At 72.2% G+C, this 84,087-nt stretch carries 88 protein-coding genes and 1 tRNA gene; 53 read left to right on the forward strand and 36 right to left on the reverse strand.

What is annotated here, in order from left to right; translation table 11 throughout:
- Positions 1 to 206 precede the first annotated feature (206 nt).
- Positions 207 to 644, reverse strand: a complete 438-nt coding sequence (locus DRV84_RS08435) for an acyl-CoA thioesterase (protein WP_115979447.1) — start codon at positions 642 to 644, stop codon at positions 207 to 209.
- A gap of 117 nt (positions 645 to 761) precedes the next feature.
- Here DRV84_RS08435 and DRV84_RS08440 point away from each other — a divergent pair, with 117 nt between their 5' ends.
- The 7 genes from DRV84_RS08440 (at position 762) to DRV84_RS08470 (ending at position 5,776) form a co-directional block, all read left to right on the forward strand.
- On the forward strand, positions 762 to 1,529 hold the full coding sequence (locus tag DRV84_RS08440; RefSeq protein WP_115979448.1) for an SDR family NAD(P)-dependent oxidoreductase: 768 nt from the start codon (positions 762 to 764) through the stop codon (positions 1,527 to 1,529).
- Between the two features lie 136 nt (positions 1,530 to 1,665).
- Positions 1,666 to 2,121 (forward strand): universal stress protein, encoded by a 456-nt coding sequence (locus DRV84_RS08445; protein ID WP_115979449.1) that lies wholly within the window; start codon positions 1,666 to 1,668, stop codon positions 2,119 to 2,121.
- Between the two features lie 86 nt (positions 2,122 to 2,207).
- Positions 2,208 to 2,771 (forward strand): NifU family protein, encoded by a 564-nt coding sequence (locus DRV84_RS08450; protein ID WP_115979450.1) that lies wholly within the window; start codon positions 2,208 to 2,210, stop codon positions 2,769 to 2,771.
- Positions 2,758 to 3,354, forward strand: a complete 597-nt coding sequence (gene tsaB, locus DRV84_RS08455) for a tRNA (adenosine(37)-N6)-threonylcarbamoyltransferase complex dimerization subunit type 1 TsaB (RefSeq protein ID WP_115979451.1) — start codon at positions 2,758 to 2,760, stop codon at positions 3,352 to 3,354. Before DRV84_RS08450 ends, tsaB begins: the two co-directional genes overlap by 14 nt.
- Positions 3,344 to 3,757, forward strand: coding sequence for a GNAT family N-acetyltransferase (locus DRV84_RS08460; RefSeq protein ID WP_115979452.1), 414 nt, complete (start codon positions 3,344 to 3,346; stop codon positions 3,755 to 3,757). The genes tsaB and DRV84_RS08460 overlap by 11 nt, the downstream gene beginning before the upstream one ends.
- Before the next feature lie 331 nt (positions 3,758 to 4,088).
- A complete protein-coding gene (locus DRV84_RS08465) occupies positions 4,089 to 5,018 on the forward strand; it encodes a sulfite exporter TauE/SafE family protein (RefSeq protein ID WP_115979453.1) in 930 nt (309 codons plus the stop codon).
- Positions 5,018 to 5,776 (forward strand): TIGR02186 family protein, encoded by a 759-nt coding sequence (locus DRV84_RS08470; protein ID WP_115979454.1) that lies wholly within the window; start codon positions 5,018 to 5,020, stop codon positions 5,774 to 5,776. Before DRV84_RS08465 ends, DRV84_RS08470 begins: the two co-directional genes overlap by 1 nt.
- A 10-nt stretch (positions 5,777 to 5,786) precedes the next feature.
- On the opposite strand, the gene DRV84_RS08475 is transcribed toward DRV84_RS08470, so the two are convergent.
- The 7 genes from DRV84_RS08475 to trpS form a co-directional block, all read right to left on the reverse strand.
- Positions 5,787 to 6,161 (reverse strand): PAS domain-containing protein, encoded by a 375-nt coding sequence (locus tag DRV84_RS08475; RefSeq protein ID WP_239995032.1) that lies wholly within the window; start codon positions 6,159 to 6,161, stop codon positions 5,787 to 5,789.
- 28 nt (positions 6,162 to 6,189) lie between these two features.
- A complete protein-coding gene (locus tag DRV84_RS08480) occupies positions 6,190 to 7,035 on the reverse strand; it encodes a 3-oxoadipate:acetyl-CoA acetyltransferase (protein WP_115979455.1) in 846 nt (281 codons plus the stop codon).
- A 1-nt stretch (position 7,036) separates the two neighbouring features.
- Positions 7,037 to 7,663: a protocatechuate 3,4-dioxygenase subunit alpha gene (pcaG, locus tag DRV84_RS08485; RefSeq protein WP_115979456.1), complete on the reverse strand. Its 627-nt coding sequence runs from the start codon at positions 7,661 to 7,663 to the stop codon at positions 7,037 to 7,039.
- Between the two features lie 3 nt (positions 7,664 to 7,666).
- On the reverse strand, positions 7,667 to 8,395 hold the full coding sequence (gene pcaH, locus DRV84_RS08490; RefSeq protein ID WP_115979457.1) for a protocatechuate 3,4-dioxygenase subunit beta: 729 nt from the start codon (positions 8,393 to 8,395) through the stop codon (positions 7,667 to 7,669).
- Complete coding sequence (gene pcaC / locus DRV84_RS08495) at positions 8,392 to 8,772, reverse strand: 4-carboxymuconolactone decarboxylase (protein WP_115979458.1); 381 nt, start codon at positions 8,770 to 8,772, stop codon at positions 8,392 to 8,394. Before pcaC ends, pcaH begins: the two co-directional genes overlap by 4 nt.
- The gene (locus DRV84_RS08500; RefSeq protein WP_115979459.1) at positions 8,769 to 9,644 is read right to left on the reverse strand and encodes a branched-chain amino acid aminotransferase; all 876 of its coding nucleotides are present in this window, start codon (positions 9,642 to 9,644) and stop codon (positions 8,769 to 8,771) included. The genes pcaC and DRV84_RS08500 overlap by 4 nt, the downstream gene beginning before the upstream one ends.
- Positions 9,645 to 9,908: 264 nt before the next feature.
- A complete protein-coding gene (gene trpS / locus DRV84_RS08505) occupies positions 9,909 to 10,940 on the reverse strand; it encodes a tryptophan--tRNA ligase (RefSeq protein ID WP_192881408.1) in 1,032 nt (343 codons plus the stop codon).
- An 82-nt stretch (positions 10,941 to 11,022) separates the two neighbouring features.
- On the opposite strand from trpS, the gene DRV84_RS08510 reads away from it, so the two are divergent.
- Positions 11,023 to 11,709, forward strand: coding sequence for a rhomboid family intramembrane serine protease (locus tag DRV84_RS08510; protein ID WP_115979461.1), 687 nt, complete (start codon positions 11,023 to 11,025; stop codon positions 11,707 to 11,709).
- A gap of 3 nt (positions 11,710 to 11,712) precedes the next feature.
- On the opposite strand, the gene murJ is transcribed toward DRV84_RS08510, so the two are convergent.
- The 3 genes from murJ to DRV84_RS08525 form a co-directional block, all read right to left on the reverse strand.
- On the reverse strand, positions 11,713 to 13,257 hold the full coding sequence (gene murJ, locus DRV84_RS08515) for a murein biosynthesis integral membrane protein MurJ (protein ID WP_115979462.1): 1,545 nt from the start codon (positions 13,255 to 13,257) through the stop codon (positions 11,713 to 11,715).
- A gap of 136 nt (positions 13,258 to 13,393) precedes the next feature.
- A complete protein-coding gene (locus DRV84_RS08520; protein WP_115979463.1) occupies positions 13,394 to 16,177 on the reverse strand; it encodes a [protein-PII] uridylyltransferase in 2,784 nt (927 codons plus the stop codon).
- Entirely contained in the window at positions 16,164 to 17,348 is a 1,185-nt protein-coding gene (locus DRV84_RS08525) for a penicillin-binding protein activator (protein ID WP_115979464.1), read from the reverse strand. Before DRV84_RS08525 ends, DRV84_RS08520 begins: the two co-directional genes overlap by 14 nt.
- Positions 17,349 to 17,439: 91 nt before the next feature.
- On the opposite strand from DRV84_RS08525, the gene rsmI reads away from it, so the two are divergent.
- From rsmI to DRV84_RS08545, 4 genes are all read left to right on the forward strand, one after another.
- Positions 17,440 to 18,345, forward strand: coding sequence for a 16S rRNA (cytidine(1402)-2'-O)-methyltransferase (rsmI, locus tag DRV84_RS08530; protein WP_239995033.1), 906 nt, complete (start codon positions 17,440 to 17,442; stop codon positions 18,343 to 18,345).
- Positions 18,311 to 18,745: a YraN family protein gene (locus DRV84_RS08535; protein ID WP_115979466.1), complete on the forward strand. Its 435-nt coding sequence runs from the start codon at positions 18,311 to 18,313 to the stop codon at positions 18,743 to 18,745. Before rsmI ends, DRV84_RS08535 begins: the two co-directional genes overlap by 35 nt.
- A gap of 70 nt (positions 18,746 to 18,815) precedes the next feature.
- Positions 18,816 to 19,757, forward strand: coding sequence for a glutathione synthase (gshB, locus tag DRV84_RS08540; RefSeq protein WP_115979467.1), 942 nt, complete (start codon positions 18,816 to 18,818; stop codon positions 19,755 to 19,757).
- Entirely contained in the window at positions 19,754 to 20,656 is a 903-nt protein-coding gene (locus DRV84_RS08545) for an alpha/beta hydrolase fold domain-containing protein (RefSeq protein ID WP_115979468.1), read from the forward strand. Before gshB ends, DRV84_RS08545 begins: the two co-directional genes overlap by 4 nt.
- Here the strand turns inward: DRV84_RS08545 and DRV84_RS08550 are convergent.
- A complete protein-coding gene (locus DRV84_RS08550) occupies positions 20,626 to 22,140 on the reverse strand; it encodes a YifB family Mg chelatase-like AAA ATPase (RefSeq protein WP_115979469.1) in 1,515 nt (504 codons plus the stop codon). The two genes, DRV84_RS08545 and DRV84_RS08550, sit on opposite strands and share 31 nt — an antisense overlap.
- Positions 22,141 to 22,432: 292 nt before the next feature.
- On the opposite strand from DRV84_RS08550, the gene DRV84_RS08555 reads away from it, so the two are divergent.
- The gene (locus tag DRV84_RS08555; RefSeq protein WP_115979470.1) at positions 22,433 to 23,311 is read left to right on the forward strand and encodes an RNA polymerase factor sigma-32; all 879 of its coding nucleotides are present in this window, start codon (positions 22,433 to 22,435) and stop codon (positions 23,309 to 23,311) included.
- On the forward strand, positions 23,308 to 24,114 hold the full coding sequence (locus tag DRV84_RS08560; protein WP_115979471.1) for a ChaN family lipoprotein: 807 nt from the start codon (positions 23,308 to 23,310) through the stop codon (positions 24,112 to 24,114). Before DRV84_RS08555 ends, DRV84_RS08560 begins: the two co-directional genes overlap by 4 nt.
- Here the strand turns inward: DRV84_RS08560 and DRV84_RS08565 are convergent.
- Complete coding sequence (locus DRV84_RS08565; protein WP_115979472.1) at positions 24,065 to 24,553, reverse strand: SRPBCC family protein; 489 nt, start codon at positions 24,551 to 24,553, stop codon at positions 24,065 to 24,067. The genes DRV84_RS08560 and DRV84_RS08565 overlap by 50 nt on opposite strands.
- Before the next feature lie 52 nt (positions 24,554 to 24,605).
- Between DRV84_RS08565 and coaBC the strand changes: the two genes are divergently transcribed.
- The 8 genes from coaBC (at position 24,606) to DRV84_RS15975 (ending at position 32,746) form a co-directional block, all read left to right on the forward strand.
- Positions 24,606 to 25,802, forward strand: coding sequence for a bifunctional phosphopantothenoylcysteine decarboxylase/phosphopantothenate--cysteine ligase CoaBC (gene coaBC, locus DRV84_RS08570; protein ID WP_115979473.1), 1,197 nt, complete (start codon positions 24,606 to 24,608; stop codon positions 25,800 to 25,802).
- A gap of 44 nt (positions 25,803 to 25,846) precedes the next feature.
- The gene (dut, locus tag DRV84_RS08575) at positions 25,847 to 26,305 is read left to right on the forward strand and encodes a dUTP diphosphatase (RefSeq protein WP_239995035.1); all 459 of its coding nucleotides are present in this window, start codon (positions 25,847 to 25,849) and stop codon (positions 26,303 to 26,305) included.
- A complete protein-coding gene (locus DRV84_RS08580) occupies positions 26,305 to 27,363 on the forward strand; it encodes a HesA/MoeB/ThiF family protein (protein ID WP_115979475.1) in 1,059 nt (352 codons plus the stop codon). Before dut ends, DRV84_RS08580 begins: the two co-directional genes overlap by 1 nt.
- A gap of 202 nt (positions 27,364 to 27,565) precedes the next feature.
- On the forward strand, positions 27,566 to 27,850 hold the full coding sequence (gene groES, locus DRV84_RS08585) for a co-chaperone GroES (protein ID WP_115979476.1): 285 nt from the start codon (positions 27,566 to 27,568) through the stop codon (positions 27,848 to 27,850).
- Between the two features lie 77 nt (positions 27,851 to 27,927).
- Positions 27,928 to 29,577 (forward strand): chaperonin GroEL, encoded by a 1,650-nt coding sequence (gene groL / locus DRV84_RS08590; RefSeq protein WP_115979477.1) that lies wholly within the window; start codon positions 27,928 to 27,930, stop codon positions 29,575 to 29,577.
- Between the two features lie 138 nt (positions 29,578 to 29,715).
- Entirely contained in the window at positions 29,716 to 30,837 is a 1,122-nt protein-coding gene (locus tag DRV84_RS15965; RefSeq protein WP_158547779.1) for a DUF8173 domain-containing protein, read from the forward strand.
- A gap of 44 nt (positions 30,838 to 30,881) precedes the next feature.
- Positions 30,882 to 31,613: an alpha/beta fold hydrolase gene (locus tag DRV84_RS15970; protein ID WP_115979478.1), complete on the forward strand. Its 732-nt coding sequence runs from the start codon at positions 30,882 to 30,884 to the stop codon at positions 31,611 to 31,613.
- Positions 31,610 to 32,746, forward strand: a complete 1,137-nt coding sequence (locus DRV84_RS15975; RefSeq protein WP_115979479.1) for an alpha-D-ribose 1-methylphosphonate 5-triphosphate diphosphatase — start codon at positions 31,610 to 31,612, stop codon at positions 32,744 to 32,746. The genes DRV84_RS15970 and DRV84_RS15975 overlap by 4 nt, the downstream gene beginning before the upstream one ends.
- A 60-nt stretch (positions 32,747 to 32,806) precedes the next feature.
- Here the strand turns inward: DRV84_RS15975 and DRV84_RS08610 are convergent, their stop codons facing one another.
- The 3 genes from DRV84_RS08610 to DRV84_RS08620 all read right to left on the reverse strand — a co-directional run bounded on the left by DRV84_RS08610 (position 32,807) and on the right by DRV84_RS08620 (position 34,675).
- Positions 32,807 to 33,889, reverse strand: a complete 1,083-nt coding sequence (locus DRV84_RS08610) for a 5-(carboxyamino)imidazole ribonucleotide synthase (protein ID WP_115979480.1) — start codon at positions 33,887 to 33,889, stop codon at positions 32,807 to 32,809.
- Positions 33,882 to 34,370 carry a 5-(carboxyamino)imidazole ribonucleotide mutase gene (purE, locus tag DRV84_RS08615; protein ID WP_115979481.1) on the reverse strand — a complete coding sequence of 163 codons (489 nt, stop codon included), beginning with the start codon at positions 34,368 to 34,370 and terminating at the stop codon, positions 33,882 to 33,884. The genes DRV84_RS08610 and purE overlap by 8 nt, the downstream gene beginning before the upstream one ends.
- A gap of 80 nt (positions 34,371 to 34,450) precedes the next feature.
- Positions 34,451 to 34,675 carry a YdcH family protein gene (locus tag DRV84_RS08620; protein ID WP_115979482.1) on the reverse strand — a complete coding sequence of 75 codons (225 nt, stop codon included), beginning with the start codon at positions 34,673 to 34,675 and terminating at the stop codon, positions 34,451 to 34,453.
- A 155-nt stretch (positions 34,676 to 34,830) separates the two neighbouring features.
- On the opposite strand from DRV84_RS08620, the gene DRV84_RS08625 reads away from it, so the two are divergent.
- Together DRV84_RS08625 and DRV84_RS08630 are read left to right on the forward strand one after the other, a co-directional pair.
- Positions 34,831 to 35,256: an Hsp20 family protein gene (locus tag DRV84_RS08625; RefSeq protein ID WP_115979530.1), complete on the forward strand. Its 426-nt coding sequence runs from the start codon at positions 34,831 to 34,833 to the stop codon at positions 35,254 to 35,256.
- Positions 35,253 to 35,480: a DUF1150 family protein gene (locus tag DRV84_RS08630; protein ID WP_115979483.1), complete on the forward strand. Its 228-nt coding sequence runs from the start codon at positions 35,253 to 35,255 to the stop codon at positions 35,478 to 35,480. The genes DRV84_RS08625 and DRV84_RS08630 overlap by 4 nt, the downstream gene beginning before the upstream one ends.
- A gap of 16 nt (positions 35,481 to 35,496) precedes the next feature.
- Here the strand turns inward: DRV84_RS08630 and DRV84_RS08635 are convergent, their stop codons facing one another.
- The 4 genes from DRV84_RS08635 to trxB form a co-directional block, all read right to left on the reverse strand.
- Entirely contained in the window at positions 35,497 to 36,192 is a 696-nt protein-coding gene (locus DRV84_RS08635) for a glycosyltransferase family 2 protein (protein WP_115979484.1), read from the reverse strand.
- A 5-nt stretch (positions 36,193 to 36,197) separates the two neighbouring features.
- Positions 36,198 to 36,890 carry a hypothetical protein gene (locus DRV84_RS08640; protein ID WP_115979485.1) on the reverse strand — a complete coding sequence of 231 codons (693 nt, stop codon included), beginning with the start codon at positions 36,888 to 36,890 and terminating at the stop codon, positions 36,198 to 36,200.
- Between the two features lie 50 nt (positions 36,891 to 36,940).
- Complete coding sequence (locus tag DRV84_RS08645) at positions 36,941 to 38,644, reverse strand: bifunctional sulfate adenylyltransferase/adenylylsulfate kinase (RefSeq protein WP_115979486.1); 1,704 nt, start codon at positions 38,642 to 38,644, stop codon at positions 36,941 to 36,943.
- Positions 38,645 to 38,785: 141 nt separating this feature from the next.
- Positions 38,786 to 39,754 carry a thioredoxin-disulfide reductase gene (trxB, locus tag DRV84_RS08650; RefSeq protein ID WP_115979487.1) on the reverse strand — a complete coding sequence of 323 codons (969 nt, stop codon included), beginning with the start codon at positions 39,752 to 39,754 and terminating at the stop codon, positions 38,786 to 38,788.
- Between the two features lie 191 nt (positions 39,755 to 39,945).
- Between trxB and DRV84_RS08655 the strand changes: the two genes are divergently transcribed.
- Positions 39,946 to 40,446 carry an Lrp/AsnC family transcriptional regulator gene (locus DRV84_RS08655; protein ID WP_115979488.1) on the forward strand — a complete coding sequence of 167 codons (501 nt, stop codon included), beginning with the start codon at positions 39,946 to 39,948 and terminating at the stop codon, positions 40,444 to 40,446.
- Between the two features lie 3 nt (positions 40,447 to 40,449).
- On the opposite strand, the gene DRV84_RS08660 is transcribed toward DRV84_RS08655, so the two are convergent.
- The 4 genes from DRV84_RS08660 to lgt form a co-directional block, all read right to left on the reverse strand.
- Positions 40,450 to 41,055 (reverse strand): Hint domain-containing protein, encoded by a 606-nt coding sequence (locus tag DRV84_RS08660; protein ID WP_158547781.1) that lies wholly within the window; start codon positions 41,053 to 41,055, stop codon positions 40,450 to 40,452.
- A 396-nt stretch (positions 41,056 to 41,451) separates the two neighbouring features.
- Complete coding sequence (pgeF, locus tag DRV84_RS08665; RefSeq protein ID WP_115979490.1) at positions 41,452 to 42,207, reverse strand: peptidoglycan editing factor PgeF; 756 nt, start codon at positions 42,205 to 42,207, stop codon at positions 41,452 to 41,454.
- On the reverse strand, positions 42,204 to 43,271 hold the full coding sequence (locus DRV84_RS08670) for a class I SAM-dependent methyltransferase (RefSeq protein ID WP_115979491.1): 1,068 nt from the start codon (positions 43,269 to 43,271) through the stop codon (positions 42,204 to 42,206). The genes pgeF and DRV84_RS08670 overlap by 4 nt, the downstream gene beginning before the upstream one ends.
- On the reverse strand, positions 43,268 to 44,170 hold the full coding sequence (lgt, locus tag DRV84_RS08675) for a prolipoprotein diacylglyceryl transferase (RefSeq protein ID WP_115979492.1): 903 nt from the start codon (positions 44,168 to 44,170) through the stop codon (positions 43,268 to 43,270). Before lgt ends, DRV84_RS08670 begins: the two co-directional genes overlap by 4 nt.
- Positions 44,171 to 44,374: 204 nt before the next feature.
- On the opposite strand from lgt, the gene DRV84_RS08680 reads away from it, so the two are divergent.
- Complete coding sequence (locus DRV84_RS08680) at positions 44,375 to 44,623, forward strand: accessory factor UbiK family protein (RefSeq protein ID WP_115979493.1); 249 nt, start codon at positions 44,375 to 44,377, stop codon at positions 44,621 to 44,623.
- Between the two features lie 3 nt (positions 44,624 to 44,626).
- Here DRV84_RS08680 and DRV84_RS08685 read toward each other — a convergent pair whose 3' ends face one another.
- Positions 44,627 to 45,235, reverse strand: a complete 609-nt coding sequence (locus DRV84_RS08685; protein WP_115979494.1) for a flavin reductase family protein — start codon at positions 45,233 to 45,235, stop codon at positions 44,627 to 44,629.
- 527 nt (positions 45,236 to 45,762) lie between these two features.
- Positions 45,763 to 47,721 carry a threonine--tRNA ligase gene (gene thrS / locus DRV84_RS08690; protein WP_115979495.1) on the reverse strand — a complete coding sequence of 653 codons (1,959 nt, stop codon included), beginning with the start codon at positions 47,719 to 47,721 and terminating at the stop codon, positions 45,763 to 45,765.
- 264 nt (positions 47,722 to 47,985) lie between these two features.
- On the opposite strand from thrS, the gene DRV84_RS08695 reads away from it, so the two are divergent.
- The 3 genes from DRV84_RS08695 to DRV84_RS08705 all read left to right on the forward strand — a co-directional run bounded on the left by DRV84_RS08695 (position 47,986) and on the right by DRV84_RS08705 (position 50,499).
- Positions 47,986 to 48,747, forward strand: coding sequence for an alpha/beta fold hydrolase (locus DRV84_RS08695; RefSeq protein ID WP_115979496.1), 762 nt, complete (start codon positions 47,986 to 47,988; stop codon positions 48,745 to 48,747).
- Positions 48,744 to 49,727: an alpha/beta hydrolase gene (locus DRV84_RS08700; RefSeq protein WP_115979497.1), complete on the forward strand. Its 984-nt coding sequence runs from the start codon at positions 48,744 to 48,746 to the stop codon at positions 49,725 to 49,727. Before DRV84_RS08695 ends, DRV84_RS08700 begins: the two co-directional genes overlap by 4 nt.
- 70 nt (positions 49,728 to 49,797) lie before the next feature.
- Complete coding sequence (locus DRV84_RS08705) at positions 49,798 to 50,499, forward strand: alpha/beta fold hydrolase (protein ID WP_115979498.1); 702 nt, start codon at positions 49,798 to 49,800, stop codon at positions 50,497 to 50,499.
- A gap of 522 nt (positions 50,500 to 51,021) precedes the next feature.
- On the opposite strand, the gene DRV84_RS08710 is transcribed toward DRV84_RS08705, so the two are convergent.
- Positions 51,022 to 51,540, reverse strand: a complete 519-nt coding sequence (locus DRV84_RS08710; protein WP_115979499.1) for a glutathione peroxidase — start codon at positions 51,538 to 51,540, stop codon at positions 51,022 to 51,024.
- Positions 51,541 to 51,683: 143 nt separating this feature from the next.
- Between DRV84_RS08710 and DRV84_RS08715 the strand changes: the two genes are divergently transcribed.
- Together DRV84_RS08715 and ndk are read left to right on the forward strand one after the other, a co-directional pair.
- The gene (locus DRV84_RS08715; protein ID WP_115979500.1) at positions 51,684 to 52,667 is read left to right on the forward strand and encodes a DUF3179 domain-containing protein; all 984 of its coding nucleotides are present in this window, start codon (positions 51,684 to 51,686) and stop codon (positions 52,665 to 52,667) included.
- Positions 52,668 to 52,766: 99 nt separating this feature from the next.
- Positions 52,767 to 53,189, forward strand: a complete 423-nt coding sequence (ndk, locus tag DRV84_RS08720) for a nucleoside-diphosphate kinase (protein WP_115979501.1) — start codon at positions 52,767 to 52,769, stop codon at positions 53,187 to 53,189.
- Between the two features lie 501 nt (positions 53,190 to 53,690).
- Here the strand turns inward: ndk and DRV84_RS08725 are convergent.
- Positions 53,691 to 54,155, reverse strand: coding sequence for a hypothetical protein (locus DRV84_RS08725; protein ID WP_115979502.1), 465 nt, complete (start codon positions 54,153 to 54,155; stop codon positions 53,691 to 53,693).
- Positions 54,156 to 54,291: 136 nt separating this feature from the next.
- Positions 54,292 to 54,591, reverse strand: a complete 300-nt coding sequence (locus DRV84_RS08730; RefSeq protein WP_115979503.1) for an FtsB family cell division protein — start codon at positions 54,589 to 54,591, stop codon at positions 54,292 to 54,294.
- A gap of 137 nt (positions 54,592 to 54,728) precedes the next feature.
- On the opposite strand from DRV84_RS08730, the gene DRV84_RS08735 reads away from it, so the two are divergent.
- The gene (locus DRV84_RS08735; protein WP_115979504.1) at positions 54,729 to 56,354 is read left to right on the forward strand and encodes an acyl-CoA dehydrogenase family protein; all 1,626 of its coding nucleotides are present in this window, start codon (positions 54,729 to 54,731) and stop codon (positions 56,352 to 56,354) included.
- A 294-nt stretch (positions 56,355 to 56,648) separates the two neighbouring features.
- Here the strand turns inward: DRV84_RS08735 and DRV84_RS08740 are convergent, their stop codons facing one another.
- Complete coding sequence (locus tag DRV84_RS08740) at positions 56,649 to 57,542, reverse strand: fructose bisphosphate aldolase (protein WP_115979505.1); 894 nt, start codon at positions 57,540 to 57,542, stop codon at positions 56,649 to 56,651.
- 71 nt (positions 57,543 to 57,613) lie between these two features.
- Complete coding sequence (locus DRV84_RS08745; RefSeq protein ID WP_115979506.1) at positions 57,614 to 58,810, reverse strand: phosphoglycerate kinase; 1,197 nt, start codon at positions 58,808 to 58,810, stop codon at positions 57,614 to 57,616.
- Between the two features lie 145 nt (positions 58,811 to 58,955).
- Between DRV84_RS08745 and DRV84_RS08750 the strand changes: the two genes are divergently transcribed.
- The 5 genes from DRV84_RS08750 to DRV84_RS08770 all read left to right on the forward strand — a co-directional run bounded on the left by DRV84_RS08750 (position 58,956) and on the right by DRV84_RS08770 (position 63,520).
- A complete protein-coding gene (locus DRV84_RS08750; RefSeq protein ID WP_115979507.1) occupies positions 58,956 to 59,462 on the forward strand; it encodes a peptidylprolyl isomerase in 507 nt (168 codons plus the stop codon).
- Positions 59,455 to 60,006: a peptidylprolyl isomerase gene (locus tag DRV84_RS08755; protein WP_115979508.1), complete on the forward strand. Its 552-nt coding sequence runs from the start codon at positions 59,455 to 59,457 to the stop codon at positions 60,004 to 60,006. Before DRV84_RS08750 ends, DRV84_RS08755 begins: the two co-directional genes overlap by 8 nt.
- A 106-nt stretch (positions 60,007 to 60,112) precedes the next feature.
- Positions 60,113 to 60,850 (forward strand): RNA methyltransferase, encoded by a 738-nt coding sequence (locus DRV84_RS08760; RefSeq protein WP_115979509.1) that lies wholly within the window; start codon positions 60,113 to 60,115, stop codon positions 60,848 to 60,850.
- A gap of 58 nt (positions 60,851 to 60,908) precedes the next feature.
- On the forward strand, positions 60,909 to 62,054 hold the full coding sequence (gene ctaA, locus DRV84_RS08765) for a heme A synthase (protein WP_115979510.1): 1,146 nt from the start codon (positions 60,909 to 60,911) through the stop codon (positions 62,052 to 62,054).
- Positions 62,051 to 63,520: a carboxypeptidase M32 gene (locus tag DRV84_RS08770; RefSeq protein ID WP_115979511.1), complete on the forward strand. Its 1,470-nt coding sequence runs from the start codon at positions 62,051 to 62,053 to the stop codon at positions 63,518 to 63,520. Before ctaA ends, DRV84_RS08770 begins: the two co-directional genes overlap by 4 nt.
- Before the next feature lie 5 nt (positions 63,521 to 63,525).
- Here DRV84_RS08770 and DRV84_RS08775 read toward each other — a convergent pair whose 3' ends face one another.
- The gene (locus DRV84_RS08775) at positions 63,526 to 63,795 is read right to left on the reverse strand and encodes an usg protein (protein ID WP_192881409.1); all 270 of its coding nucleotides are present in this window, start codon (positions 63,793 to 63,795) and stop codon (positions 63,526 to 63,528) included.
- A 181-nt stretch (positions 63,796 to 63,976) separates the two neighbouring features.
- Here DRV84_RS08775 and gyrA point away from each other — a divergent pair, with 181 nt between their 5' ends.
- Positions 63,977 to 66,712 carry a DNA gyrase subunit A gene (gyrA, locus tag DRV84_RS08780; RefSeq protein ID WP_115979513.1) on the forward strand — a complete coding sequence of 912 codons (2,736 nt, stop codon included), beginning with the start codon at positions 63,977 to 63,979 and terminating at the stop codon, positions 66,710 to 66,712.
- 335 nt (positions 66,713 to 67,047) lie between these two features.
- Here the strand turns inward: gyrA and DRV84_RS08785 are convergent, their stop codons facing one another.
- Both DRV84_RS08785 and hemB read right to left on the reverse strand, forming a co-directional pair.
- The gene (locus tag DRV84_RS08785; RefSeq protein WP_115979514.1) at positions 67,048 to 67,605 is read right to left on the reverse strand and encodes a lipid-binding SYLF domain-containing protein; all 558 of its coding nucleotides are present in this window, start codon (positions 67,603 to 67,605) and stop codon (positions 67,048 to 67,050) included.
- Between the two features lie 124 nt (positions 67,606 to 67,729).
- The gene (gene hemB, locus DRV84_RS08790; RefSeq protein ID WP_115979515.1) at positions 67,730 to 68,737 is read right to left on the reverse strand and encodes a porphobilinogen synthase; all 1,008 of its coding nucleotides are present in this window, start codon (positions 68,735 to 68,737) and stop codon (positions 67,730 to 67,732) included.
- 237 nt (positions 68,738 to 68,974) lie between these two features.
- On the opposite strand from hemB, the gene DRV84_RS08795 reads away from it, so the two are divergent.
- Together DRV84_RS08795 and mfd are read left to right on the forward strand one after the other, a co-directional pair.
- On the forward strand, positions 68,975 to 69,502 hold the full coding sequence (locus DRV84_RS08795) for a component of SufBCD complex (RefSeq protein ID WP_115979531.1): 528 nt from the start codon (positions 68,975 to 68,977) through the stop codon (positions 69,500 to 69,502).
- A 21-nt stretch (positions 69,503 to 69,523) separates the two neighbouring features.
- Positions 69,524 to 72,994, forward strand: a complete 3,471-nt coding sequence (gene mfd / locus DRV84_RS08800; RefSeq protein ID WP_115979516.1) for a transcription-repair coupling factor — start codon at positions 69,524 to 69,526, stop codon at positions 72,992 to 72,994.
- Between the two features lie 44 nt (positions 72,995 to 73,038).
- Here the strand turns inward: mfd and DRV84_RS08805 are convergent, their stop codons facing one another.
- Positions 73,039 to 73,263 (reverse strand): hypothetical protein, encoded by a 225-nt coding sequence (locus DRV84_RS08805; RefSeq protein WP_115979517.1) that lies wholly within the window; start codon positions 73,261 to 73,263, stop codon positions 73,039 to 73,041.
- Positions 73,264 to 73,305: 42 nt separating this feature from the next.
- Positions 73,306 to 73,959 (reverse strand): alpha/beta hydrolase, encoded by a 654-nt coding sequence (locus DRV84_RS08810; RefSeq protein ID WP_115979518.1) that lies wholly within the window; start codon positions 73,957 to 73,959, stop codon positions 73,306 to 73,308.
- Positions 73,960 to 74,111: 152 nt separating this feature from the next.
- Here DRV84_RS08810 and iscR point away from each other — a divergent pair, with 152 nt between their 5' ends.
- From iscR to DRV84_RS15865, 13 genes are all read left to right on the forward strand, one after another.
- Positions 74,112 to 74,570, forward strand: a complete 459-nt coding sequence (gene iscR / locus DRV84_RS08815) for a Fe-S cluster assembly transcriptional regulator IscR (protein WP_115979519.1) — start codon at positions 74,112 to 74,114, stop codon at positions 74,568 to 74,570.
- Positions 74,571 to 74,685: 115 nt separating this feature from the next.
- Positions 74,686 to 75,729, forward strand: coding sequence for a cysteine desulfurase family protein (locus DRV84_RS08820; RefSeq protein ID WP_115979520.1), 1,044 nt, complete (start codon positions 74,686 to 74,688; stop codon positions 75,727 to 75,729).
- 163 nt (positions 75,730 to 75,892) lie between these two features.
- Positions 75,893 to 77,431: a Fe-S cluster assembly protein SufB gene (gene sufB, locus DRV84_RS08825; RefSeq protein ID WP_115979521.1), complete on the forward strand. Its 1,539-nt coding sequence runs from the start codon at positions 75,893 to 75,895 to the stop codon at positions 77,429 to 77,431.
- A 16-nt stretch (positions 77,432 to 77,447) separates the two neighbouring features.
- Entirely contained in the window at positions 77,448 to 77,759 is a 312-nt protein-coding gene (locus tag DRV84_RS08830; RefSeq protein WP_115979522.1) for a heavy metal-binding domain-containing protein, read from the forward strand.
- A gap of 3 nt (positions 77,760 to 77,762) precedes the next feature.
- Complete coding sequence (locus DRV84_RS08835) at positions 77,763 to 78,374, forward strand: hypothetical protein (RefSeq protein ID WP_115979523.1); 612 nt, start codon at positions 77,763 to 77,765, stop codon at positions 78,372 to 78,374.
- Positions 78,375 to 78,402: 28 nt separating this feature from the next.
- A complete protein-coding gene (gene sufC / locus DRV84_RS08840; protein ID WP_115979524.1) occupies positions 78,403 to 79,158 on the forward strand; it encodes a Fe-S cluster assembly ATPase SufC in 756 nt (251 codons plus the stop codon).
- A complete protein-coding gene (locus tag DRV84_RS08845; protein ID WP_115979525.1) occupies positions 79,158 to 80,441 on the forward strand; it encodes a SufB/SufD family protein in 1,284 nt (427 codons plus the stop codon). The genes sufC and DRV84_RS08845 overlap by 1 nt, the downstream gene beginning before the upstream one ends.
- The gene (locus DRV84_RS08850; RefSeq protein WP_115979526.1) at positions 80,441 to 80,932 is read left to right on the forward strand and encodes a YIP1 family protein; all 492 of its coding nucleotides are present in this window, start codon (positions 80,441 to 80,443) and stop codon (positions 80,930 to 80,932) included. The genes DRV84_RS08845 and DRV84_RS08850 overlap by 1 nt, the downstream gene beginning before the upstream one ends.
- A complete protein-coding gene (locus DRV84_RS08855; protein ID WP_115979527.1) occupies positions 80,929 to 81,507 on the forward strand; it encodes a YIP1 family protein in 579 nt (192 codons plus the stop codon). The genes DRV84_RS08850 and DRV84_RS08855 overlap by 4 nt, the downstream gene beginning before the upstream one ends.
- A 20-nt stretch (positions 81,508 to 81,527) precedes the next feature.
- Entirely contained in the window at positions 81,528 to 82,748 is a 1,221-nt protein-coding gene (locus DRV84_RS08860) for a cysteine desulfurase (protein WP_115979528.1), read from the forward strand.
- Positions 82,749 to 82,813: 65 nt separating this feature from the next.
- Positions 82,814 to 82,890, forward strand: a tRNA-Arg gene (locus DRV84_RS08865).
- A 328-nt stretch (positions 82,891 to 83,218) separates the two neighbouring features.
- Entirely contained in the window at positions 83,219 to 83,662 is a 444-nt protein-coding gene (locus DRV84_RS08870; protein WP_239995034.1) for a transposase, read from the forward strand.
- A 227-nt stretch (positions 83,663 to 83,889) separates the two neighbouring features.
- The coding region (locus tag DRV84_RS15865) for a hypothetical protein (protein ID WP_205026729.1) at positions 83,890 to 84,087 on the forward strand (198 nt) is incomplete at its 3' end.

Genomic DNA, 84,087 nt, shown 5'->3' on the forward strand with positions numbered 1-84,087 from the left:
GCAGGACGCGGCCGCGGCGCCCGCCCCGCGTGCCGGTCTCGCGAAGGTCCGCCCGCGCGCGGCCGCGCCCCGCCGGCCCCGGCGCGGACACGGGGCCCGGGCCGGCCACGCCGGCGGCGTCACGTCCGTGCGTGCTGGTCAACTCCATGCGCCCCCTGCCTCCGCGGCAGGTGGTAGCCAAGGCCCGCTCCACGGTCAACGCAGGCTCAGATGGCGAGGCCCTCCAGCGCGGCGCGCGCCGCGGCGTCCAGCGCCACGGGCTGCCCGCTCGCCGCGCCCACCTGCACCTGCGCGAAGAACCCCTCGGCGAAGGCGATCGCCTCGTCGTTGCGGAACAGCCCGATCTCCGTCGTCCAGGAACTCCGCCCGAGCCGGCCGAGGCGGAGGCCCGCGTGGATCGTGTCGGGAAAGCCCGCCTCGGCGTGATAGCGGCAGCCGCTCTCGACCACGAGGAGCTTCGCCTCGGTCCCCGTCAGGTCGAAACAGCCGGCCTCCATCTGCCAGAGCGTCACCGCCGTATCGAAGAGCGCATAGTGCACGATGTTGTTGAGATGCCCGTAGGCGTCGTTGTCGGCCCAGCGCGTGGGCAGCGTGCGGAAGGCGGCGTAATCGGCGCGCGCGCCGGGCGGGGTGCGGTCGGGCATGAGCGTCTCCCTCGTCTGCGGGGGGCGAGCGTGGCCCGCCCGGCGCGCCTTGGCAAGGCCGGTTGACGCGGCCGCACCGGGGGCGGACAAGACGGCGGGCAACCAAGGGAGGAGCGGATGCAGATCGGACAGGAGACGGTGGCGGCGGTCACGGGCGGCGCCTCGGGCCTCGGCGGCGCGGTGGCGCGGATGCTCGCGGAGCAGGGCGCGCGCGTGGCGATCCTCGACATGGACGCCGGCAAGGGGCAGGCCATGGCCGAGGAGACCGGCGGCCTCTTCCACCAGACCGACGTGAGCGACCCCGAGAGCGTCTCGGCCGCGCTCGACGCGGTGGAGGCCGGGCTCGGCACGCCGCGCGTCTGCGTCAACTGCGCGGGCATCGGCCCGGCGGCCAAGACGGTCTCGAAGGGCGCGCCGCACGACGCGGCGCTCTTCGCCAAGGTGATCGCGGTGAACCAGCTCGGCACCTTCCACACGGCGAGCCAGGCGGCGGCGCGCATGGCCGCGCTGGAGCCCGCGGGCGACGACGGCGAGCGCGGCGTGATCGTAAACACCGCCTCCGTCGCCGCCTACGAGGGCCAGATCGGACAGGTGGCCTACGCCGCTTCCAAGGGCGGCGTGGTGGGCATGACGCTGCCCATGGCGCGCGATCTCTCGGGCCTCGGCATCCGCGTCTGCACGATCGCGCCGGGGCTCTTCCGCACGCCGCTCCTGGAGGGGCTGCCGCAGGACGTGCAGGACAGCCTCGGGGCGCAGGTGCCCTTCCCCTCGCGGCTCGGCGCGCCCGAGGAGTTCGCGCAGCTCGCCCGGCACATCGTGGAGAACCGGATGCTGAACGGCGAGGTGATCCGCCTCGACGGCGCGATCCGGATGGCGCCGCGCTGACCCGGCGGGCGCTCATCGGTCCCTCCGGTCCCTCTTCGCGACCCCCGCGCGCGGCGCGCCCGGAGCGCGCGACCGCGCGGCGCGTCGCTTGCGCCGCCCGCGGCCCTGCGCCATCCTGCCCGTGAGGGGAGACCCGATGCGCAAGTTCCTCGTCGTGCTCGACGACAGCCGCGAATGCCTCAACGCCATGCGCTTCGCCGCCATGCGCGCGGCGCGCTCCGGCGGCGGGGTCTCCGTGCTCGCCGTGATCCCGCCGGACGAGTTCCAGCACTGGATCGGCGTCGGCGAGGTCATGCGCGAGGAATCGCGCGAGCGCATCCACGCCCATTACGAGGTCTTCGCCAAATGGATGCGCGACCGCCAGAAGGTCGAACCCGAGCTCGTCATCCGCGAGGGCGAGGTGGTGCCGGAGATCCTCGCGCAGCTGAAGGAGGACGCGGAGGTGGGCGTCCTCGTGCTCGGCGCCGCCTCCGGCTCGAAGGGGCCGGGGCCGCTGGTGACGCAGCTCACGCGCAGCGCCGGGACGCTGCCGGTGCCGATCACCGTGGTGCCGGGCGACCTCTCCAAGGAGCGGCTCGAGGCGATCACCTGACGCCGCCCGCGATGTTTAGAACGGTTCCAAGTCTTGACGCCCGTGCCGGCGGAGCGCATATCCCCAGTCAGCAGAAAGGGCCGTCCATGTTCATTCAGACCGAACCCACGCCGAACCCCGCGACGCTGAAGTTCCTGCCGGGACAGACCGTGCTGGAGACCGGCACGGCGGATTTCCCCTCGGCCGAGGGCGCGGAGGTCTCGCCGCTCGCCGCCCGCATCTTCGGGGTCGAGGGCGTGCGCGCGGTCTTCTTCGGGACGGATTTCGTCACCGTCACCAAGGACGACGCGGTCGAGTGGGACCACATCAAGCCCGCGATCCTCGGCGCGATCATGGACCACTACCAGTCCGGGCAGCCGGTCATGGCCGGGCAGGCCTCCGCCGCCTCGGGCCACGCCGAGCACGACGGCGAGGACGGCGAGATCGTCGGCCAGATCAAGGAGCTTCTCGACAGCCGCGTGCGCCCGGCCGTCGCGCAGGACGGGGGCGACATCACCTTCCACGGCTTCGAGCGCGGCGTCGTCTACCTGCACATGCAGGGCGCCTGCGCGGGCTGCCCGTCCTCGACGCTGACGCTCAAGATGGGGATCGAGAACCTGCTGCGCCACTACATCCCCGAAGTGACCGAGGTGCGCCCTGTCGGCGTCTGATCCGCTCGTCCTCGGCTTCGACACGTCGGCCGCGCATTGCGCGGCCGCTTTGCTGTCGGGCGAGCGATGCCTCGCCGCGCGAGCCGAGGAGATGGGGCGCGGACAGGCCGAGCGCCTGATGCCGATGCTCGAGGCGCTGCTCGCCGAGGCGGGCGCGCGCTGGTCCGATCTGGCTCGCATCGGCGTCGGCACCGGCCCGGGCAATTTCACCGGGCTGCGCATCGCGGTGGCCGCGGCGCGTGGCCTCGCGCTCGGCCTCGGGGTGCCGGCGGTGGGCGTGTCGACCTTCGCGGTGATCCATGCCCGCACGCCGGGGCCGCACCTCGCCGTCGTCCCGGCGCCGCAGGGCCGGCTCTACGCCGCCGCGCCCGGCGCCGCTCCGGCGCTCATGGAGGCAGAGGCCGCCGCGGCGCGACGGCTGCCCCTCGCGCACGCGCCGGAGCCGGCCGCGCTCGCTGAAGGCGTCGCGCGCGCGGCGGCCGCGCAGCGCGGGCCGGTCGAGCCCCCCGCGCCGCTCTACATCCGCCCGCCCGACGCCGCACCCGCGCGCGAGGCGCCGCCCGTGATCTTCGATGACGCCTGAGGCGCTCGCCGCGCTCCACGCCCGCGCCTTCGCCCCCGCCCGCGGCTGGCGTGCGGCCGAGTTCGCCGCGCTCCTCGAGAGCCCGCATGTCTTCGCCGTCGGCGACACGCGCGCCGTCGCGCTGGGCCGAGTCGCGGCCGGCGAGGCCGAGCTCCTGACCCTCGCCACGGACCCGGACCACCGCCGCGGCGGCCGCGCGCGCGCCTGCCTCGCCGCCTTCGCGGCCGAGGCCCGCGCGCGCGGCGCGACCGAGGCCTTACTCGAGGTGGCGGCGGACAACGCGGCGGCGCGCGCGCTCTACGCGGCCGACGGCTGGACCGAAACCGGCCGCCGCCCCGGCTACTACCCGCGAGGGGAACACCCCCCGGTCGACGCCCTCCTGCTCACGCGCCGGATCACCTGACACGCCGCCATCCAGCGGTGCGCGACCGAGGTGCCGCGTCCAAGCCGCTGCCGCGACGCACACGCCCGGCTGCACGCGGTACGTCCCTGTCGGCTGGTCCGACGCTGACGGCCGGCGCGGTGCCGGCGAGGGGCGCTGCCCCTCGCGCTCCCCGGAGTATTTTCGCCAAGATGATGGGAGGTTACGTGTCCATCATCTTGGCCCAAATACTCTCGGGGGGTGAATTGGCCGAAGGCCAAGAGGGGGGCGGACAGCCCCCCTCGACCGGGCCGCGGCGCGCGCTGCGCCGCGGCAACTTGTCAAGCGCGGGGGGCGGACGCTAGGTAGGGACATGATGATCTACCTGCCCATCGCCGAGGTGTCGGTGAACGCCTTCGTCCTTCTCGGGCTCGGCGGGCTGGTGGGCGTGCTCTCGGGGATGTTCGGGGTCGGCGGCGGTTTCCTGATGACGCCGTTGCTCTTCTTCATCGGGATCCCGCCGGCGGTCGCGGTGGCCACCGAGGCCAACCAGATCGTCGCCTCCTCCTTCTCGGGCGTGCTCGCCCATCTCAGGCGCAAGACGGTGGATCTGCGCATGGGGGGCGTCCTGCTCGTGGGCGGGTTGATCGGGGCGGCGCTCGGCGTCTGGATCTTCAACGTGCTCAAGGCGCAGGGGCAGGTGGATCTCCTGGTGCGTCTCTCCTACGTCGTCTTCCTCGGCGTGGTGGGCGCGCTGATGTTCGTCGAGAGCCTGCGCGCGCTGCTGCGGGCGCGGCGGCCGGCCGCCACGGCGCCCGCGCGGCGGGCGAAGCATCGCGGCTGGGTGCATGTCCTGCCCTTCAAGATGCGGTTCCGCACCTCGGGGCTCTACATCTCCGTCATCCCGCCGGTGCTCGTCGGCGTCGCCGTCGGCGTCCTCGCGGCGATCATGGGGGTGGGCGGCGGCTTCATCATGGTGCCGGCGATGATCTATCTGCTCGGCATGCCGACGAAGGTGGTGGTGGGCACCTCGCTCTTCCAGATCATCTTCGTCACCGCCTTCACCACGCTCCTGCACGCGACGACGAATTACACCGTGGACATGATCCTCGCGGTGTTGCTGCTGATCGGGGGCGTGATCGGGGCGCAGGTGGGCGCGCAGATCGGCACGCGCCTCGGGGCGGAGCAGCTGCGCATCCTGCTCGCGGTCATGGTGCTCGCGGTCTGCGGCAAGCTCGCCGCCGATCTCCTGTTCCAGCCGGCCGAGCTCTACTCGCTCGGCGACAGCGGCGGGGGGCATTGATGCGCTGGCTGGCGCTGGCGCTCCTCGCGCTCGCGGCACCGCTCCGGGCGGAGGAGGTGGTGCTCGGCCTCTCGCGCGAACAGGTCTCGATCACCACGGACTTCGAAGGCTCCGAGATCCTGATCTTCGGCGCCGTCAAGCGCGAGGCGCCGATCCGCGCCGACCCGCCGCTCGAAGTGGTGATCACCGTCGCCGGGCCGAGCCGCCCGGTCACCGTGCGCCGCAAGGAGCGCGTCGCGGGCATCTGGGTGAACACCGAGGCGGTGGAGATCGACCGCGCGCCGAGTTTCTACGCGGTCGCCACCAGCGGGCCGCTCGACGAGGTGCTCGACGACACCGAGGACCTGCGCCACGGCATCTCCATCCCGCGCGCCATCCGCTCGGTCGGCGCGCCGCCGGAGGTGGCGAATGCGGCGGCCTTCACCGACGCGCTGATCCGCATCCGCGAGCGCGCCGGGCTCTACGTGGCCGCCGAAGGCGCGGTGGAGGTGACCGAGCAGACGCTCTTTTCCACCGCGATCGACATGCCCGCCAATCTGACCGAGGGCGACTACGACACGCGCATCTTCCTCACGCGCGAGGGCCAAGTGGTGGCGGAGTTCGCCACCGAGATCGGCGTGCGCAAGGTGGGGCTGGAGCGGTTTCTCTTCACGCTTTCGCGCGAGCGACCGCTGGTTTACGGGCTCCTGTCGCTCGCCATCGCCATCGCCGCGGGCTGGGGCGCCTCGGCCGCCTTCCGCGCGCTGCGCCCGGGCTGAGCCGCGCGGCTCAGCGCACCGGGTTCTGCGCGCCCGCGAAGAACATCAGCCGCCCGTCGGAATCGTAGATCGGGCGGATGCGCAGGCGGTTGACGAAGGGCGTGCCGTCCTTGCGGTAGTTCAGGATGTCGATGGTGAAGCGCGTCTGCGCGCGCAGCGCCTGCCGGATCGCCTCGATCGCGTGGGGGTCGGTGTGCGGCCCCTGCAGGAAGCGGCAGTTGCGGCCCACGGCCTCCTCGGCGGAATAGCCGGTCTGGCGCTCGAATTCCTCGCTGACGTAGACCATCGGGTTGTCGGGCTGCGACGGGTCGGAAAAGACGACGCTCATCTCCACTTCGTCGTCTTCCAGAAGCGCGGAGAAATCGTCGCCGAAGGCGGTTCGCACGGGAGGGTGTCCTTTCGTCGTGTCGGTCTCAGGCGGGGGCGGGCGCGGGCATCCCGAGCCCGAGGATCTCGCGCGCCTCGCGCCAGGTGGCGACGGGGCGCTCGTGGCGCGCGCAGAGCTCGGCCGCGCGGCGCACCAGCGCGGCGTTCGAGGGCGCGAGCCGCTCGCGGTCGAGGCGGATGTTGTCCTCGAGCCCCGTGCGCGTGTGCCCGCCCGCTGCGATCGCCCATTCGTTCAGCTCGATCTGGTGGCGCCCGATGCCGGCGGCGCACCACTCCGCGTCCAGGGCGAGGCGGCGCAGCGTGCGCACGTAGTAGTCGAAGACGTCGCGATCCGCGGGCATCGCGTTCTTCACGCCCATCACGAACTGCACGTAGAGCCGGCCCGGGATGCGCCCGTCGGCGTTCATCTCGGCGCCCTTGAAGATGTGGGAGAGATCGAAGGCCTCGATCTCGGGCTTGACGTGGCAGGCGCGCATCTCGGCGGCGAGCCAGTCCACGAGGTCGGGCGGGTTCTCGTAGACGCGGGCGGGGAAGTTGTTCGACCCCACCGAGAGCGAGGCCATGTCCGGCGCGAGCGCCAGCATGCCGCCCCGTTCCCGGCCCGCGCCCGAGCGCCCGCCGGTCGAGACCTGGAAGATCATGCCGGGGCAGTGCCGCTCGACGCCCTCCTTCAGGCGGGCGAATTTCTCCAGGTCGGCGCTCGGGCTCTCGTCGTCGTTGCGCACATGCGCGTGGCAGATCGTGGCGCCGGCCTCGAAGGCTTCGTGCGTCGATTCGATCTGCTCGTCGACGGTGATCGGCACCGCCGGGTTGTCCGCCTTGCGGGGCAGCGATCCGGTGATCGCGACGCAGATGATGCAGGGTTTCGTCATGTCAGATCTCGAGGAAGACCGTCTCGTGCTCGCCCTGAAGATGGATGTCGAAGCGGTAGACGACCGCGCCGTCGCGATCCTCGCGCCGGGCCATCAGCGTGTCGCGGCGGTGCGTCTGGTCGATGAGGCCGAGCACAGGGTCGTCGCGGTTCGCCTCCCCCTCGTCGGAGAAGTAGAGCCGCGTCGCGAGCCCGAGGTTGATGCCGCGCGCCACGATCCAGAGGTTGACGTGCGGCGCCTGCAGCGCGCCGTCGGGGCCGGGCACCGGGCCGGGCTTGACCGTCTCGAAGGTCCAGATCCCCGTCTCGAAATCCGTGCAGGCGCGCCCCCAGCCGCGGAAGCCGGGCGCCGCCTCCGCATGGCGCGGGTCTTCGGGGTGCGGGTAGATGCCCGCGGCGTCGGCCTGCCACGCCTCGATCACCGCGTCGCGGACCGGCGCGCCGGTCCCGTCGAGGACCATGCCCTCGACGGTGATGCGCTCGCCCGGCGCCTCGGGCCCGGCGATATCCTGCCCGAGGTCCCCCATGGCGCCCGAGAGCCCCGCCACCGACGGCGCGAGCCCGATGTGCACGTAGGGCCCCGCGGTCTGCGACGGCGTCTCCTTCAGGTAGGGCAGCGGCGGCGGCATGGCTCAGGTCCCTTCCGGCCGGGTCTCGAAGAAGGTCGCGCGGCGCCCCCGGAGCACGATGTCGAAGCGGTAGGCGAGGCAGTCGAAGGGGATCGCCGCGTTCATGTCGAGCCGCGCCACCAGCCGGTCGACCGCCTCAGGATCGGGGATCGCGTTGACGATCGGGCAGCGCGGGATCAGCGGGTCGCCCTCGAAATACATCTGCGTGACGAGCCTCTGCGCCCAGCCCGTGCCGAAGACAGAGAAATGGATATGCGCCGGGCGCCAGTCGTTGCCGCCGTTGCGCCACGGGTAGGCGCCGGGCTTGATCGTGCGGAAATGGTAACGGCCCTCGGCGTCCGTCAGCGCCCGCCCGCAGCCGCCGAAGTTCGGGTCGAGGGCCGCGAGATAGCCGTCGTTGCGGTGGCGGTAGCGCCCGCCGGCGTTCGCCTGCCAGATCTCGACGAGCGTGTTCGGCACCGGCCGCGCCTCCTCGTCGAGGACGCGCCCGTGCACGACGATGCGCTCGCCCACCGGCTCCCCGTCCCGCGCGTGGTTCAGGATCAGGTCGCGGTCGATCGCGGCCACGTCGTCGGGGCGAAAGACCGGGCCGGTGATCTCGCTCCGCGTCTGCCCGATCGAGAGCGCCGGCCAGCGCGGGCTCCGCGCGACGGAACTCCGGTAAGCCGGCGCCAGCGCCGGCGGATGCCACTGCCGGTCGCGCGCGAAGAAGGGACCGTCCCGGCGCGTCATGGCTCGACCCCCATCTCGGCGTAGGTGCGCCGGACGACGCCGATCGCGTGGTTGGCGCGCGGCACGCCGGCGTAGATCGCCACGTGCAGCATCGCCTCCATCACCTCCTCGGGCGTGGCGCCGGTGTTCGCGGTGGCGCGGACATGCATCGCCACCTCTTCGTCCGAGCCCTGCGCGGCCAGCAGCGCAAGGGTGATCAGCGAGCGGTCGCGCAGGCTCAGCCCCGCGCGCGACCAGACGTGGCCCCAGGCCGCCTCGGTGATCATCTCCTGGAACGGCGCGTCGAAGGCCGTCGTCCGCGCCTCGGCCCGGTCGACATGCGCGTCGCCCAGCACGCGGCGCCGCGTCGCCATGCCCTCGTCGCGGCGGTCGCTCATACACGCGCCTCCGGCTCGGAATGCGCCCAGTCCCAGTACATCTCGCGCACCCGGCGCGTGACCGGCCCCACTTGGTAGGCGCGCTCGTCGAAGGCGGTGACCGGGGTCACCTTGTTCATGTTGCCGGACATGAAGACCTCGTCGGCGGCGCGGAAATCCTCGAAGGTCAGGACGGTCTCGTGCACGGTCACGCCCTCGGCGCGCAGGTTGGCGATGTGGCGCGCGCGGGTGATCCCGGCGAGGAAGGTGCCGTTGGCGACCGGCGTGAAGACCTCGCCGTCGCGGACCATGAAGACGTTGGCCGTCGCCGTCTCCGCAACGTTGCCGAGCGCGTCGGCCACGAGCGCGTTGCCGAAGCCCTTGGCGCGCGCCTCGGCGAGCATCCGCGCGTTGTTCGGATAGAGACAGCCCGCCTTGGCGTTGACCACCGCGTCCTCGAGCACGGGCCGGCGGAAGCGCGTCGTCGTCAGCGTCGTCGCGACCTCCGGCGGGGCCATCGGGATCTCCTCGAGCGAGACGCAGAAGCCCGTCGCGCCCGGTTTCGGCATGACGCCCAGATCGCCCCCCTCCAGCGCCCAGTACATCGGCCGGATATAGACCGCCGCGTCCGCCGGGTAGCGCCGCAGCCCCGCGCGCACGATCTCGACCATCTCGTCGGCGTCCACCGTGGGCTCGATCATCAGCGCCTCGGCCGAGCGGTTCACGCGCGCGCAATGCGCGCGCAGGTCCGGCGCGATCCCCTGCGCGTAACGCGCCCCGTCGAAGACGGTCGTGCCCAGCCACGCGCCGTGATCGCCCGCGCGCATGACCATCGCGTCACCGTCGTGCCAGGCGCCCTCGAAAAAGGTGCGCAGGTTCTTGCCGGTCGCCATGCCCGCGATCCCCCTCGTTGCGTCGCCGCCGGAGCCTAGGCCCGCCCCGCGCCGAGGTCCAGACGGGAATCCCGGCGCCGAAGCGGAGCGGCCTCGCGGCCGCGCGTGCGCCCTTGGGGCGAGGGGCGCTGCCCCTCGCGCTCCCCGGAGTATTTGGACCAAGATGATGGGATGGGCCGGCCCATCATCTTGGCGAAAATACTCTCGGGGGGTGAATTGGCCGAAGGCCAAGAGGGGGGCGGACAGCCCCCCTGTCTCGCCGGATCAGGCGCCCACCATGCCCACGATCTCGTAGGTGCGCTTCAGGATCGGCGCGGCGATCGCCCGCGCTCGCTCGGTGCCGCGGTCGAGGATGGCGTCGATCTCGCCGGGCGCTTCCATCAGCCGCGCCATCTCCGCCGAGACCGGCGCGAGGGTTTCCACCGCGAGCTCCGCGAGCGCCGGCTTGAAGGCGGAGAACTGCTTGCCGCCGTGCTCGGCGAGCACCTGCTCGACCTCCATCTCCGCGAGGGCGGCGTAGATGTTGACGAGGTTACGCGCCTCGGCCCGCTCGGCGAGCCCGGCGTGGTCGGAGGGCAGCGGCTCGGGGTCGGTGCGCGCCTTGCGGATCTTCTGCGCGATGGTGTCGGCGTCGTCGGTCATGTTGATACGGCTCATGTCCGAGGGGTCGGACTTCGACATCTTCCTCGTGCCGTCGCGCAGGCTCATCACGCGAGTCGCCGCGCCCTCGATCACCGACTCGGTCAGCGGGAAGAACTCCACCCCGTAGTCGTGGTTGAACTTCGCCGCGATGTCGCGCGTCAGCTCGAGGTGCTGGGTCTGGTCCTCGCCCACGGGGACGTGGGTGGCGTGATAGACGAGGATGTCGGCGGCCATCAGCGCCGGGTAGGCGAAGAGGCCGAGGCTCGCCTCTTCCTGGTTCTTGCCGGCCTTGTCCTTCCATTGCGTCATGCGCTTCATCCAGCCCATGCGCGCGACGCAGTTGAAGATCCAGGCGAGCTGCGCGTGCTCGGGCACGCGGCTCTGGTTGAAGAGGATCGAGCGCTCCGGGTCGATGCCGGCGGCGATGAAGCCCGCGCAGAGCTCGCGCGTGGCGTGGGAGAGCTTCGCGGGATCCTGCCAGACGGTGATCGCGTGCAGATCGACCATGCAGTAGATCGTCTCGAGACCCTGCTCCTGCATCTCCACGAAGCGCTTGATCGCGCCGAGGTAGTTGCCGAGCGTGAGCCCGCCCGAGGGCTGGACGCCCGAGAAGACGCGCGGCGTGAAGCCGGCGAGGGGGTCGGCCTGGGACATGCGCCGCAAACTCCGTCTGGTCTTCGGAACGCGGCTCGCTTACCCACGGGGGCCGAGAGCGTCAAGCGAGCGAGGCGAGGTCATGTCCCAGGAGAGCGATCCGGCCCCGGTGAACCCGCTGCCGCCGGTTGTGGCGGCGCTGTTCATCGTGATCCTCGCGGTCGAGGCGGCGTTTTCCCTCGGCGCGCAGGGGCTCCTCGGCGGGCCGGGGGCCGTGGGCTGGCGCGCGGCGGCGATCGAGAGCTACGCCATGAACGGCGCGATCCTCGGCTGGATGGCGGAGACCGGGCGCTGGCCGCTCGAGCATCTGATGCGCCTCGTGACCTATCAGTTCGTGCACGGCAGTTTCACCCATGCGCTCTTCGCGGGGGTGATGCTGCTCGCCCTGGGCAAGATGGTGGGCGAGGTCTTCGGCGCGCTCGCCACGCTGTCGGTCTTCGTCGTGCCGGGCATCGCGGGCGCGGCGGTCTTCGGGCTCGCGCTGCCGGAGCCCGGCTGGCTCGTCGGGGCGTTTCCGGGGGTCTACGGGCTGATCGGGGCCTTCACCTATCTGCTCTGGGTGCGGCTCGGCGCGATGGGCGAGAACCAGGCGCGCGCCTTCATGCTGATCGGCGTACTGATGGGCATTCAGCTGATCTTCGGCGCGCTCTTCGGCGGGCGGCCGGACTGGGTGGCTGACGTCGCGGGCTTCGCCACCGGCTTCGTGATGTCGGTCTTCGTGAGCCCCGGCGGCTGGACGCGCCTGCGCGCGCGGCTGCGCCACGACTGAGCCTCAGCCGCCGCGCCGCAGCGTGGCGCGCAGCTCCGCGAGGCGCAGCGCGCCGAGGACCTGCGCCGCGGCGAGATAGACCGCCGCGCCGCCCCCCACCAGCGCGAGGAGCGCGAGCCAGCGCCAGCCGCCCATGGCGAGGGCCGGGCCGAGCAGCAGCTCGAGCCCCATGAGCGCCGCGCCCATGACGGCGGAGGCGGCGAGGATGCGCCAGACGCGGCCGCGGAAGCGGTCGTCGAAGCGCGCCACCGGGCCGAGCCGCCGCCCGCCCACGGCCAGCATCGCGGCGAGGGCCCAGCCCGCGGCGGTGGTCGCGATCGCGGCGGCGATCCAGCCCACGAGCGGCGCGAGGCCCACGGCGAGCACCGCGTTCACGATCATCGCCCAAACGGCGTAGCGGAAGGGCGTGCGCGTGTCCTCGCGCGCGAAGAAGAGCGGCTGTAGGATCTTCTGCAGGACGAAGGCCGGAAGGCCGAGCCCGTAGATCGCCACCGCCACGGCGATCGCCGCGCTGTCGTCGGCCGTCGCCTGCCCGCGTTCGAAGAGGACCGAGACGAGCGGCAGCGGGATCAGCACCAGCGCCACCGCGCAGGGAACGGTGAGCGCGAGCGCGATCTCGCCCGCGCGGGAGAAGGCCTCGCGCCCGCCCGCGTCGTCCCCGGCGCGCAGCCGCCGCGAGAGATCGGGCAGGAGCACGATGCCGACCGCGATGCCCACCACCCCGAGGGGCAGCTGGTAGAGCCGGTCGGCGGCGTAGAGCCAGCCCACCGCGCGGTCGAAATAGCTCGCCACCTGCTGGCCGACGAGCAGGTTGACCTGCACCACGCCCCCGGCGAGCGCGGCCGGCACCGCGATGCGCACGAGCCGGCGCAGCTCGGGCGAGAGGCGCGGGCGCTGGAGGCGCATGGAAAAGCCCGCCCGCCGCGCCGCCATGCCCACCAGCGCGAGCTGCGCCACGCCGGCCACCGGGATCGCCCAGACGAGCGCGCGCGCGACGTCGCCGCCCATGAGATGCGCGCCCGCGATCGCGCCGATCAGCAGGACGTTCAGCAGGACCGGCGCAGCGGCGGCGGCGGCGAAGCGGCCGGTGGCGTTCAGCACGCCCGAGAGGAGCGCGGCGAGCGAGATGAAGAGGATGTAGGGAAAGGCGATGCGCGCGAATTCGACCGAGAGGTCGAATTCCTCGCCCCCCGCGAAGCCGCTCGCCATGGCGTAGATGAGCCACGGCATGGCGATCTGCGCGAGAAGCGTGAGCGCGAGAAGCACCGCGGCGAGGCCCGCGAAGGCCTCCCGCGCGAAGGCCTCGGCGTCCTCGCCGCCCTCGAGCTTCTTCGAGAACATCGGCACGAAGGCGGTGTTGAAGGCGCCCTCGGCGAAGAAGCGGCGGAACATGTTGGGCAGGCGGAAGGCGACGACATAGGCCTCGTAGAGCGGCCCCGTGCCGAGCAGCGCGAGGATCGCCGCGTCCCGCGCGAAGCCGAGCACGCGGCTCGCCAGCGTCCAGACGCCGACCGTCAGCACCCCCGCCATCAGCCGGATGGGCTTCATCGCGGGCGTGCGCCCGGCGTGATGGCCGCCGCCCGTGCGGCGGCCCGGGGCAGGGGGGCCGTCGGCCCCCCTCTTGGCCTCGCGGCCAATTCACCCCCCGAGAGTATTTGGGCCAAGATGATGGCACGGGGCCGGGTCATCCCTCGGCCCTCGCCGCGCCGGCCTCGATCGCGCTGCGCAGCCGGGCCTCGAGCGCGCGCTGCTTGGTGGCGGAGTGGTATTTGAGGCCGAACATGTCCTTGACGTAGAAGCTGTCCACGGCCTGTTCGCCGTAGGTGGCGATCACCGCCGAGGCGATGTTGACATGCGCGTCGGCGAGCGCGCGCGTCAGGTCGTAGAGAAGGCCGGGGCGGTCGCGGGTGTCCACCTCGATGATGGTGTAGATGTCCGAGCCGTCGTTGTCGAAGGTGATCGAGGTCGGCACGCGGAAGGCGCGCTCGCGCTTCTTGAGCTTGTCCTTGGGGCGGATCGCCTCGCGCGGGATGACCTCGCCCTTGAGGGTCTTCTCGATGGTCTCGGAGAGCCGCGGCAGGCGCTCGCGCTCGAAGGGGGCGCCCTCGGCGTCCTGCACCCAGAAGACCGCCGTGGCGTAGCCGTCCCGCGAGGTATAGGTGCGCGCGTCGACCACGTTGGCGCCGGCGAGGGCGAGCGCGCCGGCGAGGCGCGAGAAGATGCCGGGGTGATCGGCGAGGGCGAAGCAGATGCGGGTGGCGTCGCGATCCTCGTCGGGGTGGGGATCGATGCGGACATCCTCCGGGCCGATGTCGCGCAGGAGCCGCGCGAAGACCTCGTGCGCGGTGACGTGCAGCCCCTGCCAGTAGGCGGGGTAGTGGCGCCCGAGCTCGCGCCGGACGGCGGCCGCGTCCCAGTCGTCGAGGCGCGCGCGCAGCGCCTTCTTCGCCTCGGCCTCGCGGTTCTCGCGGGTGACCGCCTCGAGGCCGCCCTCGAGGGCGCGCCGCGTCTGGCGGTAGAGCGCGCGGATCAGCGCGGCCTTCCAGTTGTTCCAGGTGCCCGGGCCCACGCCGCGGATGTCGCAGACGGTGAGCACCGTGAGCAGGTCGAGCCGCTCGGTCGTGCGCACCGCCTTGGCGAAGTCGCGCACCGTGCGCGGGTCGGCGATGTCGCGCTTCTGCGCCATGTCGGACATCAGCAGGTGATGGCGCACCAGCCATTCCACCGTCTCGGCCTCGCCCTTCTTCAGGCCGAGGCGCGGCGCCACGCGGCGCGCGATCCGGGCGCCGAGGATCGAGTGATCCTCCTCGCGGCCCTTGCCGATGTCGTGCAGGAGAAGCGCGACGTAGAGCACGCGGCGGTTCACGCCCTCCTGCAGGATGCCGGAGGCGACGGGCAGGCTCTCCTCGAGCTCGCCGCGCTCGATCCGGGCGAGCTGCCCGATGCACTGGATGGTGTGTTCGTCCACCGTGTAGTGGTGGTACATGTTGAACTGCATCATCGCCACGACCGGCGCGAACTCGGGCAGGAGGGCGGCGAGCGCGCCGAGCTCGTTCATGCGCCGCAGCGCGCGCTCCGGGTTGCCGTGCTTCAGGAGCAGGTCGAGGAAGATGCGGCTCCCCTCGCGGCTGCGCCGCACCTCCTCGTCGATGAGGTGGAGATTGGCGCGCACGAGGCGCATGGCGTCGGGGTGGATCAGCAGTCCCGTCCTGAGCCCCTCCTCGAAGAGGCGCAGCAGGTTGAGCTTGTCGGCGAGGAACGCCGCCTCGTCGGCCACGGCGAGCCGGCCGTTGAGCACCGTGTAGCCCTTGCGCACGCGGGGCTTGCGGCGGAAGAGCCGCTCGAGCAGGGGCGCGCCCTTGCGGTGCTCGGCCTCGAGCGCGGTCAGGAAGATGCGCGTCAGGTCGCCGACCGCGGTGGCGTGCAGGAAATAGGCCTGCATGAAATGCTCGACGCCGCGCCGCGCGCGGCTGTCGCGGTAGCCCATCGCCGCGGCCACCTCGACCTGCATGTCGAAGCTCAGCTGCTCCACCGCGCGCCCGGCGATCAGGTGCAGGTGGCAGCGCACCGCCCAGAGGAAGGCCTCGGCTCGGCGGAAGCGGTCGTGTTCCTCGGCGGTGAAGACGCCGAGCTCGACGAGCGCCTCGGCGGTATCGACGTGGTGGACGTATTTCGCGATCCAGTAGAGCGACTGCAGGTCGCGCAGCCCGCCCTTGCCCTCCTTGACGTTGGGCTCGACCATGTAGCGCGCGCCGCGCTTGGCGTGGCGCGCGTCGCGCTCCTCGAGCTTGGCCTCGATGAAGGCGCGCTCGGAGCCCTCGAAGAGCTCGGCGCGCAGCCGCGCGTCGAGCTCGGCCGAGAGCGCGGCGTTGCCGCAGAGGTGGCGCTGCTCGAGAAGGGCGGTGCGGATCGTCATGTCCTCGCCGCCGAGGCGCAGGCAGTCCTTCACCGTGCGCGAGGCGTGGCCCACCTTCAGCTTCAGGTCCCAGAGCATGTAGAGCATCGACTCGGTCACGCTCTCGGCCCAGGCGGTGATCTTCCAGGGCGACAGGAAGAGCAGGTCCACGTCGGAATGCGGCGCCATCTCGCCGCGGCCGTAGCCGCCCACGGCGAGGATCGCGATGCGCTCGCCCTCCGTCGGGTTGGGGCAGGGGTGGAGCCGCTCGGTCGCCACCGTCCAGACCGCCTCGACGAGCCGGTCGGTGAGCCAGGCGTAGGCGCGCACGGTGGCGCGCGCCTCGAAGGGGCGGGCGCGGAAGGCCTCGGCGATGGCGGCGTTACCGGCCTCGCGCGCGGCGCGCAGGAGGCGCACCGCCTCGAGCCGCAGCGCGCCGCCGTCGGGCGCGGCCTGCGCCGCCGCCTCGAGGTCACGGGCGAAGCCGGCCGCGTCGAAGATCTCCTCCGGCGGGCGGATCAGGCCGGCGTCGTCCCCGGCCGGGGCGGCGAGAGCCGGATCAGAATCCGGCACCGGGGAAGCGCCTCGGCGCCGGGTCGAGGATCGTCACCTCGCCGTCGCGGATGGTGGCCACGGCGAGGGCGCGCTCGCTGGTGCCGTCGGGGCGCAGGCGGAAGGCGCCGCCTGTGCCCTGAAAGCCCGCGGGCTGCGTGAGCGCGCGGCGCGTCAGCGCGTCGCCGCCGCGCTGGGCCGCCAGCGCGCCGATCGCCGCGATGCCGTCGTAGGCGAGCCCGGCGAGCGGATGCGGCGGGTTGCCGTAGGTCTCGGCGTAGCGGGCCGCAAAGGCGCTCGTCGTGCCGGTGGCGGGCGTGGCGAACCAGCCGCCCTGCAGCCCGGGCAGGTTGCGCGTCTGCGCCGGCACGTCCCACCGGGCGAGCCCGATGTACTGCGTCTCGGCCGGGTCGAGGCCGCGCTCGGGCAGGAGTTGCGCCAGCAGCGGCAGCGCGCCCGCCGAGGTCGAGGTGAGGAAGACCGAATCGGCGCCGCTCTCCTCGACGGCGGCGACGACGCGGCCCGCGGCCTCCACCGCGCCGTCCTCGGTGAAGGGGAAGGCCACGACCTCGGCGACGCGGATCCCGTGCCGGGCCGCCGCCGTCTGAATCGCGGTGCGGCCGAGGCGGCCCTCCACGTTGTCGGGATGCACGATCACGACCGCGCGGCGCCCCTCCCGCGCGGCGTAGGCGGCGAGCCGGTCGGCCGTCGTCTCGAAGGTGCGGCCGAGCACGAAGAGATTGCCGCCGGCGATCGTGGTGTTGTTCGAGAAGCTGAGGACGTTCACGCCGTCGTCGGCCACCTCCACCGCGGCGGCGTTCGCGGCCTCGGCGAAGAGCGGGCCGAGGATGATCCCGGCGCCCGCGTCCGCCGCGCGCTGCGCGGCCGCGGCGGCGCCGGCCTCCGTTCCGGCGGTGTCGTAGACGCGCAGGTCCACGGCGACCTCGCCCAAGTCGGACACGGCCAGCCGCGCGGCGTTCTCGAGATCGCGGGCCACGCCGCTCGCGTCCTCCGCGCTGCGCGGCAGGAGCAGCGCCACCGGGACGGCGCGCCCCGTGTCGACCGATCCACCGCCGCGCGGCATGTCCGGCAGGCGCACGGCCGCGGGGTCGCAGGCGGCGAGCGCCCCCACGAGGCAGAGCGCCCCGACCGCGCGGGCGAGCTTGCGGGGCAGGGCGAAAACGGCGAACATGCGATCTCCCTCGGTCGCGGCCGGACGTGCGGCGTGTCGGCCGCCGGCCATTGGGCGAGCTCCAGAATACCCACGAGACGAGGCGGGTCCAGTGCCGAATTCCGACGATGCCACGCTTTCACCGGGGCTTTACCTCGTCTCGGTGCCGATCGGCAACGCCCGCGACATCACGCTGCGCGCGCTCGACGTGCTGCGCGACGCCGAGGTGCTCGCCGCGGAGGACACGCGCAGCCTGCGCCGGCTGTTGCAGATCCACGGCGTGCCGCTCGCCGGGCGGCGGGTGCTCGCCTATCACGATCACAACGGCCCGGCGATGCGGCCGAAGCTCCTTGCCGCGCTGGCCGAGGGGCGGTCGGTGGCCTACGCGGCCGAGGCGGGGACGCCGCTTCTGGCCGATCCGGGCTATGCGCTGGTGCAGGCCGCCGCCGCCGACGGGCACGCGGTGACCGCGGTGCCCGGAGCCTCGGCGCTTCTCGCGGCGCTCGCGGTGGGCGGGCTGCCGACGGATGCCGTGCATTTCGCGGGGTTCCTGCCTTCGGCGGCGGGGCCGCGGCGCCGCGCGCTCGAGGGGCTGCGCGGCGTGCCCGGCACGCTCGCGCTCTACGAATCGCCGCGCCGGCTCGCGGCGACGCTCGCCGCGGCGGCCGAGACGCTCGGGCCCGACCGCCCCGCCGCCGTCTGCCGCGAGCTCACCAAGCGCTTCGAGACCGTGCGCCGCGGCACGCTGGGCGAGCTGGCGGAGGCCGTCGCCGCCGAAGCCACGCCGAAAGGCGAGATCGTGCTCCTGATCGGCGCCGGGGATTCGGAAAGTATTAGCGAATCGGATGTAGACAGCTTGTTGGGGCAGGCGCTGCGCGGGGGCTCGCTGCGCGACGCGGCGGCGGAGGTCGCGGCGGCGACGGGCCTGCCGCGGCGCAAGGTCTACCAGATGGCGCTCGCCCGGGCGCGGCAGGAGGGTGCGGATGACGACGGCGACGATCGAGACGGCGACGATTGATCATGTCGGGGCAAGGGCGCCGGCGGGCGGGCGACGCGCGCGGCGCGGGCGGACCGCCTATCTCTCGGGGCAGGCGGCGGAGGAGAGCGTGGCGCGCCACTACGCCCGCGCCGGGCGGCAGGTCGCCGCGCGCCGTTGGCGCGGCGCGGCGGGCGAGATCGATCTCGTCGTGCGCGAGGGCGCGCGCCTCGTGTTCGTGGAGGTGAAGGCGGCGGCGAGTTTCGACGCCGCGGCGGCACGCCTCGGCCGGCGCCAGATGGATCGCCTCTGCACTGCGGCGGAGGAATTCGCGGGCGGCGAGCCCATGGGCCTCCTCTCGGAGATGCGCTTCGACCTGGCGCTCGTGGACCGCCGCGGCGAGGTCCGCGTGATCGAGAACGCCTTCGGCCTCGACTGGTGAGGCGTGCGCGCCGATTGCGCCCGCGGCGGGGCTGCGCCATGAAGGGCGCGCTCACCGCGGGAGATGCCCCATGAAGGTCGCCATTCAGATGGATCCGATCGGCGCGATCGACATCGACGCCGACACCACCTTTCGCCTCGCCGAGGAGGCGCAGGCGCGCGGGCATGAGCTCTTCTACTACACGCCGGACCACCTCGCCTACGAGGAGGGGCGGATAACCGCGCGGGGCCGGCCGCTGCGCGTCCGCCGCGTGGCTGGCGATCATGCCGAGCTGGGGGAAGAGGCGCATGTCGACCTCGCGTCTTTCGACGTCGTCTGGCTCCGGCAGGACCCGCCCTTCGACATGCACTACATCACCACCACGCATCTCCTGCAGCGCCTCGCGGAGACGACGCTGGTGGTCAACGATCCCTTCTGGGTGCGCAATTTCCCCGAGAAGCTCCTCGTCCTCGATTTTCCCGACCTCACGCCGCCGACCACCATCGCCCGCGATCTGGAGACGATCCGCGCCTTCAAGGCGCGCCACGGCGACGTCATCCTGAAGCCGCTCTACGGCAACGGCGGCGCCGGGGTCTTCCGGCTCGACGCCAATGACCGCAACCTCTCGGCCCTGCACGAGCTCTTCACCGGCTTCTCGCGCGAGCCGCTCATCGTGCAGAAGTTCCTGCCGGCCGTGGGGCAGGGCGACAAGCGCGTGATCCTCGTGGACGGCGCCCCCGTCGGCGCGATCAACCGGGTGCCCGCGGCGGGCGAGACGCGCTCGAACATGCACGTAGGCGGCCGGGCCGAGCCTGCGGCGCTCACCGACCGCGACCGGGAGATCTGCGACCGGATCGGCCCGCGCCTGCGCGAGACGGGGCAGCTCTTCGTCGGCATCGACGTGATCGGCGATTACCTCACGGAGATCAACGTCACCTCCCCCACCGGCCTGCAGGAGCTCGAGCGGTTCGACGGCGCCAACGTCGCCGCGCGCGTCTGGGAGGCGATCGAGGCGCGGCGCGCCGGGCGATGAGCCGGCGCCTCGCGCTCGCCAATCTGGCGCTGCGCGCTCTCGTCAAACCCGCGCTCGCGCGCACCGCCACGCCCGAGCGGGCGCGGCGCGACTTCGAGCGCATTGCGCCGCTCTTCCGCGCGCCGCCCCACCTGCGCGAGATCCGGCGCGACGGCGCGCCGCCGCTCGTCTGGCTCTCGGCGGGGCCGGTCGCGGCCGGCCGCGCGATCCTCTGGTTCCACGGCGGCGCCTACGTCGCGGGCAGCCCGCGCACCCACCGCGGGATGCTCGGCCGCCTCTCGGCCGAGGCGGGAGTCGAGGTCTGCGCGCCGGACTACCGCCTCGCCCCCGCGGGGCCCTTCCCGGCCGCCTACGAGGACGCCGAGGCCGCGTGGTCCCGCCTGCGCGCGATCGGCTACCGCCCCGGCGACATCGTGCTCGGCGGGGACAGCGCCGGCGGCGGGCTGGCGCTCGCGCTCCTCTCCGCGCGCCTTCAAGCCGGCGAGCGGCCCGCGGCCGCCGTCGTCTTTTCGCCCTGGATCGATCTCACGCTCTCGGGCGCCTCGCTCGTCGAGAACGCGCGCGCCGATCCCCTCCTGCCCGTCAGCCGCATCGAGGAGGTCGCGCACCTTGTCGCGCCGGAGGCGGATCGCCGGGACCCGCGCCTCTCGCCCCTTTTCGCGCCCTTTCCCGCGCCGCCGCCCGTCCTCATTCAGGTGAGCCGCGGCGAGATCCTGCGCGACGACGCGCAGCGTATGGCAACGACGCTGCGCGGCGCGGGCGGGCGCGTGACGCTCGACCTCTGGCAGGACGCACCCCACGTCTGGCAGATCCTCGACGGCTGGCTGCCGGAGGCGCGCGACGCGCTTCGCCGCGCGGGCGGGTTCCTTCAGAGCGCCTTCGCCGAGACGAGGCGGTAGCTCACCGCTTCGGCGACATGCGGGCGGCGCACCGTCCCGGCCCCGTCGAGATCGGCGATGGTGCGCGCGACGCGCAGCACCCGGTGATAGCCCCGCGCCGAGAGACCGATGCGCTCGGCCACGCGGGTCAGCACCTCGCGCCCCTCGGCGTCGGGCGTCGCGGCCTCCTCGAGCGTAGCGCCGTCGGCGTCGGCGTTCTGGCGCACCGCGGGGTGGCCGGCGAAGCGCGCCGCCTGCGCCGCGCGGGCCTCTGCCACGCGCGCGGCGACCGCCGCCGAGCTTTCGCCGGAGGCCGGCAGGTCGAGATCGGCGAAGGCGACGGGCGGCACCTCCACCCGCAGGTCGAAGCGGTCCATCAGCGGCCCGGAGATGCGGCCGAGGTAATCCTCCCCGCAGCCGGGCGCGCGGGCGCAGGCGCGCGCGGCGTCGGAGAGATACCCGCAGCGGCAGGGATTCGCCGCGGCGAGCAGCAGGAAACGGCAGGGGTAGCGCACATGCGCGTTGGCGCGCGCGACCATCACCTCGCCCGTCTCGATCGGCTGGCGCAGCGTCTCGAGCACCGCGCGCGGAAACTCGGGCAGCTCGTCGAGGAAGAGAACGCCGTTGTGCGCGAGGCTGATCTCGCCCGGCTTCGCGCCTTTGCCGCCGCCGACGATCGCGGCCATCGAGGCGGTGTGATGCGGCTCGCGGAAGGGGCGGGTGCGGCTGATGCCCCCTTCGTCGAGGAGCCCGGCGAGCGAATGGATCATCGAGGTCTCGAGCGCCTCGGCCGGGGTGAGTGGCGGCAGGAGCCCCGGCATCCGCGCGGCGAGCATCGACTTGCCCGAGCCCGGCGTGCCCACCATCAGCAGGTGATGCCGGCCGGCCGCCGCGATCTCGAGCGCGCGCTTGGCGCGTTCCTGTCCCTTCACGTCGTTGAGGTCGCGGGCGGAGGCGTCGCCGGTCACCTCGCCCGGCTCGGCCGGCGCGATGGGCGCCTGCCCGGTGAAATGCCGCACCACGTCGCCGAGGCCGCCGGCGCCGATCACCTGCGTGTCGCCGACCCAGGCCGCCTCCGACGCGGAGGCGCGCGGGCAGAGAAGCGCGCGCCCGGCTTCCGCCGCGGCCATGGCGGCGGGCAGCGCGCCGACGACCGGTGCGAGCGTGCCGTCGAGCGAGAGCTCGCCGAGCGCGACGGTCGTCTCGGCCGCGTCGGCGGGCAGGATCTCGAGCGCGGCGAGCAGGGCGAGCGCGATCGGCAGGTCGAAATGCGAGCCCTCCTTCGGCAGGTCGGCGGGGGCGAGGTTCACGGTGATCCGCTTCGAGGGCAGCGCGATGGAAAGCGCGGTGAGCGCGCCGCGCACACGGTCGCGCGCCTCGCTCACCGCCTTGTCCGGCAGGCCGACGATGGAAAAGCCCGGTGTGCCCGGCGTGACGGCGCATTGCACCTCGACGGTGCGGGCCTCCACCCCCTCGAAGGCCACGGTATAGGCGCGTGCGACCATCCGGCCCCCGGCAGAAACGACCGCGCCCGACTAGCGCGCGGATGGTTCACGAAGGGTTAACGGGACCGCCGGCGCGCGCGCTGACGAAACCGTGATCGACGCCGCGCGCGTCAATCCCGCGTCAAGGAAATCACGCCATACAAGGGCCACGACGGGCTGGTTCGGCGATGGACAGGCGCGACCGGGTGCGACAGGCTGTCCGCCGGGGCGGATCGAGTGATCCGGAACTCGCCGGGCGCCGTATCGTTTACAAAGGCGCCATCGGGGCGCCGGCAGAGACAGCGGAGAGATCATGGCCCTCGATTCGCAGACCGATACCAGCCTGTCGCGCCACGCCATGAAGGCGGAGCTCCTCGATGCCGAGACCGAGCTGGCGCTCGCCTACGCCTGGCGCGATCACCGCGACGAGGCGGCGCTGCACCGTCTCATCAACGCCTACATGCGCCTCGCCATCTCCATGGCCGCGAAGTTCAAGCGCTACGGCGCGCCGATGAACGACCTCATCCAGGAGGCGGGCCTCGGACTGATGAAGGCGGCGGACAAGTTCGACCCCGACCGCGGCGTGCGCTTCTCGACCTACGCGGTCTGGTGGATCAAGGCCTCGATCCAGGATTACGTGATGCGCAACTGGTCGATGGTGCGCACCGGCTCGACCTCCAGCCAGAAGTCGCTCTTCTTCAACATGCGCCGCGTGCAGGCCCGGCTCGAGCGGGAGGCGTCGCAGCAGGGGGTGGAGCTCGACCGCCACCAGCTGCATCAGATGATCTCGACCGAGGTGGGCGTGCCGCTCGCCGACGTGGAGATGATGGAGGGCCGGCTCTCGGGCTCCGATTTCTCGCTCAATGCCACGCAATCGGCCGAGGACGAGGGCCGCGAGTGGATCGAGACGCTCGAGGACGAGGGGGCGCAGGCCTCCGACCTGGTCGAGCGCGACCACGACATGGACCAGCTGCGCCAGTGGCTGGTCGAGGCGCTGAACGTCCTCAACGAGCGCGAGCGCTTCATCGTGCGCGAGCGCAAGCTGCGCGAGGAGCCGCGCACGCTCGAAAGCCTCGGCGACGAGCTCGGCCTGTCGAAGGAGCGCGTGCGCCAGCTCGAGGCCGCCGCCTTCCAGAAGATGCGCCGCACGCTCGAGACGCAGTCGCGCGAGGTGCACGCGCTGCTCGCATGAGGACCGTCCTGATCGCCCTCGCCGCGGCCGTGCTCGCGGCCGCCCCCGCCGCGGCGGAGCGGATCGACGCCGCCCGGCTCGCCGCCCTGCCGGAGGCGGACATCGTGATCCTCGGCGAGGTGCACGACAACCCGCACCATCACGAGAACCAGGCGGCGGCCGTCGAGGCGCTCGCGCCCGCCGCGCTGGTCTTCGAGATGCTGACCGAGGCGCAGGCGGCCCGCGCCATGCCGAAGCTGATGACCGAGCCGGAGGCGCTGGGCGAAGCGCTCGGCTGGGCGGAGAGCGGCTGGCCCGACTTCGCCCTCTACGCGCCGATCTTCGCCGCCGCGCCCGAGGCGCGGGTCTACGGCGCCGCCGTGCCGCGCGCGGAGCTCCGCGACGTCGTGCACGGCGAGGGGGCGTTGCCCGATGACGCCGCGCGCTGGGGCCTCGATCAGCCCTTGCCCGAGGCGCAGCAGGACCAGCGCGAAGCGATGCAGGCCGAGGCGCATTGCAACGCCATGCCCGAGGAGATGATGCCCGGCATGGTGCGCGCCCAGCGGGTGCGCGACGCCGCGCTCGCCCGCGCCGCGCTCGCGGCGCTCGAGAAGACGGGCGGCCCCGTCGCGGTCATCACCGGCAACGGCCACGCGCGCACGGACTGGGGCGTGCCGTCGAAACTCGCCCGCGCCGCGCCGGAGGTTTCGGTCCTCTCCATCGGCCAGCTCGAGAGCGCGGCGGAGGACGGCGCGCCCTACGACCTATGGCTCGTCACGCCGGAGGCCGAGCGCCCCGATCCCTGCGCGGCCTTCCGGAGTTGAGCATCCGCCGCCAGCGCCGCTGGCGGTGGGCGTAGAACCCCCGCGCGGCGAGGGCGATGAGCGGCGTGAGCGCGCCCGCCTCGATCTCCACCGTGTCGGTGTAGCGGGTGCCGTCGCCGTCCGGCGCGATCTCGATCACGTGATCCCAGCGGCGCACCAGCGCCCCGTGCCCCTCGTCGCGGAGCTGCCGGAGCGGCGGCGGCACGTCGGGAAAGCTCACCCGGATCTCCTGCCATCCGAGCGGCAGGCCGAGCGGCCCGCGCAGCCGCACGCGCCAGGCGCCGGCGCGCCAGCGCCGGGGCAGCGGGCGGCCCTCGGGCTCGAACCGCAGGAGCGGCGCCGCGACATGGTGAAGCGTCGCGGTCTGCATGGCGAATTCCCACACGTCCTCCGGCGCGGCCGGGAGATGCGTGCTGCGCGCGATCGAGCGGTGCGACATTGTTCTGTCCGTGGTCCGGGGCTAGGTAGGGCGGCGTGGCAGGAGACGGACGATGCTGGCGAGCAGGCGAATCCTCTTGATCATCGGCGGCGGCATCGCCGCGTTCAAGACGTTGGACCTCATCCGGCGCCTGCGCGACCGGGGGGCGAGCGTCACGCCGGTGATGACCCGCGCGGCGGAGGAGTTCGTCACGCCGCTCTCGGTCTCCGCCCTCGCGGGGGAGAAGGTCTATCGCGCGCTCTTCGACCTCACCGACGAGGCCGAGATGGGCCACATTCAGCTCTCGCGGGTGGCCGACCTGATCGTGGTGGCGCCGGCGACGGCCGACCTGATGGCGAAGATGGCGCAGGGGCATGCCGACGACCTCGCCTCGACGCTGCTCCTGGCCACGGACACGCCGGTGCTGCTCGCGCCGGCGATGAACGTGCGGATGTGGGCGCATCCCGCGACCCGGCGCAACGCGGCGCGGCTGCGCGACGACGGGCTGCGCCTCGTCGGCCCGGACGAGGGCGACATGGCCTGCGGCGAATACGGCCCCGGCCGCATGGCCGAGCCGGGCGACATCCTCGCCGCGATCGAGGCGGCGCTGGGCGAGGGGCCGCTCTCGGGGCGGCGGATCGTGGTCACCTCCGGGCCGACGCACGAGCCGATCGACCCGGTGCGCTACATCGCCAACCGCTCCTCCGGCGCGCAGGGCACGGCGCTCGCGCGGGCGCTCGCCGCGCTCGGCGCGCATGTCGTCTTCGTCACCGGCCCCGCCGCCGTGCCGCCGCCTGAGGGCGTGGAGGTCGTGCCGGTCGAGACCGCCGGCGAGATGGCCGCCGCGGTGGAGGCCGCGCTGCCGGCCGACGCGGCCGTCTGCGCCGCGGCGGTGGCCGACTGGCGGGTCGAGGGCGCGAGCGCGCAGAAGATGAAGAAGACGCCGGGCGGCGAGACGCCGCGCCTCGCCTTCACCGAGACGCCGGACATCCTCGCCCGCCTCGCCGGGCGCGAGACGGGGCGCCCGCCGCTCGTCGTGGGCTTCGCTGCCGAGACGGAAGACGTCGTCGCCAACGCGACGGCGAAGCGCGCGCGCAAGGGCTGCGACTGGATCGTGGCGAACGATGTCTCGCCCGCCTCCGGCGTCATGGGCGGCGCCGAGAACGCGGTGACCCTCGTCACGACCGAGGGCGCCGAGACATGGCCGCGCCTGCCCAAGGCCGAGGTCGCCGAGCGGCTCGCCGCGCGGATCGCGGAGGCGCTGACTTGACCGTCGCCGGCACTCCCCCCGAGGACGGACCGACGCAGACGCGCGTGCTGCGCGTGGCCCGCACCGAGGCGGCGGACCCGGAGGTGCCGCTGCCCGAGTACGCCACTGCCGGCGCGGCGGGGGCCGATCTGCGCGCCAATTTCGCGCCAGAGGCGCGGGCGGTGGGCTGCCTGCTCGCGCCGGGCGCGCGGGCGCTGGTGCCGACGGGGCTCAGGCTCGAGATTCCGGCGGGCTTCGAGGTGCAGGTGCGCCCGCGCTCCGGGCTCGCGCTGCGCCACGGGGTGACGGTCGCCAATGCGCCGGGCACGATCGACGCGGATTACCGCGGGCCGCTCGGCGTGATCCTCGTGAACCTCGGCGCGGCGCCGGTGCGCCTGCGCCACGGGGAGCGCATCGCGCAGATGGTGCTCGCCCCGGTGACGCGCGCGCGCTTCGAGGCGGTCGAGGCGCTTTCGGACACGCCGCGCGGCGCGGGCGGCTTCGGATCGACGGGGCGCGGCTGATGGTTCTCGTTCTCGGACTGGCGGCGCTGATCTGGTTCGGCGGCGGGCGCCTCGGCCAGCCGCGGCAGGCGCGGGCGCTGGTGCTCGGCCTGCTCTACGTCGCCGTGCTGATGGTGCAGGTGGCGCTGCCCGCCGGGCACCCGCTGCGCGAGGCCACCGGCGGCTCGCCGGCGGTCTGGCTGCTCCTCGGGGGCTTCGGGGCGCTGGCGGCGGCCTATGGCCTCGGCGTGCGCCGCCTGAAGAGCCGGGCCGAGGCGAAGGAGGCCGCCGAGGCGCCCGCGCCGCGGCCCGAGGTGATGAGCGAGGCGGAGCTCGACCGCTACGCCCGCCACATCGTCCTGCGCGAGTTGGGCGGGCCGGGGCAGAGCGCGCTGCGCCGCGCCCGGGTGCTCGTGGTCGGCGCGGGCGGCCTCGGCGCGCCGGCGCTGCAGTACCTCGCGGCGGCGGGCGTGGGCACGGTGGGCGTGATCGACGACGACACGGTCGAGAACGCCAACCTGCACCGGCAGGTCGTCCACCGCGACGCCGACATCGGGATGCCCAAGGTCTTTTCGGCGCAGGCGGCGATGGAAGCGCAGAACCCGCATGTGACCGTGCGCCCCTACAACCGCCGCCTGACCGACGAGATCGCCGAGACGCTCTTCGCCGACTACGACGTGATCCTCGACGGGTCGGACAATTTCGACACGCGCGAGCGCGTCAATCGCGCGGCGGTCGCGGCGGGCAAGCCCCTCGTCTGGGGCGCGATCACGCAATGGGAAGGCCAGCTCGCCGTCTTCGATCCCGGCGCGGGCGGGCCGTGCTACGCCTGCCTCTTCCCGGAGCGGCCGGCGCCGGGCCTCGCGCCGTCGTGCGCCGAGGCGGGCGTGGTCGGCCCGCTGCCCGGGGTCGTGGGCGCGATGATGGCCGTCGAGGCGATGAAGGTCGTCACCGGCGCGGGCGCGCCGCTGACCGGGCGGCTCATGCTCTACGACGCGCTTTACGCCGATGCGCGGGTGATCGCCGTCGCCCGGCGGCCCGGCTGCCCGGTCTGCGGCGGCGCCGCACCGGAGACGTGAGCGCCCAAGCGGTTTGAAAACCGCTTGGCGCAAGGCGCTTGCAAGCGCCTTGCGCCCCGCCCCGACGTCGCGGCGCCGCGCGGCATCTTGACAGGGCAGGGGGCTTTGCGTATCTCCACGCGCGTTAGCACTCGGGGTGAGTGAGTGCTAATACCCCGGGAGCGAGGGGTCATTTTCAACCTTTGAGCAAGGAGCCTCAAGGATGGCATTCAAACCGCTTCATGACCGTGTGCTGGTCCGCCGCGTCGAGAGCGACGACAAGACCGCCGGCGGCGTGATCATCCCCGACAGCGCCAAGGAAAAGCCCCAGGAGGGCGTGGTGGTCGCGGTCGGCGCCGGCGCACGCGACGACGACGGCGACCGGATCGCGCCGGACGTCAAGGAGGGCGATCACGTCCTCTTCGGCAAGTGGTCGGGCACCGAGGTGACGATCGACGGCGAAGACCTGCTGATCATGAAAGAGACCGACATCCTCGGCGTTCTCTGAGGCCGTTCGGCGCAGTCGGTCCCGGACCGCACCCACGCCAAACCCCTTCGGATCACCCTGACATCAGGAGTTAACACATGTCTGCAAAGGACGTGAAATTCGAGACGCCCGCCCGCGACAAGATGCTCAAGGGCGTCAACACCCTCGCCGACGCGGTGAAGGTGACCCTCGGCCCCAAGGGCCGCAACGTGGTGCTGGAGAAGTCCTTCGGCGCGCCGCGCATCACCAAGGACGGCGTCACCGTCGCCAAGGAGATCGAACTCGAGGACAAGTTCGAGAACATGGGCGCGCAGATGGTGAAGGAAGTCGCCTCGCGCACCAACGACGAGGCGGGTGACGGCACCACCACCGCGACCGTGCTCGCGCAGGGCATCGTCAAGGAAGGCATGAAGGCGGTCGCCGCCGGCATGAACCCGATGGACCTCAAGCGCGGCATCGACGCGGCCTGCGACAAGGTCGTCGAGCACATCAAGTCGGCCGCGCGCCCGGTCGAGGGCTCCGACGAGGTCGCGCAGGTGGGCACTATCTCGGCCAACGGCGAGAGCGACATCGGCCAGATGATCGCCGACGCCATGCAGAAGGTCGGCAACGAGGGCGTCATCACCGTCGAGGAGAACCGCGGCACCGAGACCGACGTCGAGGTCGTCGAGGGCATGCAGTTCGACCGCGGCTACCTGTCGCCCTACTTCGTGACCGACTCCGAGAAGATGGTCGCCGACCTCGAGGACTGCCTGATCCTTCTCCACGAGAAGAAGCTCTCCTCGCTGCAGCCGCTGGTGCCGCTCCTCGAGCAGGTCATCCAGAGCCAGAAGCCGCTCCTGATCGTCGCCGAGGACGTCGAGGGCGAGGCGCTCGCGACCCTCGTGGTCAACAAGCTGCGCGGCGGCCTCAAGATCGCGGCCGTGAAGGCGCCGGGCTTCGGCGATCGCCGCAAGGCCATGCTGCAGGACATCGCGATCCTGACCGGCGGGCAGGTGATCTCGGAAGACCTCGGCATGAAGCTCGAGAACGTCACGATGGACATGCTCGGCTCGGCCAAGAAGGTGAACATCACCAAGGACGAGACCACCATCGTCGACGGCAACGGCGACAAGGGCGAGATCGAGGCCCGCGTCAGCCAGATCCGTCAGCAGATCGAGGACACCACCAGCGACTATGACCGCGAGAAGCTCCAGGAGCGCGTGGCCAAGCTCGCCGGCGGCGTCGCGGTGATCCGCGTCGGCGGCATGACCGAGGTCGAGGTCAAGGAGCGCAAGGACCGCGTGGACGACGCGCTGAACGCGACCCGCGCCGCGGTGCAGGAAGGCATCGTCGTCGGCGGCGGCGTGGCGCTCGTGCAGGGCGCGAAGGCGCTCGACGGCTTCACCGGCGCCAACGCCGACCAGAACGCCGGCATCACGATCGTGCGCCGCGCGCTCGAGGCGCCGCTGCGCCAGATCGCCGAGAACGCGGGCGTCGACGGCGCGGTCGTCGCGGGCAAGATCCGCGAGTCGGACGACCTCAAGTTCGGCTACAACGCCCAGGCCGACGAATACGGCGACATGTTCAAGTTCGGCGTGATCGACCCGGCCAAGGTGGTGCGCACCGCGCTCGAGGACGCGGCCTCCGTCGCGGGCCTGCTGATCACGACCGAGGCGATGATCGCCGACAAGCCCGAGAAGGAAGGCGCCGGCGGCGGTGCCGGCGGCGGCATGCCCGACATGGGCGGCATGGGCGGCATGATGTAAGCCACGCCCGAGCCCGAAAGCTCAGCGGGGGTCGCAGCGATGCGGCCCCCGTTTTTCGTGCGCGGTTGATCGCGGGCAAGGTGCGCGCCGCCCCTCCGCGCTATCGCGCCGGCGTGTCGGGCAGAGGGAGCGAGCGACATGATTCGTGCATTGACCGTCCTCCTCGCCGTCGCGCTGGCCGGGGCCGCCGGCGCGCAGGGCGAGGACATCTCCGAGACGCGCATCGGCGCCGACCGCTACATCGCCGGGCAGACCCTGCGCCCCGCGGGCGAGGGCACCGACGACCTCTTCGCCGCCGGGGAGCGGATCGAGAGCGGCGCGGCGCTGGGCGGCGACGCGGTGCTCGCGGGGCGATGGGTCACCGTTGCGGCGCCCGTCGCGGGCGACGTCTACGCCGCCGGCTACGAGATCGCGCTGGAGGCGCCGGTCTCGGGCGACGCGACGCTCTTCGCCTACCGCATCGAGACCGGCGAGATCGGCGGCGACCTGCGCGCCTCCGGCTCGGAGGTGGAGATCGGCGGCCCCGTCGCCGGACACGCCGCCGTCGCCGCCGAGCACGTCCGCATCGACGCGCCGATCGAGGGTGAGCTGCATCTCGCCGCGCGCTCGGTGGATTTCGGCGCGGCGGCCGCGATCGGCGGGCGCCTCGTCCTCTACGAGGCGGAGGCGGGCGCGACCGAGATTCCCGAGGGCCTCGTCCCCGAGGAGCGCATCACCCGCCGCGAGATGGAGGAATGGAAGGGCTTCGAGGAGCTGCAGCCCGTGGACGCGGGCCGCGTGCTCGCCGGGTTCATCGGCGGGGTGCTCGTGCTCACCGCGCTCGCCACGCTGGTCGCGGCGCTCATCCCCGAGGCGCTCGCCGCCATGCGCCGCCGCCTGCTCGACGCGCCCTTCGGCACGCTCTGGGTGGGCTTCCTGACGCAGTCCGTGATCGTCGGCGCGATGGTCGTCGTCGCGCTGACGCTGATCGGCATCGTCGCAATCCCGGCCTTCGTGCTGCTCGCCATGATCGCGGCGGTCTCGGGCTACGTCGTGGGGGTCTATGCCTTCGGCGTCGGCCTCTTCTCCGCTGCCGGGCGGTCGGAGCCAGCGACCATCGGCGAGAAGGCGCTGCGCGCAGGCGTCGGCGCGCTGGTCGCGGGGGCGATCGCGGCGATCCCCTTCCTCGGCTGGCTCTTCGTGCTGGCGCTCTCGCTCGCCGGGCTGGGCGCCATCGCGGAGCGGCTGGTCCGCCCGCGCTTCCTCGGCCGGGCGGGCTGACGCGCCCCCTTCTGCGCCGGGGCCGGACGGGCTATGTGCCCCCCATGCTGCGGCGCCTCGCCCTCGTCTGTCTCCTGCTTCTGCCCGCGCTTCCCGCGCGGGCGGACTGCGTCGTGCTGCTGCATGGGCTCGCGCGGACGGAGGACTCCTTCCTGCTGATGGAGCGGGTGCTCGCGGCTGCGGGCCACCGCGTCGTCGCGCCCGGCTACGCCTCCACCGCCGCGCCGGTCGAGGACCTTGTTGGCGACGTGCTGCCGCGCGCGCTCGCCCGCTGCGGGGAGGCGCGGCCGCATTTCGTCACCCATTCGATGGGCGGCATCCTGCTGCGCGTCTGGGCGGAGCGCCATCCGCTGCCCGCGGGGAGCCGCGCGGTGATGCTCGCGCCCCCGAACCAGGGCAGCCCGCTCGTGGACGAGCTCGGCGGCTGGGAGCTCTTCCGGTGGCTCCACGGCCCGGCGGGCGTGCAGCTCGGCACCGACGACCTGCCCGCGCGGCTGCCGCCCGTGCGCTTCGCGCTCGGCGTGATCGCGGGGGACCGCTCGCTCAACCCGGTGTTCTCGGCGATGATCCCGGGGCCGGACGACGGCAAGGTGGGCGTCGCCGCCACGCGGGTCGCCGGGATGGACGACCATATCGTGCTGCCGGTCACGCATACCTTCATGATGAACAATCCTCTGGTGATCGCGCAGGTGCTGACCTTTCTCGAGACGGGCCGCTTCGCGCCGGAGATGAGCTTTGCGGACGCGCTGCGCCGGCTGCCGGGGCTCGCCCCGTGAGGGCGCTGCACCTGACCGGCGCGGAGGTGCTGCGCGAGGGCCGCCTCGCGCCGGGCGGGATCGCGGTGGCTGGCGGCCGGCTGATCGACACCCCGCCCGCGGACGCGCGGCGCGTCGATCTCACCGGGTACCGGGTGCTGCCGGGGATCGTGGACGCCCACGGCGACGGCTTCGAGCGCCACCTCGCGCCGCGCCGCGGTGCGCTCGCCGACCTCGGCGCGGGGCTCGCAGCGGCGGAGGCCGAGCTCGCCGCGAACGGGATCACCACCGCGGTGCTCGCGCAGTTCTGGAGCTGGGAAGGCGGCATGCGCAGCCCCGACTTCGCGCGCCGCGTGCTCGCCGCGCTCGACGCCTTCGACGCGGGCGGCACCGACCTGCGCGCGCAGCTCCGGCTCGAGACGCATATGCTGGACGATTACGCCGCCGTCGAAGAGGCGGTCGCGGCGCATGGCGTGGGCTACCTCGTCTTCAACGACCACCTGCCGCACGCCCGCCTCGCCGAGGGGCGCAAGCCCCCGCGCCTCACCGGGCAGGCGCTGAAGTCCGGCCGCAGCCCGGAGGCGCATCTGGCGCTCATGCAGCGTCTCTCCGCCCGCGGGCCGGAGGTGCCCGCCGCGCTCGACGCGCTCGCCGCGCGGCTCGGCGCGCGGGGCGTGACGCTCGGCAGCCACGACGACCGCACCGCCGGGGACCGCGCCGCCTGGCGCGCGCGGGGCGTCACCGTCGCGGAGTTCCCCGAGACGCGGGCGGCGGCCGAGGCGGCGGCGGCCGCGGGCGACCCGGTGGTGATGGGCGCGCCCAACGTGGTGCGCGGCGGCTCCCACGACGGCAAGGTCGCGGCGGAGGCGCTGGTGGCCGAGGGGCTGGTGACGGCGCTCGCCTCCGACTACCACTTCCCGGCGCTGCGGCAGGCGGCGCTCCGCCTCGCGCCGCGGATCGGGCTCGCGCGGGCCTGGGCGGCGATCTCGGAGCGGCCGGCGTCGATGCTGGGCCTCGACGATCGCGGGCGGCTCGCGCCGGGGCTCCGGGCGGATTTCGTCGTCACGGACGCGGCGGGGCGGATCGGCGCGACCTTCGCCGCCGGAATACCGCGCTACATGGCCGGTCCGGTGGCGGCGCGGTTCCTCGCCTGATGGGCGCGCCCCGGTCGCGCTCGGGCGCGCCCGGGCGGGCGCTCCTCGCGAGATGGCCCGTCAGGGCCGCCGAGCGGGGCCGGTCACACGGTTGACGTGGCCCATCTTGCGCCCCGGGCGGGCCTCCCCCTTGCCGTAGAGGTGAAGCGCGGCGTCGGGCTGACGCGCGAGTTCGGGGACGCGGTCCACGTCGTCGCCGATCAGGTTCTCCATCACCACGTCGGAGTGGCGCGAGCCGTCGCCGAGCGGCCAGCCGGCGATGGCGCGGATGTGCTGCTCGAACTGGTCGACGGCGCAGCCCGCCTGCGTCCAGTGGCCGGAGTTGTGCACCCGCGGCGCGAATTCGTTGACGAGCAGCCCCTCGGGCGTGACGAAGAGCTCCACGCCGAGGACGCCCACGTAGCGCAGCCGCTCGAGGATGCGCCCCGCGAGGAGCGCGGCGTCGGTGCGCTGCGCCGCCGAGAGCCGCGCGGGCACCGTGGTCGTGCGCAGGATGCCGTCGCGGTGCACGTTCTCGCCGGGGTCGTAGGCGACCGTCTCGCCCGTGAGCCCCCGCGCCGCGATGACCGAGACCTCGTGCGAGAAGTCCACCCGCCGCTCGAGGATCGCGGGCGCGCCCTGCATCGCGGCGAGCGCCGCCTCGGCGTCCTCGGGCCGGTCGATGCGCGCCTGTCCCTTGCCGTCGTAGCCGAGCCGCCGCGTCTTGAGGATCGCGGGCAGGCCCACTTCGGCGATCGCCTCGGCGAGGTCGGGCGCGTCGTCCACCGCGGCGAAATCGGCGGTGGCGAGGCCGAGGTCGCGCAGAAACGCCTTCTCCACCAGCCGGTCCTGGCTGACGGCGAGGGCGCGGCGCGAGGGATGCACGGGCGCCTCCGCCTCCACCGCGTCGAGCGCGGCCTCGGGGACGTTCTCGAACTCATAGCTGACGACGGCGCAGCCGGCCGCGAACTCCGCGAGCGCGGGCGCGTCGTCCCAGCCGGCGGTGGTCACCGTGTGCGCCAGATCGCCGGCCGGCGGCGCCGGCGCCGGGTCGTAGACGTGGGTGCGATAGCCCAGCCGCCCGGCCGCGACCGACAGCATCCGCCCGAGCTGTCCGCCGCCCAGGATGCCGATGACCGAGCCCTGCGGCAGCGGGTCATTCATCCTGCGGCTCCTCGGGGATCGCGGCGGAGAGATCGGCGCGCCAGCGCTCGAGCCGCGCGGCGAGGTCGGGATCGGAGAGCGCGAGGATCTCGGCGGCCATGAGCCCCGCGTTCACCGCGCCGGCCGCGCCGATCGCCATGGTCGCCACCGGAAAGCCGCGCGGCATCTGCACGATGGAATAAAGGCTGTCCACGCCCTTGAGCGCGCGGGTCTCCACCGGCACGCCGATCACCGGCAGCCGCGTCTTGGAGGCCATCATGCCCGGCAGATGCGCCGCCCCGCCCGCGCCCGCGATGATGACCTGAAGCCCGCGCCCGGCGGCCTCCTGTCCGTAGCGCCAGAGCCGGTCGGGCGTGCGGTGCGCCGAGACGATGCGCGCCTCGTGCGCGATCTCCAGCGCGTCGAGCGTCTCGGCCGCGCCGCGCAGGGTGGGCCAGTCCGACTGACTGCCCATGATGATGCCGACCGATGGCTGCCCCATGCGCTCCTCCGCGTGTCTCGGCCTGCCCTACAGGATCGAGCGCGGCGGGCGCAACGCCCCGCGTCCGGGCGATCCCGCGCTCAGGCGATGATATCGGGATAGAGCAGGTCCTCGATATGCGCGATGCGGTCCTTGAGCTGCAGCTTCTTCTTCTTGAGCCGCTGCATGGTGAGCCGGTCGGCGGTGCCGCGGGCCTGCAGCGCCGCGATCGCCTCGTCGAGGTCGCGGTGCTCGGCCCGGTAGACCTCGAGCTCGTGGCGGAGCACCTCCTCGGATTTCATCGAGAGATCGAGCGGGATGTTCATCGCGCGCCTTCCTGTGGAACGCGCGCAGTTTAGCGCAGGCGGCCCGCCCGGCAAAGACCTTGCGCGGGGGGCGGGGCCTGCCCATATTTCGCCTGCGCCCGGTCGCCGCGACGGGGCCGGCGCAATAGACGGTCGCTTTGCAAAAGGGCATGTCGATGAGCAAGATGGGTCTGGGGGCCTACCCCCACATGCTGGGCTTCGATCAGTTGGAACGGCTGCTCGAACGCACGGCGAAATCCGGCAACGACGGGTATCCCCCCTACAACATCGAGCAGACGTCGGACTGTTCGTGGCGCATCACGCTGGCGGTGGCCGGCTTCTCGGAGCGCGATCTCTCGATCACCATCGAGGACCGCCAGCTCGTCGTGCGCGGCCGTCAGGCTGAAGAGGACGAGGCCGAGCGCGTCTTCCTGCACCGCGGCATCGCGGCGCGCCAGTTTCAGCGCAGCTTCGTGCTCGCCGACGGCGTGGAGGTGGGCGAGGCGCTGATGGAGAACGGCCTTCTGCACATAGACCTCGCGCGGGAGCGGCCCGAGAGCGTCGTGCAGACGATCAGCATCAGGAAAGGGGGAGCGCAATGAACACCCAATTCGATTTCGGCGACGCGGGCGAGCAGCGGATCGTCTACGTCCGCCCCGTGAAGGTCGCGGAGCTGCCCGACGACATCCGCGAGCAGGCCGAGGGCATCGACACGCTCTACGCCGTGCACAGCGCCGAAGGCGAGCGCCTCGCGCTGGTGCGCGACCGCAACCTCGCCTTCGTGCTGGCGCGGCAGAACGACCTCGCGCCGGTCACGGTGCACTGACCGCGAGCCGTCGCGTTCAGCGCGGCGGCCAGACCCCGTATCGGCGGTGAACCGCCGCGGCGGCGGCGAAATTGGCTTCCGCCCGGGTGCGCCCGCCGATGCGGCTCCTTTGCAGTTCCGGCCCCGGCAGATCGCGCGGCGTGCAGGCCGCGCGCGCCGCCGGACGCAGGTGGATCGGCCAGCCCCCGGCGGCGAACACGCCCGAGAGCCAGACGTCGTCCACCGCCCAGGCCTCGGGCGGGATGTCCGCCGCCCGGGGCGGCAGCATGTCGGGGCGGATGGCGACGCCGGCGAAACCCATGGCGACGTCCGTCTCGCCGCCCGGCGGGCGTGTCGCGCGGCGCCGCAGCGCCTCGACCGGAAAGCACGCGCCGGCGCGCACCGCCGCGTCCGGCCCCTCCGTCAAAGCGGAAAGCCAGCCGGGGCCGTAGATCCAGTCGTCGTCGCAGTAGACGAGCGCCGCCTCCGTCCCGGCGAGCGCCCGCGCGGGCGCGATCGCCTTGGTCGCGGGGCCGAGGTCCGCGTCGGACCAGAGAACCTCCAGCCCGTCGGGCAGGGCAGGGGCCTCGACCGGCCCCGGAAACCGCTCATAGCGCCGCGGCAGGCAGAGAAGCACCCGGTCGGGCGCGGGCCGCTGCGCAAGGATCGAGGCGAGCGTCGGCCCCAGATGCCCCAGCCGCGGCGGGATCGAGGTCAGCGCGACGACGCGCAAGACCGTCAGTCCGATCCACGGTTGAGGAACAGGCCATCGGAGGGAGCGGAGGCGCCCTCGCCGATCGCCTCGAAGAGCGCGGGGACCACGTCGCCGCGCGCGGCGACCTCCGCGTCGTAGTCGATGACCCGAAGATCTCCGACCGCGGACCAGAATTCGCGGATCGCCTCCGTGTCGTAGTACCAGTCTCCACGAATGTCGTCGCGGCCCTGACCGGGAGATCCGCGAAACTTCGGCTCGAAGCGGTCGAGATGCGCCGTCCAGCTGCGCCGCCAGCCGGCCGGCTCCCTCAGGCAAAGCAGCGGCACGATCTCGATGTCGGGCCGCTCGAACAGGCGCCTCACACGGGCGCGTTCCGCGTCGTCGCGCGCGAAACAGAAGGCTTCCGCGCTCACGACGAAACGCGCCGCGTCGTCGTCTGCGAGAAATCTGTGCATACGCGCCATGGCGCGGGCACGCACGAAAACGCCGCCGCGTCCGACGACCCCGGCGCGTCGCGACGGCGTGCGCAGGCTGGGGCGAAGCACGGAATGCGCCGTGGGTACGGCGTTGACGACCCGCTGACCGCGCAAGTCATCCATGTAAACGTGCGTGCCGCGCGCGCGCAGGCGGTAATAACGCTCTGCCAACGCCGACTGGAACGAGGTCGTTCCCGTCTTGTGCGTGCCGATGTGCACGAAGAGCGTGCGTCGCGTCATATCACCCTCGGACCCGCAGGGCGCGTGTCGTCGTGGCGACGCGCATGGCCTCACCCGGCGATCAGCCCCATGCTCTCGAGCTTCAGAAGCACCTGGTGGGCGCAGTTGTCCACGTCCTGCCCCTCGGTATCGACGCGCAACTCCGGGGTCTCCGGCACGTCGTACGGGTCCGAGATGCCGGTGAACTCCTTGATCTTGCCCTCGCGCGCCATCTTGTAGAGCCCCTTGCGGTCGCGGCGCTCGCATTCCTCGAGGCTGGTGGCGACGTGCACCTCGACGAAGGCGCCGTATTGCTCGATCATCTCGCGCACGGTGCGGCGCGTCGCGGCGTAGGGCGCGATGGGCGCGCAGATGGCGATGCCGCCGTTCTTGGTGATCTCGGAGGCGACGAAGCCGATCCGCTGGATGTTGAGATCGCGGTGCTCCTTCGAGAAGCCGAGCTCGGAAGACAGGTGTTTGCGCACCACGTCCCCGTCGAGGAGCGTCACCGGCCGGTCGCCCATCTCCATCAGCTTGATCAGCAGCGCGTTGGCGATGGTGGACTTGCCCGAGCCCGAGAGCCCGGTGAAGAAGACGGTGAAGCCCTGCTGCGCGCGCGGCGGATAGCGCCGGCGCAGCTCGGCCACCACCTCGGGGAAGGAGAACCACTCCGGCACCTCGAGCCCCTCGCGCAGGCGCCGGCGGAGTTCCGTGCCCGAGATGTTGAGGACGGTCGCGCCCTCCTCGATCTCGTCGGCGGCCTCGTATTGCGCGCGCTCCTGCACGTAGACCATGTGTTTGAAATCGACCATCTCGATGCCGATCTCGTCCTGATGCGCGCGGAAGAGCTCCTGCGCGTCGTAGGGGCCGTAGAAATCCTCGCCCGCGCTGTTTTTGCCCGGGCCGGCGTGGTCGCGGCCGACGATGAAATGGGTGCAGCCGTGGTTGCGCCGGATGATCCCGTGCCAGAGCGCCTCGCGCGGGCCGGCCATGCGCATCGCGAGGTTCAGCAGCGACATGGTCGTCGTCGCGGCCGGGTATTTGTCCATCACCGCCTGATAGCAGCGCACGCGCGTGAAGTGATCCACGTCGCCGGGCTTCGTCATGCCGACGACCGGGTGGATCAGCAGGTTCGCCTGCGCCTCGCGCGCGGCGCGGAAGGTCAGTTCCTGGTGCGCGCGGTGGAGCGGGTTGCGCGTCTGGAAGGCGACGACGCGGCGCCAGCCGAGCTTGCGGAAGCGCGCGCGCAGCTCGTTCGGCGTGTCGCGCCGCGCCTTGAAGTCGTAGTGCACCGGCGGCTGGATGCCGACCACCGGCCCGCCGAGATAGACGCGGCCGGCCGTGGTGTGCAGGTAGTGCACCGCCGGATGCGCGGAATCGTCGGCGCCGAAGACCTTCTCCGCCTCGCGCGCCTTGTCCGGCACCCATTTGTCGGTGACCGTCATCGTGGCGAGGATCACGCCCTCCTGGTCGCGGAGCGCGATGTCCTGTCCGGGTTCGATCCGCTCCGCGAACGCCTCGGAGACGTCGAGCGTCACCGGCATCGGCCAGAGCGTGCCGTCGGCGAGGCGCATGCTCTCGACGACCGAGTCGTAGTCCGCCTCCGACAGGAACCCTTTCAGCGGGTGAAAGCCCCCGTTCATCAGAAGCTCGAGGTCGCAGGTCTGGCGCGGGGTCAGGTCCCAGCTGACGAGGTCCGCGGCCTCGGCCTTCAGCTTCTGGGCGCTTTCGGAAGAGACGTAGAGTTCGGGAAGGGGGGCGAGGTTTTCGGTCATGGCATTGCTTTCGGGAGTCGGCGCGCCGCCGGTCACGACGGATCGCGCGCTGTCTCGCGCGGGCCGGCCCCGGATGCAACCATCGATAGTTACCATCGACAGTCACGGTGTGGCCGGCCGGTCACGGCCGGCCGGCGCGCGTCACTCGGCGGCTTCCGCTCCCTCGGCGACGCCGAGCTCGGCGAGGAATTTCTCCGCGTCCAATGCTGCCATACAGCCCATCCCGGCGCTCGTCACCGCCTGGCGATAGACGTGGTCGGTGATGTCGCCGGCGGCGAAGACGCCCGGCACCGAGGTGCGCGTGGTGCCCGGCTCGACCTTGACGTAGCCGCCGTGGTGCGTCTCCAGCCGGTCCTTGACGAGTTCGTTGGCCGGCGCGTGGCCGATGGCGATGAAGACGCCCTTGCAGGCGATCTCGCTCACCGCGCCGGTGCGTACGTCGCGCACGCGCACGCCCTCGACGCCGAGCGGGTCCTCGGTGCCCACCACCTCGTCGAGGGTGTGGAACCAGAGGGTCTCGACCTTCGGGTTGTTGAAGAGGCGGTCCTGCAGCACCTTTTCCGCGCGCAGCTCGTCGCGGCGGTGGATGAGCGTCACCTTGGAGGCGAAGTTCGTCAGGAAAAGCGCCTCCTCGACGGCGGTGTTGCCGCCGCCGACCACGACGATCTCCTGCCCGCGGTAGAAGAAGCCGTCGCAGGTCGCGCAGGCCGAGACGCCGAAGCCCTTGAACTTCTCCTCCGAGGGCAGGCCGAGCCACTTCGCCCGCGCGCCGGTGGCGAGGATCACGGCGTCGGCGGTGTAGGTGGTGCCGCTGTCGCCCCGGGCGGTGAAGGGCCGCTCCCCGAGGTCGAGGTCGGTGATGATGTCGCTCTCGATCGCGCAGCCCACGGCGCGCGCGTGCGCCTCCATCCGGACCATCAGGTCGGGGCCCTGCACCTCGGTGTCGCCGGGCCAGTTCTCGACCTCGGTGGTGGTGGTGAGCTGCCCGCCGGGTTCGATCCCCTGCACGAGCAGCGGCTCGAGCATGGCGCGCGCGGCGTAGACGCCGGCGGTGTAGCCCGCCGGGCCGGAGCCGATGATCAGAAGCCTTGTGTGCCGTGTCTCGCCCATGACGCCCTCCGCGATATTCCGTGCCGAGCATATATGCGAAGCGCCCCGCCGGAGAAAGGCCCGCGCCCGCGGACGCGGCATTGCGGCGCGGGCCGGAGCGGGCGTGCCTTAAGAAAGTTGCGCGCACGTGAAACTTTATTGCGCGTGCCGCGCTCGTTGCTATAAGACCCGCAATCCCACAGGAGGGCAGGATGCCGTCGTCGCGCCTCGATCCGATCGACCGGAAGATTCTCGCCGAGCTTCAGGCCGACGGTCGCATGACCAACGTCGAACTGGCGCGCCGCGTCGGCATCTCGGCGCCGCCCTGCCTGCGCCGCGTGCGCACCCTCGAGGAGCAGGGCTACATCAAGGGCTACCACGCCCGCGTCGACGCGCACGAGCTCGGCTTCGAGGTGCAGGTCTTCGTCATGGTCGGCCTCGTCAGCCAGGCGGAGGCCGATCTGGTCGCCTTCGAGGAGCGCTGCCGCGCCTGGCCCCTCGTGCGCGAGTGCCACATGCTCAACGGCGAGGTGGATTTCATCCTCAAGTGCGTCGCGCCCGACCTCTCGACCTTCCAGAGCTTCCTGACCTCGGACCTGACCGCGGCGGAGAACGTGGCGAGCGTCAAGACCTCGCTGGTGATCCGCGGCGCCAAGCATGAGCCGGGCGTGCCCTTCGAGGTGCTCGAGGAGCGGCTCGGCCGCTCGGCCTGAGCCTCAGGCGGCGGTGAGCCGGGCGAGCGTCTCGCCCGAGACGCGCGGCCAGCCGAGCGGGCCGAAGCCCGCGAAATCCGTCAGATGCGGAAAGAGCGACAGGAACCGCGCCCGGAGCTCGGGCGCCAGCGTCTCGGCCGTGCGCAGGCCGGGGTGAAAGGTCTCGAGCATCAGCCCGCCCGCGTCGCAGGCCGTGTGCCGTTCGGTCAGCACCTGATGAACGCGCACCGGGCCGGGCGGCGTCACGGCGATCACGCCCTCGCCGTCGCGGAGATCGGCGAGCGGCGTCAGCACCCGGGCGGTGCCGCTCAGCCGGTCGAGCCCCGGGGGCGCGTGCAGCCGCCGCGCCGCCGGCCCGGCGAGCAGATCGCCCGCCGGGCGGCCCGGCCCGAAGGCCTCCGGCATGACCCGCGTGAGCGGCGGTGCCCCGGCGCCGGGGGCGATGGTGGTGCTCCCGATCCAGAGGATCGCCACCGTGTCGCCCTCGACCGTCACCAGCCGGTCGCCGGGGGCGAGATCTTCCACCGCCACCGGCCCGTCAGGCGTGCGCAGAAGCGTGCCGCGCGCCAGCGCGCCGGCGGCGTCGAGAAAGAGTGGATGATCGGGCACAGAGTGGCGGCGAAGCTCGACCCCGCCGTCGCCCCGGAGAGAGGCGGCCTCGATCACGCGCGAGAGAGAGGGCTCGCGCCGAGGCCGCCTGTCTGACCGAGCAAACCGGCCGCTCTCGGCCGGTACGGTGGACGTCGTGTCGGCGGCGAGGCCGCGTCGGGGCTGCGTGGTCATGTGATCCCCCAAAGGGTCGGTCACACCCGCGCCGGCCCCCACCAGCGCCGCAGACGGACAGATGCGTCATGCCATCGTTGCGCCGCATATGAGCCAGATTTCGGCGGCCTTGTCAAAAACGCGCGCCCATTGTGGCCTGCGCGACGCCAAATCCGCCGGTGCGCGCGGCATTGTCCGCCGCCGGCATATCGGTGCCGCGGCGCGCGCCCGAATCGCCACGCCCTAGAGCCGGATCGCCGAGAGGAGCCGCCCGTAATCGGCCTCCGCCGCGTGGGTGGCCCGGCGGTAGGAGTAGAAGCGGTCCGGGTCGGCGTAGGTGCAGGCGCCGACCCACTCCGCCTGTCCGACGCCCGCCGCCCGGAGCCGCGCGAGCCCGTAGGCCGGCAGGTCGAACTGCACCCGGTCGCCGTCGCCCCGCGCGAAGAAGCGCGCGTTCCCGGCCGCGTCGGCGAGGAAGGTCGCCATGACCTCCGGCCCCACCTCGTAGGCGGACTGGCTGATCGCGGGGCCGATGACGGCGGTGACGCGCGCCGCCTCGGCGCCCAGCTCGCCCATGCGCGCGAGCGTCGCCTCCAGCACGCCGGCGCGCGCCCCGCGCCAGCCCGCGTGCGCGGCGCCGATCACGCCGGCCGCGCGGTCGGCGAGGAGCACCGGCATGCAGTCGGCCGTCAGCACGCCGAGCGCCAGTCCCGGCGTCGCCGTCGCCATGCCGTCGGCGCGCGGGCGCGTCGCGGGCGGCGCGTCGAGGGCGACCGCCTCGGCCGAGTGCACCTGATGCAGCGTCACGAGCCGCTCCGGCGCGACGTCGAGCGCCGCCGCCGCCCGCGCCCGGTTGAGCGCCACGATCTCCGCCTGGTCCGAGGAGCCGGGGCCGCAGTTCAGGCCCCCGAACACCCCCGAGGAGGCGCCCCCCTTGCGCGTGAAGAAGCCGTGGCGGAGCGGCGCGAGCGCGTCGGCGGTGATGGCCTCGAGCGTCATGGACCCACTCCGGGCGGCGGCGGGGCGCCCTCGGGATGGAGGGCGAGACACTTGAAGAGCGTCCCCATCTCCTCGGGGTGCGTCAACCGGCGATGGGCCGCGACGTGGCGCGCGCGCGCCTCGCCGGAAAGGCGCTCGGCCAGCCGCTGCGCCCGCGCGGTGATGCCGAGCCGCTCCAGAAAGACGCCCTGCGGCGTCGGCCCGGCGTGGGCGCAGGGCGCGGCCCGCGCGATCGCCTCGAAATCGACATGCGCCGTCAGATCGGCCTCGCCCGGCGCGGCGAAGGGGTCCGCGTAGGCGTGCCCCTGCACCGCCTGAAAGGTGTCGCCGCGCGCGCGCCAGTCGCCGTAGTCGAGGATCAGCGCCGCGCCGCCCTGCCGGGCGATGCGCGCGCCGATCTCCGCGGCGATGCCGGGGGCGGCGGGGCAGACCTCCACCACGTCGCCCGGCGCCGTGTCGGCCAGCCGGTCGGCGAGCGCGGGCTGCGGCGCCTCCCCCGCGAGGCCGAGCGCGAGGCGCCCCTGCACGCGCCCCACGCGCCGCTCCTGCCACATCTCGCCCCCGGCGCGCTGGAACTGCCGGATCGGCAGGGCGTCGAAGAACTCGTTCGCGACGAGGAAGAGCGGCCGGTCGTCGGGCAGATCGCCCACCGCCTCGTGCCAGACCACCGCGCGGTCGCCCAGCGTTTCGCGCTGGCGCGCGCGGAGCGCGGGCGAGGCCTCCACGAGGTGGATTTCCGCGGCCTCGAGGCAGCCCGGCACCGCGGCGAGGGCGCGCGTCATGTCGGCCATCAGCGTGCCGCGCCCCGGCCCGAGCTCGGCGAGGGCGATCCGCGCCGGCGCGCCCTGATCGCGCCAGGCCTGCCCCAGCGCGAGGCCCAGCATCTCGCCGAACATCTGGCTGATCTCGGGGGCGGTGGTGAAATCGCCCGCCCGGCCGAGCGGGTCGCGCGTCGCGTAATAGCCGTGCTCGGGATGCCAGAGGCACTCGGCCATGTAATCGGCGAGCGACAGCGGCCCCTCCTGCGCGATCCGGGCGTCGAGGCGCGCAGCGAGCGGGGTCATGCGCGCGCCGGCCCGCGGCCCCGCATTGCCCGGAGCACGAGCGCCGCGCCCACGGCGAGCATCGGCAGCGACAGGATCTGCCCCATGGTCAGGCCGACGCCCCCGACATGCCAGGCGAGGCCGAGGGGATTGCCCTCGGAGACGAACTGCGGGTCGGGCTGGCGCACGACCTCCACGAGAAAGCGGGCGAGGCCGTAGCCCGCCAGAAAGACGCCGGTGATCAGCCCCGGCCGGGCGAAGGCGCCGCGCCGCCAGGCGAGCCAGATCAGCGCCGCGCCGAGCACCACGCCCTCGAGCGCGGCCTCGTAGAGCTGCGACGGATGGCGCGCGCAGAGCTCGCCCACCGGCTGCCCGCAGGCCTGCGCCAGCCGGCCCGGAAAGATCACGCCCCAGGGCAGATCGGTGGGCCGGCCCCAGAGCTCGGCGTTGATGAAATTGGCGATCCGGCCGAGCAGGAGGCCCGGCGGCGTCGCCAGCGCCATGACGTCGGCCGCTTTGAGCGGCGCGACGCCCGCGCGCCGGCACCAGAGAAGCGCGGCCACCACCACGCCGAGGAAGCCGCCATGAAAGGCCATGCCGCCCTGCCAGAGCATCAGGATCTCGCCCGCGTTCTCGAGGTAGTATCCGGGCCGGTAGAAGAGCACGAACCCGAGCCGCCCGCCGAGGATCACGCCGAGGATCACCCAGGTCAGCAGGTCGTCCACCTGCTCCGCGGTCATCGGCGCCGCTCCGCCCGGCCAGAGCCGCGGCCGGTTGACCGCCATCACGGCGAGCCGCCAGCCGAGCAGGATGCCCACGATATAGGCGAGCGCATACCAGCGCAGCGCGAACTCGAGGCCGAAGAGCTCGACGGAGAAGAGCTCGGACGAGATGTCGGGAAAGGGGATCGCGGCCAGCATGTCCTCTCAGGTGCCCCGTGTCGTCCGCCCCGTCAAGCGCGCCCGTCAAGCGCGCCCGTCAAGCAGGCCCGTCAAGCAGGCCCCGAGGCGCGCCCCGTCGTGTTCGCCGTCGGGCGCGGCTCATCGCCCCTTCCGGGCCTCTTCGCCTTGAGCGCCGGCCCACGTCGCGCCATATGAGCGGGGAAGGTAACACCGGAGAGACGCATGCAGTCCCGCAGCAAGGTTTTCGACGACATGTCGCAGCTCATGACCAACGCCATGGGCGTCGCGCAGGGCGCGCGCGAAGAGGCCCAGACGGCGATGAACTCGATGATCGACCGCTGGCTCGCCGATCGCGACCTAGTCACGCGCGAGGAATTCGACGCCGTGCGCGCCATGGCGCAGAAGGCGCGCGAGGAAAACGAGGCGCTGAAGGCGCGGATCGAGGCGCTCGAGGCGAAGCACGCCGAGTGAGGCTCAGCGGTCGTCGGGCCGGGCGAGGGGGAAGACCTCGTCCACCCGCGTGTAATCGCGGTAGCCCAGCCGCGCGAGCGGGCGGTAGCGCGTGACGTCGAAGATGCCGTCCACCAGCACGTCGTCGCGCAGATGGACGCCGGTGACCTCGCCGAAGACGACGTAATTCGCCGCGCCCGGCAGGCGCTCGATCCGGGTCAGCCTGCACTCGAGCGCCGCGGGCGCGCCCGCCACGCGGGGGCAGTCGATCGTCTCGCAGGAGGCGCGGCCGACGCCCGCGTGGGCGAATTCGTCCACCTCGCGCGGCAGCGTCTCGGAGCTCGCGTTCATCGCGTCGCGCATGGCGTATTCGACGATGTTCACGCAGAAGACGCCGGTTTCGCGGATGTTGGCGAGGCTGTCCTTGCCCGCGTCCTGATCGGGCTTCGCGCCGGTCGAGGCGAACATGATCTGCGGCGGCACATAGGCCACGCCGTTGAAGAAGGAATAGGGCGCGAGGTTGTCCACCCCGTCCGCGCCGCGGCTCGAGACCCAGGCGATCGGGCGCGGAGACACGATCGCGCCGAAGGGATTGTGCGGCAGGCCGTGGCCGTCCTCGGGGCGGTAGAACATCGCGCGTCGCTCCTCTCTTGGTGCGCCGCTGCCTAACCCGACGGGGTCGCCGGCGCCAGTCGCCCGGCCTGCGTAGGCGCAGAGGCGCCGTGCGCCGGCGCAGAGCGTGCGCGGCGGTGCCCCACGCGCCCGCCACGCGCGGCGACGCCCCTCGCACCTACAGCCTCGGGCCGAGGGGGCGCCCGACCCGCGCCACCGGTGGGCCATGGCATCCGACCGACGGACCTGCACCGACGCCACGCGGCCGCCCCCGGTCGAGGCCCGCGCCCCGCCCCTTCCGGCCACGAACGCCGCGCCGTGCCCGACGCGTCCGCCCCTTCTTCTTGGCTCAAATATCCCCGCCGGAGGCCCGGCCGCGCGCACCGCGCGCGGCCCGAACGAGCGTGTCGCGCGCACCGCGCGCGGCCGCTGAACGGGCGCTCGGCTCCGACCGTTCGCGCGGGGGCGCGCCGCCTGACCGCCGCGCGGAACTATACCGCCCGGCGCGCCGGGCGGCCTGCCGGGCGCCGCCCCCGCGCCGCGCGCCGTCACGCGCGGTCGGGCGCGCGCGCCTCCTCCGAGAGCCGGCTCACGATCTCGTCGAGTCCCGCGCTCGCGGTGGCCTTCTCGCCGAGCCGGCGCACGGTGACCGTGCGCTCGTCCACCTCGCGCTGGCCCACGGCGAGGATCACCGGCACCTTGCCGAGCGAGTGCTCGCGGACCTTGTAGTTGATCTTCTCGTTGCGCAGGTCCGCCTCGGCGCGCAGGCCGGCCGCGCGCAGCGCCGCGACGGCCTCCTCGGCGTAAGCATCCGCGTCGCTGGTGATCGTGGCCACCACCACCTGCCGCGGCGCGAGCCACATGGGCAGCTTGCCGGAATAGTTCTCGATCAGGATGCCGATGAAGCGCTCGAAACTCCCGAGGATCGCGCGGTGCAGCATCACGGGGCGGTGCTTTTCGCCGTCGGCGCCGATGTAGGAGGCGTCCAGCCGCTCCGGCAGGTTGAAATCGGCCTGGAAGGTGCCGCACTGCCACTCGCGCCCGATCGCGTCGGTCAGCTTGAAGTCGAGCTTCGGCCCGTAGAAGGCGCCCTCGCCCGGGTCCACCTCGTAGTCGTTGCGCACGGCGAGGATCGCCTTCTCGAGCGCGGCCTCCGCCTTGTCCCAGACCGCGTCCGAGCCCACGCGCACCTCCGGCCGGGTCGAGAGCTTGATGTCGAAGCTCGGAAAGCCCGTGTCGCGGTAGACCTTGGACAGGAGATCGATGAAGCCCGCGCATTCGGCCTCGATCTGGTCCTCGGTGCAGAAGATGTGCGCGTCGTCCTGCGTGAAGCCGCGCACGCGCATCAGCCCGTGCAGCGCGCCATGCGCCTCGTAGCGGTGGCAGGAGCCGAACTCGGCCAGCCGCAGCGGCAGGTCGCGGTAGCTCTTGATGCCGGTGTTGAAGACCTGCACGTGGCAGGGGCAGTTCATCGGCTTGAGCGCGTTGACGCGCTTTTCCTGCGCGTGCTCCTCGTCGATCTCCGTGATGTACATGTTCTCACGGTACTTGTCCCAGTGCCCCGAGGCCTCCCAGAGCTTGCGGTCCACCACCTGCGGCGTGTTGATCTCGCGGTAGCCGGCGGCGTCGAGCCGGCGGCGCATGTAGTCCTGCATCTCGCGGTAGATCGTCCAGCCGTCCGGGTGCCAGAAGACCATGCCCGGCGCTTCCTCCTGGAAGTGGAAGAGTTTCATCTCGCGGCCCAATCGGCGGTGGTCGCGCTTCTCCGCTTCCTCGAGGAAATGCAGGTAGTCCTTGAGCTCCTGCCGGGTCTTGAAGGCGACGCCGTAGATGCGCTGCAGCATCGGGCGGTTGGAGTCGCCCCGCCAGTAGGCGCCGGCCACCTTCATCAGCTTGAAGGCGTCGGCGGGCACCTGCCCGGTGTGGCTCAGGTGCGGGCCGCGGCAGAGGTCCTGCCAGTCGCCGTGCCAGTACATGCGCACCGGCTCGCCCTCGGGGATCGCCTCCACGAGCTCGACCTTGAAGGGCTCGCCCTTCTCCTCGTAGTGGCGGATCGCGCGTTCGCGGTCCCAGACCTCGGTGGTCACCGGATCGCGCGCCGCGATGATCTCGCGCATCTTCGCCTCGATCGCGCCAAGGTCCTCGGGCGTGAAGGGCTCGTCGCGGTCGAAGTCGTAGTACCAGCCGCGCTCGATCACCGGGCCGATCGTGACCTTCGTCTCGGGCCAGAGCTCCTGCACGGCGCGCGCCATGATGTGGGCGAGGTCGTGGCGGATGAGCTCCAGCGCGGGCGCGTCGTCGGCCATGGTGTTGATGGCGATCTCGGCGTCCGCCTCGATCGGCCACTGCAGGTCGTGGTGGCGCCCGTTCACCTGCGCGCTGATCGCCTTCTTGGCGAGCGACTTCGAGAGGCTCGCGGCGACCTCGGCGGGCGTGGTGCCGGCGGGAAACTCGCGGACGGAGCCATCGGGGAAGGTCAGGGAAACGGTGGACTGGTCGAGGGCCATGTCCGCTCTCCTCGTCGGTTCGGCGCCTACCGAGCGCCCGGTTGCGGGTCGGGTTCGCGCGCTGAATGGCCGCGCGCCGGCGGAAAGTCAACGCGGGCGGCGCGCAGCGGGCCGCATCGAACCGCGCCGGCGCGCCGGGGCGCTCCTCCCTCCCGCCGGTCGGTCGTCGCGAGGAGGGACCGAAGGGACCGAGGAGCGCCCGCCGGGCCCTTTTCTCCCGCGGCGCGAGCGGGCAGTCTCGCCCCGGGGCAAGAGGAGGCGCGCATGAGCGACCCGCAGTATCTCGAGACGCCGCAGGGGCGGCGCATCGCCTACCACCGCACCGAGGGGGAGGGGCCGGGGGTCGTCTTTCTCGGCGGCTTCATGTCCGACATGGAGGGCACCAAGGCGCTCTGGCTCGAGGACTGGGCGCGCCGGGCGGGCCGGGCCTTCGTCCGGTTCGACTATTCCGGCCACGGGCAGAGCGGGGGCGCCTTTACCGATCACGGCATCGGCGACTGGGCCGAGGACGCGGCTGCTGCGCTCGACGCGCTGACGGAGGGGCCGCAGGTGCTCGTCGGCTCCTCGATGGGCGGCTGGCTCGCGCTCCTGACGGCGCGCGCGGCGCCGGAGCGGGTGGCGGGCCTCGTCACCGTGGCGGCCGCGCCGGATTTCACCGAGGACGCGATGTGGGCGGGCTTCGACGCCGATCAGCGCGCCGCGCTGGAGCGCGAGGGCGTCGTGCATCTGCCCTCCGATTACGGTGCGCCCTATCCGGTCACGAAGCGGCTGATCAAGGACGGGCGCGCGCATCTGGTGCTGCGCGCGCCGCTCCACCTGCCGTTTCCGGTGCGCTTCCTGCAGGGCACGGCGGACGCGGATGTGGACCGCGCGGTGGCGCTGCGGCTGCTCGACCACGCGACGGGGCCGGACATGCGGCTCACGCTGGTGGACGGCGCGGACCACCGGTTTTCCGATCCGGACTGCCTCGCGCTCATCGGCGAGAGCGTCGAGGCGGTGCTCGCCCGCGCGGGCGCGGCGGCGTGATCGGGCGCGCCGCGCGCGGGGCGCTCGCGCTTCTCGTGCTGGCGGGCGTGGCGCTCTGGGTCTTCGGCCCGCGCGAAGCGGTGCCGGCGCGCGCCGCTTTCGATCCCGCGCGCCTCGGGGCCGATCTCGACGCTTATTTCGCCGCGGCGGAGGCGCGCGTGCCGGGGGTCACGCCGGGGACGGAGAAGCGGGTGATCTGGGCCGGCGACGCGGGGGCCGTCACGCCGCTCGCGCTCCTTTACGTGCACGGCTTCTCCTCGACCTCCGAAGAGATCCGCCCCGTGCCCGACCGCGTGGCCGCGGCGCTGGGCGCGAACCTCGTTTACACGCGGCTCACGGGGCACGGGCGCGACGGCGCCGCCATGGCCGAGGCGACGGCGGCGGACTGGATGGCGGACGTGGCCGAGGGCCTCGCCGCCGCGCGCGCCGCCGGGGACCGCGTCGCCGTGATCGCCACCTCCACCGGCGCGACGCTCGCCACCCTCGCGCTCGCCGACCCGGCAATGGCGCGGGACGTGGCCGCGGCGGTCTTCGTCTCGCCGAACTACGGCGTGAACGACCCGCGCGCGGCGCTCCTGACGTGGCCCGCGGCGCGGCTCTGGCTGCCGTGGGTCGCGGGGGGCGAGCGGCGCTTCACCCCGCGCAACGACCGTCACGCGCGCTACTGGACCACGCGCTACCCGATCGAGGCGGTGGTGCCCATGGCCGCGACGGTCGCGGCCGCGCGCGCCCTTCCGCCCGGCGCGGTCGAGGTGCCCGCGCTCTTCTGGTTCTCCGACGCCGACCGCGTGGTGCGCGCCGACGCGATTCGCAGCATGGCGGGCGGCTGGGGCGGACCGGTCCGCCTGCGCCCGGTCACGCCGGGGCCCGGGGACGACCCGGCCGCGCATGTGCTGGCCGGCGACATCCTTTCGCCGGGGCTGACCGGACCGGCGGTGGCGGAGATGACCGACTGGCTGCGCAGGCACGCGCTGCGCTGAGCCATCTGGCGGCCGGGGGCGGGCGGTGCTAGCCCTCGACGCCGCAACGTGACGCGGGGGACGATCCGAGATGAGCGAACCGCTGGTCTTGCTGCCCGGCCTCATGTGCGACGCGCGGCTCTTCCTGCCGCAGATCCTCGCGCTCGGGGCCACGCGCCCCGTGACGGTGGCGCCCGTCACCGGCGGCGAGCGGGTGGAGGAGATCGCCTCCGCGCTCATTCCGCATCTGCCGCCGCGCTTCGCGCTGGCGGGGCTCAGCATGGGCGGGATCGTGGCGATGGAGATCCTGCGCCGCGCGCCGGAGCGGGTGGCCCGGCTCGCCCTGATGGACACCGACCCGCTCGCCGAGAGCCCGGAGGCCGCGGCCTGGCGCGAGCCGCTGATCGCCAAGGCGCGCGCCGGCCAGCTCGAGGCGGCCGTCGCGGCGGTGCTGCGCCCCGACCACCTCGCTCCCGGGCCGCAGCGGTTCGAGGTGCTCGACACCTTGCGCGAGATGGCCGCGACGCTGGGGCCGGAGGTCTTCGTGCGCCAGATGCGCGCGCTGCAGCGCCGGCGCGATCAGCAGACCGCGCTGAGCGGCTACAAGGGGCCGGCGCTCGTGCTCTGCGGGGCGCATGACACCATGTGCCCGCGCACCCGACACGAGTTGATGGCCGAGCTGATGGCCGGCGCGACGCTCGAGGTGGTGGAGGAGGCCGGGCACCTGCCCACGCTGGAAGCGCCGGAGGCCGTGACCGCGGCGCTCGCCCGCTGGCTCTCGGTGACGGCGTAGCCCTGAACTGCCGGTTGCGCGCAAGGTTCCCGGCGGTAGCGGGTCGCCGGGCGCCGCCGGATCGCGGTCTGCGCGGGGCGGCGGCCTGGCGCCTGACCTGCCGGTTGCGCGGAAGGTTTCCCTCGCGCGCGCAGCTTTGGGCGCCGCCGGCTCGGGGTCCGGCCTGGCGCGCGCCCGCCCGGGCTGCGTGGACTGTCTCTGTCGGACGCGGGACGCCGGGTGACGTAAGGTAGCGGCCGGCTCGCAGTTCGCCTTGGCGCCAGCCTGCGGCGACCCGCGCGGATTGTCCCTGTCGGGAGTGGGCCGGCGGGTGGCGGCCGAAGGCGCGGCGCGGGTGCTCGCGGCGGCGAGGCCCTGCGCGCTACCGGCGGTCCGGCCGCGGCCGTCGCGCGAGACGCTTGGCCGCTCGGTTGCGCGCCTTGAAAGACGTCTCTCGGCCAGCTTGCCCGTCGCGTGGCCTCATACCGCGCCGCGGCCGGCCCCACCGCGGCCCGGACCGCTCCACGACAGCGGCGCCTCCGCTCAGCCCTGCGGCAGCAGCCCCTCGATCCGCCGGGTGATCGCGGGCGAGAGGGGGCGGGCGGCCGAGCCCCAGGTCGCCGCGACCCGGCCCTCGCCGTCGAGGAGCACCTTGTTGAAGTTCCAGCCGGGGACGAAATCGGCCTCGTCCCGGAGCCAGGCGTAGAAAGGATGCGCGCCATCGCCGCGCACGGAGGTGATCGTCGTCATCGGCAGGTCGAGGCCAAAGGTCAGCTCGCAGAACTCCTTGACCTCCGCCTCGCTCTCGAGCTCCTGGCGGAAGTCCTGCGAAGGCACGGCGAGCACGACGAGGCCCGCGTCGCGGTAGCGGTCGTAGAGCGCCTGAAGCCCCTCGTATTGCGGCGTGAAGGCGCAGAGCGAGGCCGTGTTGACCACCAGCACCGGCTGGCCGGCGTAGTCCGAGAGGCGGATCTCTCCGCCGTCGATGCTGTCGAAGGTCCAGTCGGCGGCGGCGGCGAGGCCGGCCCAGAGCGATAGCGCGGCGGCGAGGATCAGGCGCATGGCGTCACTCCCTGTGTCTCTGCCAAAGGTAGCGGCCCCGCCGGCCGGTCAAGCCCACACGCGCGCTCACAAGCGCGTGGCGCCCAGTAGGCGCGGGGGCGATTCGGGCGCAGGCTGCGCGCATCGATGGAGGAGGACCCGCGATGCCCACCCTGCGCCACGCCGCCGCCGCGCTCGCGCTCGGCCTGTTCGCCGTCTCCGCCGCGGCCGACCCCGCGCGATGGGCCGCCGAATGGCCCGAGACCGATTTCTCGCGCACCACGCTCGAGGACTGGGACGAGGTGATCTCGGGCGGCCCGCCGAAGGACGGCATCCCGGCGCTCTCGGAGCCTGCCTTCATCCCGGTGGGCGCGGAGGACCGCCTCGGCCCGCGCGAGCCGGTGATCGCCGTCGAGATGGCGGGCGCGGTGCCGCGCGCCTATCCGATCCGCTATCTCATGTGGCACGAGATCGTGAACGACCGGATCGCCGGTCGCCCCGTCGCCGTGACCTACTGCCCGCTCTGCAACTCCGGCATCACCTTCGACAGGCGGGTGGACGGGCGGGTGCTCACCTTCGGCGTCTCGGGCAAGCTCCGGCATTCGGACATGATCATGTACGACCGCGAGACGGAAAGCTGGTGGCAGCAGGCGCTGGGCGAGGCGATCGTGGGCGAGATGACCGGAACGGTGCTCGAGACGGTGCCCACCTGGATGGAGGGTTGGGCGCAGTTCGCCGCGCGCAATCCCGAGGGCGTCGTCATGGACGAGCCTGACTGGAACCGCCGCTACGGCGCCAATCCCTATCGCGGCTACGACAGCGCCGACCGCCCCTTTCTCTACGCCGGCGAGGATCCGCCGCACGGGCTGCGCCCGCTGGAGCGGGTCGTGCGCGTGGACGACCGCGCCTGGCCGCTCGCGCGGCTCGCCGAGCGCGAGGTGATCCGCGAGGTGGGCGTGGTGCTCAGCTGGCGGCCGGGGCAGGCCTCCGCGCTGGACGCGGGCCGCGTCGCCGAGGGGCGCGACATCGGATCGGTACGCGTGCGCGACGGGCAGGGCCGCGACGTGACGCACGACGTGATGTTCGCCTTCACCTTCGACGCCTTCTGGCCCGAGGGCACCTGGATGCTTGAGGGCGGGCCGCGCTGAGCGCGGCTTTTCAAGGGCCGCGGCGCATGCTAACCGCTCGCGCGCATCGGGGCGCGGGCGGTTGCGCGCGCCCTCTTTCTCATTGGAACGGGGACCCTCATGGCCATCGAACGCACCCTCTCGATCATCAAGCCCGACGCCACGCGCCGCAACCTGACCGGCAAGATCAACGCCAAGTTCGAGGAGGCGGGCCTGCGCATCGTCGCGCAGAAGCGCATCCAGCTCACCAAGGAGCAGGCCGGCGCGTTCTACGCCGTCCACAAGGAGCGCCCCTTCTACGACGAGCTCTGCGAGTTCATGGCCTCCGCGCCGGTCGTCGTGCAGGTGCTCGAGGGCGAGGGCGCGATCGCCAGGAACCGCGAAGTCATGGGCGCCACCAACCCCGCCGACGCCGCGCCCGGCACGATCCGCGCCGAGTTCGCGGATTCGGTCGGCGAGAACTCGGTGCACGGCTCCGACGCGCCCGAGACCGCGGCCGAGGAGATCGCCTTCTTCTTCTCCGGCCTCGAGATCGTGGGCTGAAACCCGGCGCGCGCCCGGGGCGTGACCCGGGCGCGGCCGACGTTCGCGGTGGCGGCCCGTGCGCTGCCATCGCGGAGCACTCGCCTCTGTGGGACTCGGTCTGTCCGCGGCCGTTCGGCGCGTGGTGGCCCGCGCGCTGACATTGCGGAGCGCGGGCCTCGGAGCGCCTGCCTCGGGCGGCCGGGGCGGTTCGCGGCCGTTTGGCGCGTTGCGGCTACAGGCGACGACCCGCACCCGCCAGACTGCGCCATGGGCCGGGCGGCCCCTTCAGTCGGACGCTGAGATCAAGCGCCGCTTGTCGACCGCACCGCTCTCCAAGTCGATCGGGCGGCGGCGACACGGGCGGCCTCCCGAGCGCCGTGCACACGCGCTCGTGCCGCATCAGGGCCCACGTCAGACACAGGGCAGCGCCTCGGCGCTCCCTCGCGTCAGGGCCAAAGCACGTCGCACCGCCATCCCGACGGACCGCGCGTTGCGCCAAGGCGGGCGCGTGGGCCGCGCTCAGACGGCGGTGGACTTCGCGCCGCCCCGCTTCGCCGGGGCCTTCGCGCTCTCTTCGCCGGCCTCGGCGACGCTTTCGGACAGGCGCTCGCCCGCCGAGGTCGCGCCCTGCGACATCAGGCCGAAGCAGCGCATGCAGAACTCCATGTTCTCCACTGCGTCGGTCGAGAGGCGTTTCATCTCCTCCGAGAGCCAGCCGTTGATCTCCGCGACCGTCTCCTCCGGCGCGCCGTCCCCGTTGGCCTTCCGCATGTGCTCGGCGCAGCGCTGCGCGCTCTCCGCGGCGTCGCGGCGGCGCTCGAACCAGGCGTGGGCGTAGCGGTCCCATTCCTGCATCAGGGACTTCTGCGTCTGCCAGATGACTTCCGCCTGCGGCGCCATCGCGGCCGCGGGCAGGGAGAACTGCGTCATCATCTGCATCGGCTGCATGAGATCGGACATCTGCGGTGTCGTCTGCTTCGCCATGCGGCTTTCCTTTCCTCAGCGCCTCGACCCCGGGGCGAACCGCCGCCGGGCCTCGTCTGGCTAGGCGCGCCGCGCGGCGCGTGCATTGACGGCTGTTAACCGGAGCCGGGAAAAGGAACGACGGCGCGCCGCTGTCTCAGCGCAGCACGATCTCGTCGGAGCGGATGAGCCCGAGGACGTCGCGCGCGCGTTCGTCGAGCAGCTCGAGGTCGAGGCTCTCGTCTGAAAGGCGCCGGGTGAGGTTCTCCATCCGCGCGATTTCCGCCTCCAGCGCGGCGAGCTCCTGCCCGAGGCGCGCCGCCTCCAGTTCGACCTCGGCGCGCCGGAAGAGGCCGTAGTCGCCCTGCACGGCGGCGAAGGCGAAATAGAGCCCCAGCCCGAAGGCGATGGCGAAGAAGGCGATCACCCCGAAGGCGGGGCGGCTGCGGTGGGTCATGCTCTGCCTCGTCGGGCGCCCTCTGACGTGGCGCTCGCCGGGAGTATGACACAGGCGATTCGCGCAGGGAATCCCTCGTGACGCGGTTTTCGCGTGCCGTCGAGCGCCCTAGGCTGGCGGCACAGAGGAGGCCCGCCATGACCCGTCCGCCGCCCGCCGACCGGCTCGCCACCCATACGGTCGAGAACCAGCCGGGCGCGCCGCCGCCGCCCGATCTCTGGGTCGGGGACGCGCCCCTGCGCGCGGGCGTCGCCGCGCAGGACGGCGACGCGGCGGCGGTCGCGGCCGCCGCCGCCCGCTTCGGCAGCGCCGAGGCGCGCAGGGACGGCGAGGAGGCGCGCCGCGACGCGCCGCGGCTCGCGCTCTTCGACCGGGGCGGGCGGCGGCTCGACGAGGTGCGCTTCGCGCCGGGCTATCACGCGCTCATGCAGGCCGGGATGGAGGCGGGCTACGCCGCCGCCGCCTGGGAGGGGCGGCCCGGCGGGCACGTCGCCCACGCCGCGATGGTCTATCTGCTGAGCCAGGTGGAGCCGGGCGTCTGCTGCCCGCTGACGATGACCTACGCCGGGGTGCCCGCTCTTCAGGCCGACGCAGAGCTCGCCGAGGCGTGGGTCCCGAAGCTCACCGCGCGCGCCTACGATCCCGCGATCGCGCCCATCGGGGCGAAGCGCGCCGCGACCCTTGGCATGGCGATGACCGAGAAACAGGGCGGCTCGGACGTGCGCGCCAACACCACGCGCGCCGCGCCCGACGGCGATCTCTGGCGGCTGACGGGGCACAAGTGGTTCTGCTCGGCGCCGATGTCCGACGGCTTCCTGACGCTCGCGCAGACCGAGGCGGGGCTCACCTGTTTCCTCGTGCCCCGCTGGCTGGAGGGCGCGCGCAACGCGATCCGGCTCCAGCGGCTCAAGGACAAGCTCGGGAACCGCGCCAATGCCTCCGCCGAGATCGAGTATCAGGGCGCGGTCGCCCATCGCCTCGGCGAGGCGGGGCAGGGGGTGCGCACCATCATCCGCATGGTGCACCACACCCGGCTCGACACCGCCATGGCGCCCGCGGGGCTCATGCGCGCCGCGCTCACGGAGGCGCTCTGGTGGGTCGAGGGGCGGCGCGCGTTCCAGAAGCGGCTGATCGATCAGCCGCTGATGCGCGCGGTGCTCGCCGATCTCGCGCTCGACTGGGAAGGGGCGCTCGCCGCCGGGCTGCGCGCCGCGCGCGCCTTCGACGGGGCGGACGAGGGCGACCGCGCGCTCGCGCGGATCAGTGTGGCGCTCGCCAAATACGTCTCGAACAAGCGCGCGGTGCCGGTCATCGGCGAGGCGATGGAGGTCATGGGCGGCATGGGCTACGTCGAGGACACGCCCCTGCCGATGCTCTACCGCGAGGCGCCGCTCAACGGCATCTGGGAGGGCTCGGGCAACGTGATCTGCCTCGACATCCTGCGCACGCTCGCGCGGGAGCCGGTGGCGGCCGAGGCGCTCGAGGCCGAATTCGACGCGGTCGAGGGGGCCGAGCCCGCCTTCGACGCCGCGCGGGCGGCGCATCGCGCGCGCTGGCCCGGCCTGCCGCCCGAGGGCGAGGCGCGCTGGTTCGCCGAGAGCCTCGGCGCGCTCTTCACCGCCGCGGTCCTGATCCGCACCGCGCCGGAGCCGGTGGCGTCGGGCTACGCGCGCACCCGCCTCGGCGCGCCGCGCGGCCTGATGCCGGGGGCGGTCGCCGGGCTGGACGAGGGCGCGATCCTCGAACGCCTCGCGGCGGGGTGAAGGAGTAGCTCCTGCGGTATGGGGCGGGCGAAGGCGGCGCCTGGGCCGAGACGCGCCCCCGCAGCGCCCCGGTGCGATGCCGCCCATCCCTCGCGCCCGGCCCCTGGAGCGGCGCGCCCGCGCCGCGACGGCCCGACCGGCCGTCGCCATGGAGCCCGGCCACCCGGGGCCTGCGCGACAATCAAGATCGACGCGTCCCGCAAGCTGGTCGGGATCGGCCCGCACGATCCGCCGCGCGGGAGGGATCGACATCCGCCCGGCGCCGTCGCCCGTGACGCACGAGCGCGCCCCGCCTCAGCCCGCGACGGACGCGGCGTAGATCGCGTCGACGGCCTCCTGCAGCGTGCGGTCGAAGGCCGCGTCGTCCTGATCGGCGGTCAGCCCCTCGGTCAGCGCGCGCGAGAAGCTGGCGATCACGCCCGTGTTCTGCGCCAGAAGCTTGCAGGCCTCTTCGCGCGTGCAGCCGCCCGAGAGCGCGACCACCCGCATCACCTTGTCGTGGACGACGAGCGGCGCGTAGAAATTGGGCATCGTCGGCAGCGAGAGCTTGAGGATCACCTGCCGCCCCTCGGGCAGCGCGTCGAGTTGCGCGGTGATCTCCTCGAGGAGCAGGCGCTCGGCCTCTTCCTTGTCGGGGATGGTGATCGTCACCTCGGGCTCGACGATCGGGACGAGCCCCTTGTCGAGCACCTGCCGCGCGATCTCGAACTGCTGCGCGACGACCGCCGCGATGCCCGAGGGCGAGGCCGCGTCGATCACCGAGCGTTCCTTGGTGCCAAAGATGCCGTGTTCTATCGCGCGGTCGAGCAGCGCGTCGAGATCGGGGTTCGGCTTCATCAGGCGCACGCCGTCCTCCGCCGGAGCGAGCCCCTTGTCGATCTTGAGGAAGGGCACGACGCCCTTCTGCTCCCAGAGGAAACGCGCCGCCGGCACGCCGGCGAAGTCGCGCTCCATCGTCTTTTCGAAGAGGATCGCGCCGAGCACCTTGTCGCCCGAGAAGGCGGGCGAGCGCACGATGCGCGTGCGCATCTCGTGGACGAGGTCGAACATCTCCGCCTCGGAGGAATAGCGATCCTCCGGGATGCCGTAGAGGGCGAGTGCCTTGGGCGTCGAGCCGCCCGACTGGTCGAGCGCGGCGATGAAGCCGCGCCCCTCGGTCATCTGCTTGATCTGGTCTTCGCTCGGCATTGGGCCTCTCGCTCCACGTGTCCCTGCGTCAGGTCTCTAGAAAAAGCCGCCGCGCCGCGCAATCGCGCCGCTCACGCGGACGCGCGCAGCGCCGCGACGCCGGGCAGCTCCTTGCCCTCCATCCACTCGAGGAAGGCGCCGCCGGCCGTCGAGACGTAGCTGAAGGCCTCCGCCACGCCGGCGTGGTTGAGCGCCGCGACCGTGTCGCCGCCCCCCGCGACCGAGACGAGGCGGCCGTCCCGCGTGAGTTGCGCGGCATGGCGCGCGCAGGCGGTGGTCGCTTCGTCGAAGGGCGGCACCTCGAAGGCGCCGAGCGGGCCGTTCCAGATCAGCGTGCGCGCGCGCTCCAGCGCCTGTCGGATATGGGCGACGCTGTCGGGCCCGGCGTCGAGGATCATCCGGTCCTCTGGGCAGTCCTCCATCCGGCAGGTCTCGTGCGCGGCGTGGGGCTCGAGCGCCTCGGCGACCACCACGTCGCGCGGCAGGAGGATCTCGCAGCCCGTCTCGGCCGCGCGCGCAGCGACTTCGCGCGCCGTCCCGGCCATGTCGCGCTCGGCGAGCGAGCGGCCCACGTCGAAACCCGCGGCGTAGAGGAAGGTGTTCGCCATGCCGCCGCCGATCACCAGCATGTCCACCCGCTCCACGAGATTGCGCAAGAGGTCGAGCTTCGTGGAGACCTTGGCGCCGCCCACCACGGCGATCACCGGGCGCTCGGGATCGCCGAGCGCGCGTTCGAGCGCGCCGAGCTCGGCCTCCATCAGCCGCCCCGCGCAGGACGGCAGCAGATGCGCGACGCCCTCGGTCGAGGCATGCGCGCGGTGCGCCGCCGAGAAGGCGTCGTTGCAGTAGACGTCGCCGAGGCGGGCGAAGCCCTGCGCGAGGGCGGGGTCGTTCGCCTCCTCGCCGGGCTCGAAGCGCGTGTTCTCCAGAAGCAGCACCTCGCCAGCGGGCAGCGCCTCGGCCGCGGCCTCCGCGGCCGGGCCGACCGGGTCCTCGGCGACGCGCACCGGCGCGGCGAAGGCCGCCTCGAGCGCGGGTTTCAGCGGCGCGAGCGACATCTCCGGCACGCGCTCGCCCTTGGGGCGGTCGAAATGCGCGAGCAGCACGGGCCGCCCCCCGCGCGCGAGGATGTCGCGCACCGTGGGCGCGACGCGGTCGATGCGCGTCGGATCGGTGACGCGGCCGTCCTGCACGGGCACGTTGATGTCGACCCTGACCAGGACGCGCCGCCCCTCGAGCGCCATGTCGTCCAGCGTCTTCCAGCTCATCGCCGCGTCCCCCCTTGCTCGCCTCGGATTGCGCGCGCCTTTTCGACGGAAGCGGCGCGCCGGTCAATCCGATCGTCGCGGGGCTTGCCGCGCGCCGGCAGGGCGTCGTAACAGGGCGCGAGCCACGAGACGAGGAGCGCCGCGCATGGCCGAGATCCGCGACCCCGAGAACACCATCCTGATGGAGCTGAAGGACGGCACGGTGACGATCGAGCTTCTGCCCGACGTGGCGCCGCAGCACGTCGAGCGGATGAAGACGCTCGCCCGCGCCGGGGCCTACGACAACGTGGCCTTCCACCGGGTGATCGACGGCTTCATGGCGCAGACGGGCGACGTCGAGCACGCCAACATGGAAGACGGCTACAACCCGCGCCGCGCGGGCACCGGCGGCTCGGACCTGCCGGACCTGCCGGCCGAGTTCTCGCGCATCCCGCACGACCGCGGCACGCTTGGCGCGGCGCGCTCGCAGAACCCGAACAGCGCGAACTCGCAGTTCTTCATCAGCTTCAAGGACAACCATTTCCTGAACGGGCAGTACACAGTCTACGGCCGCGTCATCGGGGGCATGGAGCACGTCGACGCCATCACCCGCGGCGAGCCGCCCGCCAATCCCGACCGGATGATCAGCGTGAAGGTGGCCGCCGATGCGTAAGCTCCTCCTCGCCGCGGCGTGTCTCGCCGCCGGCCCCGCCGCCGCCACCGGCCTCGCCATCGAGATCGCGGGCGAAGCCGAGGGCACCGTGCGCATCGACCTTCTGGAGGAGGTGGCGCCGAACCACGTGGAGCGCATCGCGACCCTCGCCGAAGAGGGCGCCTACGACGGGGTGGTGTTTCACCGCGTGATAGACGGCTTCATGGCGCAGACCGGCGACGTGGCCTTCGGCCGGCTCGAGGGCGGCGACATGCGCCGCGCGGGCACCGGCGGCTCGGACCTGCCGGATCTCGCGGCGGAGTTCTCCGACGTCTCCTTCGAGCGCGGCGTCGTCGGCATGGCGCGCTCGGCCGATCCGGACAGCGCCAACTCGCAGTTCTTCATCATGTTCGCCCCCGCGCCGCATCTCGACGGGCAATACACCGTCGTCGGCCGCGTGACCGAGGGCATGGAGGTCGTCGACGCCATCAAGCGCGGCGAGGGCCGCAACGGCGCGGTTGTCGGCCGCCCGGACGTGATGCAGACGGTCACCGTCACCGACTGAGCCGCGTCCCGCGATTTTTCGTACGAAAAATCGCGGGACCGATACCCTTCCCCGCGCGGAGATTTTTCGTACGAAAAATCTCCCTGCGCCGTTCCGGGACGCCGCGATGGATCGTCAGCCCGTTTTCGTCCTCGTCCGCCCGCAGATGGGCGAGAACATCGGCGCCGCGGCGCGGGCGATGTGGAACTTCGGGCTCGACCGCATGCGCCTCGTCGCGCCGCGCGATGGCTGGCCCAACCCGGCCGCGGGCGCGACGGCGAGCGGGGCGGGGCGGCTGCTCGACGCCGCGCAGATCTACGACGACACCGCCGCCGCCATCGCCGACGTGACGCATGTCTACGCCACCACCGCGCGCCCGCGCGGCATGACGACGCCCGTGATGAGCCCCGAGCGCGCGATGGCCGACGCCGCCCGGCGGCTCGCCGCGGGGGAGCGGGTGGCCGTCCTCTTCGGCCCCGAGCGCGCGGGCCTCGAGAACGACGACATCGCGCGCGCCAACACCATCGTCACCGTCCCCGTGAACCCGGAGTTCCCGAGCCTGAACCTCGCGCAGTGCGTTCTGCTGACCGGCTACGAGTGGCGCCGCCACACGGCCGATGTCACGCACGAGGCTGTGGTGCCCGGCCCCGACGGCTGGGCCGAGGCGGGCGAGGTCGCGCGGCTCGCCGAACACTACGAGGCGCGGCTGGAGGAGGCGGGCTTCTTCTTTCCCGCGCACAAGGCCGAGAGCATGCGGCGCAACCTGCGCAATCTCTGGTCGCGGATGCCGCTGACGAAGGCCGACGTGCGCATCTTCCACGGCATCCTGCGCCAGCTTGTGCGCCACCGCGACGGGCCGCGCTGAGCTTGCCGCCGCCCCTGCACCGGCATAGATAGCGCGGCGGACAAGCGGGAGGCGGGGCATGGCCGAGAAACGCAAGCTGTTCGAGGAGGTGGGCGAAGGCGCGCCGGCGCAGGCGGCGCCGCGGGGCGGCATGCTCGACGCCGGCCGGCGCGGGGCGCGCGGCGCGGTGCGCGTCTGGCTCATGATCCTCTTCGCGCTCGTCGTGCTGATGATCGCCGTGGGCGGGCTCACCCGGCTCACCGATTCGGGGCTGTCGATCACCGAATGGGCGCCGATCTCGGGCGCGATCCCGCCGATGAGCGCGGAGGACTGGCAGCGCGAGTTCGAGGCTTATCGGCAGATCCCCGAATACCAGCTTCAGAACAAGGGCATGAGCCTGTCGGAGTTCCAGTTCATCTACTGGTGGGAATGGGGCCACCGGCAGCTTGGCCGGGTGATCGGGCTGGTCTGGGCCGCGGGCTTTTTCGGTTTCCTCGTCACGCGGAAGATGCCGCCGGGCTGGACGGGGCGGCTCTTCGGGCTCGGGCTGCTCGGCGGGCTTCAGGGCGCGATCGGCTGGTGGATGGTGGCCTCGGGGCTCGAGGGCACGATGCTCGACGTGGCGAGCTATCGGCTGGCCACACATCTCGGGCTCGCCTTCGTGATCCTCGGGCTGATCGCGTGGTACGTCACCCGCCTCGGCCGGGAGGAACGCGAGCTCCTGCAGGCGCGGCGCCAGCGCGAGGGGCGGCTCGCCGGCTGGGGCGCGGCCTTCGCCGCGGTCGCCTTCGTGCAGATCCTCCTCGGCGCGCTGGTGGCCGGCATCGACGCCGGGCGCAACTACACCGACTGGCCGCTGATGGCGGGGGGCTTCTTCCCGCCCTATCCCTTCCAGCTTGAACCCCTCTGGCGCAATTTCTTCGAGGACGACGGCCTCGTGCAGTTCATGCACCGGATGGCGGGCTACGCGCTCGTGCTCTTCGGCGTCCTGCTCTGGTGGGTGGCGCGGCGCTCGCCCAATCCGGCGACGCGCTTCGCCTTCAACGCGGTGCTGGCGATGGTGCTGGTGCAGCTCGCGCTCGGCATCCTGACGGTGATCTACGGCGCGCCCTGGCACCTCGCGATCCTGCATCAGTTCGGGGCGGTGGTGCTCTGGGTGCTGGCGCTCTGGGCGCGGTTCCGCGCGCTTTACCCGGTCGCGCAGTCGGTGCGGGGGACGGCATGAGCGCCTACGACGAATTGATGGCCCACGCGCGCGAGACGCAGGCGCTCGCGCAGGTGGCCGGGCGCCTCGGCTGGGACCAAGAGACGATGATGCCGCGCGCCGCCGCGCCCCAGCGCGCCGAGGAGATGGCGGCGCTGGAGGGCGTGCTGCACGCGCGGCGCACCGATCCCCGCGTGGCCGAATGGCTGGAGCGGGCCGAGGCGCCGGATGCGGCGGGCGCGGCGCAGCTGCGCCTCATCCGGCGGGCGCACGCGCGCGCGACGAAGGTGCCCGCGCGCCTCGCCGCCGAGCTCGCCCGCGTGACCAGCCGCGCGCAGGGCATCTGGGCCGAGGCGCGCGCGGCGGAGGACCCGGGCGCCTTCCTGCCGGTGCTGTCGGAGGTCGTGGCGCTCCGCCGCGAGGAGGGCGCGGCGCTCGCCGAGGGGGGCGACGTCTATGACGCGCTCCTGCAGGACTACGAGCCCGGCACCACGGCGGCGGAGCTCGAGGCGATGTTCGCCGCGCTGCGTCCCCGGCTCGCGGAGCTGCGCGCGGCGGCGCTGGATCGGCCGGCCCCGCCGGCGCTGTCGGGGCGCTTCGACCCGGCGGTGCAGCACGCGCTCGCGCAGGAGCTGGCGCAGGCCTTCGGCTACGACCTCTCGCGCGGACGGATCGACACGGCGGTCCATCCCTTCAGCTCGGGCTCCGGCCTCGACGTGCGGATCACCACGCGCACGGATCCGGCCGATCCCTTCAACTGCCTCTATTCCACCATCCACGAGACCGGCCACGCCGCCTACGAGCAGAACATCGACGCGGCCTATCTGCTGACGCCGATGGGCGAGGGCGCCTCGATGGGCGTGCACGAGAGCCAGAGCCGGCTCTACGAGAACCAGCTCGGCCGCTCGCGCGCCTTCACCGGCTGGCTGTTCCGGCAGATGCGCGCGCGCTTCGGCGATATCGGCATCGCGGACGAGGAGGCGTTCTACGCCGCCGTCAACCGCGTGCACCGCGGCTTCATCCGCACCGAGGCCGACGAGCTACAATACAACCTGCACGTTCTTCTGCGCTTCGACCTCGAGCGGGCGCTGATCGCGGGGGACCTCGCCGCGGGCGACCTGGAGGCGGCGTGGAACGACCGCTTCGCCGCCGATTTCGGTTACGCCCCCGAGCGGCCCTCGGACGGGCTGTTGCAGGACGTGCACTGGTCCGTCGGGCTCTTCGGCTACTTCCCGACGTACACGCTCGGCAATCTTTACGCGGGCTGCCTGCACGCCGCGCTGCGCCGCGACCTGCCCGATCTCGACGACCGGCTCGCCGCGGGCGATCCGTCGCCGGCGACGGAGTGGTTGCGCGCGCGGGTGCAGCGTCACGGCGGGCTGATGGAGCCGCGCGCGCTGATCGAGCAGGCCACCGGCGAGGCGCCCTCGGAGGTGCCGCTCCTCGCCTATCTCGAAGAGAAGTTCGGCCGCCTCTACAGGCTCTGAGCGCGTCAGTGCAGCGTGAACTCGCCCACGACGTTGCGCCATTCGCCCGGCGCGACGAGCTTGCGGTGGGCGAAGCGCACCGAATGCAGCGGCCCCTCGATCTCGGACTGCCAGAACTCGATGAAGCGGAAGAGCCGGGGGTGATCCGGCGCGAGGTCGTAGTCCTGCCAGACGAAGGTGTTCAGCACGTTGCGATAATCGGGCATCCGGTAGAACACCTCCGCCGTGGTCAGCCCGTAGCCCTTGAGCATCAGTTCCGTCTCGGTCATCGGCACCTCCCGGTGAGTCGTTCCGAAATGATGCCCGGCGGGGCATAATTTTCAATGAAAACAATGCTCTAGCAGCAGGTATTGGTGGCTGCTGACAGCGCCGCGGGGCGGCGTTGCACGGGGCCGAGCGCGGGTGCTATAGACGCGCACGGGCCGCGCGTGGCCCCCGGCAGAGAGCAGGATTCCCGTGACCGATACCCCCGAACCCCCTGAGGAGTCTCCGGAAATCCCGGGCGTGCCCTACGAGGGCCCGAGCGTCTCGATCGCGGAGGAGATGCGCGCCTCCTACCTCGATTACGCTATGAGCGTGATCGTCGCCCGCGCGATCCCCGATCTGCGCGACGGGCTGAAACCCGTGCACCGGCGCATTCTTTATGCAATGCACGAAACGGGGAACACGCACGACAAGCCCTACCGCAAGTCCGCGCGCCCGGTGGGCGACGTCATGGGGCAGTATCACCCGCACGGCGACGCGGCGATCTACGACGCGCTCGTGCGGATGGCGCAGGACTTCTCGATGTCGCTGCCGCTTCTGGACGGGCAGGGCAACTTCGGCTCGATGGACGGCGACAACCCGGCGGCCATGCGCTACACCGAGGTGCGCATGGCCAAGGCGGCCGACTACGTCCTCGCCGACATCGACAAGGAAACGGTCGATTTTCAGGACAACTACGACGGCAAGCAGCGCGAGCCCACGGTCCTGCCGGCGCGCTTCCCGAACATGCTGGTCAACGGGGCGGGCGGCATCGCCGTCGGCATGGCCACCAACATCCCGCCCCACAACCTCGGCGAGGTGGTGGACGCCTGCCTCGCCCTGATCGAGGAGCCGGACCTCTCGACCGAGCGGCTGATCGAGTACGTCCCCGGCCCGGATTTCCCGACGGGTGGCGTGATGCTCGGCCGGTCGGGGGCGCGGAAGGCCTACCTCGAGGGGCGCGGCAGCGTGATCCTGCGGGCAAAAACCCGGGTCGAGGAGCTGCGCAAGGACCGCTTCGCCATCATCGTGGACGAGATCCCCTATCAGGTGAACAAGTCCTCGATGATCGAGAAGATCGCCGAGGCGGTGCGCGACAAGCGCATCGAGGGCGTCGCCCACGTGCAGGACGAGAGCGACCGCGGCGGCGTGCGCGTGGTGATCGAGCTCAAGCGCGACGCGACGCCCGACGTGGTGCTCAATCAGCTCTGGCGCTTCTCGCCGATGCAGACCTCCTTCGGCTGCAACATGCTCGCGCTCAACGGCGGCAAGCCCGAGCAGCTGACGCTCCGGGGCTTCCTCACCGCCTTCCTCGGCTTCCGCGAGGAGGTCGTGGCGCGGCGCACCGCCTATCTCCTGCGCAAGGCGCGGGAGCGCAGCCATATCCTCTGCGGTCTAGCCGTGGCGGTGTCGAACGTGGACGAGGTGGTGGCGACGATCCGCGCCTCGGCCGACGCGGCGGAGGCGCGGCGGCGGCTGATGGAGCGGCGCTGGCCGGCCGAGGACATCGCCGAATACATCCGCCTGATCGACGATCCCACCCACACGATCAACGACGACGGCACCTATTACCTCTCCGAGGTGCAGGCGCGCGCGATCCTCGATTTGCGCCTTCAGCGGCTCACGCAGCTCGGGGTGAAGGAAGTGACCGACGAGCTCGAGGAGCTCGCCGCGAAGATCAAGGATTACCTCGAGATCCTCGGGAGCCGCGAGCGGATCATGGGGATCATCCGCGACGAGCTGACCGAGGTGCGCGAGCTCTTCGCGGTGCCGCGCCGGACCGAGATCGTGGACTGGGCGGGCGACCTCGAGGACGAGGACCTGATCGAGCGCGAGGACATGGTGGTCACCGTCACCCAGTCCGGCTGGATCAAGCGCACGCCCTTGGCCGACTACCGGTCGCAGAAGCGCGGCGGCAAGGGCCTCTCGGGCATGGCGACCAAGGAGGACGACGTCGTCACGACGCTCTTCGTCGCCAACACGCATACGCCGCTTCTCTTCTTCACCACCGACGGGATGGTCTACAAGCTCAAGACCTGGCGCCTGCCGCTCGGCGCGCGCACGGCCCGCGGCAAGGCGATCGTCAACATCCTGCCGATCCCGCAGGGCGTTTCGATCGCCGCGATCATGCCGGTGGACCGCCCCGAGGAGGAGTGGGCCGACCTGCAGATCATGTTCGCCACCTCCGCGGGCGACGTGCGGCGCAACGCGCTCTCGGATTTCACCAACGTCAAGTCCAACGGCAAGATCGCCATGAAGCTCCCCGAGGGCGTGGAACTGGTGAACGCGCGCATCGCCTCGGAGGAGGACGACGTGCTGCTGGTCACCGACTCGGGCCGCGCGATCCGCTTCCCGACGACGGAGGTGCGCGTCTTCAAGGGCCGCGATTCGACCGGCGTGCGCGGCATCCGGCTGCAGGACGGCGACCGCGTGGTCTCCATGTCGATCATCCGCCACTTCGAGGCGACGCCGGAGGAGCGCGCCGCCTATCTCAAGCAGCGCCGCCTGATGGCGGGCGCCGCCGAGGAGGAGATCGAGGCCGACGAAGAGGAGGCGCCCGTCGCCGAGGGCCAGCTTTCGCCCGAGCGCTACGCGGCGATGTCGGCGGCCGAGAACCTGCTGCTGACGATCACCGCGAAGGGGCTGGGCAAGCTCACCTCCGGCCACGACTACCCGGTGCGCGGGCGCGGCGGCCTCGGCGTGCGGGCGATCGACAAGGCGATGCGCGGCGGGCCGGTGGTGGCCTGCTTCCCGGTCGACATGGACGACCAGATCATGCTCGCCACCTCGCGCGGGCAGTCGATCCGCGTGCCGGTGGACGGCATCTCCTTCCGCTCGCGCAGCGCGGGCGGGGTGAAGGTCTTCGACACCCGCGAGGGCGAGGAGGTCGTCTCCGTCGCCTGGATCGCCGAGCAGGGCGAGGACGAGGCCGACGACGGCGCGGGCTGAGGCCGGCGCGTCGATCTTGTCGTCGGGAGCCGCCGTCTCTGGGCGCGCCGGTGGGGTAGCCGGTCGTTCTAGTGGTGCAGCCGCAGCAGATGAGGGCGCACCGACGCATGGCCGGCGGTCATGCGGTGGTCCGGAGCACCACTGCGCGGCAGTCGTCGGAAAGGGGCAGTGGCCTGCAGCGGCGTTCCGCTCGAGCGGTTTCGCCCTGTCGCGGCTGCGCCGCCGGCGAGAGACACGCGGAGCGCCCTGCGCGCATCTCTGGCCGCGCGGGGCTGTCAGGGGCGTCACCCGCCCCCCCGCCCGGCCTCGATGCTGAAGAGCGCCCGCCGTCCGCCTCAGGGAATGATGCGGGTGTACTTCGTCCCTTCCACCGTCACCCCGGCGCGCAGGCCGGCCTGGCCGAAGACGATGGCGATCACCGGCGAGCGGGTCGTCGTCGTCTCGGCGCTCAGGTTCTCGCCGAGGTCGTTGAAGGCGTATTCGATATCCGCGCCCGCGGCCCAGCCGCTGCCGCTGCGGAAGCGCTCGAGCGCCTCCTGCGTCATGAAGAAAAGCACGTGGCTGTACTGCTGCACGCCGATCTGCGGGCCGACGCTGCCGCGCGCGGCGGAGTAGTAATCGACCGTCACCCCGTCGATGCGCAGCGCGCCGCGGCCGTAGGCGCCGCCGAACCCGAGGCCCGCCTCGGTCATCACCGGCATCACGAGCATGCCGACCGACTTGTCGGCGATCACCCGCGTGTCGGGATATCTCGCATACATGCGCTGCAGCGTCGCCTCGACGCGCGCGTCGATCGTCGCCGGCCCGACGCTGCCCACGCCGTTGCCGCAGCCTGCCACCAGCCCCGTCGCGGCCAGTCCCGCGAGGAGCCCCCGTCGTCCGATCACCGTCATGCCGTTCCGCCCTTCGGTTGTCCTGCCTGAGCCTCTGTGTCCGGCCATTCTGCACGGGCCGGCGTCGCCCACAGGATACCCCGTCGCGGCGGCGCTGTCACGCCGCAAGCGCGCCGGCGGCGGCTTATCGCCGGGCCAGCGCCTCCGCGGCGCGCGGGGCGAAATAGGTGAGAATCCCGTCGCAGCCCGCGCGCTTGAAGGCGAGCAGGCTCTCGAGCATCACCCGGTCGCCGTCGAGCCAGCCCTGCCGCGCCGCGCCCTCGAGCATCGCGTATTCGCCGGAGACCTGGTAGGCGTAGGTCGGCGCGCCGAAGGCGTCCTTCGCGCGGCGGCAGATGTCGAGATAGGGCATCCCCGGCTTGACCATCACCGCGTCCGCCCCCTCGGCGAGATCCCGCGCGACGAGGCGCAGCGCCTCGTCGGTGTTGGCGGGATCCATCTGGTAGGTCTTTTTGTCGCCCTTGAGCGCGCCCGACGCGCCCACCGCGTCGCGGAACGGCCCGTAGAAGGCGGAGGCGTATTTCGCCGCGTAGGAGAGCAGCATCACGTCGTGGTGCCCGGCCTCCTCCAGCGCGTCGCGCAGCGCGCCGATGCGCCCGTCCATCATGTCCGAGGGGCCGATGATGTCCGCGCCCGCCTCGGCCTGACTGAGCGCCTGCTTGACCAGCGCCTCCACCGTGGCGTCGTTGAGAACGGTGCCGTCGGCCGCGTTCACGAAGCCGTCGTGGCCGTCGATGTTGTAGGGATCGAGCGCGACGTCGGTCATCACGGCGATCCCGGGCACGGCGTCCTTGATCGCGCGCGTCGCGGTGTTGCTGAGGTTGTCGGGATTCCAGGCCTCGGCGCAGTCCTTCGTCTTCTTCGCTGGGTCGGTGTAGGGGAAGAGGCAGATCGCCGGGATGCCGAGGTCGGCGGCGCGGCGCGCGGCCTCCACCACCTTGTCCACGCTGAGGCGGTGGACGCCGGGCATCGAGGGGATCTCCTCCTCGATGCCCTCGCCGTCGCGCAGGAAGACGGGCCAGATCAGGTCCTCGACCGTCAGCACCGTCTCGCGCGTGAGCGCGCGGGTCGCGGGTCGCGCGCGGGCGCGGCGGAAACGGCCGGCGGGGAAGGGGGCCTGAACGGGCTGCATGGGCGGTCCTCCTCGTGTCGGGGGAGCCTTGCCCGAGCCTGCGCGCGCTGTCCAGTCCTCCTGACAGGGGCGCCGGGCCGCGGCGGCCATGCGCATCCGTCCGCGGAACGGACGCGCTGCCTCCGGGTTCCCCGGGACGCGCGCGCGGCATGCAGAGAAGGGGGCCGCGCGGGTCTGGGCAATCGCGCGTGCGGGCGCTAGGTAGGGCGGCGCGTCGCGAGGTGCAAGGGGGTGGCCGTGGACTGGCCCAACGCCGTTTTCGAGGTGATCGACACGCGGTCCTTCTCGAGCCTCTGGTTCTGGATCGCGCTCGCCGTGACATGGTCGATGGCCAGTCACTGGGTGCTCGGCGTGCCCTACGACATGGTCGCGCGCGCCGCGCGGCGCGGCGGCGCGGCCGCGCACGACCTCGAGGAGATGGTGCGCATCAACGTGGACCGGACGCTTTACATCGCGCGGGCGGGCGGGCTCTGGCTCGTCGGCGCGCTCAGCTTCGCGCTGACGATGCTCGCGCTTCTGGGTTTTCTCTACCGCGTCGAGGTCGCGCAGGCGCTCTTCTGTCTGCTCTTGCCCCTGAGCCTCGTCTGGGTCATGGGGCTGCGCGCCGCGCGGCGCATCCGGGCCGGGGCGCTGACGGGCGACGCGCTCCGCCGGGAGTTGCGCGCCCAGCGCCTTTTCACCCAGGCGGTGGGGATGCTCGCGATCTTTCTCACCGCCCTCTGGGGCATGTATCAGAACCTGTCGCGGCTGCCGCTGGCGGGCTGAGGAACAGGAGACGTCCAGACGATGAACGGCCCAGTTTCAGGCGCCGGGCGCGTCACCATCGGCGGCGCGCCCGAAGGCTTCGACGCCGAGCTCGTCCTGCGCGAGCTCGAGCGCGCGGGCGGCCCGGTGATCCACGTCGCCCGCGACGACCGGCGGATGGCGGCGATGCGCGCCGCGCTCGCCTTCTTCGCGCCCGAGATGCCGGTGCTGAGCTTCCCGGCGTGGGACTGTCTGCCCTACGATCGCGTCTCGCCCAATCCCGATATCTCGGCCGCGCGGATGGCGACGCTCGCCGCGCTGGTGCACGGCGCGCCGCCGCGTTTCGTGCTGCTGACGACGCTCAACGCCGTGACGCAGTATATCCCCGCGCGCGAGGTGCTGGCCGAGGCGGCCTTCGTCGCCGAGGTGGGCAGGCGCATCGACGAGGCGCGGCTGCGCGACTTCCTCGCGCGGATGGGCTTTTCCAACGCGCCCACGGTGACCGAGCCGGGCGACTACGCGATCCGCGGCGGCATCATCGACATCTATCCGCCGGGCGAGGGCGGGCCGGTGCGTCTCGATCTCTTCGGCGACACGCTCGACGGCGCGCGCCGCTTCGACCCGGCCTCCCAGCGCACGACCGAGACGCTCCAGCGCGTGGAGCTCGCGCCGGTCTCCGAGGTCATCCTCGACGAGCCGGCGATCCGGCGCTTCCGCCAGACCTATCGCCTCGAGTTCGGCGCGACGGGGGGCGACGATCCGCTCTACGAGGCCGTCAGCGCGGGCCGCAAGCCGCAGGGCGCGGAGCACTGGCTGCCCTTCTTCCACGACCGGCTGGAGACGCTCTTCGACTACCTGCCCGAGGCGCCCGTCTGCCTCGACGACCAGCTCCGCGCGGCGCATGCGACGCGCTGGGAAAGCGTGGCCGACCAGTACGAGGCCCGGCGCGAGGCGATGACCCGCAAGGATCGCTTCGACACGGTCTACAAGCCCGTGCCGCCGGAGAAGCTCTACCTCGACGAGGCGGCGCTCGAGACCGCGCTCGGCGCGCGGCGGGTGGCGCAGTTCCACCCCCTGCCGCAGCCCTCGGGCCCCGGCGTGACGGATGCCGGCGGGCGCATCGGGCGCAGCTTCGCGCCCGAGCGGCAGAACGAGAATGTAAATCTTTTCAGCGTTCTCGGCGACCATATTCGCGCACAACTTCAAGAGGGGCCGGTCGTCGTCGCCTCCTATTCCGAGGGCGCGCGCGAGCGTCTCGACGGGCTTCTGGAGGACGAGGGGCTGGCCGGCGCTGTGCCGGTGACGGACGCCACGCGCGTCGGCAGGACGGGCCTGCACCTCGCCGTCTGGCCGCTCGAGCAGGGCTTCACCCGGCCGGGGCTGACTGTGATCTCCGAACAGGACGTGCTCGGCGACCGGCTGATCCGCGGCGCAAAGAAACGCCGGCGGGCCGAGAACTTCCTGACTGAGGCTCAATCGCTCTCGGCCGGCGATCTGGTGGTCCACGTCGAGCACGGGATCGGGCGCTACAAGGGCCTCGAGGTGGTCACCGCGGCGGGCGCGGCGCACGAGTGCCTCGTGCTCGAATACGCCGAGGGCGCGAAGCTCTACCTGCCGGTCGAGAACATCGAGCTGCTGACGCGCTACGGCCACGAGGAGGGCCTGCTCGACAAGCTCGGCGGCGGCGCGTGGCAGGCGCGCAAGGCGCGGATGAAGGAGCGCATCCGCGAGACCGCCGAGCGCCTCATCCGCATCGCCGCCGAGCGCGAGCTCAGGAAGGCGCCGGTGCTGGAGCCGCAGGCCCACGCCTGGGAGGCCTTCTGCGCGCGCTTTCCCTACGAGGAGACCGACGACCAGATGCGCGCCATCGAGGACGTGCTCGGCGATCTGGAGGCCGGGCGCCCGATGGACCGGCTGATCTGCGGCGACGTGGGCTTCGGCAAGACCGAGGTGGCGATGCGCGCGGCCTTCGTCGCGGCGATGCAGGGCCGGCAGGTCGCGGTGATCGCGCCGACGACGCTGCTCGCGCGCCAGCACGCGCAGAGCTTCCGCGAGCGCTTCCGCGGCTTCCCGCTCGAGGTGCGCGCGCTCTCGCGCTTCGTCTCGGCGCGCGAGGCGACGGCGACGCGCGCGGGGCTGGCCGACGGGACGGTGGACATCGTGGTGGGCACGCATGCGCTGCTCGCGCAGTCGGTGAAGTTCTCCGACCTCGGGCTGCTGATCGTGGACGAGGAGCAGCGCTTCGGCGTCAAGCACAAGGAGCGGCTGAAGCAGCTGCGCTCGGACGTGCACGTGCTGACGCTGACGGCGACGCCGATCCCGCGCACGCTGCAGATGGCGCTCTCCGGCGTGCGCGACCTCAGCGTGATCGGCACGCCGCCGGTGGACCGGCTGTCGATCCGCACCTACGTCGGCGAGTTCGACGCGGTCACCGTGCGCGAGGCGCTCCTGCGCGAGCACTACCGCGGCGGGCAGAGCTTCTTCGTCGTGCCCCGGGTCTCGGATCTGCCGGAGATGGAGGAGTTCCTGCGCGAGCAGGTGCCCGAGGTCAGCTTCGTCACCGCCCACGGGCAGATGGCCGCCGGCGAGCTCGACGACCGGATGAACGCCTTCTACGACGGCAAGTACGACGTGCTGCTGGCCACGACGATCGTGGAATCGGGCCTCGACATCCCGACGGCGAACACGATGGTGATCCACCGCGCCGACCGCTTCGGCCTCGCCCAGCTCTACCAGATCCGCGGGCGGGTCGGGCGGTCGAAGACGCGCGCCTACGCCTATCTCACCACCAAGCCCCGCGCGCCGCTCACGCCGCAGGCGGAAAAGCGGCTCAAGGTGCTGGGCAGCCTCGACGCGCTCGGCGCTGGCTTCACCCTGGCGAGCCAGGATCTCGACATCCGCGGCGCCGGAAACCTCATCGGCGAGGAGCAGTCGGGCCAGATGCGCGACGTGGGCTTCGAGCTTTACCAGTCGATGCTGGAGGAGGCGATCGCCAAGATCCGCTCGGGCGAGGCCGAGGGCATCGCCGAGACCGGCGAGCAGTGGGCGCCGCAGATCAACCTCGGCGTACCGGTGCTGATCCCGGAGGACTACGTGCCCGACCTCGACGTGCGGCTCGGGCTCTACCGGCGTCTCTCGTCGCTGACGACGAAGGTGGAGCTCGAGGGCTTCGCCGCGGAGCTGATCGACCGCTTCGGCGAGCTCCCGCGGGAGGTGAACACGCTCCTCGTGGTGGTGCGGCTCAAGGCGATGTGCAAGCGCGCCCATATCGCCAAGCTCGACGGCGGGCCGAAGGGCGCGACGGTGCAGTTCCACGAGGACCGCTTCCCGAACCCCGAGGGGCTCGTCGAGTTCATCAAGGCGCAGAAGGGGCTCGCCAAGGTCAAGGACAACAAGGTCGTCGTGCGCCGCGACTGGACGAGCGAGAAGGAGCGCGTGCGCGGCGCCTTCGCCATCGCGCAGGACCTCGCGAAGAAGGCCGAGGCGGTGGCGGAGCGCGGCCAAGCGGTTTGAAAACCGCTTGGCGAAGGCGCTTGGAAGCGCCTTCGGCGGCGGCGTCAGCCGCCGCCGCGGCCGGCGGCGCGCCTCTGCTCCAGGAGCCGGCGCGCGCGGCGCTCGGCGAGGCGGACGCGCACGGAGGTCATGAAGGCCTCCTGCGTGGTCGAGGAGGTGGCGCCGAGCGCCTCGGCCACCTCTTCGATCAGCCGGTCGTCGCCGAGCTCGTCGGCCGCCGCGATCGCGTCCTGCGCCAGCGCGTCGGCGAGATCCTCCGTCACTCCCATCGGCTCACCCCCGATCAGTCTCCGTCGATCAGCAACCGTCGATCAGCGCGTCGTCTCGGTCAGGCGGCGCTTCACGTAGTCGGTGACCGTCTCGATCATCGGCTCCATGTGCGCGCCCTCGAAGAAGTGGCCCGCGCCTTCGATTTCCTCGTGGCTCACGGTGATGCCCTTCTGCTCCTGCAGCTTGGCGGCGAGCGCGGCGGTGTCGGAGGGCGGCGCTACGCGGTCGGCGGTGCCGTTGATCAGGAGCCCGGAGGAGGGGCAGGGCGCGAGGAAGGAGAAGTCGTACATGTTCGCCGGCGGAGAAACCGAGATGAAGCCCGTGATCTCGGGCCGGCGCATCAGGAGCTGCATCCCGATCCAGGCGCCGAAGGAGAAGCCCGCGACCCAGCAGTGCTTGGAATTCTGGTTCATCGACTGCAGATAGTCGAGCGCGGAGGCCGCGTCGGAGAGTTCGCCCACCCCCTGGTCGTACTCACCTTGGCTGCGGCCCACGCCCCGGAAGTTGAAGCGCAGCACGGTGAAGCCCATCCGGTGGAAGGCGTAATGCAGGTTGTAGACCACCTTGTTGTTCATCGTGCCGCCGAACTGCGGATGTGGGTGCAGCATCAGCGCGATCGGCGCGTCGCGGTCCTTCTGCGGGTGGTATCGGCCTTCGAGACGGCCCTCGGGGCCGGGAAAGATGACCTCGGGCATGGGGTCTTGTCGCTCCTGCTGACGCGGACGGAATCGTTGACGGGAGCGCCGTACCTTCTTAGAATTATTCTAATCGGGATGCGCTGGACACGACCGCAGGTAAGCACTGCGGCACGCGCGGTCAACATGTGGACAGGGGAAGGGGTCGGGCGGTGAAGCTCAGCACGAAAGGGCGCTACGCGATGGTGGCGCTGGCGGATATCGCGCTGCAACCCGAGGACGCGCTGGTGAGCCTCGGCGACATCGCGAAGCGGCAGGCGATCTCGCTGCCCTATCTGGAGCAGCTCTTCGTGCGGCTGCGCCGGGCGGGGCTCGTGACCTCGGTGCGCGGGCCGGGCGGCGGTTACCGCCTCGCGCGGCCGGCCTCGGAGATCCGCGTGGTCGAGGTGCTCTCGGCCGTGGACGAGACGGTGGACGCCATGCAGAAGGGCCTCGGCGCGACAGGCGGGCTTTCGGGGACGAAGGCGCAGTCGTTGACGAACCGCCTCTGGCAGAGCCTCTCGGCGAACGTCTACGTCTTCCTGCACCAGACGCGGCTCTCGGACGTGGTGAACAACACCCTCGCGCCGTGCCCGGCGGTGCCGGACCTGTTCTCGGTGGTGGACGAGTGAGCGCGGGCCGTGGGCCGGGTCTGGGGCCGGGTCGGGGGGCGCTGCCCCCGTCGCGCCTGTCGGCGCGACTCCCCCGGAGTATTTTCGCCAAGGTGATGGGCCGCGAGGAGGCGCGATGAGCCGGGTCTATCTCGACTGGAACGCGACGGCGCCGCTGCGCCCGGAGGCGCGGGCGGCGGTGGCGGATGCGCTCGACCTGATCGGCAATCCCTCGTCGGTGCACGAGGAGGGGCGAGCGGCCAAGGCCGCGATCGAGCGGGCGCGCGCGCAGGTGCTCGAGGCGATCGGGGGCGAGGGCTACGATCTCGTCTTCACCTCCGGCGCGACGGAGGCGGCCGCGCTCGCCTGCGCGGGGCGCGGGCTCGCCGGCGCGGCGATCGAGCACGACGCCGTGCGCGCGTGGATCGAGGAGGTGTTGCCGGTGGACGGCGAGGGCCGCGTGCGCGTCGCCGATCCGGCGGGATCGGTCCTGCAGCTCGCCAACTCCGAGACCGGCGTGGTGCAGGCGCTGCCCGCGGGGCTCGCCGTCTCGGACATGACGCAGGGCTTCGGCAAGCTGCCGCTGCGACTGTCGGAGACGGGCGTCGAGATGGCCTTCGTCTCGGCGCACAAGATCGGCGGGCCGAAGGGCGTGGGCGCGCTCCTGTTGCGGCAGGGGCGCGACGTGGCGGCGCGCATCCGCGGCGGCGGGCAGGAGATGGGCCGGCGCTCGGGGACCGAGAACATCCCCGGCATCGCGGGCTTCGGCGCGGCGGCGGAGGCGGCGCGGCGCGATCTCGACGCGGGGCTCTGGGACGGGGTCGCGGAACTTAGAAATATTCTAGAGAAAAACCTTGAGGCCCTCGGGGGCCAGATTATTTTGGTCGGGAAAGGGGCGCGGCGGCTGCCGAACACGGTCTGCGTCGCGGTCCCCGGCTGGAAGGGAGAGACGCAGGTGATGACCATGGATCTCGCGGGGATCTCGGTCTCGGCCGGCTCGGCCTGTTCCAGCGGCAAGGTCCGGGCGAGCGGCGTGCTGCGCGCCATGGGCCACGACGACGCGACCGCGGCGAGCGCGCTGCGGGTGAGCTTCGGGCCCGGCGTCACGCGGGCGGAGCTCGACCGCTTCGCCGAGCGTTGGGGCGCCGCGCTGGCGCGGCACCGGGCGCGCGCGGCCTGAGCGTCGGACCGATCGAGCGGCGGCCCTGCGACAGCGGGCCGTCGGGCGCCCCGGGGGCGCATGAGGTAAGCGCCCCGCACGGGGCGCGAGCGAAGGCCCCGCAGGGGGCGGCAGGGAAAGCATCAGCGGGCCGCCGGCCCCGACCAGACCGAGGAGACGAACGATGAGCGCATTGGACAAGCTCGACGTAAAGGAAGGCGTCGACCGCGAGACGGTCGAGACCGTGCGCGAGGTCGGCGGCAAGTACAAGTACGGCTGGGAAACCGACATCGAGATGGACTATGCGCCGAAGGGCCTGACGGCCGACATCGTGCGCCTCATCTCCGAAAAGAACGGCGAGCCGGAGTGGATGACCGACTGGCGGCTCCAGGCTTACGAGCGCTGGCTGCAGATGAAGGAGCCGGAGTGGGCCTTCATCGACTATCCCACGATCGACTTCCAGGAACAGTATTACTACGCCCGGCCGAAGAGCATGGCGGAGAAGCCGAAGTCGCTCGACGAGGTGGATCCGAAGCTCCTCGAGACCTACGAGAAGCTCGGCATCCCGCTGAAGGAGCAGATGGTGCTCGCCGGCGTCGAGGGCGCGGAAAACGCGGCGCCCGCCGAGGCGCGCGAGGGCGAGCGCAAGGTGGCCGTCGACGCGGTCTTCGACAGCGTCTCGGTCGGCACGACCTTCCAGGAGGAGTTGAAGAAGGCGGGCGTCATCTTCTGCTCGATCTCCGAGGCGATTCAGGAGCACCCGGAGCTCGTGAAGAAGTACCTCGGCTCGGTGGTGCCGGTCTCGGACAACTTCTACGCGACGCTGAACAGCGCCGTCTTCTCCGACGGTTCCTTCGTTTACGTGCCGCCGGGCGTGCGCTGCCCGATGGAGCTTTCGACCTATTTCCGCATCAACGCCGAGAACACCGGGCAGTTCGAGCGCACGCTCATCATCGCCGACAAGGGGTCTTACGTGAGCTACCTCGAGGGCTGCACGGCGCCCCAGCGCGACGAGAGCCAGCTGCACGCGGCCGTCGTCGAGATCATCGCCGAGGAGGACGCGGAGGTGAAATACTCCACCGTCCAGAACTGGTTCCCCGGCGACGAAGAGGGCAAGGGCGGCATCTACAACTTCGTCACCAAGCGCGCCGACTGCCGCGGCGACCGCTCCAAGGTGATGTGGACGCAGGTGGAGACGGGCAGCTCGGTGACCTGGAAGTATCCCTCCTGCATCCTGCGCGGGAACGACTCCCAGGGCGAGTTCTACTCGATCGCCATCACCAACAACCATCAGCAGGCCGACACCGGCACGAAGATGGTGCATCTGGGCAAGAACACCCGCTCGCGGATCGTCTCCAAGGGGATCAGCGCCGGGGAGAGCTCGAACACCTACCGCGGGCTCGTCTCGATGCACCCGAAGGCGAAGAACAGCCGCAACTTCACGCAGTGCGACTCGCTCCTGATCGGGGATCGGTGCGGCGCGCACACGGTTCCCTACATCGAGGTGAAGAACAACTCGAGCCGGGTGGAGCACGAGGCGACCACCTCCAAGGTGGACGAGGACCAGATGTTCTATTGCCGCCAGCGCGGCATGGACGAGGAGGAGGCCGTGGCGCTCATCGTCAACGGCTTCGCCAAGGAGGTGCTGCAGGCCCTGCCGATGGAGTTCGCCATGGAAGCGCAGCAGCTCGTGGCGATCTCGCTCGAAGGGTCGGTGGGCTGAGACCGGAGAAGGCGCGATGATCGTCACCACCACGCCCCATGTCGAGGGCCGCACCATCGAGACGTATCACGGCATCGTCACGGGCGAGGCGATCATCGGCGCCAACGTCTTCCGCGACGTCTTCGCCGGGATCACCGACATCCTCGGCGGGCGCTCCGGCGCCTACGAGGCGAGCCTCGCCGAAGCGCGGGAGACGGCGACCCGCGAGATGGAAAGCCGCGCGGCGGCGCTCGGCGCCGATGCGGTGGTGGGCGTCGATCTGGATTACGAGGTCATCAACAACATGCTGATGGTCTCGGCCTCGGGCACCGGCGTCACGCTGGGCTGAGCCATGGCCGCGCGGCATGCCAAAACCACCCCGGCGCGGCCGGAGCTCACGCTTCCCGACCGGGAGGCCGAGGCGCTGAGCGCCGCCTACGCGGGCGCGGCGTCGATCCTCGAATACGGCTCGGGCGGGTCGACCGTCCTCGCCGCCGAAATGCCGGGCAAGCGGGTCGTCGCGGTGGAGAGCGATCCGGACTGGGCCGCCGCGATGCGCGCCTGGTTCAACGCCAACCCGCCAGCCGACGGGTCCGCCGTAGAGGTGATGTGGGCTGACATCGGCCCGACCAAGAAGTGGGGCCGTCCGGCTGACGACACGGGCTGGCGGCGCTACGCGCACTACCCGCTCACGGTCTGGGATCGCGCGGAGCTGGCGCCCGACGTGGTGCTGGTGGACGGGCGGTTCCGCGTGGGTTGCGCGCTCGCGGCGCTCTTCCGGGCGCCGGGGCCGTTCACGCTCCTCTTCGACGACTACGCGCCGCGGCAGCGCTACCACGTCGTGGAGGAGTATCTGGGGCCGCCGCACCGCATGGCGGGGCGCATGGCCCTCTGGGAGGTGACGCCGCAGCCGGTGCCGGCCGAGCGGCTGACGCAAATCGTGACGCTGATGACGCGGCCGTGACCGCCGCAAAGGACAAGGGACCGACGACATGCTGACCATCGAGAACCTGCACGTGAAGCTCGAGGAGGAGGACAAGGAGATCCTCAAGGGCGTGGACCTCTCCGTCGAGGCGGGCAAGGTGCACGCGATCATGGGCCCGAACGGCTCGGGCAAGTCCACGCTCTCCTACGTGCTCTCGGGGCGCGAGGGCTACGAGGTGACCGAGGGCTCGGCGCAGCTCGACGGGCAGGAGATCCTCGAGATGGAGCCGGAGGAGCGCGCGGCGGCCGGCCTCTTCCTCGCCTTCCAGTACCCGGTGGAGATCCCGGGCGTGGGCAACATGACCTTCCTGCGCACCGCGGTGAACGCGCAGCGCAAGGCCCGCGGGCAGGAGGAGATGAACTCGACCGAGTTCCTGAAGCTCGTGCGCGCCCGCGCCAAGGAGCTCGACATCGACGCCGAGATGCTCAAGCGGGGCGTCAACTCGGGCTTCTCCGGCGGTGAGAAGAAGCGCAACGAGATCCTGCAGATGGCCATGCTCGAGCCGCGCATGTGCATCCTCGACGAGACGGACTCCGGCCTCGACGTGGACGCGATGAAGCTCGTGGCGCAGGGCGTCAACAAGCTGCGCGACGCGGGCCGGGGCTTCCTCGTGATCACGCACTATCAGCGGCTTCTGGATCACATCGTTCCGGACGTGGTGCACATCATGGCGAACGGCCGCATCGTGAAGACCGGGGGCCCCGAGCTCGCCCTCGAGGTCGAGAAGAGCGGCTACGCGGACTTCGCCGGGGAGGTGGCCTGATGGCGCTTCCGCAGCCCAAGATCGACACGCTCGAGGCGCGCCTCGGCGCGCTTACGATGCCCGCCGACGGCTGGCCGCGCGCCGCGCGCGAGGCCGCGCTGGAACGGCTGCGCGCCATGGGGCTTCCCGGTGCGCGCGACGAATACTGGAAGTTCACGCGCCCCGACACGCTGACCGCGCCGGAGGCGCCGGAGGCGGCGCTCTTCGACGCGGGCGAGCCGCCGATGTTCGACGCCTTCGACCGGCTGAAGATCGTCTTCACCGACGGCGTCTTCGACCCGGCGGCCTCGGACGACCTCGCGCTCGAGGGGATCGAGATCGCGCGCCTCGAAGAGGCGGGCGCGGCCGACCTGCACTGGGCGCGCGAGGTCTACGGCACGCTCGAGGCGCGCGGGCACGCCCCCGTGCCGCGCCCGCTCGCCGCGCTGAACACGGCCTATGCCACCGACGGCGTGCTGATCCGGGTGACGGCGACGCCCTCTAAGCCCGTCAGCCTGATCTATCGCCACGCCTCCACCACCTCGGACGCTTACCTGCATCACTGCATCAAGGTGGAGACGGGCGCGAGCCTCACGCTTCTGGAGAATGGCCCGGCGGCGGCGCGCTTCAACAACGTGATCGAGGCGGACATCGCCGACGGCGCGACGCTGCACCACGTGCGCGCGCAGGGCCGCGACCATGAGCGCCGCGCGGCCACGCACATCTTCGCCCGCCTCGGCGAAGCGAGCGTGTTCAAGAGCTTCTCGGTCACGGTGAACGGCGTGATGACCCGCAACGAGACCGTCGTCGAGATGGCGGGCGAGCGCGGCGTCGCGCATATCGCGGGGGCGAGCGTGGGCGACCGCGGCTTTCACGGCGACGACACGGTGTTCATCACCCACGCCGCGCCGGACTGCGAAAGCCGCCAAGTCTTCAAGAAGGTGCTGCGCAACGGCGCGACCGGCGTCTTTCAGGGCAAGATCCTCGTGCCTTCGGTCGCGCAGCGCACGGACGGCTACCAGATCAGCCAGTCGCTTCTGCTGGACGACGACAGCCAGTTCCTCGCCAAGCCGGAGCTCGAGATCTACGCCGACGACGTGGCCTGTTCGCACGGCTCGACCTCCGGCGCGATCGACGAGGACTCGCTCTTCTACCTGCGCGCCCGCGGCGTGACGAAGGACGAGGCGACGGACATCCTGACGCTTTCCTTCCTCGCCGAGGCGGTTGAGGAGATCGAGGACGAGGACCTCGCCGGGGACATCACCGCGCGGCTCGAGGGCTGGCTCGCCCGACGGCGCGGCTGATGCCCGTGACAACCGACATCGTGGCGACCTACCGGTCGCCGCGGAAGGTCATGCGCCACCTGCTCGACGCCGGGCGGCGCGAGGACCGGGCGCTCGCCATACTGATGGGCGGGTGCCTTCTGGCGTTCGTGGGCCGCTGGCCGGCGCTTCAGCGCGCCGCGACACTGGGCGAAGAGGGGCCGTCGTTCGAGGCGATGATGGCCGGCGCGCTTTTCGCGTGGCTCTTCGTCGCACCGCTCCTCTTCTACCTGCTCGCGGCGATCTCGCATCTGGTCGCGCGGCTCTTCGGGGGGCAGGGCAGCTACTTCGGCGCGCGTCTCGCGCTCTTCTGGTCCTTCCTCGCCGCCGCGCCGCTTCTCCTGCTCTACGGGCTGGTCGAGGGCTTCGTCGGCCCCGGCCCGGGCTTGCAGGCCGTCGGTGTTCTGTGGTTGATCGCCTTCGGGTGGTTCTGGATCGCCAGCCTTCGCGAAGCCGAGAGGACACAGGCATGACGACCGCGGCGCTCGGGGAGCTGGCGAACGAGACGATACGCGATCCGCAGGGGGCGGCGCGCCGTCTTCTGGCGCTGAAGCTGCCGCGCAATGTGCTCTTGACGGCGCTCGCGCTGGTGATCGTGCTGAACGCTGCCGTCTACGGCCTGTCGAACCTGATCACGCCGCCGCCGGCCGAGGTGCCGATGGCCGCGCTCGCCCCGGTGCCCTTCGCGGCCTTCCTCGCCGCGGGGCTGATCGGCACGATCCTCGGCCTCTGGTACGTGGGCCGCGCGATCGGGGGCACGGGCACGCTGGAGGACGTGATGGTCCTCCTCGTGTGGCTGCAGGCGCTGCGCCTCGCCGTGCAGGCGGCGCTTCTGGTGCTCGTGCCGCTGAGCCCGGTGCTGTCGTCGCTCGTGGTGCTCGCCGCGGCGGTGATCGGTTTCTGGATCCTGCTGAATTTCGTCGACGTGGCGCATGATTACGGCAGCCTGCTGAAGTCCTTCGGGGCGATCGCGCTCAGCGTGCTGGCGCTCGCGCTCGGGCTCACGCTGCTCGTGACGCTCTTCGGCGGCGCCCTACCTCAGCCCTGACGCGATAGGGGACGATGGCGATGTACGACGTGAACGCGATCCGGGCGGAGTTTCCGATCCTCTCGCGGGAGGTGAACGGCAAGCCGCTCGTCTATCTCGACAACGGCGCCTCGGCGCAGAAGCCGCAGTGCGTGATCGACGCGGTGACCCGCGCCTATGCGGAGGAATACGCCAACGTCCACCGCGGGCTGCACTATCTCTCCAACCTCGCCACGGAGAAATACGAGGGCGTGCGCGGCACCGTCGCGCGCTTCCTCGGCGCGCCCTCGGAGGACGAGATCGTGATGACCTCGGGCACCACCGAGGGGATCAACCTAGTCGCCTATGGCTGGGCGATGCCGCGGATCGAGCCGGGCGACGAGATCGTGCTGTCGGTGATGGAGCATCACGCCAACATCGTGCCCTGGCACTTCCTGCGCGAGCGCCACGGCGCGGTGCTGAAATGGGTGGACGTGGACGCCACCGGCGCGCTCGACCCGCAGGCGGTGATCGACGCGATCGGGCCGAAGACGAAGCTCGTGGCCGTCACCCATCTCTCCAACGTGCTCGGCACGAAGGTCGACGTTCAGGCGATCTGCGCCGGCGCCCGCGCCAAGGGCGTGCCGGTTCTGGTGGACGGCAGCCAGGGCGCGGTGCACATGCCGGTGAACCTTTCCGAGCTCGGCTGCGATTTCTACGCGATCACGGGGCACAAGCTCTACGGCCCCTCGGGCTCCGGCGCGATCTGGATCGCGCGCGAGCGGATGGAGGAAATGCGCCCCTTCATCGGCGGCGGCGACATGATCCGCGAGGTGCATAAGGACAGCGTCACCTACGCCGACCCCCCGATGAAATTCGAGGCGGGCACGCCCGGCATCGTGCAGCAGATCGGCCTCGGCGTCGCGCTCGAGTGGCTGATGGATCTCGGCATGGAAGCGGTGGCCGCGCACGAGGACCGGCTGCGCGACTATGCCGTCAGCCGCCTCGGCGGGCTCAACTGGCTGAGCGTGCAGGGCACGACGCCGGACAAGGCGGCGATCTTCTCCTTCACGATGGAGGGGGCGGCGCATGCGCACGACATCTCCACCATCCTCGACAAGAAGGGCGTCGCCGTGCGCGCCGGTCAGCACTGCACCGGCCCGCTGATGGAGTTCCTCGGCACGCCGGCCACCTGCCGGGCGAGCTTCGGGCTCTACAACACCGAGGGCGAGGTCGACGCGCTGGTCGACGCGCTGGAGCTCGCGCACGAGCTCTTCGCCTGAGCGGGCGAAGTTTCGCCCGCGTCAGGGTTGCGCCGCCGGCCCCGCGACGATAAGCGGGGCCTGCGGGTCGCATAGCTCAGCTGGATAGAGCGCTGGCCTCCGAAGCCAGAGGTCCCAGGTTCGAATCCTGGTGCGACCGCCATATTGTGCATTTTCTTTCGTGTCAGGAACTTCGCCGGGGCCGAGCACCCGAACACGTCTCTCCCGCGATGTCGCCGACAGCGGGATCACCCTTGACCCACCGTGCGGGCCGGTTTTCAGCTATGATTGCGGCATCGTCCCCGCGGCCACATTACCGGGGCGGATAGCCTTCGTCACGAGAAGGCTCGGAGCCGGCGCGGAAGCGGCTTCGCGGCCGCCCATGTGTTTCGCGGCCGTGAAGGGTGCTGAGACGCAAGGCCGCGCGTCGTCCATCGGGCTCGAACCGATGGCGCCCTGATGAACGACCGTTTCGGACGCACCAGGGCCTGGTGCGGCAGCGCACGCACCTCATCAACGCACTCCGGGGCCATCTGGCCGAGTTTGGACAAGTGGCGCCGGAGGGGCCGGCGAGTCCGAAGGGGCTCGAGACCGCGCTGGCCGACGAGACCAGCGACTTGCCGGAGACGGTTCGGCAGATGGGGGCGATCTCCCTCGAGCAGATCGCGCGCCGCACCGAGGTGATCGAACGCCTCGCGGCCGAGCTCGAGGCGGCATCGAAGACGGACGCACACCTGCGGCGGCTGTGCACCATCCCCGGGATCGGCCCCGTGCCCGCAGGCGCCGTCGCGGCGTTCGCGTCGGACCTCGACACCTTTGACAGCGGGCGCACCTTCGCTGCGTCGTGCTGCAAGCACGCCTTTGGCGTGACGCTCGGCCTGGGGCCACGACAGAGGTCCACGGGCGGCAAGTCGAGTTTGGGGATCGGTCAGTAAGATGGGGCCGACCGACATCCGGCGTTTGCTGATCGTCGGGGCCATGAGCGTGGTCCGCTGGGTGGTCCGAAACGGCGGCAGTCCGAACCCCTGGTTGGCCGCTCTCGTGAACTGATTCGGTGGATTCCCCTGCCCCTGGAGCCGGAGGGCGTCACGTATGCCATGACGGTTCTATAGAATCAGGCAGAGGGTGCACCGATGAAGACGAAGATCATTCGGGTTCGTGGATGAGCATCGCCATATCTGGCCCGTTCGCGTTCGCCGGCGGTCTCAAACCGATGGCGACCACCGGCTCACTCTGTGCCGTGCTCAGCGTCTCTGTCAGTGAGCACTCATGCGTGGCGCCGACGGCCGGAGAGCAAGCGCAGCATCGAGAACCGCGCGCTTCTGGACGACATCTGTCAATCGGCATCCAAACGGGACCC

Origin of the sequence: Rhodosalinus sediminis (assembly GCF_003385555.1) — a bacterium.
Taxonomy (GTDB): Bacteria; Pseudomonadota; Alphaproteobacteria; order Rhodobacterales; family Rhodobacteraceae; genus Rhodosalinus; species Rhodosalinus sediminis.

What these genes read in the sequence shown, in the direction of transcription:
- DRV84_RS08730 (WP_115979503.1), bottom strand. Translation starts at nt 54,591, where the DNA reads ATGACCCACCGCAGCCGCCCCGCCTTCGGGGTGATCGCCTTCTTCGCC.
- DRV84_RS08480 (WP_115979455.1), bottom strand. Translation starts at nt 7,035, where the DNA reads ATGACGAAACCCTGCATCATCTGCGTCGCGATCACCGGATCGCTGCCC.
- DRV84_RS08810 (WP_115979518.1), bottom strand. Translation starts at nt 73,959, where the DNA reads ATGCCCGAGGTCATCTTTCCCGGCCCCGAGGGCCGTCTCGAAGGCCGA.
- DRV84_RS08745 (WP_115979506.1), bottom strand. Translation starts at nt 58,810, where the DNA reads ATGAGCTGGAAGACGCTGGACGACATGGCGCTCGAGGGGCGGCGCGTC.
- trpS (WP_192881408.1), bottom strand. Translation starts at nt 10,940, where the DNA reads ATGTCCCAGGCCGACCCCCTCGCCGGCTTCACGCCGCGCGTCTTCTCG.
- DRV84_RS15965 (WP_158547779.1), top strand. Translation starts at nt 29,716, where the DNA reads ATGATTCGTGCATTGACCGTCCTCCTCGCCGTCGCGCTGGCCGGGGCC.
- pgeF (WP_115979490.1), bottom strand. Translation starts at nt 42,207, where the DNA reads ATGACGCTCGAGGCCATCACCGCCGACGCGCTCGCGCCGCTCCGCCAC.
- DRV84_RS08620 (WP_115979482.1), bottom strand. Translation starts at nt 34,675, where the DNA reads ATGAACATCCCGCTCGATCTCTCGATGAAATCCGAGGAGGTGCTCCGC.
- DRV84_RS08705 (WP_115979498.1), top strand. Translation starts at nt 49,798, where the DNA reads ATGAGCGAACCGCTGGTCTTGCTGCCCGGCCTCATGTGCGACGCGCGG.
- DRV84_RS08560 (WP_115979471.1), top strand. Translation starts at nt 23,308, where the DNA reads ATGAGGACCGTCCTGATCGCCCTCGCCGCGGCCGTGCTCGCGGCCGCC.
- DRV84_RS08805 (WP_115979517.1), bottom strand. Translation starts at nt 73,263, where the DNA reads ATGGGAGTGACGGAGGATCTCGCCGACGCGCTGGCGCAGGACGCGATC.
- DRV84_RS08465 (WP_115979453.1), top strand. Translation starts at nt 4,089, where the DNA reads ATGATGATCTACCTGCCCATCGCCGAGGTGTCGGTGAACGCCTTCGTC.
- DRV84_RS08630 (WP_115979483.1), top strand. Translation starts at nt 35,253, where the DNA reads ATGAACACCCAATTCGATTTCGGCGACGCGGGCGAGCAGCGGATCGTC.
- DRV84_RS08685 (WP_115979494.1), bottom strand. Translation starts at nt 45,235, where the DNA reads ATGTTCTACCGCCCCGAGGACGGCCACGGCCTGCCGCACAATCCCTTC.
- DRV84_RS08550 (WP_115979469.1), bottom strand. Translation starts at nt 22,140, where the DNA reads ATGGTCGCACGCGCCTATACCGTGGCCTTCGAGGGGGTGGAGGCCCGC.
- DRV84_RS08440 (WP_115979448.1), top strand. Translation starts at nt 762, where the DNA reads ATGCAGATCGGACAGGAGACGGTGGCGGCGGTCACGGGCGGCGCCTCG.
- DRV84_RS08470 (WP_115979454.1), top strand. Translation starts at nt 5,018, where the DNA reads ATGCGCTGGCTGGCGCTGGCGCTCCTCGCGCTCGCGGCACCGCTCCGG.
- DRV84_RS08555 (WP_115979470.1), top strand. Translation starts at nt 22,433, where the DNA reads ATGGCCCTCGATTCGCAGACCGATACCAGCCTGTCGCGCCACGCCATG.
- DRV84_RS08610 (WP_115979480.1), bottom strand. Translation starts at nt 33,889, where the DNA reads ATGAATGACCCGCTGCCGCAGGGCTCGGTCATCGGCATCCTGGGCGGC.
- murJ (WP_115979462.1), bottom strand. Translation starts at nt 13,257, where the DNA reads ATGAAGCCCATCCGGCTGATGGCGGGGGTGCTGACGGTCGGCGTCTGG.
- DRV84_RS08750 (WP_115979507.1), top strand. Translation starts at nt 58,956, where the DNA reads ATGGCCGAGATCCGCGACCCCGAGAACACCATCCTGATGGAGCTGAAG.
- pcaH (WP_115979457.1), bottom strand. Translation starts at nt 8,395, where the DNA reads ATGACGCGCCGGGACGGTCCCTTCTTCGCGCGCGACCGGCAGTGGCAT.
- pcaC (WP_115979458.1), bottom strand. Translation starts at nt 8,772, where the DNA reads ATGAGCGACCGCCGCGACGAGGGCATGGCGACGCGGCGCCGCGTGCTG.
- DRV84_RS08820 (WP_115979520.1), top strand. Translation starts at nt 74,686, where the DNA reads ATGAGCCGGGTCTATCTCGACTGGAACGCGACGGCGCCGCTGCGCCCG.
- DRV84_RS08860 (WP_115979528.1), top strand. Translation starts at nt 81,528, where the DNA reads ATGTACGACGTGAACGCGATCCGGGCGGAGTTTCCGATCCTCTCGCGG.
- DRV84_RS08500 (WP_115979459.1), bottom strand. Translation starts at nt 9,644, where the DNA reads ATGGCGACCGGCAAGAACCTGCGCACCTTTTTCGAGGGCGCCTGGCAC.
- DRV84_RS08625 (WP_115979530.1), top strand. Translation starts at nt 34,831, where the DNA reads ATGAGCAAGATGGGTCTGGGGGCCTACCCCCACATGCTGGGCTTCGAT.
- DRV84_RS08535 (WP_115979466.1), top strand. Translation starts at nt 18,311, where the DNA reads ATGACGACGGCGACGATCGAGACGGCGACGATTGATCATGTCGGGGCA.
- DRV84_RS08830 (WP_115979522.1), top strand. Translation starts at nt 77,448, where the DNA reads ATGATCGTCACCACCACGCCCCATGTCGAGGGCCGCACCATCGAGACG.
- DRV84_RS08740 (WP_115979505.1), bottom strand. Translation starts at nt 57,542, where the DNA reads ATGCCGAGCGAAGACCAGATCAAGCAGATGACCGAGGGGCGCGGCTTC.
- DRV84_RS08525 (WP_115979464.1), bottom strand. Translation starts at nt 17,348, where the DNA reads ATGTTCGCCGTTTTCGCCCTGCCCCGCAAGCTCGCCCGCGCGGTCGGG.
- gshB (WP_115979467.1), top strand. Translation starts at nt 18,816, where the DNA reads ATGAAGGTCGCCATTCAGATGGATCCGATCGGCGCGATCGACATCGAC.
- DRV84_RS08545 (WP_115979468.1), top strand. Translation starts at nt 19,754, where the DNA reads ATGAGCCGGCGCCTCGCGCTCGCCAATCTGGCGCTGCGCGCTCTCGTC.
- DRV84_RS08645 (WP_115979486.1), bottom strand. Translation starts at nt 38,644, where the DNA reads ATGACCGAAAACCTCGCCCCCCTTCCCGAACTCTACGTCTCTTCCGAA.
- DRV84_RS08725 (WP_115979502.1), bottom strand. Translation starts at nt 54,155, where the DNA reads ATGGCGAAGCAGACGACACCGCAGATGTCCGATCTCATGCAGCCGATG.
- DRV84_RS08695 (WP_115979496.1), top strand. Translation starts at nt 47,986, where the DNA reads ATGAGCGACCCGCAGTATCTCGAGACGCCGCAGGGGCGGCGCATCGCC.
- DRV84_RS08670 (WP_115979491.1), bottom strand. Translation starts at nt 43,271, where the DNA reads ATGACCCCGCTCGCTGCGCGCCTCGACGCCCGGATCGCGCAGGAGGGG.
- ndk (WP_115979501.1), top strand. Translation starts at nt 52,767, where the DNA reads ATGGCCATCGAACGCACCCTCTCGATCATCAAGCCCGACGCCACGCGC.
- DRV84_RS08450 (WP_115979450.1), top strand. Translation starts at nt 2,208, where the DNA reads ATGTTCATTCAGACCGAACCCACGCCGAACCCCGCGACGCTGAAGTTC.
- DRV84_RS08735 (WP_115979504.1), top strand. Translation starts at nt 54,729, where the DNA reads ATGACCCGTCCGCCGCCCGCCGACCGGCTCGCCACCCATACGGTCGAG.
- sufB (WP_115979521.1), top strand. Translation starts at nt 75,893, where the DNA reads ATGAGCGCATTGGACAAGCTCGACGTAAAGGAAGGCGTCGACCGCGAG.
- DRV84_RS08755 (WP_115979508.1), top strand. Translation starts at nt 59,455, where the DNA reads ATGCGTAAGCTCCTCCTCGCCGCGGCGTGTCTCGCCGCCGGCCCCGCC.
- DRV84_RS08580 (WP_115979475.1), top strand. Translation starts at nt 26,305, where the DNA reads ATGGTTCTCGTTCTCGGACTGGCGGCGCTGATCTGGTTCGGCGGCGGG.
- groL (WP_115979477.1), top strand. Translation starts at nt 27,928, where the DNA reads ATGTCTGCAAAGGACGTGAAATTCGAGACGCCCGCCCGCGACAAGATG.
- lgt (WP_115979492.1), bottom strand. Translation starts at nt 44,170, where the DNA reads ATGCTGGCCGCGATCCCCTTTCCCGACATCTCGTCCGAGCTCTTCTCC.
- thrS (WP_115979495.1), bottom strand. Translation starts at nt 47,721, where the DNA reads ATGGCCCTCGACCAGTCCACCGTTTCCCTGACCTTCCCCGATGGCTCC.
- DRV84_RS08565 (WP_115979472.1), bottom strand. Translation starts at nt 24,553, where the DNA reads ATGTCGCACCGCTCGATCGCGCGCAGCACGCATCTCCCGGCCGCGCCG.
- DRV84_RS08710 (WP_115979499.1), bottom strand. Translation starts at nt 51,540, where the DNA reads ATGCGCCTGATCCTCGCCGCCGCGCTATCGCTCTGGGCCGGCCTCGCC.
- mfd (WP_115979516.1), top strand. Translation starts at nt 69,524, where the DNA reads ATGAACGGCCCAGTTTCAGGCGCCGGGCGCGTCACCATCGGCGGCGCG.
- trxB (WP_115979487.1), bottom strand. Translation starts at nt 39,754, where the DNA reads ATGGGCGAGACACGGCACACAAGGCTTCTGATCATCGGCTCCGGCCCG.
- hemB (WP_115979515.1), bottom strand. Translation starts at nt 68,737, where the DNA reads ATGCAGCCCGTTCAGGCCCCCTTCCCCGCCGGCCGTTTCCGCCGCGCC.
- coaBC (WP_115979473.1), top strand. Translation starts at nt 24,606, where the DNA reads ATGCTGGCGAGCAGGCGAATCCTCTTGATCATCGGCGGCGGCATCGCC.
- DRV84_RS15970 (WP_115979478.1), top strand. Translation starts at nt 30,882, where the DNA reads ATGCTGCGGCGCCTCGCCCTCGTCTGTCTCCTGCTTCTGCCCGCGCTT.
- ctaA (WP_115979510.1), top strand. Translation starts at nt 60,909, where the DNA reads ATGGCCGAGAAACGCAAGCTGTTCGAGGAGGTGGGCGAAGGCGCGCCG.
- purE (WP_115979481.1), bottom strand. Translation starts at nt 34,370, where the DNA reads ATGGGGCAGCCATCGGTCGGCATCATCATGGGCAGTCAGTCGGACTGG.
- DRV84_RS08835 (WP_115979523.1), top strand. Translation starts at nt 77,763, where the DNA reads ATGGCCGCGCGGCATGCCAAAACCACCCCGGCGCGGCCGGAGCTCACG.
- DRV84_RS08655 (WP_115979488.1), top strand. Translation starts at nt 39,946, where the DNA reads ATGCCGTCGTCGCGCCTCGATCCGATCGACCGGAAGATTCTCGCCGAG.
- DRV84_RS08715 (WP_115979500.1), top strand. Translation starts at nt 51,684, where the DNA reads ATGCCCACCCTGCGCCACGCCGCCGCCGCGCTCGCGCTCGGCCTGTTC.
- DRV84_RS08845 (WP_115979525.1), top strand. Translation starts at nt 79,158, where the DNA reads ATGGCGCTTCCGCAGCCCAAGATCGACACGCTCGAGGCGCGCCTCGGC.
- DRV84_RS08640 (WP_115979485.1), bottom strand. Translation starts at nt 36,890, where the DNA reads ATGACGCGACGCACGCTCTTCGTGCACATCGGCACGCACAAGACGGGA.
- DRV84_RS08850 (WP_115979526.1), top strand. Translation starts at nt 80,441, where the DNA reads ATGCCCGTGACAACCGACATCGTGGCGACCTACCGGTCGCCGCGGAAG.
- DRV84_RS08855 (WP_115979527.1), top strand. Translation starts at nt 80,929, where the DNA reads ATGACGACCGCGGCGCTCGGGGAGCTGGCGAACGAGACGATACGCGAT.
- sufC (WP_115979524.1), top strand. Translation starts at nt 78,403, where the DNA reads ATGCTGACCATCGAGAACCTGCACGTGAAGCTCGAGGAGGAGGACAAG.
- pcaG (WP_115979456.1), bottom strand. Translation starts at nt 7,663, where the DNA reads ATGCCGCCGCCGCTGCCCTACCTGAAGGAGACGCCGTCGCAGACCGCG.
- DRV84_RS08770 (WP_115979511.1), top strand. Translation starts at nt 62,051, where the DNA reads ATGAGCGCCTACGACGAATTGATGGCCCACGCGCGCGAGACGCAGGCG.
- DRV84_RS08445 (WP_115979449.1), top strand. Translation starts at nt 1,666, where the DNA reads ATGCGCAAGTTCCTCGTCGTGCTCGACGACAGCCGCGAATGCCTCAAC.
- DRV84_RS08510 (WP_115979461.1), top strand. Translation starts at nt 11,023, where the DNA reads ATGTCCCAGGAGAGCGATCCGGCCCCGGTGAACCCGCTGCCGCCGGTT.
- DRV84_RS08435 (WP_115979447.1), bottom strand. Translation starts at nt 644, where the DNA reads ATGCCCGACCGCACCCCGCCCGGCGCGCGCGCCGATTACGCCGCCTTC.
- DRV84_RS08680 (WP_115979493.1), top strand. Translation starts at nt 44,375, where the DNA reads ATGCAGTCCCGCAGCAAGGTTTTCGACGACATGTCGCAGCTCATGACC.
- groES (WP_115979476.1), top strand. Translation starts at nt 27,566, where the DNA reads ATGGCATTCAAACCGCTTCATGACCGTGTGCTGGTCCGCCGCGTCGAG.
- DRV84_RS08785 (WP_115979514.1), bottom strand. Translation starts at nt 67,605, where the DNA reads ATGACGGTGATCGGACGACGGGGGCTCCTCGCGGGACTGGCCGCGACG.
- DRV84_RS08460 (WP_115979452.1), top strand. Translation starts at nt 3,344, where the DNA reads ATGACGCCTGAGGCGCTCGCCGCGCTCCACGCCCGCGCCTTCGCCCCC.
- DRV84_RS08760 (WP_115979509.1), top strand. Translation starts at nt 60,113, where the DNA reads ATGGATCGTCAGCCCGTTTTCGTCCTCGTCCGCCCGCAGATGGGCGAG.